Annotated in this window: 85 protein-coding genes and 4 tRNA genes (2 of these 89 running past the window's edge); 43 read left to right on the forward strand and 46 right to left on the reverse strand. The window is 35.9% G+C overall.

The window, feature by feature from the left end; translation table 11 throughout:
* Nucleotides 1–2,944, reverse strand: partial view of a tetratricopeptide repeat protein gene (locus IEX65_RS05945; RefSeq protein WP_188765105.1) — the 5' portion only. It extends 95 nt beyond the left edge of the window; 2,944 of the gene's 3,039 nt are visible here — the first part of the coding sequence; its start codon is at nucleotides 2,942–2,944; its stop codon lies off the left edge, out of view.
* 167 nt (nucleotides 2,945–3,111) lie between these two features.
* Between IEX65_RS05945 and IEX65_RS05950 the strand changes: the two genes are divergently transcribed.
* Nucleotides 3,112–4,950 carry a M61 family metallopeptidase gene (locus IEX65_RS05950; protein WP_188765106.1) on the forward strand — a complete coding sequence of 613 codons (1,839 nt, stop codon included), beginning with the start codon at nucleotides 3,112–3,114 and terminating at the stop codon, nucleotides 4,948–4,950.
* A gap of 43 nt (nucleotides 4,951–4,993) precedes the next feature.
* Here IEX65_RS05950 and IEX65_RS05955 read toward each other — a convergent pair whose 3' ends face one another.
* Nucleotides 4,994–5,236 carry a hypothetical protein gene (locus IEX65_RS05955; protein WP_188765107.1) on the reverse strand — a complete coding sequence of 81 codons (243 nt, stop codon included), beginning with the start codon at nucleotides 5,234–5,236 and terminating at the stop codon, nucleotides 4,994–4,996.
* 97 nt (nucleotides 5,237–5,333) lie between these two features.
* Here IEX65_RS05955 and IEX65_RS05960 point away from each other — a divergent pair, with 97 nt between their 5' ends.
* Nucleotides 5,334–6,368, forward strand: a complete 1,035-nt coding sequence (locus IEX65_RS05960; RefSeq protein ID WP_188765108.1) for a tetratricopeptide repeat protein — start codon at nucleotides 5,334–5,336, stop codon at nucleotides 6,366–6,368.
* Here the strand turns inward: IEX65_RS05960 and menD are convergent.
* From menD to IEX65_RS05995, 7 genes are all read right to left on the reverse strand, one after another.
* Complete coding sequence (gene menD / locus IEX65_RS05965; RefSeq protein WP_188765109.1) at nucleotides 6,348–8,069, reverse strand: 2-succinyl-5-enolpyruvyl-6-hydroxy-3-cyclohexene-1-carboxylic-acid synthase; 1,722 nt, start codon at nucleotides 8,067–8,069, stop codon at nucleotides 6,348–6,350. The genes IEX65_RS05960 and menD overlap by 21 nt on opposite strands.
* A 110-nt stretch (nucleotides 8,070–8,179) precedes the next feature.
* Nucleotides 8,180–9,043, reverse strand: coding sequence for a sigma-70 family RNA polymerase sigma factor (locus IEX65_RS05970; RefSeq protein WP_015031001.1), 864 nt, complete (start codon nucleotides 9,041–9,043; stop codon nucleotides 8,180–8,182).
* A 201-nt stretch (nucleotides 9,044–9,244) separates the two neighbouring features.
* A complete protein-coding gene (pnp, locus tag IEX65_RS05975; protein ID WP_188765110.1) occupies nucleotides 9,245–11,374 on the reverse strand; it encodes a polyribonucleotide nucleotidyltransferase in 2,130 nt (709 codons plus the stop codon).
* Between the two features lie 153 nt (nucleotides 11,375–11,527).
* Nucleotides 11,528–11,803: a 30S ribosomal protein S15 gene (gene rpsO, locus IEX65_RS05980; protein ID WP_188765111.1), complete on the reverse strand. Its 276-nt coding sequence runs from the start codon at nucleotides 11,801–11,803 to the stop codon at nucleotides 11,528–11,530.
* A gap of 265 nt (nucleotides 11,804–12,068) precedes the next feature.
* A tRNA-Leu gene (locus tag IEX65_RS05985) sits at nucleotides 12,069–12,152 on the reverse strand.
* 109 nt (nucleotides 12,153–12,261) lie between these two features.
* A tRNA-Lys gene (locus IEX65_RS05990) sits at nucleotides 12,262–12,334 on the reverse strand.
* A gap of 84 nt (nucleotides 12,335–12,418) precedes the next feature.
* Nucleotides 12,419–12,491, reverse strand: a tRNA-Lys gene (locus IEX65_RS05995).
* 125 nt (nucleotides 12,492–12,616) lie between these two features.
* Between IEX65_RS05995 and IEX65_RS06000 the strand changes: the two genes are divergently transcribed.
* Nucleotides 12,617–13,354, forward strand: coding sequence for an SH3 domain-containing protein (locus IEX65_RS06000; RefSeq protein ID WP_188765112.1), 738 nt, complete (start codon nucleotides 12,617–12,619; stop codon nucleotides 13,352–13,354).
* Between the two features lie 36 nt (nucleotides 13,355–13,390).
* Here IEX65_RS06000 and IEX65_RS06005 read toward each other — a convergent pair whose 3' ends face one another.
* Nucleotides 13,391–14,221, reverse strand: a complete 831-nt coding sequence (locus IEX65_RS06005) for an SDR family oxidoreductase (RefSeq protein ID WP_188765113.1) — start codon at nucleotides 14,219–14,221, stop codon at nucleotides 13,391–13,393.
* A gap of 124 nt (nucleotides 14,222–14,345) precedes the next feature.
* Complete coding sequence (locus IEX65_RS06010) at nucleotides 14,346–16,547, reverse strand: T9SS type B sorting domain-containing protein (RefSeq protein WP_188765114.1); 2,202 nt, start codon at nucleotides 16,545–16,547, stop codon at nucleotides 14,346–14,348.
* Between the two features lie 150 nt (nucleotides 16,548–16,697).
* On the opposite strand from IEX65_RS06010, the gene rlmD reads away from it, so the two are divergent.
* Nucleotides 16,698–18,119 (forward strand): 23S rRNA (uracil(1939)-C(5))-methyltransferase RlmD, encoded by a 1,422-nt coding sequence (rlmD, locus tag IEX65_RS06015; RefSeq protein ID WP_188765115.1) that lies wholly within the window; start codon nucleotides 16,698–16,700, stop codon nucleotides 18,117–18,119.
* Between the two features lie 93 nt (nucleotides 18,120–18,212).
* Here the strand turns inward: rlmD and trhO are convergent, their stop codons facing one another.
* Nucleotides 18,213–19,247, reverse strand: coding sequence for an oxygen-dependent tRNA uridine(34) hydroxylase TrhO (gene trhO / locus IEX65_RS06020; protein ID WP_188765116.1), 1,035 nt, complete (start codon nucleotides 19,245–19,247; stop codon nucleotides 18,213–18,215).
* 138 nt (nucleotides 19,248–19,385) lie between these two features.
* Here trhO and IEX65_RS06025 point away from each other — a divergent pair, with 138 nt between their 5' ends.
* The gene (locus IEX65_RS06025) at nucleotides 19,386–20,027 is read left to right on the forward strand and encodes a deoxynucleoside kinase (RefSeq protein ID WP_188765117.1); all 642 of its coding nucleotides are present in this window, start codon (nucleotides 19,386–19,388) and stop codon (nucleotides 20,025–20,027) included.
* 40 nt (nucleotides 20,028–20,067) lie between these two features.
* Here IEX65_RS06025 and IEX65_RS06030 read toward each other — a convergent pair whose 3' ends face one another.
* Nucleotides 20,068–21,552, reverse strand: coding sequence for an LptF/LptG family permease (locus IEX65_RS06030; protein ID WP_188765118.1), 1,485 nt, complete (start codon nucleotides 21,550–21,552; stop codon nucleotides 20,068–20,070).
* Nucleotides 21,553–21,639: 87 nt separating this feature from the next.
* Complete coding sequence (locus IEX65_RS06035; protein WP_188765119.1) at nucleotides 21,640–22,023, reverse strand: START-like domain-containing protein; 384 nt, start codon at nucleotides 22,021–22,023, stop codon at nucleotides 21,640–21,642.
* A gap of 201 nt (nucleotides 22,024–22,224) precedes the next feature.
* Here IEX65_RS06035 and IEX65_RS06040 point away from each other — a divergent pair.
* Nucleotides 22,225–22,298, forward strand: a tRNA-Met gene (locus IEX65_RS06040).
* A gap of 103 nt (nucleotides 22,299–22,401) precedes the next feature.
* Here the strand turns inward: IEX65_RS06040 and holA are convergent.
* Together holA and IEX65_RS06050 are read right to left on the reverse strand one after the other, a co-directional pair.
* Complete coding sequence (gene holA / locus IEX65_RS06045) at nucleotides 22,402–23,409, reverse strand: DNA polymerase III subunit delta (protein ID WP_188765120.1); 1,008 nt, start codon at nucleotides 23,407–23,409, stop codon at nucleotides 22,402–22,404.
* A 17-nt stretch (nucleotides 23,410–23,426) separates the two neighbouring features.
* Nucleotides 23,427–24,029, reverse strand: coding sequence for an acyl carrier protein phosphodiesterase (locus IEX65_RS06050; RefSeq protein WP_188765121.1), 603 nt, complete (start codon nucleotides 24,027–24,029; stop codon nucleotides 23,427–23,429).
* A gap of 85 nt (nucleotides 24,030–24,114) precedes the next feature.
* Between IEX65_RS06050 and IEX65_RS06055 the strand changes: the two genes are divergently transcribed.
* Complete coding sequence (locus tag IEX65_RS06055; RefSeq protein WP_188765122.1) at nucleotides 24,115–24,627, forward strand: FKBP-type peptidyl-prolyl cis-trans isomerase; 513 nt, start codon at nucleotides 24,115–24,117, stop codon at nucleotides 24,625–24,627.
* Nucleotides 24,628–24,700: 73 nt separating this feature from the next.
* Here the strand turns inward: IEX65_RS06055 and IEX65_RS06060 are convergent, their stop codons facing one another.
* On the reverse strand, nucleotides 24,701–25,171 hold the full coding sequence (locus IEX65_RS06060; protein WP_188765123.1) for a deoxycytidylate deaminase: 471 nt from the start codon (nucleotides 25,169–25,171) through the stop codon (nucleotides 24,701–24,703).
* Nucleotides 25,172–25,246: 75 nt separating this feature from the next.
* Between IEX65_RS06060 and IEX65_RS06065 the strand changes: the two genes are divergently transcribed.
* Complete coding sequence (locus IEX65_RS06065; protein ID WP_188765124.1) at nucleotides 25,247–25,861, forward strand: DUF2911 domain-containing protein; 615 nt, start codon at nucleotides 25,247–25,249, stop codon at nucleotides 25,859–25,861.
* Here IEX65_RS06065 and IEX65_RS06070 read toward each other — a convergent pair.
* Nucleotides 25,858–27,135 carry a M43 family zinc metalloprotease gene (locus tag IEX65_RS06070; protein WP_188765125.1) on the reverse strand — a complete coding sequence of 426 codons (1,278 nt, stop codon included), beginning with the start codon at nucleotides 27,133–27,135 and terminating at the stop codon, nucleotides 25,858–25,860. The two genes, IEX65_RS06065 and IEX65_RS06070, sit on opposite strands and share 4 nt — an antisense overlap.
* Nucleotides 27,136–27,187: 52 nt before the next feature.
* Nucleotides 27,188–28,138, reverse strand: a complete 951-nt coding sequence (locus IEX65_RS06075; protein ID WP_188765126.1) for a PhoH family protein — start codon at nucleotides 28,136–28,138, stop codon at nucleotides 27,188–27,190.
* A gap of 270 nt (nucleotides 28,139–28,408) precedes the next feature.
* On the opposite strand from IEX65_RS06075, the gene dnaB reads away from it, so the two are divergent.
* Both dnaB and murI read left to right on the forward strand, forming a co-directional pair.
* Complete coding sequence (gene dnaB / locus IEX65_RS06080; protein ID WP_188765127.1) at nucleotides 28,409–31,057, forward strand: replicative DNA helicase; 2,649 nt, start codon at nucleotides 28,409–28,411, stop codon at nucleotides 31,055–31,057.
* A gap of 31 nt (nucleotides 31,058–31,088) precedes the next feature.
* Nucleotides 31,089–31,871 carry a glutamate racemase gene (gene murI, locus IEX65_RS06085; RefSeq protein WP_188765128.1) on the forward strand — a complete coding sequence of 261 codons (783 nt, stop codon included), beginning with the start codon at nucleotides 31,089–31,091 and terminating at the stop codon, nucleotides 31,869–31,871.
* On the opposite strand, the gene IEX65_RS06090 is transcribed toward murI, so the two are convergent.
* On the reverse strand, nucleotides 31,863–32,360 hold the full coding sequence (locus tag IEX65_RS06090) for a GNAT family N-acetyltransferase (protein WP_188765129.1): 498 nt from the start codon (nucleotides 32,358–32,360) through the stop codon (nucleotides 31,863–31,865). The genes murI and IEX65_RS06090 overlap by 9 nt on opposite strands.
* A gap of 105 nt (nucleotides 32,361–32,465) precedes the next feature.
* On the opposite strand from IEX65_RS06090, the gene surE reads away from it, so the two are divergent.
* Together surE and IEX65_RS06100 are read left to right on the forward strand one after the other, a co-directional pair.
* Nucleotides 32,466–33,233: a 5'/3'-nucleotidase SurE gene (surE, locus tag IEX65_RS06095; protein WP_188765130.1), complete on the forward strand. Its 768-nt coding sequence runs from the start codon at nucleotides 32,466–32,468 to the stop codon at nucleotides 33,231–33,233.
* A gap of 147 nt (nucleotides 33,234–33,380) precedes the next feature.
* Nucleotides 33,381–34,931, forward strand: a complete 1,551-nt coding sequence (locus IEX65_RS06100; RefSeq protein ID WP_188765131.1) for a GH3 family acyl-acid amido synthetase — start codon at nucleotides 33,381–33,383, stop codon at nucleotides 34,929–34,931.
* 56 nt (nucleotides 34,932–34,987) lie between these two features.
* Here the strand turns inward: IEX65_RS06100 and IEX65_RS06105 are convergent, their stop codons facing one another.
* Nucleotides 34,988–35,701 (reverse strand): glycosyltransferase family 2 protein, encoded by a 714-nt coding sequence (locus IEX65_RS06105; protein ID WP_188765395.1) that lies wholly within the window; start codon nucleotides 35,699–35,701, stop codon nucleotides 34,988–34,990.
* Between the two features lie 25 nt (nucleotides 35,702–35,726).
* Nucleotides 35,727–37,595, reverse strand: coding sequence for an ArnT family glycosyltransferase (locus IEX65_RS06110; protein ID WP_188765132.1), 1,869 nt, complete (start codon nucleotides 37,593–37,595; stop codon nucleotides 35,727–35,729).
* Nucleotides 37,596–37,749: 154 nt separating this feature from the next.
* Between IEX65_RS06110 and IEX65_RS06115 the strand changes: the two genes are divergently transcribed.
* From IEX65_RS06115 to hslV, 3 genes are read left to right on the forward strand one after another with little or no spacing between them, the layout of a single operon-like run.
* On the forward strand, nucleotides 37,750–39,366 hold the full coding sequence (locus IEX65_RS06115; RefSeq protein WP_188765133.1) for a dihydrolipoyl dehydrogenase family protein: 1,617 nt from the start codon (nucleotides 37,750–37,752) through the stop codon (nucleotides 39,364–39,366).
* Between the two features lie 20 nt (nucleotides 39,367–39,386).
* Nucleotides 39,387–39,929 carry a hypothetical protein gene (locus IEX65_RS06120; RefSeq protein ID WP_188765134.1) on the forward strand — a complete coding sequence of 181 codons (543 nt, stop codon included), beginning with the start codon at nucleotides 39,387–39,389 and terminating at the stop codon, nucleotides 39,927–39,929.
* Nucleotides 39,930–39,933: 4 nt separating this feature from the next.
* Nucleotides 39,934–40,470, forward strand: coding sequence for an ATP-dependent protease subunit HslV (gene hslV, locus IEX65_RS06125; RefSeq protein ID WP_188765135.1), 537 nt, complete (start codon nucleotides 39,934–39,936; stop codon nucleotides 40,468–40,470).
* Between the two features lie 59 nt (nucleotides 40,471–40,529).
* Here the strand turns inward: hslV and IEX65_RS06130 are convergent, their stop codons facing one another.
* The 3 genes from IEX65_RS06130 to IEX65_RS06140 all read right to left on the reverse strand — a co-directional run bounded on the left by IEX65_RS06130 (nucleotide 40,530) and on the right by IEX65_RS06140 (nucleotide 43,641).
* On the reverse strand, nucleotides 40,530–40,913 hold the full coding sequence (locus tag IEX65_RS06130; protein ID WP_188765136.1) for a sugar 3,4-ketoisomerase: 384 nt from the start codon (nucleotides 40,911–40,913) through the stop codon (nucleotides 40,530–40,532).
* A 120-nt stretch (nucleotides 40,914–41,033) separates the two neighbouring features.
* A complete protein-coding gene (locus IEX65_RS06135; RefSeq protein ID WP_188765137.1) occupies nucleotides 41,034–42,914 on the reverse strand; it encodes a hypothetical protein in 1,881 nt (626 codons plus the stop codon).
* Nucleotides 42,915–42,924: 10 nt separating this feature from the next.
* On the reverse strand, nucleotides 42,925–43,641 hold the full coding sequence (locus IEX65_RS06140) for a glucosamine-6-phosphate deaminase (protein ID WP_188765138.1): 717 nt from the start codon (nucleotides 43,639–43,641) through the stop codon (nucleotides 42,925–42,927).
* A gap of 154 nt (nucleotides 43,642–43,795) precedes the next feature.
* On the opposite strand from IEX65_RS06140, the gene IEX65_RS06145 reads away from it, so the two are divergent.
* The 12 genes from IEX65_RS06145 to IEX65_RS06200 all read left to right on the forward strand — a co-directional run bounded on the left by IEX65_RS06145 (nucleotide 43,796) and on the right by IEX65_RS06200 (nucleotide 67,629).
* The gene (locus IEX65_RS06145; protein ID WP_188765139.1) at nucleotides 43,796–46,228 is read left to right on the forward strand and encodes a DUF5686 and carboxypeptidase-like regulatory domain-containing protein; all 2,433 of its coding nucleotides are present in this window, start codon (nucleotides 43,796–43,798) and stop codon (nucleotides 46,226–46,228) included.
* Nucleotides 46,229–46,323: 95 nt separating this feature from the next.
* Entirely contained in the window at nucleotides 46,324–48,219 is a 1,896-nt protein-coding gene (locus IEX65_RS06150; protein ID WP_188765140.1) for a tetratricopeptide repeat-containing sensor histidine kinase, read from the forward strand.
* 15 nt (nucleotides 48,220–48,234) lie between these two features.
* On the forward strand, nucleotides 48,235–50,115 hold the full coding sequence (locus tag IEX65_RS06155) for an ATP-binding protein (RefSeq protein WP_188765141.1): 1,881 nt from the start codon (nucleotides 48,235–48,237) through the stop codon (nucleotides 50,113–50,115).
* 121 nt (nucleotides 50,116–50,236) lie between these two features.
* Nucleotides 50,237–52,006, forward strand: coding sequence for a sensor histidine kinase (locus IEX65_RS06160; RefSeq protein ID WP_188765142.1), 1,770 nt, complete (start codon nucleotides 50,237–50,239; stop codon nucleotides 52,004–52,006).
* Between the two features lie 46 nt (nucleotides 52,007–52,052).
* The gene (locus tag IEX65_RS06165; protein WP_229250543.1) at nucleotides 52,053–52,718 is read left to right on the forward strand and encodes a response regulator transcription factor; all 666 of its coding nucleotides are present in this window, start codon (nucleotides 52,053–52,055) and stop codon (nucleotides 52,716–52,718) included.
* An 81-nt stretch (nucleotides 52,719–52,799) separates the two neighbouring features.
* Nucleotides 52,800–54,656, forward strand: coding sequence for a beta strand repeat-containing protein (locus IEX65_RS06170; RefSeq protein ID WP_188765143.1), 1,857 nt, complete (start codon nucleotides 52,800–52,802; stop codon nucleotides 54,654–54,656).
* A 10-nt stretch (nucleotides 54,657–54,666) separates the two neighbouring features.
* Nucleotides 54,667–54,990, forward strand: a complete 324-nt coding sequence (locus IEX65_RS06175; RefSeq protein ID WP_188765144.1) for a LytR/AlgR family response regulator transcription factor — start codon at nucleotides 54,667–54,669, stop codon at nucleotides 54,988–54,990.
* Between the two features lie 24 nt (nucleotides 54,991–55,014).
* Nucleotides 55,015–56,007: a hypothetical protein gene (locus tag IEX65_RS06180; RefSeq protein ID WP_188765145.1), complete on the forward strand. Its 993-nt coding sequence runs from the start codon at nucleotides 55,015–55,017 to the stop codon at nucleotides 56,005–56,007.
* 102 nt (nucleotides 56,008–56,109) lie between these two features.
* Nucleotides 56,110–57,786 carry a hypothetical protein gene (locus tag IEX65_RS06185; protein WP_188765146.1) on the forward strand — a complete coding sequence of 559 codons (1,677 nt, stop codon included), beginning with the start codon at nucleotides 56,110–56,112 and terminating at the stop codon, nucleotides 57,784–57,786.
* A 23-nt stretch (nucleotides 57,787–57,809) separates the two neighbouring features.
* A complete protein-coding gene (locus IEX65_RS06190; RefSeq protein WP_188765147.1) occupies nucleotides 57,810–63,968 on the forward strand; it encodes a hypothetical protein in 6,159 nt (2,052 codons plus the stop codon).
* A gap of 19 nt (nucleotides 63,969–63,987) precedes the next feature.
* Nucleotides 63,988–65,970 carry a fibronectin type III domain-containing protein gene (locus IEX65_RS06195; RefSeq protein WP_188765148.1) on the forward strand — a complete coding sequence of 661 codons (1,983 nt, stop codon included), beginning with the start codon at nucleotides 63,988–63,990 and terminating at the stop codon, nucleotides 65,968–65,970.
* 15 nt (nucleotides 65,971–65,985) lie between these two features.
* Nucleotides 65,986–67,629 carry a hypothetical protein gene (locus tag IEX65_RS06200; RefSeq protein WP_188765149.1) on the forward strand — a complete coding sequence of 548 codons (1,644 nt, stop codon included), beginning with the start codon at nucleotides 65,986–65,988 and terminating at the stop codon, nucleotides 67,627–67,629.
* Here IEX65_RS06200 and IEX65_RS06205 read toward each other — a convergent pair.
* Nucleotides 67,626–68,582 (reverse strand): 1-aminocyclopropane-1-carboxylate deaminase/D-cysteine desulfhydrase, encoded by a 957-nt coding sequence (locus IEX65_RS06205; protein WP_188765150.1) that lies wholly within the window; start codon nucleotides 68,580–68,582, stop codon nucleotides 67,626–67,628. The two genes, IEX65_RS06200 and IEX65_RS06205, sit on opposite strands and share 4 nt — an antisense overlap.
* Nucleotides 68,583–68,614: 32 nt before the next feature.
* Between IEX65_RS06205 and IEX65_RS06210 the strand changes: the two genes are divergently transcribed.
* A complete protein-coding gene (locus IEX65_RS06210; RefSeq protein WP_188765151.1) occupies nucleotides 68,615–69,655 on the forward strand; it encodes an RluA family pseudouridine synthase in 1,041 nt (346 codons plus the stop codon).
* A 96-nt stretch (nucleotides 69,656–69,751) separates the two neighbouring features.
* Entirely contained in the window at nucleotides 69,752–70,204 is a 453-nt protein-coding gene (locus IEX65_RS06215) for a GNAT family N-acetyltransferase (protein WP_188765152.1), read from the forward strand.
* A 29-nt stretch (nucleotides 70,205–70,233) separates the two neighbouring features.
* On the opposite strand, the gene IEX65_RS06220 is transcribed toward IEX65_RS06215, so the two are convergent.
* Entirely contained in the window at nucleotides 70,234–70,476 is a 243-nt protein-coding gene (locus IEX65_RS06220) for a hypothetical protein (RefSeq protein WP_188765153.1), read from the reverse strand.
* A gap of 105 nt (nucleotides 70,477–70,581) precedes the next feature.
* Here IEX65_RS06220 and IEX65_RS06225 point away from each other — a divergent pair, with 105 nt between their 5' ends.
* Nucleotides 70,582–71,712, forward strand: a complete 1,131-nt coding sequence (locus tag IEX65_RS06225) for a hypothetical protein (protein ID WP_188765154.1) — start codon at nucleotides 70,582–70,584, stop codon at nucleotides 71,710–71,712.
* Nucleotides 71,713–71,754: 42 nt separating this feature from the next.
* On the opposite strand, the gene IEX65_RS06230 is transcribed toward IEX65_RS06225, so the two are convergent.
* From IEX65_RS06230 to IEX65_RS06240, 3 genes are all read right to left on the reverse strand, one after another.
* A complete protein-coding gene (locus tag IEX65_RS06230; protein ID WP_188765155.1) occupies nucleotides 71,755–72,747 on the reverse strand; it encodes a polysaccharide deacetylase family protein in 993 nt (330 codons plus the stop codon).
* 4 nt (nucleotides 72,748–72,751) lie between these two features.
* Nucleotides 72,752–73,501 carry an NIPSNAP family protein gene (locus tag IEX65_RS06235; RefSeq protein ID WP_188765156.1) on the reverse strand — a complete coding sequence of 250 codons (750 nt, stop codon included), beginning with the start codon at nucleotides 73,499–73,501 and terminating at the stop codon, nucleotides 72,752–72,754.
* A gap of 142 nt (nucleotides 73,502–73,643) precedes the next feature.
* Nucleotides 73,644–74,876: a serine hydrolase domain-containing protein gene (locus tag IEX65_RS06240; protein ID WP_188765157.1), complete on the reverse strand. Its 1,233-nt coding sequence runs from the start codon at nucleotides 74,874–74,876 to the stop codon at nucleotides 73,644–73,646.
* A 99-nt stretch (nucleotides 74,877–74,975) separates the two neighbouring features.
* Here IEX65_RS06240 and IEX65_RS06245 point away from each other — a divergent pair, with 99 nt between their 5' ends.
* Nucleotides 74,976–75,329 carry a DoxX family protein gene (locus IEX65_RS06245; RefSeq protein ID WP_188765158.1) on the forward strand — a complete coding sequence of 118 codons (354 nt, stop codon included), beginning with the start codon at nucleotides 74,976–74,978 and terminating at the stop codon, nucleotides 75,327–75,329.
* A gap of 41 nt (nucleotides 75,330–75,370) precedes the next feature.
* Here IEX65_RS06245 and IEX65_RS06250 read toward each other — a convergent pair whose 3' ends face one another.
* The 11 genes from IEX65_RS06250 to IEX65_RS06300 all read right to left on the reverse strand — a co-directional run bounded on the left by IEX65_RS06250 (nucleotide 75,371) and on the right by IEX65_RS06300 (nucleotide 90,335).
* Nucleotides 75,371–76,255, reverse strand: coding sequence for a carbohydrate kinase family protein (locus IEX65_RS06250; protein WP_188765159.1), 885 nt, complete (start codon nucleotides 76,253–76,255; stop codon nucleotides 75,371–75,373).
* A gap of 93 nt (nucleotides 76,256–76,348) precedes the next feature.
* Nucleotides 76,349–77,890: a glycoside hydrolase family 32 protein gene (locus tag IEX65_RS06255; RefSeq protein ID WP_188765160.1), complete on the reverse strand. Its 1,542-nt coding sequence runs from the start codon at nucleotides 77,888–77,890 to the stop codon at nucleotides 76,349–76,351.
* A gap of 189 nt (nucleotides 77,891–78,079) precedes the next feature.
* Nucleotides 78,080–78,904, reverse strand: a complete 825-nt coding sequence (locus IEX65_RS06260) for a hypothetical protein (RefSeq protein ID WP_188765161.1) — start codon at nucleotides 78,902–78,904, stop codon at nucleotides 78,080–78,082.
* A gap of 131 nt (nucleotides 78,905–79,035) precedes the next feature.
* The gene (locus IEX65_RS06265; protein WP_188765162.1) at nucleotides 79,036–82,011 is read right to left on the reverse strand and encodes a VPS10 domain-containing protein; all 2,976 of its coding nucleotides are present in this window, start codon (nucleotides 82,009–82,011) and stop codon (nucleotides 79,036–79,038) included.
* A gap of 159 nt (nucleotides 82,012–82,170) precedes the next feature.
* Complete coding sequence (locus IEX65_RS06270) at nucleotides 82,171–83,028, reverse strand: sugar phosphate isomerase/epimerase family protein (RefSeq protein WP_188765163.1); 858 nt, start codon at nucleotides 83,026–83,028, stop codon at nucleotides 82,171–82,173.
* A gap of 68 nt (nucleotides 83,029–83,096) precedes the next feature.
* The gene (locus IEX65_RS06275; protein WP_188765164.1) at nucleotides 83,097–84,806 is read right to left on the reverse strand and encodes a GMC oxidoreductase; all 1,710 of its coding nucleotides are present in this window, start codon (nucleotides 84,804–84,806) and stop codon (nucleotides 83,097–83,099) included.
* Between the two features lie 24 nt (nucleotides 84,807–84,830).
* Nucleotides 84,831–85,346: a gluconate 2-dehydrogenase subunit 3 family protein gene (locus tag IEX65_RS06280; RefSeq protein ID WP_188765165.1), complete on the reverse strand. Its 516-nt coding sequence runs from the start codon at nucleotides 85,344–85,346 to the stop codon at nucleotides 84,831–84,833.
* A gap of 142 nt (nucleotides 85,347–85,488) precedes the next feature.
* Nucleotides 85,489–86,286: a cupin domain-containing protein gene (locus IEX65_RS06285; protein ID WP_188765166.1), complete on the reverse strand. Its 798-nt coding sequence runs from the start codon at nucleotides 86,284–86,286 to the stop codon at nucleotides 85,489–85,491.
* Between the two features lie 26 nt (nucleotides 86,287–86,312).
* Nucleotides 86,313–88,064, reverse strand: a complete 1,752-nt coding sequence (locus tag IEX65_RS06290; RefSeq protein WP_188765167.1) for a glycoside hydrolase family 9 protein — start codon at nucleotides 88,062–88,064, stop codon at nucleotides 86,313–86,315.
* Between the two features lie 90 nt (nucleotides 88,065–88,154).
* Nucleotides 88,155–89,141, reverse strand: a complete 987-nt coding sequence (locus IEX65_RS06295) for an aldo/keto reductase (RefSeq protein WP_188765168.1) — start codon at nucleotides 89,139–89,141, stop codon at nucleotides 88,155–88,157.
* A gap of 42 nt (nucleotides 89,142–89,183) precedes the next feature.
* The gene (locus IEX65_RS06300) at nucleotides 89,184–90,335 is read right to left on the reverse strand and encodes a LacI family DNA-binding transcriptional regulator (protein ID WP_188765169.1); all 1,152 of its coding nucleotides are present in this window, start codon (nucleotides 90,333–90,335) and stop codon (nucleotides 89,184–89,186) included.
* A gap of 271 nt (nucleotides 90,336–90,606) precedes the next feature.
* Here IEX65_RS06300 and IEX65_RS28230 point away from each other — a divergent pair, with 271 nt between their 5' ends.
* From IEX65_RS28230 to IEX65_RS06345, 10 genes are all read left to right on the forward strand, one after another.
* Nucleotides 90,607–90,720: a hypothetical protein gene (locus tag IEX65_RS28230; RefSeq protein WP_374757854.1), complete on the forward strand. Its 114-nt coding sequence runs from the start codon at nucleotides 90,607–90,609 to the stop codon at nucleotides 90,718–90,720.
* Between the two features lie 188 nt (nucleotides 90,721–90,908).
* Nucleotides 90,909–92,249, forward strand: coding sequence for a putative oxidoreductase C-terminal domain-containing protein (locus IEX65_RS06305; protein WP_188765170.1), 1,341 nt, complete (start codon nucleotides 90,909–90,911; stop codon nucleotides 92,247–92,249).
* 65 nt (nucleotides 92,250–92,314) lie between these two features.
* Nucleotides 92,315–93,208: a DUF6807 domain-containing protein gene (locus IEX65_RS06310; protein ID WP_188765171.1), complete on the forward strand. Its 894-nt coding sequence runs from the start codon at nucleotides 92,315–92,317 to the stop codon at nucleotides 93,206–93,208.
* An 82-nt stretch (nucleotides 93,209–93,290) separates the two neighbouring features.
* The gene (locus tag IEX65_RS06315; protein ID WP_188765172.1) at nucleotides 93,291–94,670 is read left to right on the forward strand and encodes a Gfo/Idh/MocA family protein; all 1,380 of its coding nucleotides are present in this window, start codon (nucleotides 93,291–93,293) and stop codon (nucleotides 94,668–94,670) included.
* 104 nt (nucleotides 94,671–94,774) lie between these two features.
* Nucleotides 94,775–95,926, forward strand: coding sequence for a Gfo/Idh/MocA family protein (locus IEX65_RS06320; protein ID WP_188765173.1), 1,152 nt, complete (start codon nucleotides 94,775–94,777; stop codon nucleotides 95,924–95,926).
* A gap of 109 nt (nucleotides 95,927–96,035) precedes the next feature.
* Nucleotides 96,036–97,250, forward strand: a complete 1,215-nt coding sequence (gene uxuA / locus IEX65_RS06325) for a mannonate dehydratase (RefSeq protein WP_229250545.1) — start codon at nucleotides 96,036–96,038, stop codon at nucleotides 97,248–97,250.
* Nucleotides 97,247–97,642, forward strand: a complete 396-nt coding sequence (locus IEX65_RS06330; RefSeq protein WP_188765174.1) for a VOC family protein — start codon at nucleotides 97,247–97,249, stop codon at nucleotides 97,640–97,642. Before uxuA ends, IEX65_RS06330 begins: the two co-directional genes overlap by 4 nt.
* A gap of 25 nt (nucleotides 97,643–97,667) precedes the next feature.
* Entirely contained in the window at nucleotides 97,668–99,773 is a 2,106-nt protein-coding gene (locus IEX65_RS06335; RefSeq protein WP_188765175.1) for an alpha-glucuronidase family glycosyl hydrolase, read from the forward strand.
* Nucleotides 99,770–100,573, forward strand: a complete 804-nt coding sequence (locus IEX65_RS06340; RefSeq protein WP_188765176.1) for an SDR family NAD(P)-dependent oxidoreductase — start codon at nucleotides 99,770–99,772, stop codon at nucleotides 100,571–100,573. The genes IEX65_RS06335 and IEX65_RS06340 overlap by 4 nt, the downstream gene beginning before the upstream one ends.
* Before the next feature lie 362 nt (nucleotides 100,574–100,935).
* Nucleotides 100,936–101,358: a sugar 3,4-ketoisomerase gene (locus IEX65_RS06345; protein ID WP_188765177.1), complete on the forward strand. Its 423-nt coding sequence runs from the start codon at nucleotides 100,936–100,938 to the stop codon at nucleotides 101,356–101,358.
* A gap of 33 nt (nucleotides 101,359–101,391) precedes the next feature.
* On the opposite strand, the gene IEX65_RS06350 is transcribed toward IEX65_RS06345, so the two are convergent.
* The 5 genes from IEX65_RS06350 to IEX65_RS06370 all read right to left on the reverse strand — a co-directional run bounded on the left by IEX65_RS06350 (nucleotide 101,392) and on the right by IEX65_RS06370 (nucleotide 111,294).
* Nucleotides 101,392–102,906: a c-type cytochrome domain-containing protein gene (locus IEX65_RS06350; RefSeq protein WP_188765178.1), complete on the reverse strand. Its 1,515-nt coding sequence runs from the start codon at nucleotides 102,904–102,906 to the stop codon at nucleotides 101,392–101,394.
* Between the two features lie 143 nt (nucleotides 102,907–103,049).
* Entirely contained in the window at nucleotides 103,050–104,813 is a 1,764-nt protein-coding gene (locus IEX65_RS06355; protein ID WP_188765179.1) for a RagB/SusD family nutrient uptake outer membrane protein, read from the reverse strand.
* 25 nt (nucleotides 104,814–104,838) lie between these two features.
* Nucleotides 104,839–108,093: a SusC/RagA family TonB-linked outer membrane protein gene (locus IEX65_RS06360; protein WP_188765180.1), complete on the reverse strand. Its 3,255-nt coding sequence runs from the start codon at nucleotides 108,091–108,093 to the stop codon at nucleotides 104,839–104,841.
* 263 nt (nucleotides 108,094–108,356) lie between these two features.
* On the reverse strand, nucleotides 108,357–109,898 hold the full coding sequence (locus IEX65_RS06365; RefSeq protein ID WP_188765181.1) for a S10 family peptidase: 1,542 nt from the start codon (nucleotides 109,896–109,898) through the stop codon (nucleotides 108,357–108,359).
* Between the two features lie 79 nt (nucleotides 109,899–109,977).
* Nucleotides 109,978–111,294 carry a Gfo/Idh/MocA family protein gene (locus tag IEX65_RS06370; RefSeq protein WP_188765182.1) on the reverse strand — a complete coding sequence of 439 codons (1,317 nt, stop codon included), beginning with the start codon at nucleotides 111,292–111,294 and terminating at the stop codon, nucleotides 109,978–109,980.
* Nucleotides 111,295–111,447: 153 nt separating this feature from the next.
* On the opposite strand from IEX65_RS06370, the gene IEX65_RS06375 reads away from it, so the two are divergent.
* Both IEX65_RS06375 and IEX65_RS06380 read left to right on the forward strand, forming a co-directional pair.
* Nucleotides 111,448–114,201 (forward strand): DUF1553 domain-containing protein, encoded by a 2,754-nt coding sequence (locus IEX65_RS06375; protein ID WP_188765183.1) that lies wholly within the window; start codon nucleotides 111,448–111,450, stop codon nucleotides 114,199–114,201.
* Nucleotides 114,198–115,343, forward strand: the 5' portion of a protein-coding gene (locus tag IEX65_RS06380) for a DUF1501 domain-containing protein (protein WP_188765184.1). It continues 330 nt past the right edge of the window; the window shows 1,146 of its 1,476 coding nt (coding positions 1–1,146); its start codon is at nucleotides 114,198–114,200; its stop codon lies beyond the right edge, outside the window. The genes IEX65_RS06375 and IEX65_RS06380 overlap by 4 nt, the downstream gene beginning before the upstream one ends.

Genomic DNA, 115,343 nt, shown 5'->3' on the forward strand with positions numbered 1-115,343 from the left:
TGGCCATAAAGTAATCATTCATCCCAACATAATTATCAGAAATTAACAAGAAACTCTTTTCGTACCAATAGACAAATTCAGAAAAATCTTGAGCTAATTCTTGTAAGATTTTAATTGACTCCTTGTATTTCTTTGCTTTATACTGCATCTCTCCGATGAAGTATTTTGCTTCGGCTCCGTTGTTATCTTTTGCCATCGCAATGGTTTTCTTAAACTCTTCCTCTGCTTTTACAAAATCGTTCTTTTGCATGTAAGCTTTACCTAAAAGTAATTGAGCTTTATTGGTCGCACCCATTACAATACTTCCACCATTATTAATAATTTCTTTACTGAATACAATAACCGAATCTTGATTTCCAGTAATGTAGTAAGAGTCAGCTAAACCTTGCCATGCTGAAACAATATCACGTTTGTTTTGTGAAGCAAATAGCACAGTTCGGAAATTAGTGATTGCATTGCGATAGCTTTTGTTTGAAACCTCAATGGCTGCCGCTCTTAATGCAGATTTCGTTACGAAAGTAGTACGATTATCAGTAATAACCTGACTGTAGTATTTCAAAGCATTTGTTTTATCATTTGAAATATAGTATGAATCAGCTATATAGTACTTGGCTTCAAAACTATTACTGCTATTTGGATAATTTCTGATGTATTTTTGGAGTGCGGCAATCGCTTTATCGTATTTTTCATTCAAATAAAGATTTTTAGCCGATTCATATTCAAGATTTTCGACTGAGCCATTGGCTGGGTTAACTTTCTTGTATTCATCAACAACCGCAGAAAAGTCTTCGGGGCGACCTACAGAATTTAAACTTTCTTGCAAACCAAGCAAAGCATTATCTGCTTCATCTGAGTTACCATAACGTTGTAGAATCAATTTATAATCAATAATAGAAGCCTCAAAATTCTTCATATTTGAGTAAGCCAATGCTCTTTTCGATAATGCTTTTGGCATTAAAGCACTTTTTGGTCTTTCTCGAATCATTTTACTTAAAATCGTGATGGCACTTTGATTATTACCCTTGTCAAGTTCTAAAACACCGCTTTGATAAAGAGCATCATCTACCAAACGAGAATTAGGGTATTGAGCCGAAATTCTATCAAATAGTTGCTGGGCTTCTTGATTTTTACCTAAGAAAGTTAGCGTAAGTGCCTTTTGATACATGGCGTAATCTTTCTCAGTTTTGTTTTCTTTGATGGCTTGGTCGTAATACGTAATGGCATCGTTGTAGTTTTTGGTTGCCAAATAACAGTCTCCGATTCTAACAAGAGCATCTTCAAAATTCTGACGAGTACTTTCTTCTCTTTTTCCTTTCAAAAACTCCTTGAAATAGTTACTCGCCTGCTTGTAATCTTTGTTGTTATAATTGAGATAAGCCAATCCATATCGACTTTTTTGTTTTAAACTTTCGTTACTTGTATTCAAAACATCTTTATACAAGGCCTCAGCTTCAGGTGATTTCGCAGCGTATGATGCCTCAGCTTTCCAAAACATTGCATTATTTTTTAATTCAGCATCAATTGGTTGTGACAGTGATTTATCAAAATATTGAATTGCACGAGCGTAACGTTCGGCATTAAAATCTAAAACACCTTGATTGTAGCAAAGACGTTGATACGCCAAATTAATTTTACTCGTGCGTTTCTTTAATCCTTCAATGTAAGAGATTGCTTGAGAATAATTATTCGAATCAAACAAAACATCACTCAATATTTCGTTTACCTCATCTTCATATTTGCCATTCGGATAATTTTTAAGATAATCTTGAAGTTCGTTAATCCCTTGCTGATTATTACCTAAATCAATAGCCACTTTCGCAAAATTAAATTGAGCTTCTTCTTTGATAACTTTATCAAAATTGGCAGTTTTTGCACGGTCGAAAGCAGCTAATGCCGCATTTAAGTCATTAACTTTTAAAGAAGAAATTCCTAAATAATAAGCCGCTTGCTGTCCAATTTCAGTATTTTGAGCGGCAATTTTCTTGAAATTTTCTACTGCTTTATCAAAAACATTGGTTTTGTATAAACTGTAAGCGTGGCGGAATGTTACTTGATTTGAAACTGCCCCACGTTTAAAGTTTCTGAACTTATCATAATACTTTGCCGCCTTAACAAAATCATCTTTGAAATAACAAACTTCGGCAGTAACCAAGCATATATCATCAATCTTTTTCCCATTCGGTTTTTCGATAATAGGTTCAGTATAAGCCAAAAGTTCATCGTTTTTCTTTTGAACGTATAAGATATTGGCAATCCAATTCGGGATTTCAATTCTATAAGGGTTTACATTCTCAACTCTTTTCAAATCATTCAATGCAGCATCATAATTTTCATTTTTATAATTTATCACGCCAGCATAATAAGATGAATGCGATTGATAATCAGAAGCAACGGCCTTAACTTCATTGAAAATTGGCAAAGCTCTTTGAAAATTATTGGTCTGATAATAAGATACTGCCAATTTATATTTCATTTCGAGCGATTGTTGGCTATCGCTGGCACCTGCGGTTGCTTTTTCCAGATAAACAATTGCTTTATTATAATCGCCTTGGTCGTAGAAGTATTTTCCTAAATCATTATAGATAACCTTGGCTTTTGGATGGTCGGAATGATTGACCACAAAACGCTCAATTTCAATATCAGCATCAGTGGCTTTTGCATATAAGCCAGATAATGCTGAGTAGTATTCGGCGTTGGTCAGATTAAACTCATTTTCCTTTAGCGTTTTTTCTGTCGATTGTATGTAATGTTTAAATTCTTCTCGGGAAGCTGTATATGCTTTTTTCTGGAAAAGTTCAATCCCTTTGTTGTAGTGAGATTCGGGGTCGGTATAAGCAATCGTATTTTGAGCGTACGAAGAATGACTTACTTGCAATAAAGTACCGACAAGCAAAGCGGAAATATTCCTAACGGAAAACCGCCCTATGGCAAAAAATTGATTCATGGAATTAAGGATAGTAAAACAAAAACCAAGTTAGGTAAAAATATTAAATCAAACAGAGTGCCAATTTTATATTTGAGAGAAAAATGAAGTAATTTTATGCAAAAAACGATATTTTTATAAAAAAATTGTTTATTAAGTTTCAACAACAAACAAATCCTTATTTTTTGATGAAAAATACACTTTTTAAATGTCTCCCTTTGTTTTTGTTTTTACTTGGGGTCAATTACCTCAATGCCAAAACACTTTCTGAACCTGAAGAAAACGGCATTCCTAAAACCAACATCACCTATGAGTTGTCAATGTCAGAGCCTTGGACTCACTACTTTGAAGTAAGTATGACTCTGAGCGAAATTGATAAAATTGATGCTTTAAGTAAGAAAGATTACGTTGATTTTAAAATGCCGGTTTGGACTCCAGGCTCTTATCTTGTAAGAGAGTATGCCAAAAACGTTGAATCAGTTTCGGTATCTGATGGTAAGAAAGATTTGAGGTTTGATAAAATTAGCAAAAACACTTGGCGTGTATATGGCAAAAACTCAAAAATTAAGATTAGCTACAAAGTTTACGCATTTGAGTTGAGTGTTCGCAATAGTTTTTTAGATGATTCGCATGGTTACCTCAATGGTGCAAGTATGTTTTTGTATGTTCCAGAATTAAAAATGTCTCCTTCAACCTTGACAATCAAACCCTACAAAAACTGGAATACGATTTCAACAGGACTTAAAAAAGTATCGGATAAGGATTTCGTTTATTACTCACCAGATTTTGATATTTTGGTTGATAGTCCAATCGAAATTGGCACACATAAAGTATTGAATTTCAAAACTTTAGGTATTCCTCACGCAATCGCACTTTATAGCAACGCTCCGCTTTTAGCAGATGAAAAACTAACCGTTGAAACTTTCAAAAAAGTTACAGAAGCTGCTGCAAGTGTTGTTGGCGAGCATCCTTGTGAAGATTATACTTTTATCATTCATCAGTTACCAGGCATCGGCGGCGGACTCGAACACCTAAATTCAACTACTTGTCAAACTTCGCCAAGTGCCTACATGAATGAAGGCACCATGAAAAACTCAATGAGTTTGATTGCTCACGAATATTTTCATTTATGGAATGTCAAACGTATTCGTCCGATTGCACTCGGGCCATTCGACTATGATAATGAAAATTATACTCACATGCTGTGGGTTTCGGAAGGTATCACCTCATTTTATGAAGATAACATTTTGTTGCGTGCTGGAATTTACACACCTGATGATTATATCAAACGTGAGCAAATTGCCATAAGTAGTATCGAGAATCAAGCTGGAAATACAGTTCAGCCAGTTGCAGAATCAAGCTGGGATGCTTGGATAAAATATTATCGTCCAAACGAAAATTCAAGAAATAGTACAATTTCATACTATGATAAGGGTGGCGTATTGGGTGCTTTGTTAAACCTGTATATTATCGGTGAAACTAAAGGTCAAAAATCATTGGATGATGTGTTCCGTTATTTATGGAACGAGTTTTACAAAAAACAAAAAAGAGGTTTCAAAGATGAAGAATTCCAAAAAGCTTGTGAATTAATTGCAGGAAAAAATATGGATACATTCTTCAACAAGTACGTTTGGAAAGCCGATGCGATAGACTATAATGAGTTCTATAAATATGTTGGAATGACTTTAAACAAAGAAGTTGACTCAACTACACCATTTTTGGGAGTAACAATGAGCAATGGAAAAATTTCAACAGTTCAACGTGGGACATCTGCTTATGATGGCGGACTCAATGTAAATGATGAGATTTTAGAAATCAATGGAGTTAAAACAATGAACCCTGCTGGAGCAATCTCTGACAAAAATGTAGGCGATAAAGTTTTGGTTAAGGTAAAGCGTTTTGGCCAAGAATTTACTTATGATATTATTCTAAAAGCAAATCCAGCCATCAAGTTTAAACTTGAAAAAGTACAAAATCCAACAGCGGAGCAAGAAGCCCTTTATAAAAAATGGTTATTCATCAAATAATCTCTTGCTAACAAAAAAGCTCGCTTACAAGCGAGCTTTTTTGTTAATCTATTGAATCTAAAATCAATTCAAAATCCTCTGACATTTCTTTGAATCTATTAACTACTCTTTCCATAAACGTATCACCCAGCATTTCTTCGATTTCATCTTCTCCCGATACATCATATTCACTAACTTTGTATGTCTGTTCGTACATACCCGCTTCAAACTTTATGATAAACTTATTGTTCCAAGCATAAAGTGACGCTTTGCAGAAATTATTTGGTATTTCTTTTATAAATTTCATTTTCGAATAATTTGTTGATTGAAGTGCAATGTTACGAAAGTATTTTCAATTCAAAAAACAAATTCAAAATTTTAATCATACAAACTATAATTAAACAATGAACAATACTTTTAATACTTTTAGATTTATTTATATTTTTTTACCTATTATTATAATTTTAGGTTGTGGAAGGGCGAAAAAAGATACCGAATTATTTTTTATACAAGGTAACGTGGCGTATAAGAAAGGTAATTTTGAAGAAGCAATCAAATTTTATAGTGAAGCCATCGAAAAAACGCCAAAATTTGCGGATGCGTACAATAATCGTGGCCGAGTAAAACTCGAAATGGATAATCTGGAAGGTGCTATTCAAGATTTTGAGAAAGCGGTTTCGATTGATGATAAATTCTACATGGCAAAATTCAATTTAGCTGAAGCTTACTCAAATACTGATAAATTGGAAGAGTCATTGAGTTTATTAAAACAGATTTCTAATCAATATAAAGATTCATCGTTCTATTATGTAACTCTCAGTAATGTATTGATTCAAAAAAATAATTTTGCTGAAGCCAATTCTAATCTTGCTGTTGCATTAAAGCTTAATCAACAAAATGATAAAGCCTATACAAACTTGGGTTACATTCAATACACCGATAAAAACTATGATGTAGCTAAGTTAAACTTTGAGAAAGCTATCAGTCTAAATCCAAAGCAAGATTTTGCAATAAACAATTTGAGTTTGATAGCTGCCCAAAAGGAAGACTACGCAAAAGCATTAGAATTAGTTGAGAAAGCGATTGAAATAAATAAAAATGAGATATATCAAAATAATAAAGCCTACTATCTTATAAATTTAGGTAAACTGGAAGAAGGAAAAAAGTTATTGGATTTGGTACTTGAAAAAAACAAAAACAGTGCTTGGGCATATAGAAATTTAGGTGTGTATTTTCTAAAAGCAAAAAACTTTGCGAATGCCAATGAAAACTTTTTAAAATCTGATAAAATTGACCCAACTGTTGAACTATTGAATTACTATCTCGGCTTGACACAACAAAGCCTTGGAAATAATTCCAAGGCTTGTGAATATTGGTCAGTAGGTCAGAAACTCAATGAAGCAAAGTCGATTGAAATGTTAAGTAAAGTCTGTAAATAATTTTTTGTATTCAGCAAAAACTTCAGCATTTCTAGAACCATCCACTTCCACTTCAATCACAACTGGTCGGTTTGTTTTTTGGTGAAGCAAGTTTAACGCACTTTCGAGACTTGCTTCATCATTAACTTTAAAGTATTCAACATCATTTTCTTTGCAAAAATACTCAGCCGTACTGTTTTGTTTAGTTTCAAAATAATCACCTACTTCTAGTTGCTTACTTGGCCCATCAATGATTCTAAAAATGTTTCCGCCATGATTATTTATTAATATAACTCTCAGATTATCAGGCAAATACGTGTTCCAAAAGGCATTTCTATCATAGAAAAATGACATATCTCCTATCAAACAAGTGACAATCTTATCAGTTTTCAAAGCACTTCCAACCGCCGAACTCATTGAACCATCAATGCCACTTGTGCCTCGATTAGCAAAAACTTCTATATTTTTACCCTTTTCTAAGCCTATGAGATTTGAATATCGCACTACCATACTGTTGGCAAGATGAAATATCGAATTCTCAGGCAGTTTATCAACTACATTTCTAATCACTTTAAATTCGCAATAATCCGAATTATTCAAAAAGCTATTCAACTTTTGCTTAGCCTTTTTACTTACTTCATTCCAAAACTCAAAATATTCGTTATCAACTTCTTCATCGCCTTCTCTAAAATTTAAAAAATCTAAATCTTCAAAAAGTTGCCCAAAGAAATATTCAGGAGATACTTCTACTTTATGAGTTAAGGTTTGAAATGGGTCAATCAAATCAGGATTTTCTTGAATATGAAAATGATACGTTGGCCTATTATTTCTTATGAAAATTTTCAAATTTTTAGAAATTACCGACTTCCCACAAGTAATAAGTAAATCTGGTTTTAGTTTTCGTTTAAAACTTTCGTTTTTTGATGATAAAAATACATCAGCCAATATTGGGTCAATATTATTTACGTTTGAAATAATATCTGCGACTACCGGCACGCATAACTCCTCTGAAAATTTTTCTAAAATTTTATTCAACTCAGAACTTTGTCGATGCCCAACTACAATCAATTTATTTTCAGAGTTTTGCCAAATTTCTTTAAAATCAATCCAAAATTGATTCGGTAGTTTTTTTTCTATCGCAGCATTTTGAATAATTCTGACATTTCTGTCAAATGAAATTACTTCCTCTGCTGTTGGGTAAAACGGTTCTCGAATTGGTACATTTATATGTACAGGACCTTTAGGATGAACTTGTGTTAAATTAATAGCCTCATTCATTACTCGCTCAATCTGCCATACTGCGTCAGGATTTGAATAGTCAGATGGTAACTCAAAACTTTTCTTTACATGCTTACCATAAATTTCTCTCTGAAAAATTGTTTGTCCATCGTATTGATGAATCCACTCAGCAGGTCGGTCAGCTGTAAGAATAATCATCGGAATTTCTTGAAAATAAGCTTCGGCAATGGCAGGTGCAAAATTATAAGCGGCCGTCCCCGAGGTACAAACCAAGGCAACTGTTTCACCAGTTGCTTGTGCCATACCCATTCCTATAAATCCTGCCGAACGTTCATCACTGATACTGAGCGTTTCAATATCTGGATGGCGAACCATCGAAATCGTTAGTGCCGCACTCCGTGAGCCAGGACAAAGAATGGCTGTCTTCACATTTTTCCTCGAAAATATCTCCGCAATATTATGAATAGGTTGTAAAATTGCCATTTTCAACAATAAATTATATGAAAAGAAACAAAAAAAGGCACGATAAACGCACCTTTTTTTTAATTATTTTAACTTTGAATTTCTGAACGGAATTCAATTATTCAAGATTTTTATCCTAAGTAAGCCTTCAATGCTTTGCTTCTTGAAGTCTGACGTAAACGACGAATCGCTTTCTCTTTAATCTGACGCACACGCTCACGAGTAAGGTTGAATTTCTCACCAATTTCTTCGAGTGTCATGGCTTGCTCACCATTCAAACCAAAATAATAAGTAATTACCTCAGCTTCACGTTGTGTCAAAGTTGATAATGCTCTCATTACTTCTCTACGAAGTGAATCATCAATCAATCCTTGGTCAGGCTTAACTTCGCTATCGTTTTCGAGAACATCCAACAAGCTATTTTCTTCTCCTTGTACGAATGGAGCATCAACCGACACATGGCGACCTGATATTTTTAAAGTATCAATAACCTCGGCAGCAGTAATCTCCAATACCTCTGCCAACTCCTCAGGTGAAGGCTCTCTCTCAAACTTCTGCTCTAAATCAGAGAAAGTTTTTGAGATTTTATTTAACGAACCAACACGGTTTAATGGAAGACGAACAATACGTGACTGCTCGGCCAAAGCTTGTAAGATTGACTGACGAATCCACCATACGGCATAAGAGATAAACTTAAAACCACGAGTTTCATCAAATCTTTGTGCGGCCTTAATCAAACCTAAGTTTCCTTCATTAATTAAGTCACCCAACGACAAACCTTGATTTTGATATTGTTTCGCAACCGAAACCACAAAACGTAAGTTTGCTTTTGTTAAGCGTTCTAACGAATACTGGTCTCCATCTCTAATCTTCTGTGCAAGAATAACTTCCTCATCGGGAGTTAGCAAATCTACTTTACCAATTTCTTGGAGGTACTTATCGAGAGATTGGCTCTCACGATTGGTAATTTGCTTACTAATTTTTAGCTGACGCATATCTTATTTTTAACGGGCAAACGCCCAACAGATTTCTATTATAACGTAAAAAACTTAAATACCTTGACTTATAGAACAAATAAAATTTGTTAAATGTTCATCTGTGAATTAGTTACTGGTTATCAGAAAATTTGTTACTGGCTTAATAAAGAACTTTTTTCAAATAACAAATAACAAATAATTAATCAACCAATACCTAAATTACTTTTTCTCTGGTCTTGGTAAAAGGGCTTTTCTTGACAAACGGAATTTTCCAGTTTTCGGGTCAATTTCAAGTAATTTAACTTGTAATTCTTCACCAATTTCTAAAACTCCATCCATACTTGGTAATCTTTCCCATGAAATTTCAGAGATATGGAGTAAACCTTCTTTACCCGGCATAAACTCTACGAAAGCACCGAATGGTTGAATTGATTTTACTTTTGCATCATAAACTTCACCAACTTCTGGTGTAGCTACAATTCCATAAACTCTTTTCTTGGCTTTGTCCATGCTCTCACCATTCGACGAGAAGATTGAAACATATCCTTTGCCATCTTTTTCTTCGATAGTGATTGTTGCACCAGACTCACGTTGAATCTCTTGAACAATCTTACCGCCTGGTCCGATTACAGCTCCAATAAATTCTTTATCAATAACGATAGTAAAGGCACGTGGTGTATGAGGTTTCAATTCTGGACGAGACACAGCAATCGATTCCTTCATTTTTCCAAGTATGTGGATACGTCCTTGTTTGGCTTGCATCAATGCTTGTTCCAATACCTCAAATGACAATCCACCAATTTTAATATCCATTTGGCAAGCCGTAATACCATCTTCAGTACCGGTTACCTTAAAGTCCATGTCACCTAAGTGGTCTTCATCACCCAAGATGTCAGATAATACCGCCCATTTTCCAGTTGCATTATCGGTAATTAAACCCATTGCAATACCCGAAATCGGAGCTTTAATTGGCACACCTGCATCCATCAATGCCAAACAACCTGCACAAACAGTTGCCATTGATGACGAACCGTTTGATTCGAGAATATCAGACACCACACGAATTGTATATGGATTTTCTGAATCTGGAGGAAGGATTTTCTTTAACGAACGTTGAGCTAAGTTACCGTGACCAATTTCACGACGGCCAGCACCACGGTTAGGTTTGATTTCACCAGTTGAGAAACCAGGAAAATTATAGTGCAAGAAAAACTTACTGTATCCAGAAAGCATTACTTGGTCAACAATCATCTCATCGAGTTTTGTACCAAGCGTTGCAGTTGTCAAAGATTGCGTTTCACCTCTTGTAAATAAGGCAGCACCATGAGCTGATGGTAAGAAATCTACTTCGCAAACTATCGGGCGAATCTCGTCAAGTTTACGACCGTCAAGTCTCTTACGCTCATCAAGTACCATATTTCTTGAAGCATAATATTGAATATCACCGAAGTAAGGTTTGATGAACTGCTTTTTCTCAGCCAATTCTTCTTCCGAAAGAGAAGCGATAAATTCATCAAGGATTGCTCCAAATTTCTCTTTTCTTACTTCTTTCTTATTATTACCTTCTAAACATACCGCATAAACTTTGTCATAAAGTTCTTTGTTCATGCGTTCACGTAGTTCCTCATCATGAGTTTCATGACAATAAACACGTTTTTCAGTTTTACCAACCTCAACGCCAAATTCTTTCTGGGCATTTACTTGTACGATAATCGCTTCATGAGCAACCTTGATTGCTTCAATCATTTCTTCTTCAGTACAAAGGTCAGCTTCACCTTCAACCATGATGATGTTATCAACCGTACCGGCAACGATTAAATCTAATGAAGCAGATTTAATTTGAGTAGTTGTTGGGTTAACAATGTATTCACCATTGATTTTGGCAACACGAACTTCTGAGATTGGGCCATTAAATGGAATATCAGAAACTGCAATTGCACTTGATGCAGCCAAAGCCGCTAAAGCATCTGGTTGAACTTCAGCATCTGCCGAAATCAAAGTTACAATAACTTGAACTTCTGCATGATAATCTTCAGGGAAGATTGGACGTAAAGCACGGTCAATCAAGCGACTGATTAGGATTTCATTGTCAGAAAGTCTTCCTTCACGACGTTGGAAACTTCCAGGAATTTTACCAGCTGAACCAAATTTTTCTTGATAATCAACCGAAAGGGGTAAGAAGTCGGTTCCTTCTTTGTGTTCTTGTGCAGCAACAACAGTAGCTAAAAGCATGGTGTTACCACTTCTTACTACAACCGAACCATCGGCCTGACGAGCCAATTTTCCAGTTTCAATGGTAATCACTTTGCCATCGGGCATTTCGATGGTCTTAGTGTGAATGTTAAACATTTCTTAGTTTAAGATTAAAGCCACGTATCCGCTTTCGACGTGGTAGTTTGTTATCCGAATTCCGCGGGGATAAAATTGATATATAACGATGTAGTATCTTCAAAAAACAAAAAATCAGGGAATGCTCGAATGAGAATTCCCTGATATGTATTATTACTTACGAATTCCTAATTCGGCAATAATTGCTCTGTAACGAGTGATATCTGTTTTGTACAAATAATCGAGCAATCTACGACGCTTACCTACCAATTTCAACAAACCAGCTCTTGTAGAGTAATCGTGCTTGTGAGATTTCAAGTGTTCTGTAAGGTGAGCAATACGAAAAGTAAATAATGCAATTTGCGACTCAGCTGAACCAGTATCAGTCGCTTTTTTTTGGAAGCCTTTTGCAGCAAAGATTTCTTCCTTTTTTTCCGTAGTTAAATACATTTGATGTTAACTTAGATTAATAAATATGAAAAACAAACGCAAAGGTAAGAATTAATTTTCAATAAATAATGAAAATAAGCAATAAAAGATTTGTCAAATAATCGTAAAATAGCACTTTTTGTAGCTGAGAAAATATATTCAAAATAAGTGTGTGTTGGATTAGCTTAAAAGTTGGTCAACAAAAAAGCCTTTCTCAATCGGAAAGGCTTTTCAAATAACAAATGTTCAACTTAAACTTAAAAATTTTTCAAGTGTGAACTTGATGTGACGAAGAAGAGATTCGAACTCTCACAGGCTTTCGCCCACTACCACCTCAAAGTAGCGTGTCTACCAGTTTCACCACCTCGCCATTGATAGACATACAATCTATGTCACAAAACTAAAAAAGGATATAGATTTTTCCAAATTTTTATTTTGCTTTGTACTTTAAAAGTAAAAGCCTCGTTCGGAGGCTTTTGTGATCCCGCTGGGACTCGAACCCAGGACCCATACATTAAAAGTGTATTGCTCTACCAACTGAGCTACGGAATCATCAAACTTTCGGCAAAAGCCGCTGTTTGTATATATGTAAATGTGTCCTCTGACACGAAGAAGAACTATCACTGATAGCCCTTGTGATCCCGCTGGGACTCGAACCCAGGACCCATACATTAAAAGTGTATTGCTCTACCAACTGAGCTACGGAATCGTTATATTTTTGATTTAAACTTTAACAATTAAACAGATTTGAAAGTGAAATGTTTTGTATTAACTTTGTCTTTCTGTGCCGTTGTTCTTAAATCGTGGTGCAAAATTAGTACTTTTAACAATACGATGCAAACATACTTTTTGAAATTTCTGAAAATATTTTTTTTCTTTTTTTTAATATTCACGCAAGTACTTGATACTCAGGGACAAACAAGTTTAAATAAAAAAGCAGATTCTTTATTTATTCAAAAAAAATTTGATGAGGCAAAGAGCATTTATGAGAAAATCATTGAAAACTCACAAAATGTCAATCCAAAAATTTATTTAAAACTTGCAAATATTTCAGAAACGAAGGGAGAGTTTGTAAAAGAATTGTACTACTTGAATCTATATTTTTTCAAACAGCCAAACGAAAAGGTTTTTGAAAAAATGTATATCGTGGCAACTGAGAATGGTTTTAGTGGCTACGAAAAAAATGATTTGAACTATTTTCTATTTTATTACAGACAATATTCTAATTACGTCTGGGCGGGTTTTCTGCTTTTAGGTATTTATATTTTCACGGTTTTGGTACTAAAGAAAAAAAACAATCAGTTCTCCCCTATCAGACACAAGGTGATTTTCATTGTCTATTTGGTTTTCTTAGCCAGTTTGATTAACCTTCCCAATAATTATAAATCTGTGATTATAAAAAACGAAAAAGTATATCTACGAGATTACCCTTCGGCTGCTTCTCAGATTATTGGTAGTATAAGTGAAGGTAATAGACTAAATGTAATAAAAACCGATGATATTTGGTATCAGGTTTTATGGGAAGGTAAGTTTTGTTACTTAAAGGAAAGCGATATTTGGGTAGTAAAATAGCCCACCGACTTTGTCAATGGGCTAATTGTATCAGAATCAATGAATTTCGCTGATTTGCTTCAGTGGAGAATTCTTCTCTTTGGCAAGTGTTGTATAAACTAATTTATCAACCAAACGTGGGAATAATTTATTCAACCAAACAGTTAGCTTCCCTTCATTCGTAAGGATTATTGAACGCTTACGCTTATTGATAGCTTTTACAATGTGCATAGCACATTCCTCCGACGACATCATCTTTTCTTCATCTCGAACTGTTTCTTGGCTCACTTGTCCGTGAGCATCAATCGCAGCAAATCTAATATTTGATGAAGTAAAACCAGGGCAAGCAGTAAGCACGTTTACGCCCGTGTGTAGCAATTCGGTACGCAATGCCTCCAAAAATCCATTAACCGCAAATTTGGATGCTGAGTATCCACTACGAACGGGTAAGCCTCTATAACCTGCGATAGACGAAATGCCAACAATAGTACCTTTTGCTTTTTTGATATACGGAAGTGCAGCTTGGGTTAAGTAAACAGTTCCAAAGAAATTGATGTCCATTACCTTACGAATTGTGGCATCAATATCGGCATCTTCAAACATCGAACGCATCGTTATTCCTGCATTGTTGATTAGAATGTCGATTTTACCATAATGGTAAATTGCTTCGGCTACTATTCTTTTATTGTCGTACTCTAAACTTGAATCGGCCACTAAATAATGGTTTTCGATTCCTTGCATTGAAAGTTCGTGGCTGGTTTGTTCTAATTTGTCGATATTTCGACCAGTAATAATCAATTTACAACTCTCTTTACCAAGTTCAAAGGCAAGAGCTTTACCAATACCTGACGAACCACCTGTAATGATTACAACTTTATCTTTTAGCATGGAAAAAAATATTTAAAAAAATAAATTATCACCAATGATTGGCACAACTATATTTATATTAAAATGCTTTTTTACTTGAAATTGTTCCCGCTTAAGATTAAAAACAATATGCCTCAGATTAAAATTAGCGAACCAGATGTATAACTCCTTTGTAAACTTCGTCGGAAAAGGTTAGTGCGTAGAAATAATCGCCCGAAGATTCGTTATCACCTGTCCAAATAAAATTACGTTCATAAGTTAAAAAGATAGACTTTCCCCATCTATTTACAATCTCAAATTTTTTAAATTGTCGCTTACAATTATCTTCAGGAATTGCCCCTAAGCTGAAATAATCATTTTTACCATCGCCATCTGGTGTAAATGTATTGAATGGCTGAATTGGATTATCAATAACTACGTTATCTTTCAAAATCAATTTTACACTTACAGAATCTTGTAGTTGTAAACAGTTATTGTCTTTCGTGGCAAAATTAACAATAAACTCTCTTGACTCCTTTCCTCCCAACATAAAGCAGGTTGGTTTCCAAGTAAATAAACTACTAACTTTACCTCTACCTTCTTTGTTTTCAAATGACATCAAGACATTCTTAAATTCAAATCCCTTGGGTGTGCCAGTAAGTGTTAGTTGCTCGTTATCAATATCTTGTGAATTAACGTTGAATGTGAATTCATTATTGATATTTGGATTCAAAATATATTCGGCGGTATTATTTGTAAGCGTAGTCAGAACCGTGGGGGAGTTATTTTGTTTACCTTTCACCTCAACTGGTACCGAATAAAGCGTTTGAGTACTAACGCCACAGCGTTGGTCTTTCACGATAAAATCTAAAAGCAATTGTTTTTGTTTGAGGGCTTCACAGTTCGGAATAAACTGTAAAATTGAATTAACACTGCCTAAGCCCTGTTTGGTCGGAAAACTAAAACCATAATTACCCAAACTAAAATTCCTACCAGTTCCACTGAGTTGAAGCGTATCATTGTCTATATCATTTCCAAAGACCGTAAATTTAAGTGTATCTCCGTAGGTAACAACAGGATTTGCTAAAAGCGAAGTAGTGAGGTTGGGTTTTGTATTTTGGTTTTCTTCAAACTGAACTCTCATTCGGAATCCACGATTTTGTGGAACTGGGCAGCCATTATCACTAATGTTTATGAAAAATTCTGCTGGTACATTATTTTTTGTAATGATACACTCATCTAAACAGAAAGAAGTTTTTAGCGTATCTTTAGAAGTAATTTCAACATTGGCAGTTGAAGGTAAAATAATTTTTTTAGTATCAATATTCACTCCCTTGGCCGAAAGTGTGACTTTTTGCTTGAGGTCAGGGTCGGTGTATAAAATATCAAAACAACGTTTTTCTCCTTTTTTGAGTGTAATTACATCGGTATCTTTGAAAAACTTCTTACTACTCTGATTGGCCACCAAAACAACAGGTGGAGAATTAAAAATACAATCAATAACTTTCAGTTGAAAATCACGTTTCATACGACCAATTCTTTTGCCTTTACGAAACTCTTCAACCATCACCGAAAAAACATAAAGCCCCAATTTATTGGGTTTTACATTCAAAACGCCTGTTTGTGCATCAACCCTTAAAGGTATTTCTCCAGGAATTACATTGTCTATACTTATACCCGTTACCCAAGATGCCTCTTTGTAATTATTGCTTGGTGAATTTGTAGGATTAGAAACTTGTGGAGAAGAATTTCCAATCCACGGTACAACCAATGAGTAAACAAGGCTGTCGCCATCGGCATCGGTAGCACTAAAATCCATCTCGAAATTCTGATTAATACACACATAATCAGCAATAATATCTCTAAAATGCGGTGTCGTATTGGGGATTGTTACAGGTGCAAACTCGGTATAAAACACCATTCCGACATTACTCGGATTCTGAATATTGGTAATAATTGTATTTCTGCAACAACGTTCCCACACAATCATGTAGCCTTCGGGGTCAGAAAATTTATCAGCAGAAAGGTCAATCGCACTACTGTATTTCATCAAGAGTGTTGATAAATCACCTTTTTGGCACGATGGGTCAACGTATTTTATTGGCTGGCGATAAACTTGCGGACAGTTTACATCTCCCATAAACATTAAATCACGCTTCCGATAAACTTGCAGACGAATTGACAAATCCTCAGCTGCGGTGCGGCCATTGATAGCATCAAAATATAAACTTAATGTAACCTGATGAGTACCATTTCCAGCAACAGGGTTTTTGAGAGGCACAACTTCAATCTCACCACCAACAATGTGAGAAGCAAAACTTAAGACAGTGATGAGTTGAAAAAAAACAAAAAGGATAAGTCTTTTCATAGCAAATAAGTTTCATAGGGAATTTCATTTATATAGACGAAAATTGCGGGACAAAGGTTGGATTTTGAACTTCAAGCTAAGTTAAATACTTTTGTGAATTAAAACTAAAGAGAAAACGTAAAATATACGATTTCAAAAGAAAAATAGATAATGGGAAAAGTTAAGACATTTGTAATTGAGTCGATTGTAGTTGAGAGCTTTGCCGCCGAAGGTAAATGTATTGCAAAACACAATGGTCAGGTAATATTTATTGAGGGAAGCAATGTTCATCCAGGCGATAAAGTAAAGCTTTTTGTAAACAACAGAAAGAAAAACTATGCCGAAGCAAATGTTCTTGAAATATTGGAATACTCGCCAGATAGAATTGAGCCATTTTGTAAACACTTTGGCGTTTGTGGCGGATGTAAGTGGCAACATGTACCATATGAAAAACAATTAGAACTAAAATTTACTCAGGTAAGTGACCAGCTCAAACGAATTGGAAAGCTCGATTTGCCAGCCATAAAACCAATTTTAGGTTCAGCAAAAACACAATTTTATAGAAATAAGTTAGAATATACTTTCTCGAACAGTAGATGGTTTACGAGAGATGAAATCAATACCGATGAAGCTATGAGCAAAAACGCTTTGGGTTTTCACGTTCCAAAACGTTTTGAGAAAGTATTACCGATTGAAAAATGCTATCATCAAGCCGACCCATCGAATGATATTAGGCTTACGCTACGTGACTTCGCTAATGCTAATAATTATACCTACTATGACCACATCGCCCACGAAGGTTTTCTGAGAAACATCATGATTAGAACCTCAACAACGGGTGATTTGATGGTGATGGTGCAATTTGCTCAAGACAATAAAGAGGATATCAAAGCAACGATGGAACATTTGCACACTTCTTTTCCGCAAATAACTTCGTTGAATTATATCCTTAATCAAAAACGCAACGATACATTCTTTGACTTGGAGGTTCATACCTATTATGGCAAACCTTATATTGAAGAGCGTATGGAAGATTTAACATTCAGAATTGGGGTAAAATCTTTTTACCAAACTAATTCTGAGCAGGCCTATGAATTATATAAGATTACAAGAGAGTTAGCTGATTTAACTGGTAATGAGTTGGTTTATGACCTATATACAGGTACAGGAACGATTGCAAATTTTGTGGCAAAAAAAGCGAAAAAGGTAATCGGGATTGAATATGTACCTGAGGCAATTGAAGATGCAAAAATTAACTCTGATGTAAACGAATTACACAATACAACCTTCTATGCTGGCGATATGCGTAAGTTTTTAACAAATGAGTTTATTGCACAGCATGGCAAACCTGATGTTGTGATTACGGACCCTCCACGTGCAGGTATGGACGAACCAGTAGTAAGAACTTTAATGGAAGCTGCTCCGAAACGAATCGTATATGTGAGTTGTAACCCAGCTACACAAGCTCGTGACTTGGCAATATTGAGTGAAAAGTATGATATTTCGGTAGTGCAACCAGTTGATATGTTCCCACATACACACCATGTAGAAAATGTGGTTAGATTAGATTTGAAGAATACCCCTAACCCCTAAAGGGGAATTTTACAAAAAAAGCTTCAACTTCCCATCAGGAAAAGTTGAAGCCTTTTTTGTAATTACCGAAAACAGGAAATTCCCCTTTAGGGGTTAGGGGTTCAACCCTAATTCCTCAACAATATGCAAGGTTTTGGTGTTTTTTCGAGTTCTGAAGGCAATTTCTGGTTTGTACCCAACAGTGGTTTTGGCATAATAGCCTGTTCCATCGTATGGGCGTTTTCGTGGGTTTTCTTTGCACGCAACTGAGCAAGCTCCTTCCATTTCATGACCACATTTTTCGCAAATAGGCAAATGTTCATTACAATCAGGGTTTGCACAATTGACCATACGGTCTGACTCTGTTCCGCAAATATGACACTTTGAAATAATTACAGGATTAACACTATTGACATCCGTAGTCAAACGATTATCAAATACGTAGCATTTTCCATCGAAATCTTCTCCACCTTCTTCTAAACCATATTTGATGATTCCTCCATGTAATTGATAAACATCAGTAAACCCTTGTGAAAGCAGATACGCACTTGCTTTTTCGCACTTAATTCCACCCGTACAATAGGTTACAATTTTCTTGTCTTTCAAGTGAGCAATTTCATTCACATGGTCTGGTAGCTCACGAAGATTTTCCATATCAAAAGTTACCGCACCTTTAAATTTCCCAACTGAATGCTCATAATTTGAACGCATATCAACCAAAACCACATTAGGGTCGCTTTTGATTAATTCCTTGAAATCGGCGGGTTCGAGGTGTTTACCAGTTTGCTCTAAAGGATTAACTGGCAGTTCTGAATGAACTATCTCTTTCTTGATTCTAACATAAAGTTTAGTGAAAGCATGTTTTTCAACTTTCTCAACTTTAAAATCAACTTTAGCAAACCTTGGGTCAGATTTTACCCAAGCCATGTATTTTTCAGTATCTTCTGCCAGACCAGAAACTGTACCATTCAAGCCTTCTGGAGCAATAATTATTCTACCCAGCAGATTATTTTCTAAGCAAAATTGATGATGAATGTCTCGATACTCCACTACATTTTCGATGGGCGAATAAATATAATAAAGCAGAACTTGATAATTAGTAGATGTACTTACTGGATTCTCAGTAATTGAATTTGTATGTTTTTCCATTGATTTTCAATCTTTCAAGGTGTAAACTTGATTTGAATTGCTGCAAAATTACGAAACATATTTTTTTTATTCTATGATTTTTATCAGATAAAGCCTTAATTTGTAAATTATATTTAAGCTAACTCTCATAAAGTAACAATGCACATTGCGATTACGGGCAATATAGGTGCCGGCAAAACTACCTTAGCTACTAAACTGGCAAATCATTATGGTTGGGAAGTATTATACGAAGCGGTTGATGGAAATCCATACTTACCTCCCTTCTACGAAGACATGGAAAAATGGGCATTTCACTTGCAGATTTTCTTTCTCAATAGTCGATTTGAGCAAGTTTTGAAGATAAAAAAACTAACTGAAGAAAAAACAATTATTCAAGATAGGTCGATTTACGAAGATGCGTATATTTTTGCCCGCAATCTTTATGAGTCTGGTAAATTTAATGAAACAGATTATCAGACCTATAAAAGTATGTTCAATACAATCACACAGGCAATTACGCACCCAGATTTGATGATTTACTTGAGAGCTGACTTACCCAAGCTACAACGTCAAATTAGTAAGCGAGGACGTGATTTTGAGAAAAATATTGACCCTAATTATTTGATAAGTTTGAATAAACTATACGAAGACTTTGCCAACCTTTATACTCACGGAAAGCTACTGGTGATAGATGTAAATAACCTCGACTATGCCGAACGCAACGAAGATTTTGAGCATATCATAGAAATCATCGACCGCAATATTAGTATGGGTACGCAACTCGAAATACAAAATATATAAAACAAACGAGCCATGAAATTAGAATTCATGGCTCATTTGATTATGAGATAACTGCATTTTTAGGTTTAAAGAATTTCCTGTTTTTCCAATAAGTTTTTAATCTATCGAAATAGACATCATAAATATCGCTCTCAAACAAACGTGCATCATTGGTTGCTTTAGAAAGGAAACAAACACCAAAAATGAGTAGTACAGCATCAGGCATCCAAACTCCTAAAAGCACAGGCCAAATATCTTCTTTGGCATATTTATCGCCAAGTTGCATCAAAACGTACATCAAAATAAAAAATGTAATTGAAAGCAACACTGGCATACCAAACCCACCTTTTTTGATGATTGAACCAAGTGATGAGCCAATCAAAAACATCACAAAACACGCAAAAGCCATTGTAAACTTATGCCATTTTTCAACTTGGGCTTTTATTCCATCTCTTTTTTTACTCTTTACAATGTCAACAGTTGTAGTAAACTGGTCACGCAGGTTTTTCGCTTGTGAAATAGCCGTTTCAAATGTTTCGTCAAGGCGGTATGAATTCTCACCAAGTTTTAGTTTTTCGTTGACCCATTTTCCACCAACAATTGGCTTTTTTTCACGAGCAGCTTTTGAAGTATCAATTGGGTATTTCTTAAACTGAAAATTGTAAAGTTGAGTAGCGGTAGTAATTTGTGATTTCAAAGTTTTGTCAATATCCATCGCCACCGAATCGGCCTGATTATTCAGTTGAGTGATATTTTTCATGTACTCATGGTATTTAAACTGAGACTCATCGGTGCGACGCATTCCGAAAGACTCTAAAGAAAATACCATCTTGTTTTGCTTGAAGCTATTTTTTACGAATTGAGTTTCGTTATAATTTCCATCATTGGCTTTATAATCAACGTAGTTAGTTCCATTGTACAATTCAAACACTAAATAAGTATTATCATACATTGTGTACATCCTTCCCGAATCAGCCAAAGTAACATTTACATTACCATTATTGCTTGCATGATTATAAATCGTAACTCCTTTGAGCGTTTTTCCATCAGGAAACTTCTTTAACACTTTTATACTATACCCAGGTATTTCTTTATAAAAAATCCCTTCTTTAACATTTAAAGTCACTTTGGTAGTTTTTACGTCATATAGCAAGCTGTATCCTTTAAGATTAGCCCAAGGATTTACGGTATTGTTAAACCACAATGAAAAGATACTAACACCAAATGCAAAAATCATTGCAGGAAGAAGCACACGTGATATAGGTACACCAGCCGATTTGATAGCCGTCAGCTCGCTGTACTCACCTAAATTCCCGAAACACATTAACGAAGCCAGCAATACCGAAAGTGGTAATGCAATAGGAACTGTTATGAGAGAGAAGTAAACAAAAAGTTTTCCGAATACATCGTATCCTAAATCTTTACCAACAAAATCATTGAAGTAAAGCATTAGGAAACGCATCAAAAAAATAAAAACTACCACACAGGTAGTTAATATGAATGGCCCGATAAAAGACCTAATTACTAAAATATCAATTTTCTTCATTCAAAGACGTAATGATTCTGCGGCACAAAATTCCGACAGGAAATCCATTTTCACAAGTCCATTAAGTTTATTTAACAAAAATAATACTCACCCTCCCACTATTTCCTTTAGTTTGTAAATCATATCATCCCAGATGTCTTCCAATTCCGACTCATCAGTATTATCTGAATTATCAGTAATCTTCAAGAAAGTTGCATTGGTTAATTCACTTTGGTCTAATCTAAACTCAACAAAATTGCCTCTTTGGTCGTCTTTCAAAAAATCAAATTTTACGAGTTTGTTTACCCTTTGCACTGACATACGAGCTGGGTGACTTTCGTTATCCCACACAAAATCAAAATTAGAATCGCTCGTATATTTCACTTTTGCAGCAAACCATTGCTGTAAACCAGCAGGCGTACTAAAGTACGGATACAAAACTTTTGGTGATGCCTTAAATTCGTATTCTCGAGAAAATTTGAATTTGTCCATAATTCTTAAAAATTTAGAAAATATAACCTAAACCGAACTCGATTTAGCCTTATTAGATAACTATTCCAAGAATTTCTATAAATTTTTGTGAAATTTTGGATTACTTAAATTACTTTTTTTGCAATGTAAGAAAACTTTGTGTAATTTTGCAACATATTCTTCGGGACAACAATAAAAGTCTCTAAAAATATTAAAAAATACTGCGGGATAGCTCAGATGGTTAGAGCGTAGGATTCATAACCCTAAGGTCGGCGGTTCGATCCCGCTTCCCGCAACACCTAAAGAGTCTCAATTTTGAGACTCTTTTTTTATGCCTTTTTGATTGAAAAATCATCAAAAGTCTGTAATCAAAGACATTTAGCTGACAAAAAATCACTATTAGTGTAATATCTCAAAAATCAGTTTTTTCAAAATATCGCTCTCATTTTCTTCGCCCGCTTCTACTCCTTTAGATTTTAGGTCAGCAATTTTAATACAATGTATCACAAAAGCTAATTTTGACAAAGAATAATTTCGTGCAGCCGCTAAATAATCTTTTGCAAAGAAACTATTGACTTTTAGTAAAGAAGAAACGCCTGATTCTGATTTATCGTTTGAGCCATGAATTAACAAAACTTTGCTGAAAAAATTATATAAAATTATTAATACCGGCTGAATCGGATTGTCCTTAGGATTATTACCAAAATATATAATAATTTGATTCGCCTTCACCACATCTCGTTGAGTTAATGCCTTTTGCAGTTCAAAAACATTGTATTCCTTACTTATTCCAACATATTTCTGAATAACATCAGCATCAATTCCTTCACCTAATTTTACGTTTAAAATCACTTTTTCTAACTCGCCAGTCAAACGTTTTAGGTCATTACCAATATGTTCAATCAATAATTGAATGGCCTTCATGCTAATCTTAACCCCACGCCCGTGGCAATACGAAGCCACAAATTCAGGTAACTGATTATCATAAAGCTTTTTAAAATTTTGTAAAACACCATTTTTTGCAAAAGCTTTTACCCATGTTTTGCGTTCGTCTTGTGCGTTTGAAAAACTTAATACCAAAATCGTTGAAGGCAAAGGATTGAGAGCATAATCTTCAATTAGTTTTTGATTTTCTTTCAAATCAATCCCTTGAATCTGATTAGCGTCTTTTACAATGATGAGTTGTCTCTCTGCCATCATCGGAAACCGACGTGCGTAATTCAACAATGCTCCAACACTTAAATCTTTACCAAAAAGTACAAATTCATTAAAACCTTTTTCATGAACGGGAATGGCTAAACTTTGAACTTTTTCGACAATCTGCTCAATATGAAACTGCTCTTCGCCGTGTAAAAAATATAACGGCTTTATAGAATCTTTCTTGATTGATTTTAAAATTTCTGACATCTAAATATACTATATAATTAAATAATATTGTAACCTTTTTCTTCTAAAAATTGATTACATTTCATCATCATTTCGGGGAAAAACAATGCAAAATTTTCGCCAAATAATTCGTAATGAATCTTCAAGTCTTCGGTTGCTTTTTCCATATTTGAATCGTAAACTGTTCGTTTTGAGATACCAGTCAAAGCCCGTTCGATTCCCCAAAATTCTCCATAATTTTTTAGCCAATCGTGTGTTATCATTGATTCAATCATGGGTTTCATTCTATCGGGCATAATTTCCCAGTGATTTTGAAATGAAACGTGAACTCTTTTTCTAAAATCATCAAAAGGTTCGTTTGAATATTTTGTCCAATGAGTGGCCAAGTAGTGGTCAAAAAAAATATCAATCAAAACTGCGGCATACTTATGATACTTCGCATATAATACTGATTTACAAGCACTTACCGCCGAATGAGTATCTGTAAAACTATCAATTAATCGGTGTAATAATATTCCATCTTTTACTTCTTGACTAAAACCAGCATTCCGTGGATGCTCGATTCTTCCTACGACAAAATCTTCTAAAAGATTACCAACCATTAGCTCTTCGTTTTTGCCAGAAAGAAATAAATGTGCCAAAAAATTCATTAAAATAATTGAATATGCGTACGTTTGCGACAAAGTTAGAAAAATAACATCTATAAACTATCAAAAAAATTGATTGATGAAAATCGAAGCAAACAAAGTCGTAAAAATAGTCTATGAATTAGAAATTGGCGACGGAAGTAATAAAGAAATGCTCGAAATTGTGCAAGATGATGAGCCGATGGTGTTCATTCAAGGTATGAGTGGCTTACCAGAAGCTTTTGAAGCACAATTAGATGGATTACAGGCTGGTGATGAATTTAAATTTTCGGTGGATGCAGCTGATGGCTATGGCGAGCCTGACCCAGAAGCAGTTATTGATTTCCCGATTGAAAACTTTAAGATTGAGGACGGAAAAGTGCCAGAAGGAATGCTTGAGATTGGAAATATGATTCCATTCTCAAATGACGAAGGAAATCGAATGAACGGAAGAATTGTAGAAATTACTGACGAATTTGTTATCCTTGACTTTAATCACCCATTGGCTGGTCAAAATATGCACTTTAAGGGCAAGGTTTTGGGCGTAAGAGATGCAACAAAAGATGAAATAGCTCACGGCCATGTACATGGCGAAGGCGGCGTTGTGCATTAATTAGTGGATTAGGAAATTGGTTATCGAAAGTTGGTGTTTTTCACTAATTACTCAATAACCAATTTCCCAGTAACTAAATCCCAAATTGAATAACCTCAACTCCGAATTTTCTTAAAAAATCAACTCCTTCATCGCTCGGAATCCCTTTATATTGAGCATAAGATTTTGCATAGAATACTTTCTTGATTTTCATCGAATAAATCACCCTTGCACAAGCAATACATGGCGATAATGTTACGTAGAGTGTTGTACCTTCAATATTCGCTCCATTTTTAGAAGCGTACAAAATGGCATTTTGCTCGGCATGAAGAGCCAATGAACAACTACCTTTTGAATCTCGTGGACACCCATGTTCTGGAAACTCTTCATCGCAATTGTGTGTACCTGCGGGTGGACCGTTATAACCAATCGAAATAATTCGTGTATCTTTTGTAAGTACAGCCCCAACTTGAGCCTTGACACAATGCGAACGTAATGCAAGATTCTGTGCCAATTCCATAAAAATTTCATCAAAATCTGGGCGTTGTTTTACAACTTTTTCCATAAAATGGTCGTTACTTTGTAAAAATTATAACAAAAATCACCTTTTTGATATCTTAAAAAATCAAAACGCTAAATTATGAAATCTTACTCAAACGGTTGTGTGTCTTTAAGTTTTCTTTTTATCTTATTTTGTTTAACCTCAACTTCAGTATTTGCTAAAACATCAAATGACAGCATCGTAAAACCACAAGTTAGAAGTAGTCCAATCGTTATAGCGAATCTTAAAACCACCGAAAATAACTACGTAAAATGCACTTATGGACAACCTTTAAAGAAAGGACGTGAGATTTTTGGAAATTTAGTACCATACGGAAAGCTTTGGAGAACAGGGGCAAATGAAGCTACTGAAATAACTTTTACCACGAATATACAAATTGGAGAAACTCAACTACCAGCAGGTACTTACACCCTCTTTACGGTTCCAAACAAAGAAAAATGGACAATTATCTTTAACTCAGAATTGGGTCAGTGGGGTGATTTTAGTTACGATTCAAACAAAAATGTGTTAAATTTTGAGGCTAATGTTAGCACTAATACAGACATCTATGAAGGATTCACAATTCAATTTGAGGATATTACAAATGGTTTTAATATGCTTTTACTATGGGACAACGTAAAAGTAACAGTGCCAATTCAAAAAATTGGAGAACTTGCCAAAGAAAGTAAAAAGAAGAAAAAGAGAAGAAATTAGTAAAGCACTAATTTCTTCTGAACAACTTGCTGCTTGGAAGTTACACTGACGATATAAACTCCAGGCGGCAAATCTTTATTTTTTAGTGTTACTATTGTACTCGGTAAATCAAGATACGTTTCATTATAAACTTTACGTCCGAAAATATCTCTAACAATTAAGTTAAAATCCTGAAAATCAGGCAATAAGACCTGAAATTGAAGATTAGTACGAGGCAATGGGTTTTCTACATTAACTTGCAAAGACGTTGAAGGTGGCAATTGGAATTTTGCATAATTCAACACTCGTTTACGTCTTTTACTGAGGTCAAGTGCCGCTCTCATTCTTTCTTTCTGACCCTGAGTAAAGATATTCATACAAGAATCTGGTGAATAATCCATGTAATTCTCAATCATATTTCGTGTACGGGTGCCTGAACAAGTGGAGAACACATCTCTACAAAAAGCTGAACTATTAGCTGCGGCAGCCGCTGGCGTATCAGCTACGTAATCAGTACCACAACGTTCGTCACCCCAAGTATGATAAAGTCCCATCCAATGGCCAATTTCGTGCGTCACGGTTCTACCAAAGCTATAAATACCAGATTTGTTTGTACCTATTTTTTTTCCAAATACTGTGTAATCAATAAATACCCCATCTACTCTTTCATCTGAATCAACATCAAGGCCATCAATAGATTCTGCAAAAGGGAATTCACCATAACCGATGTATCCCGAACTAAAAGCAGCTACCCAAATATTCAAGTATTTATTACTGTCCCAATACCCAAGATTCGATAGCGACATTCTATCATTATCATTCACAATATTATAAGTACTTCGTGAAGAATAATGTCTTGTGATGCCAGAAGATGGGTTTCCAGATGGGTCGATGCTTGCCAAGAAGAACTCAATCTCAACATCAGCACCCACAGGATTTGTGTTGAAGCCTAAAGTACCTTCTTTTTTTCGATAATCTTCATTCAAGACCTTAATCTGAGAGTAAATCTGTTCATCTGAAATATTACTTCCAGCAATTAATCCGTTCACTTGGTTATGAATCACATGAACCACAACTGGAATTCGGATTATATCTGATGCAACCCTAAAATTTTTCTGAATATTTATCTGATTTTCCAAAACCTGCTCGTATCTCATTTTTCTAAATTGATACTGAGTATTCGTAGTTTTGGCAACCGAATCACAGAATTCATTGGCACAAGAACGTACCTTCTGAGCCATCGAATTGATGCTTATTAGAGCAAAAATAGCCGAGATGTATATATTTCTTTTCATATCTATAAAGACGATTCTACAAATAGATTTGGTTGCAAAACCTATGAGTAGTTTAGTTACTCTCTGCTTTTTCGTAAGCTCTTAAAATATCTCGTACTAACTTATGACGCACAACGTCTCTGTCATCTAATTCGATGAATCCAATGCCTTTAATATCTTTCAAAATATATAAAGCATCAGCCAAGCCTGACTTTTGTTTAGAGGGAAGGTCAATCTGAGTTTTATCACCAGTTATAATTGCTTTAGAGAGCGGCCCCATACGAGTCAAAAACATTTTGATTTGCATAGGTGTGGTATTTTGGGCTTCATCAAGCAAAATAAAGGCATTATTGAGCGTTCTACCACGCATATAAGCCAAGGGAGCAATCTCAATCGTACGATTTTCGATATAAAACTTTAGTTTTTCTGATTGAATCATATCTTCGAGGGCATCGTAGATTGGCCTCAAATACGGGTCGATTTTCTCTTTTAAATCGCCTGGCAAAAAACCAAGGTTTTCACCAGCTTCAACGGCAGGTCGGGTAATGATTATTTTCTTTACTTGCTTTTCTTTCAAAGCTTTTACGGCCAATGCCACAGCTGTATAGGTCTTACCAGTACCGGCAGGACCAGTTGCAAACATTATATCAAAGTTTTTTGATGCCTCGACCATCTTCTTTTGGTTGGCAGTTTTTGCTTTGATGGCATTCCCTTTTGTACCTACTAAAATAAGTTCATCGTCAGGGGTTTCATGAGTAGCAGCCTCTGCATCTGCTTTGATATAACTCTTTACTTGGTCGATTGATATGCGTCCGTATTTTTGCAAATGCTCAATCATCGCCTCCAATACATCTGAGATTCTATTAATCTCTTCGGTATTTCCCTTTATCAAAATCTGATTTCCACGAGAAATAATCTTGCTCAATGGAAATGCACTTGCAACCTCTTTGATATTAATGTTTTCTACTCCAAGAAAATCGGTCAATGAGATTTCTTCGTCTAATGTGAATACTTTATCTGTCAAAATAAAAAATATATTGTTTAAATGTGGATGAGGTTTAATCAGCTAAACCCCACAATTAATAACTAAATATCCAAAAAGCCTCAATTGTTTGGTCTATTTGGTTTCCCAAAGTTCAAAAATTATTCACAAATTTGTTTATTTTTCCACAAAAAAATCATTAAACTTAGATTAATAATTGATTATCAGCCATTTACAAAAGTATTGATATAATATTAAAAGATATAGGGTATTTCAAAACCCCTTTTTTATGCTTAACATTGTATTAATATTATGGAAAAAAGTTATCAAAATAGCAATACTGGCGATAGAAATAGCCAAAGAGGTTTTGGAAAAAATCTATTCTTAGAAAGTTTCCGAAATGAAACTGGCAAACTACCTCCTCAAGCAGTTGAACTTGAAGAGGCGGTTTTGGGTGCATTAATGATTGAGAAAGATGCACTTACCTCGGTTGTTGATATTCTTCAACCATCAAGTTTCTACAAAGAATCTCATCAGAGAATATATAACGCAATTCTTCAATTATTTGGTAAATCAGAGCCAATAGATATGCTCACCGTAACTACTCAGTTGAGGAGTAACGGTGAGCTTGAGTTTATTGGTGGTGCTTCTTACTTAGTAAAATTGACGAATAAAGTAAATTCGGCAGCAAATATTGAATATCATGCTCGTATTATTACTCAATCTGCTATCAAGCGTGATATGATTAAGATTGCGGGAGACATTTTGAAAGATGCTTATGAAGATACTACCGACGTATTTACGCTTTTAGATAAAATCGAACAAAATTTCTTTGAAATTTCTGAGCGTAATATTCGTAAAAACTACGCCGATGCAAGCACAATCATGCGTGCAACCATTGAAGAATTGGAGAAAAAGAAAAATAATAAAGATGGCCTCACTGGTGTAGCCAGTGGCTTTACTGCTCTTGACCGCATCACGAGTGGTTGGCAAAATACTGAATTAACCATCATTGCAGCAAGGCCAGCGATGGGGAAATGTTTAGGAAAAGGCACTAAAGTTTTGATGTTTGACGGTTCTCTGAAAAATGTTGAAGATATTGAAACAGGTGAACTTCTAATGGGTGACGATTCTACTCCAAGAACAGTTCTTTCGATAGCACGAGGTCAAGAAAAAATGTATTGGATTCGCCAAAACAAAGGCATTGACTATCGTGTAAATGAAAGCCATATCCTGTCACTTAAAAGAAGTAGGAACGAAGGAAAACACAAAAAAGGAGAAATACTGAATATAACTGTAAAAGAGTTTCTTGAAAAATCAGACAAATTCAAAAGCAATTATAAAGGATATAAAGTTGCAGTTGAATTTGATGAAAAAAGTCTTGAAATTGAACCCTATTTCTTAGGTCTCTGGCTTGGAGATGGACATTCTTACAGTTCAAGAATAACAAATGTTGATACTGAAGTTGTTGGATATTTAGACCAATATGCTCAAAAATTAAATCTTGAACTGGTTACGTATCAGCAAGAAGGAAAAACTAATAATTATGCAATTACAAAAGGGTTTAAAGGACAGCAAGACTACTTTAGTATTCAGAATGAACTTAGAGAACTGAATTTGCTACAAAACAAGCATATTCCTCAACATTATTTAATTAATTCTACAGAAAACCGTTTAAACCTTTTAGCTGGATTGTTAGATAGTGATGGTAATTATGATGCTAAATTTAATTGTTTTGAGATTACTCAAAAAAATGAAGAATTAGCCAAGCAAATAAAATTCTTGTGTGATAGTTTAGGTTTTAGAACTTCTATTAAAGAAAAAAAGACAACAATAAAGTCCCTAAATTTTGAAGGCAAAGCGTTTAGAGTAAGGATTTTTGGAAACTTAGACTCAATTCCAACGAAGATTGAGCGTAAACAAGCTCGACCACTAAAAGCAAAAGCAGATTGGAGAGTTACAGGAATAAAAGTTGAGTTTGACAAAGTTGATAATTATTATGGGTTTGAAATTGATGGAAATCGTCTTTTTTTACTCGAAGATATGACAGTCACTCACAATACCGCCTTTGTAGTCTCTGCTATGCGTAATGCTGCTGTTGAGTGGGGAGTTCCTGTGGCTTTATTTTCATTAGAGATGTCAGCAACTCAGTTAATGCTTCGTTTGATTTCGGCAGAAGCTGAAATTGACAGTAATAAACTACGTAAAGGCAAACTCGAAAACCATGAGTGGGTTCAGTTGCACCAAAAAATAAAGAATTTATCTTCAGCACCAATTTATATTGATGACACCCCTGCCCTTTCTATATTGGAAATGCGTGCTAAGTGTCGTCGTTTGAAAGCACAGTTTGATATTGGATTGGTTATCATTGACTACTTACAATTGATGACTGCCGAAAGTGGCGGTGGTGGAAAAGGAAATCGTGAACAGGAAATTGCTGCGATTTCAAGAGCCATGAAAAACCTTGCCAAAGAAATTAATGTACCAGTAATTGCACTTTCGCAGTTAAGTCGTGCAGTAGAAACTCGTGGAGGAGACAAGCGTCCGCAGCTTTCAGATTTACGTGAATCGGGGTCTATTGAGCAGGATGCAGACATGGTTATGTTCTTGTATCGTCCAGAATACTATAAAATTACTCAAGACGAACAAGGTAATTCAACCGAAGGAGTTGGTGAGGTAATTATTGCCAAAAACCGTAGTGGAGATGTGGATACTGTGAAACTCAAATTTATTGGTAAATACACTAAGTTTACAGATTTAGATGGCTTCTATACACCACTTCCAGGTCAGGATAATTTTGGTGATTTCAATATGCCAAAACCAATCAATACAACTGGGGCCTTAGATAATTTCGAAAGAAGTGCACCACCAAGTTCAAATACAGGAGGGGGGACAGTCACGCTTGGAAGCAAAGCAAATCAACCAAGAAATCTGGATGCCGAGACCGATTTCCCGTTCTAAAAAAATTAACAGCAAAATTCATTTAACTATAATGATTGGTGTTTTTGACTCAGGTATAGGTGGACTAACATTACTGCACGAAATAATTAGGCAATTGCCCAATGAGCAATATTGCTATTATGCAGATACTGAAAATGTACCATACAGCACCAAAAGTGAAGAACAAATCAAAGAATTTGTAGAGAGAGCAGTTAATTATTTTCTTCAACGCAATGTAAAAGCCATCGTTTTGGCGTGCAATACAGCTACCAACGTTTGTGTTGAAGATTTACGAAGTCGATTGAATATTCCAATTATTGCCATTCAGCCTGCTGTTAAGGTTGCGGTTGATAACGATACTGTTGAGTTTAATTCACAACGCAAAAACATTTTGGTCTGTGCAACTCCGATAACGCTACGCTCAGCAAGATTCCAAAGATTGGTTGATTCACTGAATGCTGATGGAATTGTAGAAAGAATGGCATTGCCTGAACTTGTAAAACTTGCTGAGAAAGAAGAGTTTGGGAAAGAGGCCGAACTGTACATCGAACAAACACTGGCTCAAATAGATATAAAAAGTTTCGGCTCAATTGTTCTTGGATGTACTCATTTTACATACTTTGAGCCGATATTTTATCAATTAGCTCCCCAATTAAGTATTTTTGATGGAAATGAGGGTACAGCTCGGCATCTCAAAAACATTTTGGGCAAACTAAATCTACTTGCACAGAAAGGTGAAAAACCATTTTCGGTTGAGTATATCGAATCTGGGAAACCTACCAAAAATTTAGCTCGATTTGAAAGGTATATTGCCCGAATTGAGCAATTAACATAATACCTTTCTCATCACAAAATCATTCATCCAATACGTTCCAATTGGAATATCTTCTTCTTTAATTATCTCAAAACCTACTTTTTCGTAGAAAAAACGTGCTTTGTTGTAACGATTTACATTCAAATCTAAGTTTTCAGCCCCTAAGTTCTTAACTGTTTGCTCAACTTCATTTATTAGCTTTCTTCCGTATCCACCGCCCTGAAAGTCAGGATTTAAGTATAGTTTATTCAATTTAAATGTATTTACAGTATCAGTTTTGACCGAAAATGAAGCAAATGCCAAAACATCATCACCTAAAAATTGTAAAATAAAAGTTTGACCTTCATCCATTTGATTTGCTAATGCATCTTCACTATAAATTTCATCAAACATAAATTTTGGTTGTTCTTTTCCTAAGATGGGTTCGTAAGTAACAAACCAAGTTTTATTAGCGATTTCTCGAATCACTTTAATATCTTTGTGAGTTGCAACTCGATAGCTTAATTCCATTTACTTTCTCAATTTTTGATTGCAAATATAAATTATGCTTGCATAACATTTTGTTAATTTGTATTTAATTTTACGACTCAAATGATGTTCGTACCACAATAATTTATGAAACCACTAATATTAGTAACAAACGACGACGGAATCACATCTAAAGGAATATCAGTTCTGATTGAAGTTATGAAGAAAATCGGAGAAGTTTTTGTAGTTGCTCCCGATAGCCCAAATTCAGGAATGGGCCATGCCATAACGGTTGATAGTACGATTCACGTTAAGAAAAATAAAATTTTCAAAAACATCGAAGCCTACGAATGTTCAGGCACTCCAGCCGACTGCGTAAAACTGGCTAAGCATCATTTTCTAAAAGACCGCAAAATTGACCTTGTAGTTAGTGGTATCAATCATGGACTTAATTCATCTATATCGGTCATTTATTCAGGTACGATGTCGGCCGCTGTGGAGGGTGCAATCGAAGGGATTCCTTCAATTGGTTTTTCACTCGATGATTTTAAATATGATGCCGAGTTTTCGCATGTAAAACGTTGGATAAAACGAATTACTGAAAAGGCTTTGGCAAACGAATTTCCAGCGAATGTAGCTTTAAACGTTAATTTCCCTGCATATTCTGAAACACCAATTAAAGGAATAAAAATTTGTCGCCAAACCAATGGCTACTGGCATGAAGAATTTGATGCCCGTAAAGACCCTCATGGAAGACCATATTTTTGGATGGGTGGCGATTTTGTCAACCGTGAACCAGAAGCTACTGATACCGATATTTCGGCATTAAATCAAAATTATGTTTCGGTTGTGCCTGTGCATTATGACATGACAGCCCACAAAACTATCAAAGACTTAAAACGTTGGAAATTGTAAACTCATTCAATTAATTAGTTGCTTAAAGCACTGATTAAAAGTGTTTTCGACAAAATAATAAATCAGAGTATTATAAAATACTTAGACAAAAACCTATTATTTTTGAAATTATAAGCCTAATTGATTACTTTATTCAAGACAAAATATATGGCAGTATTAGGAAGACTACTAAAGGGTAGTATCAAATTTACAAGCACGATTCAACAAATAAGAAAAATAAAACCTGCTAAATGGCAGAAAAAAGCTTTTACCAAATTATTATCAAAAGCTCGATATACACAATTTGGTGAAAAATTCAATTTTGAAGAAATTCTCAGTTCGGCCATCTTTGAAGAAGGTAATGAGTTTTACGAAAAATTCAAGCAAAATGTACCTATTTATGATTATACAAAAATATACAACGAATGGTGGTACAAGGCTCGTTTAGGAGAAAAAAATGTTTGTTGGCCAGGTAAAGTTAAATATTTTGCTTTGAGTTCGGGAACGTCAGATGCAGCATCGAAGGCAATTCCTGTTACAAAAGACATGATTAAGGCTATCCAGCGTACAAGTATAAATCAAATTATCACGCTTGGACAATACACCGAACTTCCAGCAGATTTATTTGAAAAAGGTTATTTAATGTTGGGTGGAAGCACCGCCCTAAACGAAGTTGATTCGCATTATGAAGGTGATTTGAGCGGGATTACAACTGGTACGATTCCGATATGGTTTCAGAATTTTTACAAGCCTGGCCAAAAAATCTCCGCCCTTCGAGACTGGGAAAATAAATTAGAAGATATAACGGTTAATGCACCTAATTGGGATATTGGTTTCTTGGCGGGTGTGCCAGCATGGCACACAATCCTTCTTGAAAGAATTATTGACCGCTATAAATTAAACAATATCCATGATTTGTGGCCAAACCTTACAGCCTTTGCTTGGGGTGGGGTTTCGTTAGAGCCATACAAACAAGGTCTTGAAAAATTATTTGGTAAACCTGTTATCTATATCGAAACCTATATGGCTTCTGAAGGTTTCTTAGCCTACCAAGACCGACCAGATGGCAATCTAAGATTGGTATTAAACAGAGGAATTTTCTTTGAGTTTATCCCTTTCAATGAAGATAATTTCGATGAGGATGGAAATTTGGTTTCCAATCCAGAGACCTTGATGGTTCAAGATGTCAAAGAGGATGTTGATTATGCACTTTTGATTTCAACTTGCTCTGGTGCATGGCGTTATTTGATTGGTGATACTGTGAAGTTTACCGACAAAAAACGTATGGAAATAAAAATTACAGGAAGAACTAAGCACTTCTTGAGTTTGTGTGGAGAACACCTTTCGGTTGACAATATGAACAACGGTATTGAGCTTGTCTCAAAAGACTTGGGGCTTGATATTCGTGAGTTTACAGTCATCGGTATTAAACACCCACCGCTGTTTGCTCACCAGTGGTATGTGGCCTCTGATGTTCAAGTGAATGAAGAGGAATTTTGTAAATTATTGGATGAAAAACTTTGCGAACTCAACGACGACTATGCCGTTGAAAGACGACACGGTTTAAAAAATGTATTTGTGAAAGTACTTCCTCAACAAGCGTTTTACGATTGGATGAAAAAGAAGGGAAAAGTTGGAGGTCAACACAAATTCCCAAGAGTTTTGAAGGGAAAACTCATTGACGAATGGCAAGATTTTTTGAAAGAGAATTATTCATAAGCAAAAAGAGCGAGATTGTGGCCTCGCTCTTTTTACTTAACTATATTTTTATATTATCAGAGTCCGTATTTAACGATGCAATACAAAGCTCTAAAACCATCTTTCCAATTTATTTTCTTACCCTCTTCATAAGTACGCCCATAGTAAGAAATGCCTACTTCATAGATTCTTATTCCTTTGATTTTTGCAATTTTAGCAGTGACCTCTGGTTCAAATCCAAATCTTCTTTCTTGCAAATTTAGACTTTGTACCATCTTTGTATTGAATAACTTGTAGCATGTTTCCATATCAGTCAAGTTCAAATTATTGAACATATTTGACAGGAATGTAAGCAATTTATTACCGATTGTATGCCAAAAAAACAAAATTCGGTGAGCATTTCCCCCCATAAATCTTGACCCAAAAACCACATCTGCATGGCCATCAAGTACAGGTTTGAGCAGTATATTAAATTCGTTAGGGTCGTATTCAAGGTCTGCATCTTGAACAATCAAATATTCACCTTTTGCTTCCTTAATTCCTGTATGTAATGCCGCACCTTTACCTTTATTTACTTCGTGTTTAAGATAAACAATATTGGTTGGTGAAGTTGTTTTAAATCTTAAGATTTCGCCTTCTGTGTCATCTGTCGAACAGTCATTTACGACAATAATTTCTTTTTCTATTCCATTCAAAAGCTGAACATGGGCCACTTTCTCTAAAACACTTTGAATGGTTTTTGCCTCATTATATGCGGGAATTATTACTGATAATTTATTCAAAACAAGTATTAGTTTGGCTTAATTTGTACATTTTTTAATGTACAAAAATATATAAATTCTCTGCATTGACTGAGTTTTTTTTATAATTTCTATCTAATTTAAATACCTCTGGTGGAGTCGTAGTAAATATTAATACTGCGTCAAAACTACCTTTTGAAAAATCTAAAACTTTAGTATAATTAGTCATCTGAATTGGTGTAAATATAGCACTTCCCCTCAATTCATACATTATAGGGTATAAAATATCACTGCCATATTCTTCTCCCGACTTTACCCCGATGTTCTTAACACCTTTTTCTTTTAAATAGGCAATTAGTATTTGCATATCTTTAGCTTTTTTTTCTTCCATGTGAAAGAAATGAGCAATTCTTGGTTCAGTAAAATATGTTTTGGTAGTTAATGGTCGAAGTTTTATCAATGGTCGATTAAAACAAAACACAGCAAAAAAAACACTTAAAACGCCTAAAATACTAATTGAAATCTTAGAAAACTTTATTTCTCCGACCCAAAAAGCCGTTGGCACACTCATAAATAAAAAGACAGGAATATGTAGTCTTGAATGCCAAATCTGCCATTTTATTTGAAAACAAAAAAGAAAAAAAGAAATCAAACCAAAGATAGTAATTGCTTTTAGAGGCGAATTTTTCGACTTAAATACAAAAAATAAAGCAGGGATGAAAAGTACAAAATGTAGAAAATTCCCAGCATTATCTTCGGTCATGCCCAACATCGGTAAATCAAATGGAGTGAAAGAGGTTGCTGGGTCATTTACATCTAAACGAAGAATGCTATTATGAAGGAAATAGATAAATTTTTCAGCCATTAAATGCAGGCCCGGTACAGAAAAATGTAAACTAATATTACGGAATATTACCGATAAAAAACTTGGTATTGAATGTGATTGATTATTATAGACATAAAATAATTCTTTTGAAACACCCAAAGGCGAGCCAATCAATACATAATTTCTAAAATAAAACGTCCCGCAAATCAACAAAAATGGCAATATTAATAAAGTTAAAAAGCCTAACTGTGACAAAAACGTAGTTTCTTTCTTATAAACCTTAATCAACTTCATTATTCCCCAATACATACAAATTGGAAAAAGAAACACATAAGCAGTTCCTTTGGTTAAAATTGCTTCTCCAACCGAAATTCCACTAAAAATGGCCGTTGAAGATTTATTTTCATTCAAATTCTTGAGCAAGAAATACGCAGTCATTATAATAAAAAATGATACAGTAACATCATTTTGGGTCGAGGATGATTGCAAGATTACCATCGGAATGGTTCCAGCGACAAAAAAACTTAAATATTGAACCTTTCTGTTAGCTCCCGCAATTTCGGCAAGTAAACTTACACCAGCACAAGCCCCTAAAGCAAAAAGCCATTGAATAATAAAACTAAAAGTATCAAAGTTTTGCAGAACCCTAAACTGTAAAATCATATATTCGGCCAAAGGTGGCTGGTATAGCATACGGTCGGTTTGGGTAGCAAAATAATTAACGTTTTTATGTTGAATCCAAAACTCAATTCGTGTTAAGTGATAAACAGTCGAATCAATCGTATTTGGAGCATAGAGAACACCCGAAAGAAAAGTGAAAAAGAAAATTGCACCAACAACCCAAAATAATTTATTTTCTTTTATTGGTACAAATGAAAATTTAGGAAGTTGACCTCGGTTAGTATAATTATAAATGATTAGAAGAATGGTCGAGGAACTCCAAAAAATCAAGCAACCTTTAAAGTCTATTGCGTTAAAAAAACCGAGTGATTCGACACAAATCCAACTAAGTAATGCAAAAATTTGTAGAGATAAACAGAAACTCAAACGCCAAGATAAATTAGAAAAAACCTTAATTGAAAGAATTGCATTGATAAGAAAGAGAAGCAATAGCCACATACTTGATATTTTTTTGATAAATATTGGGCAAAAAAAGGCAAAATAAAACTTATTACAAACTTTCTTATTAGTTTTTTAAGGACATCCAAAACTTTGTTATAATTTTGAGGGTTGAATAATGATACTATCCAAAATCTAAGCAAATTTTTAAAAAATGGCAGAAGTAATCAGAATGCCCAAGATGAGCGACACCATGACAGAGGGTGTAATTGCGGCATGGAACAAGAAAGTTGGTGATGTTGTAAAATCAGGTGATATTTTAGCTGAGGTCGAGACTGATAAGGCTACCATGGATATGGAGTCTTATTATGACGGAACGCTACTTTATATAGGTGTTGAAAAAGGTCAGGCCGTGCCAGTGGATGCTATTATGGCTGTAATCGGTAAACCAGGTGAAGATTATCAAAGTTTATTAGGCGGAAATGCTCCAGTGGCAGCACCTACTGCCGAGCCAGCTCCAGTTGCAGAAGCTGCCCCAGTTGCAGCCGCTCCAGCAGTTGATACTTCAAATATCAAAGCAAAGGTTGTAACAATGCCACTTTTGAGCGATACCATGACTGAAGGTGTGATTCATACATGGTTGAAAAAAGTTGGAGATAAAGTAAAATCAGGTGATATTTTAGCAGAAATCGAAACTGATAAAGCTACAATGGAACTTGAGGCTTATGAAGACGGAACTCTATTATATATAGGTGTAGAAGCTGGTAAAGCAGCCAAAGTAAATGCAGTTATCGCAGTCATCGGTGAAGAGGGTGCAAATTACCAAGCATTACTTGGAGCAAGCACCAGTGCTGCTGCCCCAACTGCTGCCCCTGCTCCTACTGAAGCACCAAAAGCCGCTACTCCTGCACCAGTCGCAGCTCCAGCTGCAGCACCTGTGCAAGCTTCAAATAGCAATGGTAGAATTTTAGCTTCACCATTGGCCAAAAAACTTGCAGAAGAAAAAGGCATCAAACTAGCAGAAGTAAGTGGTTCTGGCGAAGGTGGTAGAATTGTAAAATCAGACGTTGATAACTTCACGCCAAAAGTAGCCGAAACAAAAGCTGTGGCTTCTTCTGCTCCAGTTGCAGTTGCTGCGGGTGTTGAAAGTTATGAAGAAATCGGATTGACACAAATGCGTAAGGCTATTGCTCGTAGCTTGGCTGAATCTCAATCGTCGGCTGTTGATTTCCAATTAACAATGGAAATTTGCATGGATAAAGCAATCCAAGCACGTGAAGTGATGAATCAAGCTTCACCTGTGAAGATTTCATTCAACGATATGGTATTGAAAGCTTGTGGAGTAGCATTGAAAAAACATCCAAACGTCAACTCTTCATGGAGAGACGACCATATCAGACGTAACGCACACGTACACATTGGTATGGCAGTAGCGATTGCCGAAGGCTTGGTTGTACCTGTAATCAGATTTGCTGATACTCTTCCGCTTTCGGTTTTAGCAGCAACTACCAAAGATTTAGGCGGAAAAGCTAAAAATGGCAAACTCCAACCAAAAGACTGGGAAGGAAATACATTTACGGTAAGTAATTTAGGTATGTTTGGCATTGAATCGTTTACTTCGATTATCAACAATCCTAAAAACGAATCTTGTATTCTTTCAGTTGGTGGAATTAAAGAAATTGTAGCAGTTAAAAACGGCCAATTCTATGCTACGAGTGTAATGAAAGTTACTCTTACATGCGACCACCGTGTAGTTGATGGTGCAACAGGTGCGGCTTTCTTGGTAACATTAAAAGAATTGCTCGAAGAGCCTTATAAATTATTGGTTTAAAAGTTCTGTGCATTTAGTATATGAAAAAGATAAATCCTCCGTATAGTTGGCTAACAATCTCTCTATGGGGGATTTGTTTTGTATCAACCTTTACAGTTTCGGCACAAGTAAAAGAAACACCGAAACAGCGAATGGCTCAGTTTTATAATTGGACCAGCAAAGAAAACATTCCATTTGAAGGAGATTGCTATGAAGCTGATGGTGTTGATGTTACTAAAATTGATATGATGTGTATTCAAAAATATCTCAAGTCAATTGAAGCAACTGGCTTATTTTCAAGCATTTACATCAAAGGTTTACAACAAGAGTTTGTAAAGAAACAAGCTGATATTAAAAAAAATGGATACGCAGAAGGCATTGATTATGATAGATATACGCTATCGCAAGACCCGCCTTCTGTGAAAGAATTGCTTTTTGCTTTAAATAATAGCTCTACAACGGCTATCAATGGAAATAAGGCAAAAGTGGTAGTTAAGCTTAAAAAGCCATACAGTATTAGTTACATTTACTCTTTGGATTTAGAGAATAATGTTTGGAAATTATCAAAAATAGAATCGAAATAATTTAATGCAAAAAATACACGCAACCACTGTTTTGGGGGTAATTCATAACGGAAAAGTAGCTCTTGGGGCAGATGGACAAGCAACTATGGGTAATACTGTTGCTAAAAGCAATGTCCGCAAGGTTAGAAAATTATATGGAGGAAAAATTTTAGCAGGCTTTGCTGGCTCAACTGCCGATGCTTTTACTTTAATCGAACGTTTTGAAGAAAAACTCAACGCTTTCGGTGGAAATATGAAGCGTGCAGCAATCGAATTAGCAAAAGATTGGCGTACAGACCGTTTTTTGAGAAAGTTGGAAGCTATGTTGATTGTAGCCAATGAATCTGAAATGCTAATAATTTCTGGAACTGGCGATGTACTTGAACCCGATAATCAAATTGCTTCAATTGGTTCGGGCAGTATGTATGCTCAGTCGGCAGCAATTGCTCTTAAAAGACACGCATCTGATTTAACAGCCGAACAAATGGTACAAGAAGGCTTAAACATTGCCGCAGATATTTGTATTTATACAAACCACAATATTATTATCGAGACACTCTAAGATTGTGGTCTCTTAGATGAACAAAAAAGACGAATTTTTTAATTCGTCTTTTTTATTGTCTATTCTGATGTAATTAATTCATCATATTTTTCATAGATATAATCTTCTTTTTCATAAAATCTATCAGAAAGTACCAACAAAACGGCACTCTCTGAAAAATCGTACATGGTATGCCAATCTCTTGGTTCGAGCAGAACACACTTATCAGGTGTATCTAAAATAAAAGTTTCTTCAGTTTCTCCATTATGAACATATACTTTACATGACCCACTCACACAAGTAAGGGCATTGTAAGCCAGTTTATGTCGATGTCCTCCACGAACCTGATTAAAAGCATTATAGATGTAAAAAATGCGTTTAATACCATTTGTAAGAACCTTTTCAAAAACTGTTAAACTTCCCTTTTCTGATAAAAATGTTTGTAATTCCAATAAGGTTGCCATGCAAATAATATTTCTAAATAAAACCCAAATTTATCTATGATTTATACAACTTAACAATAAAACTATTTTATAAATTAATGCAATCGTTCCCGATAACGTTGCCAATATACAAAAGTAATATTATTTACAACCGCAAGGAAACTTCATTTGTTTTGCCTTGTCTTTATCAACCAAAATTTGCCAATCTTTAGGTTTTGGAATAAATACTACTTTTCCTGCCCCCGGGAAAATTGTTGATTGTGTTGGTTGACCAATTGCAGTTGTTATTTGTTGATACATTTTGGTTGGTATTAAATCAACACAAACGTTTATTCCTGCAAAATCATTGTATTGAAAATACTTTACAAAATGTTCTAACTGTTGGTCATTAAAAGTATTTATTATTTTTGTTGCTCTTTTCCAGCCTTCAATATATGTACTATCATTTGGCGTTGCCCAGTTTCCAATTCCAACCCCAATAAACCCTTTTATGGCCGAATCATGTACGTGGCTGTAATATCCTCCAATAACTTTCTTTTCATGAAAACGACTCAAAGCATATACATTACAGGTTCGTTGAAAAATTGGACATAGGTTTTCTCTTAAACCTGTACCATCTCCACCAACAATACAAAACGGAAAATCCATTACAGCTTCTCCTTTTTGCATTTTTACTTGCTGCATATAACCAAAAAAATTCTTATCAAACTCAAAAGGCTTCTGTGAGTAGCGGTATTTGTAAACTACTGACAGTTCAAGAACAAAAAAAGTTGTAAAAACCAACAACAAAAATTTATTATACGGCAATTTTCTTACATCAGTTGGCAGAAAAAAACAAGAGAAAATAACAGGTAACAAGGAAGTAAACCTCGATGGCACCCGATTGTATGCTCCCCACGGGAAGATTTTTAGTGTAGGTATTTTATTTGGATGATAAAAAGTAGAAATCAATAACAGGATAATCAGTGGCACGAATACTAACCAAAACTGTTTTCGATTGCTAAAAAAACCAATGATTCCCAAACTCAAACAAACCCAGCCTGGACTTCCCGACCCCAGTCCTTCGGGCATATCTTTCAAAAGGTGCGTAAATGGATTATGTAATGCACTAAAATTCGGAAAATATGGCAATAACATCCGTAGCGGGTGACTCCAAAAATGCGGAGCATTGGCATCATCAAGATGAAATGATTTAGCTTCAAAATAGATTTGCAATACTAAAGGCAAATACAAAAACATAAATATCAAGCTCGGAACACTTAATATAAAATAGAATATTGGTGAACGCTTTAAATCATCAAACCAGTCGATAAGATACTTTCTTAGTTGATTTTCGCCTTTTGCAATCCTTTTTACTATGATTACCAACACAGCAATAAAACTTATTACAAAGCTATTCAGGGCAAATCCGCAAATATAACCCAGATTCATTCCGAGAGTAGCAAGGAGTATAAATACCTTTAAAAATACCCATTTTAATGAAATATCTTCTTTGAGAATGATTCGTTTAACTAAAATAAAGTCCGTAAAAAGGCTCAGAATTGCCCAATGAATTGTGCTATGATTGTAATGGTGCGGATATTTGTTTAGGGCATAAAAATTAAAGAAAGTAACCACAAAACCCACAAAAAGGGCCTTTGGCTCCCCAAAATCCTTTTTCAAGATTAGATAAGAGCCTAAAAATGAAACGATTAAACTAAGAATGTAATAATAGTTTAACCAAGCTCCATGACCGAAATTGTTGTAGAAAAAAGTAAACCAGTAATTGCTTTCGAGCGACCAGTCAGAGAAAACTTGTGTAGTGCCGAAAGGATAAAACGTTTGATTATGATTAAAAACTAAACTCGGAAATGGCTTGAAAGTAAGATGCTGTGAAAGATAATAACCCACATATTCCCATTCATCAACATCTCCACCACCCGAAAGGGGCATCGAAAAATTTCTAATAAAAAAAACGCCATATAAAATTGGTAATAATATGGCCAGTGATATGAAGAGGTAATTTCTATTTTTAACGGTCATTCATCTAATTTTATAATAATTTGGCAGCCGCCTCATCAATCCATACAAAAGAGTTTGTGTGTAGTTTGAAAACCGTTGAAGGTAATTCTACGCTTGGTTCTTGGTCAAAAGTTTGTTTCAAAACCTCTGCCTTTCGTTCTCCTGTGGCTATCAAAATTGCAACTTTTGTTTCCAAAAGATGTTTCAACCCGATGGTTATACCTTGAGTAAGCGTAGTACTTTCTTTAAAATATTTCTGCCCTATACTTATTGTTACCTCAGCGAGTTCGGAAACATGACAATAATTGTCGAAGCTATAACCAGGTTCATTTAGGCCGATATGACCATTTACGCCTACCCCAACAATTATTAAATCGGCTCCTCCTTTACTAAAAAGTAAATCATCTACTCTTTTGCATTCCGATTCGAGGTCATCTGTCATTGAATCAAAAAAAGTATATTGTGAAGGATTTACACCGAGAGGTTTCAATAAGTTATCTTCAACAATGTATCGGCAACTGCCTTCGCTGGTTGCAGGAATACCCACCCACTCGTCAAGACCAACTACTGTTACTTTCGCAAAATCAGCAGGTTGAGCCAGCTCAACTATTTTTTTGTAAGTTAAAACTGGAGTATCGCCCGATGTTAGAATTAATGTTGCATTTGGCTTATTTCTAACTAAATCTATAATATATTGGGCTGTGTGAGCTGCAAGCTGCTCGGGGTTTTGAAAGGTCTGTAATTGCATTGATGAATGTCATATTTTTGAACAACTCAAAACTATCATATTAATTTTGGATTTACAATTACTCAATAAATATCTTTGATAGAAACCCTATTTAAAATTTCAAAAAGAAAACTTCGTTATAGAAATACTAAAGACCTATTATTAGAATCCTACAATGTTTAGACTGCTACTAACTCTTTTGCTACTTCCGAGTTTTCTGACTGCCCAAAGCATTTTGCTGAATGGTAAAATATTTGACGAAACTGAACGCACTCCACTTCCTTTTGTAAGTATTCGGGTTAAAAACACCTCGAAAGGTACTCAGAGTAATGCTGACGGCGAATTTTCAATAAAAGTAAAATCATTAAAAGACACCTTAGTATTCAGCTTCGTAGGCTACGCTACAAAACAATTTTCTGCCCAAGAAATTGTAAAAAATGGTAGAGGTATATTTCTTAAATCGAAAAATAAAGATTTGAATGAAGTAGTAGTTCGTCCAGAAGAAAATCCTGCATGGGAAATCATTAGACGAACCTTGAAAAATAAAGAACAAAACGCACCCGATAAATTGGATTCGTATCAGTGCGATTCGTACACAAAAATAGTACTTTCGATTGATAGTCTAAAAGTTGTCACGAAACGAGATACTTCAAAATTGACCAGAAAGAAGTCGGCCACACTATATGTTCAAGAAAATTATTCAAAGATTATTTATGAAAAACCCGCAAGAAAAAAAGAGACAATCATTGCTTCGATTGGTAATTGGCCTGTCACTTATACTTACATAACGAATGTAATTCCGCTTGATGTTAACCCTTTCGGATTTTATAATGAACTTTTCAATTTTACACTTCTGAAGCGTTTTTATGTAAACCCGCTGAACCAACAAACTTTTAAACAATATGATTTTGAACTGAAAGATACACTTATACACGAAACTGATTCAACATTCATCATCAATTTTAAACCATATAAAAGTAAAAATTTTGAAGGTTTAACAGGCACTTTGCAAATAAATAGTGCTGGTTATGCTTTAGAAAACTTAAAAGTAAAACCGTCAGATACCTTGCAATTTACATCTTTTGAGCTGAATCAAACTTATCACCGAGTTTCGGGCAAATGGTTTCCGTTAAAGTCTGAAATGAATATTTTAGGAAATTATGGAAAAAATGGTTTAAATGGCTACGGTAAAGCACAAATCACGAGTATTTACAGTAATGCCATTCTTGACCAAGACATTGATAATAAGCTATTTGATGAGTCAAATCGGGAAATGCTACCAAATGCAACAGTAATTTCTACGGCTGACTTCAAGAAATACAGAACTGATAGTCTCACAAAACGAGAAAAAGATGCTTACGAGCTTTTTCATCGGTCATCAAAAACAGAAAAACTGTTAAAGTTAGACTCTATTGCCAACCCATATTTGATGGGGATGATGTCGGGTGTATATGAGATTGGAAAATTTGAGGTTTTGACCGATTATTTACTTTTGCTTAGCAATAGCTACGAAAGAGTCAGAATTGGCATTGGTTTTCAAAATAATCAGCGGCTAAAGCCCAAATTTAGAATTATGGGAACGGCTGGCTACGGTATTTATGATAAGAAGTTTAAATATCAAGGTATTGTAAGCTGGCACATAACTCCAGACCGATATAATCGTTTGTCGCTTTCTTACAAAGATGATTATGGAATACCTGCAAGCACCAGCTTTTTGAAGCCAAACTATTATATGGAAGCCATGACAACGACTCCCTATTCAGCCCGTGACAGTGTGCTGATTAGAGTTGATAGAGTTAGAAACTACGGTATTTCTCTTTATTTTAGACCACTTAGATATACTTGGTGGAAGTTATCGCTTGAAAATGAACTACGAATTCCGAAATATAAATATCAATTTGCCGAAAACATGTCTTTTCAGACAACTGAAGTTAAACTTGATATAAGATTTGCTTATCGAGAAATTCTTAATCGTGTTGGGCGTATCGAAAGTGTAATTAATCGATGGTATCCAATCATCAACTTGCAGTTTGTAAGAGGTTTACCTTCATTCAACGGTAACTATGACTACTGGAAAATAAATACCAGTATGGAATACCAAATTAGATTTAAGCGAATTGGTTTTTCGGAAATAAACCTCAATAGCGGTTATTCAGATGGCAAAATCCCCTATCCTTTTCTTTATGGGGCAACAGGTGGCCGTGGTACGATTAGTCTAAATGCTGGTAGCAATACCACATCATTTAAAACGCTACCTTATGGTGCTTACCTATCCGATAGGTTTATTTCACTCACCACAAGACATAATTTTGGCAGAACATTGATTCGGCCAAGAAATAAATATATCCAACCTTCAATTACGCTATTTAATAATATTATTTATGGCGATTTATCGAACCCTCAAGAGCACCAAAGTATAGTTTTCTCCACACTCAACAAGGGTTATTTCGAAGCTGGAATCGAAATTAAAGACTTGGTTAGAGTACCTTTCAAATCGCTGTTTTTAGGTACAGGCTTAGGTTTTGCCTATCATTATGGCAAAAGTTCATCAACTAATATTAAAGATAACTTTAGAGTTTATTGGTTGGGTATTCTGCCAAGTTTCTGATTCATTGAGTAAAATTTAGACTGAGTATTTTGTATTCATAAAAAACTATTTTAACTTTCTTGTTATCAATATTTTAGCAAGTTAAATAGCCTATTATGAAAACTTTTTATTTGGGTATCACTCTTTTGCTTTTTTCTTATTTAGTACAAGCTCAAGTTCCAAAATCAGAAGATTCTTTGAGGATTTTCTTACAAACCAAACCAAAAGACACACTCTACATTTGGGCAATGAGGCCTTATGCTTTAAAATTAATTTATGAAAAGGCTGATTATAAAAAAGCTGACTCTCTTGCTGAAGCTATCAAATCTCTTGCTGAAAAACTTAATTATGGTCGTGGGATTTATTTTCATTACCTAATAAAAGGAATTGTCAACAACCAAAAAGCACTATACAAGGAAGAACTTGCCTTCTACGAAAAAAGCTTAATGGCAGTTGAAAAATATAAATTAAACAACTATTTAAGAGAAGCAGCATTAGGAAATATAGCCTTAGCTCATCGAAACCTCGGTAATAAAGATAAAGCAATGGAGTGGGCATTAAAAGCAATTGAATTGCAAGAAAAAAACAATTTCCCTTTAAAATTTTTAGATGCTGGCCCTTACGGCTTGGTTTCAGGGGTTTTGAAAGCTTACAAAAAGCCCCTTGAAGCTATAAAATACACACTAAAAGCTTTAGAAATTGTAACAAAAAAAGAAGATTTGCAAGGTATGGGTATTCAAGAAAACAAACTTGGAAACTTGTATGATGATATGGGGAAGGAAAAAGAAGCACTTTCACATTATTTGAAAGGACTTGATTATGCTAAAAAAGCAAACTATCTATTATTACAAACCGATTTATTATCAAACGTTGGGCGAACTTATGCCAATCTTGGGCAGCCTAAGAAAGGTGAGCCATTTCTTTTGGAAAACGAAAAACTTTGTCGTCAGTTAGAATCAGCGGTGGGTTTGCAGACAGCGACTGGTATTTTGGGGGAATTTTATTTAGAACAAAAAGATTACCCAAAAGCTGAAAAATATCTTAATGAAGCATATCAATTAAATAACAAAGTTGAGGATATAGATGATAAATTATATGCTACCGAGATATTATCATCCTTTTATTCAAAGACAAATAATTTTAAAAAGGCATATAACTTATTGAAAGAATATAATGCTCTCAAAGATTCGAGTGCAAAAATCGAATCAGAGGAACTTTCAAGAGATTTATTGGCAAAATACGAAACTGAAAAGAAAGAAACCCAAATTAAGCTATTGAATGAAGAAAGCAAATCTGCTAATTTTCAAAAAAATGCGTATTTGATTGGAGGAATACTCATCATTTTATTAGCTTCATTCATGTTTTTTTCACTTCAAAATCGAAACAAATTAAAGCGTTTTGAAGAACAACAGTTTTTGAGAAATCGTATTGCGGCTGACCTCCACGACGAAATCGGTAGTACGCTAAGTAGTATTTCTATTTTATCTGAAATCGTAGCTATGCAACAGAAAAAGGGTGAGTATAAGCCCGAAATCATGTCGCAGGTTAGTAATGATGCCCGAGAGGTTATTGATAAAATGGATGATATTATCTGGACAATAAATCCATCAAATGATAATTTCTCTAATCTGGAAACACGCATTAAAACCTTTGCCATTCCACTTTTTGAATCAAAAGACATCAATTTCGAATTTAAATTTTCACCTGAACTCGAAAATATTAAAATTGATATGAGCAAACGTAGGGATATTTATCTGATTTTGAAAGAAGCTATCAATAATTTAGTAAAGTATAGTGAATGTAAAAATGCAAAAATTGAAATAGATATCGTAAACTCAAAAATCATTTTTACAGTCATTGACGATGGTCGTGGCTTTGATATAAATGCTCAATCGAGTAGAAACGGGCTTAAAAATATGAAAATGAGAGCAGAGAAAATTGGTGCAGAATTAAAGATAGAAAGCAAAGTAGGTGAAGGAAGCAAAATAGCCTTAGGGATTTCAAACTACTAACCCAACCAAAATTGCATGAAATTATTAAGGTTATTAGTGTCATTTTTCTTTACAACATTTGTCTTGATTTTGAATTGTAAAGCAAATTCAGAATCTGACTCTTTGGCAAATAAGTTATCTAAAATGCCCAAAGACACAAATTATATTAGAGCAGCCGAGCAGTATGCTTGGAAGCTACTCAATTACTTAGATGATGAAAAAAAAGGAGAAAACATTTTACGTGAAGCCGAGAAATTGGCTATAAAACTCAACGATTATAAGGGAATTGTACACACAAATTGGTATCTCGGATATTTATACATCCGTTTTGAAAAAATTGATGAGTCAATAAAATACTTTCGAAAAGCAGAATTATTTGTTGATAAATACAAATTACCACCCAACGAAAGACAAAAAGTTTATTCGGGTTTGGGTTTGTGCTACGATTATATCAATCAATTTGATAAAGCTGCCAAATATTTATCTCAAGCGATTGAACTCACCGAAAAACACAACCTTAACGAATATGTATTACATGCTTATCTTGTATTAGCAGTAATTTATAGAAATATTGATGAAAAAAAATATATGACCTTTACCCCAAAAATTGAAAAATTAATTGATAAAGAAAAAGTACCGCAATTTAAATATTTGGCAGAGTTAGCATTAGCCGCACATTACATAAATTATAAGGATTTAAAAAAAGCTAAATACCATGTCTTAAATTCGTATTCCATTGCAAAAAAATATTGTCATAAAATAGCAATTATTCCAAGTTGGTTGGCTATTAGCAGTACTTACATTGCCCAAAAACAACTTGATAGTGCTTATATTTATATAAATCAGTCAATAAAATTGGCAGAAAACCTAAAAAATGAGCTTCGAATGGCAGATTCATATTCAAGTATGGCTTTCTATTATGAGAAAAAAAAACAATTTAAGCTCTCAGAAAAATACCTTTTAAAAACATTGGAAATTGATAAAAAAAGAAATTATGGATTGAAAACACAATTTGATTATAAAAAATTAGCAGACCTAAATGTTATACTCGGCAACTACAAAAGAGCTTATGATTTTAAAGTCAAAGCCTCCGAACTAAACGATTCGTTGTTTTCAACAAATTTGACAATGAAAGTAAACGCACTCGAAATGGAGAAGCAAGATATAAAATTTAAGTTATTGGAATCAGAGAATAAAAATTCGATTTTTCAGCGAAACGCCATTCTCTTTGGTGGAATTATAAGCATTCTATTTGCCATTATAAGTATAGTTTTAATCATCAATCGTAATAAATACAAAAAATTAGAAGCAGAACAAAGACTAAGGAATCAGATTGCGGCTGACCTGCAGGACGAAATTGGTAGTACCCTTAGTAGTATTTCAATTTTGTCTGAAATTGTGGCGTTACAACAAAAAAAAGGAGATTCAAAACTCCAAATCATGCAGCAAGTAAGCAATGATTCAAGAGAAGTGATTGATAAAATGGATGATATTATCTGGACAATAAATCCATCAAATGATGATTTTTCTAATCTGGAAACAAGGCTAAAATCTTTTGCTATTCCGTTGCTCGAGTCAAAAGACATTGATTTCAAATTTAAATTTTCAACCGAACTCGAAAATATTAAAATTGATATGAGTAAACGCCGTGATATATATCTGATTTTGAAAGAAGCTATCAATAATCTCGTAAAATATAGTCAATGTAAAAATGCACAAATTGAGGTGTTTCTTGAAAATTCAAAAATCAATTTCAAAATTAGTGATGATGGAATTGGCTTTGATACCAACGAAGCATCTTTACGCAATGGACTTAAAAATATGAAAATGCGTGCTGAAAAAATCGGGGCTATTTTTAGTTTAAATAGTGAAATAGGCAAAGGTACACAGGTAATTTTGGCTGTATCAATATCATAGTATTAATCTAAACTTCATGAAAATTAGCAGGCTGTTATTTGTATTCATACTTTTTATTGTTTTAGTTCCCTACTGCAAAGCCAACTCTGAATCTGATTCTTTGGAAATTTTACTACAAAAAATGCCCAAAGACTCAAATTATGTAAGGACAGCCGAACAGTATGCGTGGAAGTTGTTAAACTACTTAGATGATGAAAAAAAAGCAGAAAAAATTTTACATGAAGCCGATAAAATAGCTCTCAAGATAAATGATTATAAAGGCGTTGCTCGTATAAATTGGAATTTCGGTATTTTATATTTGAGGTATGAGAAACTTAATGAAGCACTAAATTCCTTTCAAAAATCTGAAAATTATGTAAATAAATACAACCTGTCACCTAATGAAAAACAATTGGTCTATTCAGGGCTCGGTACATACTATGAATTTGTGAATCAATATGATAACGCATTTAAATACATTACTCAAGCAATCGAACTTACTGAAAAATTCCATCTGAGCGAATACATTTTACCAGCATACATAATAATGGCAAGAATGTATATTCCAATTGACGTAAAAAAGTATGAGGTATATACTAAAAAATCAATACTACTAATTGAAAAAGAAAAAAATAAACAAGCTCGTTATCTTGCAGAATTAGCTCTGTCAGACTTTTATGTCCAGAAAAAAGATTATTTAAAATCAAAATATCATTCACAAAAATCGCTTTTTTATGCTAAAAATTATTGTCGACCAGCATCAATCATTTCAAGTTGGATATCATTGAGTTCAATCTATATTAGACTAAATCAACTTGATAGTGCTTACAATTACATAAACATGTCAGTCAAATTAGCTGAAAAATTAAATAACGATTTTAGAAAAGCTGATGCTTATGCAAGTATGGCAATGTACTACGAATTTAAAAAACAATACAAATTAGCAGAGAAATACAATCTAAAAACACTTGAAATTGATAAAAAAGGAAACTATGGTTTAGGAGTCAAACTTGATTATGATAAATTGGCCGACCTAAATTTATTATTAAAAGACTATAAAAAAGCACATGACTACCGAGTAAAATCATATAAATTAGAAGATTCGTTGTTTTCACTCAAATTATCTACGAGCGTCAATAGGCTCGAAAAAGAAAAACAAGAAGCTAATTTGAAGCTACTGAAACTCGAAAACGAGAATTCAATATTTCAACGAAATGTTTTTTTGATAGTTGGGATACTAAGTATATTATTAGGTATCATTAGTATTGTTTTAATCATCAATCGAAATAAATACAAAAAATTAGAAGCAGAACAAAGACTAAGGAATCAGATTGCGGCTGATTTACACGATGAAATTGGCAGTACTCTAAGTAGCATTTCAATTTTGTCAGAAATTGTGACTTTCCAGCAAAAAAAAGGAGATTCAAAGCTCGAAATCATGCAACAAGTCAGTAATGATGCTCGTGAGGTAATAGACAAAATGGATGATATTATCTGGGCCATCAATCCTCAAAATGATTCTTTACAAAATCTTGAAACTCGACTCAAATCGTATGCAATTCCGATATTTGAATCGAAAGAAATTGAGTTTAAAATTGATTTTTTAGCAATTTCTGAAAATATTAAGATAGATATTAGCAAACGCCGAGACATCTATTTGATTTTGAAAGAAGCAATCAATAATTTAATCAAATATAGCAATAGTAAAAATGCGGTTATCGAGGCCAAATTAGAAAACAAATTTATTGTTTTTGAAATAATTGACAATGGTATTGGTTTCGATATAAATGCAGCATCTCAAAGAAACGGACTCAAAAACATGAAAATGAGAGCTGAGAAAATCGGTGCGACTTTAAATATAAATAGCACAATAAGTAAAGGAACACAAGTAATATTAACCGTGCCATTATAAAACCATATATTTATCCGATTGATTTGTAAATAAAAAAATATTCACTTTGCTACCAATAACCATTATGCCAGAAACCGTGATAAAAGTAGCATTATACGAAGATAACCTCACGCTTCGCACAAGTCTCACACACTTGCTTCAAAGCTCCGAAGAATTCGATTTCATGGGAGCATACGAATCGCCTATCAATATTATTCAAAATTGTAAGAATGAAGGTATTCCCGACGTAATTCTGATGGATGTTGACATGCCACAAATGAATGGGATTGAAGCAACACAACTAATCAAAGAGCATTTCCCACAAGTAAATATCTTAATTCTAACGGTTTTTGAAGACCGTGACAAGCTTTTTAGTGCTTTACAGGCGGGTGCGAGTGGATATTTATTAAAAAAATCTAAAATCATTGAAATCATTGAGGCTATCCATGAAATCTATCACGGAGGCTCACCTATGACGCCCGCCATAGCCCGAAAAGTACTTGAATATTTTGCTCAACCAAAAGTCATTAAAAACGAAGAAAACAATCTTTCTGAAAGAGAACTGGACATTCTGAAATGTTTGGTAAATGGCGATAGCTACAAAATGATTGCTTCAAACTGTTACATCAGTATGGGAACTGTGCGTAGCCACATCAATAATATCTACAAAAAACTACACGTAAATTCAAAATCTGAAGCCGTAGTGAAGGCTTTGAAAGATAAATTAGTCTGATAAAACCATATATTTATTCGATTGACGAGTATTGATTGAATGCAGAAATTTGCATCGTAACCAATCAAACTCGTTATATCCATGAAAAAGATTTTTATTTTACTTACCTTCTTAAATATTACTTCAATTTGTTTCGCCCAAAACTCTGCAGAAACAGTTGTTGATGGCACAAAACCTGTATTCAGAACTAATGGTTTTGGTACGGCATCTGGATTTTTTCCAAAAGTTTCAATATTGGGTAATTCTGGAAATACAAGTTCAACAAGTGATATTGTTGGGGTATTTGGTTTTGCCCAAAATTCGACTGTAAGAAATTATGGAATGTATGGGTATGCTAATGGAGCTACTTCATCAGAAAACATTGGAGTTTATGGATTAGGTAATGTGTTTAATGCCAAGGGTGTTGGTGTGAGAGGTGATGCCGCTTCAAGCTCTGTTAATGCAGATTTTTTATTGGGAGGGGAATTCTCAAGTATAGGAAATTCAGGTATTAATGGAAATGCTATTTTATATGGAGTAACCGCAAAAGCAAATAGTACTGCATTAGTCTCAGCTGCATACGGAATACAAACTAATACCAGTGCTAATGTTAGTGTATCATCTTATGGTATATCTGCAACCACCACGGCTATGGGAACTGGCTCAGAATTTGGTGGTTTTTTTAATACAAACGGAACAAGTACAGGAAATAAATACGGTGTTACGACTTTAGTATCAGGTACATCAAATGTTCCTGTGAGATTAGGTCTTAGAGCACTTGTATCAGGTCCAGCATCAACTGAGGCTTATGGTTTACAAACAAGCGTTGATAACTCTGGCAATGGTACAACTTATGGGGGATATTTTGAAGCAAAAGGTAGCGGAACAGGAACAAAATATGGTATATATTCAACGGTTTCGGGTAGTGGAGTCAAATACGCAGCCATTTTAGATGGCTTGGTAGGTATCGGAACTACTACACCCAATAACGCTGGGTTGGTTGTTAATAAGTTAGTTGGAAATACAGCAGCCATATTTGGTGATAATACAACTGGAGTTGGAATAGATAATAATTGGCCAGGCATTAGTTTAAATGGTTATTATAATGGTGGCCGAAAACCAATCGCCAATGGCTACGTTGGTGGTATCAGTTTTGACCCAACAACTGGTAAGCTCTTACTCTACAATACTGCGACAAGTGGAACTGCCGATAACACAATAGTTGGAGTTGATAGGGTTTTCATTGATAATCAAGGAGATGTAGGTATTGGAGTCAGTGACCCACTTGCTACCTTACAAGTTGCCAGAGGCACAGGTGCTAATGGAACAGCGGCTTTTGAAGGCACAACTAACTCAACACATTTCAATTATTCTACAACTGAAGACACCTACATTCGAGGTGGTAAAGCAACTTCAAAAGTATATATAAATGACACTGGAGCAAATGTAGCCATAGGGAATGTCAATCCTACTGAGAAGCTACATGTCTTGGGAAATATCAAAGCCAGTGGTAATGTAATTTCGGCAGGTGCAACGATAAATAATCTTACGGTAAGTTCATCATCCAGCTTCTCTGGTTCAATAACATTTAATAATACTATTTCGGCTACAGATGGGTTTTTCAGTGGAAGCTTAGGTGTAGGAGGAACATTATCTCCTGATGCCCTCAACATAGGAGGCTTAGGCTCTGTAATTACAAAAATCAAAAGAACAACACTTACTGGCCAACAAATTTTTGGTGTTGTAAATAATACTTGTGATTTAAACTATTATAATGTTCCAGGTGTGTTAGTAGGTGATAATGTTATTCTAAATATTGATAGTCCATTCTCAACCTTAACCGTAGCCAATGTGAGAGCATCAGCTACTGATACTGTAGAAGTAAAATTTTGTAATATTGGAAACTCAAATACATTGCTACTTACTGGTTTGACATTCAGATTTATGTATTATAGATAATTTTAAAGCTATGAAAAATAAACCATCAAAAAAACATCAACAACTATTACAAAATCCTGATAATCAAATCATTCGACTTGAAGGAGTGCTCAACTACACAAAGTTTATCCTTTCAAATGGAAAAACTGTAATGATGTCTTACACCCTTAAAAACTACCAAGAAACACTCGACTTACCATTTGTAAGAGTTAGTAAATCTTGCATAATTAATATTGATTTTATTTCTACATTTTGTAAAGAAAACAAAAAAATTAGTTTAATCGATGGTTCAGAAATTCAGATTTCAAGAAGAAGATTTGATAGTGTTTTGAAAGGAATTAGCTATCTTAATTAATGAACAAAATTTCCAGTTTTTTTTATGAAAAAGATAGTTTCTTTAATATTATTTGTAGTCAATTTTACTTTTGGTCAGTCATTAACCATAACGCCAAATTCTACAACGAATAGTGAAGTTTTAAAAATTAATAAAATTGGTATTGGCCTCGACCATCGAACTACCAATAACATTGTTGGTGTCGGAACGTATGTAAATGGAACGTTTGGAATCTTACAAACCCATACCAATCATCCGTTGGGTTTTGCAACTGGAAATAGCACAGTTAGGCTTATGCTACAAACGAATGGGAATTTTGGCGTAGGTATGACTGACCCACAGTATATTCTGGATATTAAAGACCGTGTACGCATCAGAACTGCTACAAATACAGCAGGCATTTGGTTTAGTAAATCAACCAACGGCATTGACGAAGGTTCATTTTTTGGGAATATTAATGATGCTTCGGCAGGGATTTGGATTGGAAACGCTTGGCGTTTTGGCGTAAATGATGCTGGAACTGTTTCAATTGCGAGCTTGGCTGGAACAGGAACTCGGCCAGTTGGAGCAGACGCCTCTGGAAATTTGGTGGCTATATCTGGCACAGTAAACCCAGCATTCTCAGTTTCAAGCAGTGCCCAAAATTTAGTACTGGGCAATGGCTCTGAAAGTCAAATTTATTTAAATTTTGAGAATTTTGATATCACAAATAGTTTTGATAATTCAAATTATTATCAATTTACTGCCCCTTCAAATGGTGTTTATCATTTCACGCTTAATGTAGCTTGGCAAGGTAATGTCACTGGTAAAAGAGAAATTATCTTGAGAAACCAAAACACTACGTATTTAGCAAGTTTTTTTTCATATCCTCCAAATAACCAGATGTTTCTTCAGAACTACTCGGTTGATTTAAATCTTACAGCTGGCACAAGTGTCCGAGTCTATGTTTCGCAGGACTCAGGCACTAATCTTAACATTTATTCAGCATATAAAACAATTGTTTACGAACCTATATTTAGTGGTTTTAAAATAAACTAAAAAATGATTACTTTATTCTTGACCGTTTAGTAAATCATTTAATTTTGAGTAGATGGTTTATAAAAAATCGTTGAACTTTGGACATGAAAACTGACAATGCCCATGAAAATACACCTTTACATAATATCTATTTTTTTAACAACTGGAGTGTTTGCCCAAAATCTTGAAACGATTTCTAAGCAAAAACCTTTTGCAATAAGTGGCTCGTTGGATATTCGTGGAATCGGCTACTCAGCATCAGGTATTCAGGCTCGTCGAAGTCCGTTCATGTATGTTGTTTCGGGAAGCCCTACCCTATCAATTTATGGAGTTTCAATTCCACTTTCGTTTACTTACAGCGAGCAAGAACGTAGTTTCAGACAGCCATTTAACCAATTTGGTATGAGTCCGACCTACAAATGGGCAACTGCTCACGTAGGTTTCCGAAACATTTCATTTTCGCCATATACACTTGCGGGATATACTATGTTTGGTGCAGGAGTTGAGTTAAATCCAAAGAAATTTAGGTTTGGTTTCATGGCTGGAAGGCTAAATCGAGCCACGACCGTTGATACTACGACTGGCACAATTCAACCCATTACCTTTTCAAGGTTTGGCTATGCTGCCAAAATAGGGTATGGTACAGAAGAATCACATTTTGATTTAAGTTATTTGAAAGCCAAAGATAGCGAACAAAAGTTTCAGGGAGATATAAACACAAGTGCTGTACGACCAGCTGAAAATGCTGTAATTGGTGCTGATTTAAAACTCACTTTTGCTAAGAAATTTTTCGTTTTTGCTGATGGTGGTTTGAGCATTTATACCCGTGATTATCAATCAAAATTAGAACTCGATTTTGATACTTATAAGATTCTAAATACAATAAATAAGGTTATTAAACTCAATGGAACTTCAGAATACTATTTGGCATATTCTGGTGGAGTTGGATTTAAAGAGAAAAATTATTCGTTGAAAGTTGCCTATAAAAAAGTTGACCCAAATTTTCAGTCAATGGGGGCATATTTCTTTCAAAGTGATTTACAGAACATCACAATTTCGCCAACTTACAATGCTCTCAAAGGCAAACTTAGGTTTTTAGGAAGTCTTGGTATTCAACAAGATAACACAAAAAAACAAAAACAAGCCACAACTAAACGTGTAATTGCAATGGGGAATATTTCTTGGGATATCAACTCAAAGTTTGGAATTGATGCCAATTACACCAATTTTTCATCAAATTCAGAGCCTACGGTTGCTAAAATCCAAAACAAATATTTATTGGCACAAACCACCAAGAATCTTTCCATCAGTCCACGATTGATTATGGCCAACACCAAAACTACCAATGTAGTTTTAGCTTCATATAATCTCAGCAATTTGGTTGATATAAATAATGATACCAAAACCATCAATAACATTAATTCGAGTGTAGCATTGGTCAATTATAACCTAACACTCAACAAAATGGGTCTCACACTCATGCCGGGTGTCAATTACACACTCAATAAACTTTCAATTGGCGACATCAGTAATATTGGTTTCACCGCAGGAGCCTCAAAAGGTTTTATAAAAAATCAATTACTACTAAGTACGGCTAACTCTTACATTATCAGCACATTGCCACAAGGAAATAGTACAATACTAAACTTAGGAGTCAATGCGAGTTATCAACCCACAGGCAAACATCGGTTTAGTTTAAGAGTCAATTCATTGAATAATTCGCCAAGTGATGATGCCATTGGGGGGCAACAAAAATTCTCTGAGCAAACAGGTGAAATTGGTTACACATTTACTTTTTGAAAACTGAAGAAATTTCTACAAGCATGAAAAATATATTAATACTCTTTAGCTTACTTTTTTGCACTTTTTGGGCAAATGCTCAATTTCCAGTAAACGTTACGGTGCAGTTGATTCCACCTTATTCGACTCGTTTGAGTGATTATGCCAATAATCCTGGCAAAGCAATCATTATGCTTCGTAATACTCAGCCAAGAGCAATAACTGTTTATTTACGAGCAAATATTACTGGCGATAACGGTATCCAGATTTTTACAAACCCTAATTTTAGAGCCTCACGTAGCATTACGTTGCAGCCTAATATTCCATACACGCTCAATATAAGCGACTTACAAGATGTTTTCGATATTAATCAACTTTCGACAAGAAACATTACTATTGATGACATTGAACGAAAAAATGGCCTTCCAGAAGGTATTTATCAAGTGTGCGTGCGTGCTTATGATTTTACTCGACAAACTACCCCACTTTCAGCCGAATCTCCTTTGGGGTGTACAAGTGTTCGTCTTACCCAACTCGAACCTCCAATTCTCATTAAACCTTTTGAGGATGAAGAAGTACGTCCAATTCAACCACAAAATATTATATTCACATGGTCTCCGTCAGCGGGAGCAGCACCTGGCACACAATATCGTTTAAAAATCATTGAACTTTTTGACCCTAAACGTAATCCTAATGATGCTTTTTTAGCCTCAACTCAGCCAGCATTTTTTGAAAAAACAGTTAGTGGAAACGTCTATGTATTCGGCCCTGCCGACCCTCAATTAGTTGTTGGAAGAAAATACGCATGGGCTGTTACGGCACTCGACCAAATATCAGCAGGAGGAAGAACTACCAAAGAAGGAACTGCCTTTAGAAATGGTGGACGAAGCGAAATTCGCTCATTTATTTACAAAGATTCCAATGCAAAAGAAGCCGAAAAAGAATCAAAAGAACCTGTAACCAAAAAGCCCAAAGAACCCAAAAAGGTTATTAATGGTGACATAAAATATGACCCCAAAATTGACATTAAAGCATTATACACCCAAGTGGCTGGGAAACTCTTGTATGCTTACCCAGAAGACTACAAACTCGAAAAATATGGTAAAGAATCACAGATTTTAAGTGCGAGTAATTTTACTTCAAAAAGCCAAAAACGACCAAACGGTGGTATTTTTGAGCAACTGTATTCAACAAGTTCGTATCTAAATATTATTCCCAAAGCTAAACCTTTGAAGAAAGTAAAAGTAAATTTAGTAATGGTTTATGCCTATAAAGGTACTGATAATTTGAGTGGAACTATGCCCTTGTATGACGCAGGAGGTGGATGGAAAATTTTGACAAGCCTGAAAGATATTGATTTATTGAATTATACAGTCAATGGAAAAAACATTGACAATGAGCCAATAACAAAGGTTTTAGCAACTGGCTATACTAATGAAAACGGAGAGTTTAATTTAGGTTTCGCCCTAAAGGATACCGCTAATTTGGTAAACTTTAAAGTAAATGAGCCAGATAAAGAGTATTATATGCCAAGCTACAACAGCCCAACTGGCAAAGACACAACCGTAGTAGAAAAAGGTAATACAATAACCAATAAAGTGCTAAAGCGTACTTGTATTTTGGTAGTCGAAAGCCCATACTATTGCAGTCCGTTTATGATGATTGATGCTCGTCCCAATGATAATATTTCATTGCCCGACCAAGTGGCTTTGGTTAAAAGTTTCAATATGAGTATCAATGCTAAAAACGATGACGAAGCAGGACAAATGGGTGGTGTATATGGCACTCTTGAAAATGTAAACGTTGAGGTATTTAGAATGAAACCTGTTGATGAAACAGTACCTTTAGAAGAAGGACAAAATCTTCCTCCTTCGTCAATTCAAGCCTTAAAAATGGGAGATTTTGCCAATGTTTACCCAATTTCAAAAGTTGACAGAGTAATTGCAATGGGTAAAACCAATGCTGATGGTAAATTATTCGTTCCGAGAGTTGCTCGAATTGGTAGTAAGAAACAAGACATTTTTGTTGCTCACTCTTATTCTGATAAAAACACTGGAGTTTATAATAAAGCAGATGGTATAAAAACCATCAATGCTTATGGCTCCAACTCCTCTTATTCAAATGGATTCGATGGTGATTTCGACAATAATTTGGAATTTAATGCTAAATATATCTACTCAACTGAAGATTTTGAGCTTTTCATGAAGTCAAAATTGCCATTTATCCGAGGAAAAGTTGTTGAGCAAACTAAAGGTTTGAAGAATGTTTTAGTTATTCTGAAACAGAAAAAGGTAGGACAAAATTCTTCATCTGGCAGTTTCTTAACTAATTGGTTGGATGATATTTCAGAACAATTAAATAATGAAATTGGGTCAGTTAAAATGATTTATACTGACAAAGATGGCTATTTTGAATTTAATGACTTACAGCCTGGTGATTATAAATTAGAGTTTAGCAAAGATGGTTATAAGACAAACTTGCATCCTGCAAATAATACTTTTATTAAGTTATTAATGGGACAAGGCTATCAAACAAATGAAATAAACTTAACTCCTTCGGGTAGAGTTTCAGCTTGCGTAACTGACGAAGATGGAAACAGAGTAATTGCAGACTTACAAGTAAATGATGGGGCGATGTACAAAACTGATGAAGCTTGGATTTTTAAAGGTTGTGCATCATTCCCAGCGGCGGCTGGAAAAGGCAGAAAACTTAAAATATTCCCTCGTTCTGATGAGTATTTCACAGAAGAATATACAATTGACATCAATGAAGATGGCGTAACCAACATTCCAGCCAACACCTTAATTGTACGCCGCAGAAAGCATCGAATAAATATTATAGTAAAAGGTACTCAAGGTAATGACTCGATGCCATTAGAAGGTGCTACCGTTCAAATAAAAGATATTACTGCCAAAACTGACTCAAAAGGCAAAGCTTATATAGCTTTTGAAAGTCCAGGCAAGAGCTTTTTGGTAAGAGTAAAACCGGCTAAAGGTGATAATTTTTCACATTGGGAAGGTGAAGTGAGTATTCCAGTTTATAAACTTCCTTTTGACTATACTGTCAACCTGACCCCTGCTCGTGAAGTCGTGGCGAGTGTTACTGAAAACAAAGATGGTAAGGTACAACCATCAAAAGGTGCTAAGGTTTACATCAAAACATTGAAAAGTGGTTGGGGAAATAATAGTGCCAACTATGCAGAGTGCTTTACTGATGCCAACGGGAATTGTACACTGAAAGGTATTCCTGTGACCGAAAACAATGTAGAAGTCTTTGTTTCAAAAAATCAACAATACCAAAGTTCTCAACAGAGTAAAGTATCGGGAGGAGTTCAACCTATACAACCGCTTGGCCAAGGAGGCAAAGTAAATCCGACTGATGTAAAAGACTTATCAAATGTTGGAAACAATAATTCACCAAATATTGAAGCTGGCGGCACATTTATCGGTGAGAAAAAAGAAGCCTATTGGTTCAATGGTCAGGTTCAAACAAAAGTTGCACTTAATCTATCCTTCCAAAAAGATTTAAGCATTGCAAACATTTGGGGCTTTCCTGTGCATATCGAAGAAGTAAAATCCCTTTCAGACGGCTCTTTTAGTATTTCAGGGTCATTACATAGTTTACCTGATAACGGCAGTTTTGCCTCACTCGATGACCAAAACCGTTTAGATTTCAAAGAATTAAAAGTTGTCAAAGCTTCTTCGGGAATCAATACTCATCAACCCGAAGCCAGCAAATTTGCTATTCAACAAATTTCTTTTCCTGTTCGTATCGGAAAGGAATTGCAAGGAAAAGCGAATGCTTACACTGTTTCCGCACAGAATACAGGTAATAATTTCACTAAAATTTATATTCAAAAAGGTGCAGATGGCAATGCTGAAATCAGGTCAGCTGTGCAACTCGAGCTATCATCTTTTGAAGGTGCGTATCAGCTTTCGGGGAAAATTGAATTAGGAGAAAATGGTAATCCAAGCAATATTTTGGTTTTCAAAGCTGGTGAAACTAAAAAGCGTAAACTCAACATAGGAAGTTCGCTCACAAGTAACACTATGAAAAATCTGAACTTTAAAGTTCACAATTTCAATGCCGAAGCCGATGCTCAAAAATCTTATATCTATGGCGATTCGGTAAGGTTTAGCTCAATATTACATACCAATATTCAAAATATGACTCCAAGCGATATTGCTCTTGAAGCGGGCTATATTACTGTTTTACCCAATAAGATTGTACCATTTACTGGTGGAAATAACATCAGTTTCTCACTTGAAAAATGGAAAGTAGTCGGTCAAAAAACTAACCTACCAAACATTTGGCAATACGACAATAATAATGGAGGAATCATTATTCCAAAAGCAGTGGTCAATACTGGTATTGTAAGTGTAGGATTAAAAGACCTTATTATTAAACCTGACAAACTTATTGCAGATAAACTCGAACTAACCAATGCTGATGCAAGTGCGTTTAGTTTGGGAGGAATCGTCCCTCTTGAAATATTACCAGGCTCTTCAACCTTGTTTTCTTACGACCCAAATTGCTATCATGATAATAAACCACACTGGAAACTCTCAATTTTAAGTAAATCTGGGAATGACGTGGCGGCAAGAGTTTCAAAATTAGATGGTTTAGAAGATGGTCAAAAAATTGAATTTGGTTCGATGAATATCTTCTCTGACAACCAACAGCAACTCAGTGGAACAAGTTTAAAGGAGCTCACGCTCTACAAAGTACTAAAATTATCGCTTACTTCGATTGATGTTGGTAATAACTTCTTTACAATGGTCGGCCAAGCAAAAATGGACATTCCGAATATGAGTAATGGAGGTGGAAGCATGGTAGGACAAGTGATATATTCAAAAAATGCTTCTGGAAAAGTTGAAGGAAAAATAAAGCCAATCTCATTTGATATCGAAGGAAAAGGTCAGGTTAGTTTCCATGCAAACAATGATGAGAAAGAACAACAAATCAGCAGTGGCGTTTTTTCGGCAAAAGGCAAAATGAAAGTCTATGATGTAACCAGCGGAAAGTCATTCGTCTTGGACACAAAACTTAATCATTTAAAAGTAAGCAATGGTTATAACACTTACATAGAAGTACTTGATAATCAAAAGGTTCCGCTTGATACCAAATATCTTTCAATCAAAGGCGGTGTCGAAAATAGTAGTATGAAAGTTATAAAAAACGAATGGGATAATCTACGTCTTAAAACTATTTTACCAAATGGAAATGGTGGTTTTGATATGGTACAAGATGATGAGAAATATCGCACCATGACGCTTGTTGTAAAAGGTGCAATCGAAACCGACCCATCAAGCGGAATTGTTGGAGTAAAGGGCATGGATACCGGAGTTGGAAGTATGTCGCTCTATTACAATTTCGACCGCCAAGAAGTACGTGGACAGTTTTTATTTACGCCACCTGCCCCAATTCCTTGTGGGTTGGTTAATATCAACTCTACCAACGTTTCGATGGCAATTGGAGCAAACGGAATGTACATGATGTGTAATGGTGTTGGTGATGTCGCATTGGCAGGGTTGCCACTACCTCTTACAGCAAATATGACTTTTGTGGCGGGCTATTATACAAAACCGCTTTATCAAGAAGACGTTGATATTATTTTGAATTTGGCTGTTCAGAAATCATTGCCTGATAAAATGACAAACGGAATTAAAGGAATGTTTTCATCGGCAACATTAAGCAGCAACCCGCTCGACGAAGGTTTCAAATATGACATACTCGATGTGGCAACAGTTGCAGCTTGGGCAAAAGCTGGTGTTGCCTTTGAGTATCGCAACTTCTTGAATTTCAATTCACTGACTAACTTCGACATTTTTGCCGGGCAATATGGTTACGGCGGTATAGACTTAGGAGGTGAAGCCAGTATCTTAGGAGTCGGTGTTAAAGGTGGCGTTTCATTCAATATCCAAACTGCCCTTTCAGCAAGTGCTTCACCTAAACTTGGTTTAAGTTCTTCGGCCATAAAAGAATCACTTCAAAGCTTAAAATTAGAAGGCTGTGGAAGTGTTGGAGCAAGCTTTTATTTGGGTGTTTGTATTGATACAGTTGTATTTGGAGAAGAATGTCTCGGCGGAAGTGTCAGCCAAGATGTTTCGGTTCATTTTAGCATAGATGCCAAAGAACTCAAACCTAAAATGACATTTTCATTAGGCAACTGCGGTAATGGTATGCCAGTAAATAAACTATGATATTTTATTTTAGAAAACTATGAAAAGTATTCAATATATAATGATTTGTTTGCTCTTTTCAGCAAACGTATTTGCTCAAAAAACTCAAAATCCATTTAGAATTACTAATACTCCAAATGGGATTTTTATTGAGTTTGGACAAAAAACTCTCATTGGCAAAAACTTTGAATTACTCAGAAAAGCGAGTAATGAAACTACCTATAAATCAATCGCAAAAATTAATGCTCCAACATCAATTGAAGAAGTAAAACGCAAGATTTTTCAAGCATCCGAAGTTTTCGTAGAAGGCTCACGACCAACCGATAAAGATTTGGACAAGTTTTGGGCGAGCTATCAGGCTCAAAAACCCAATATTTTAAGCCTTGTGAGTGTTGTTCCTCAATTTGAGTATATTTTTGGTTTGGCATATCTCGATAAAGATGTTCGCCCAAATACAAAATATCAATATCAATTAACCGATGGTCGAAACATTCTTTTTACTTCGGCAAATGCGGTTGTTTATCTCAAACAAAAATATTTCCCTCGCTTGCAAGAGCTTGGTCAAACAACTACTGATAAAGCAATAAATTTTGAATTTGCTTACCCAAAACAGCTTTTTATGCTGACAAAATTTGAAGTAAAACGAAAACTTTTCACTTCAAAAAGCAATGAATATCAAACAATAAAACCTGCAATTTCTTTACCAAGTGATAAGAAAAAGGAAAGCATTATTCTAAGCGATACTACGCTAACAACTTATGCTCAATTTGATTATCAAGTACATTTAAGCGATATTTTTGGTAATAAAGACACAACCACTTACAATTTTGAAGGAAATAATATTCCAACTCAACTTATACCCGAAATAACAAATATAAAAATCGAACCCGCCAAAGACCGCAGAGCTTTTGTACTTACTTGGAATTTAACTCAAAAAGATTTTGTACAAAACATTGCCCTTTTTAGAAGTAGAGATTTTGATAAAAACTTTGAGTCGATTGCTCGATTCAATAAAACAGATGAAATCTACACCGATGGAATTGAAGTAGCCAACGAACTCTATTTCTACTATTTTGAAGTAACTGATATTTTTGGCAATAAACGTAAAACTATCAAATACCAAAAGGTATATGAAGGCTCGTATATACCTACCCCACCAAGTAATTTGACTTCAAAACTTACACCACAAGGTATTGAGCTTAGTTGGCAGGCAACTGACCCCAATTCTCGTGGATTTTATGTCTTCCGAAAAGAAGGTATAAAAAGCGATTTCATGCAAATATCTCCCATCATTCTAAGTAAAAATGGAACTGGAAAATATACCGATACAACAAAACTCGATACTGAATCCACATACTTTTATTCAATCAGAGCAGAAAGCGATACTTATGAAAAAAGTACTTTTTCTGATACGGTTTCATACCGCCCTCAAGGAAATCAAGTGAGAAATCAATTAAAAGCACCCGTTGATTTGAATCTAACATTCAGAGATGGCAAAGCAATGATTACTTGGGAAAATCTAAATATCGAAAACCCACAAGTACTTGGTTATCAAGTACTAAGAAAATCAGAGTCAGAAAAAGACTTTAAAATAATTACGCCAAAGGGGCTTTCATTTGTCCATAATTATTACGTTGACTCTTCTTTTTTCTCCGAAAATAAATATCAATACGTAATTGTCAGTTTAGATGCTCAAAATCATAGTAGTAACCAAAGTAGAGTATTATCTTTAGACCTAACAGGGAAATTTTTGATGACTCCAGACGAAATTGGATTCGAGAGAAAAGATAAAAGTATTTTACTAAAATGGACTGAAATTGATGAAAGTCGCATTAAGAATATCAAAATTTATCGTTCAGAAGACGAAGGTGTGTCGAAGTTGATTGCTACTCTTGACAAAAATCAAAGAAAATTTACCGACAATAATGTGGTCAAGGGTAAAATTTATATCTATCAAATCGCTACGGTTGATTTATCAGGCAAAGAAGGAAACAGAAGTGAGCCAATTTTGATAAACAACTAATAAACAGTTATTACCATGAAAAATAATATTAAAATTTTCGTTTGTTTAGTACTTTTAGCCATTGGCTGTAAAAAACCAGAAGTAGAAGTAACACCTCCAACGCTTGATGTTGTAACAATTTCGGAGGTTTCAACGGCTACAGCACGCCTTTCGACCAATATAACAGATTCGGGCAATCAAAATATTTCTGATTATGGTTTTGTCTATTCTGAAACCAATGCTTCGCCTACTTTAAGCGACACAAAAACATCTCACGGAGCAATTGACCCTGTAACGCCAACTCCGATAGCATTTACTGACGTCATTCAAAACCTGAAACCCAACACGACCTACAATGTTAGGGCATATACGTCTATTTCATCAGGGCCAGTTTTTAGTAATGCGATTACTTTTAAAACTTCGGACATTATTCAACCAAAGATAAGAACTGATGCTGCTACCAGCATCACTATCAATTCTGCCAAAATGCAGGGTACACTTGAAGCTAAGGGTACTTTTGATATTACTGAATATGGAATTGTTTGGTCGTCAACAAACGCAAGTCCAACAACTTCAGACTCGAAAGTTGCTAAAACAGGCAATGTGACATCCTTCCCAAGTTCATTTACATTTGAAATAACCAATTTAGCAGTTAATACAAATTATAATTACAGAGCTTATGTCATTTCAAATGGTGTAACAACGTACGCAAATTCATTAAATTTCAGAACTTTGGCAATCACTCAACCAACGATTACTACTGATATAGCGTCTAATATTTCAATAAATTCTGCAAAATTACAAGGTACGGTAACTGGCAAAGGTACATTTGATATTACTGAATATGGAATTTGTTGGTCGTCAACCAACACAAATCCAACCACGGCAGATGCAAAAGCAGCCAAAACTGGAAACATAACAACTTTCCCAAGTGCTTATACAGTTGATGCGACAAATTTGGCAGTAAATACCACCTATAATTACAGAGCGTATGTCATTTCTAATGGCGTAACTACCTACGGAAATACACTTACTTTCAAGACTTTAAATGTAACTTTACCAAGTGTAAAAACCGATGCAGTTTTACTTGTTTTCATTAATTCAGCTAAACTACAAGGCATTGTAGAAACAAAAGGCTCTTATGATATTAATGAATATGGAATTTGCTGGTCCTCGAGAAATTCAGTACCAACAACTGCTGACTCAAAAGCAAGTAAAACAAATAATCTTGTGGTATTTCCAACGATATTCAGCGAAGATGCCAACAATCTTACGGCAAATACAACTTATTATTTCCGTGCATTTGTGGTTTCAAATGGTGTAACTACCTACGGAAGTGTGCTGACTTTCAAGACAAACCCAGTTGTTTTACCAACACTTTCGACTGATGGACAAACAGTTGTGAATGATTTGGTTAGAAACCTGAATGGAACCTTATTGACAAAAGGTAGCTACGATATTACTGAATATGGAATGTGTTGGTCATTTGCCAATTCAACCCCTACCACTGCCGACTCAAAAGGCTCGAAAACAGGTAATCCAGCTTCATTTCCTGCTCGATTTACGATTGAAGCAAATGGTTTACAAGGAAGTAGAACCTACTATTACAGGTCTTATGTAATTTCAAATGGGGTGACAACTTACGGCTCTGTTTTGAATTTTAATACAGGGAAAAATTAAGGTCTAAGCCCACCCGTATGAATCAAAACAACCTTTGAATTAGGTTTAATGATTTCTAAAAAGTGCTTATAAAAAGCAAAAAACATTTTACCCGAATAGATTGGTTCGATTTCAAAATCATGCACAGCATTAAATTTTGAAACAAAATCAATCAATTCGGGTGTTTTTTTTGCGTACCCGCCATGATTTTCATTCCATAGAATTTCATAATTAACGATGGCTGGGTTTAAAACCCTGCCATCGTTTGACATTGTATTACTTTTTAATAAAGTATCAATTTCATTCAATAAATATTGTCCGTTTTTTAAGACGCAGACTCCAATAACCTTAGTTTGGCTATTGGTATTGGCAATAATTCCAGAAATCGTTCCTGCCGTTCCAACTGGACAAAGAATATAATCGGGAGCCTGCCCAAATTGTTGTAGAATTTCATCAACCATTTCCCCTACTCCGCTGAGTGATAAAGGTGTAGTGCCGCCTTCAGGAATAATTCTGGCATTTCTGTATGATTGAATAATCGAATTAGAATCTGGTTGCTCCCTCAAATTTCGATACTCAGTTCTTGTCACAAAATGCAATTTCATACCGCATTTTGAAGCGAATCTGAGTGTTTCCGAAGAATTTTCGTTCAATTCATCTCCTCTGATAATTCCTACTGTTTCAAAGCCAAAATACTTTCCTGCGGCCGCTGTTGCATAAATATGATTGGAATAGGCTCCTCCGAAAGTTACTATTTGGCGAATCCCCTGCTTTTGAGCGTCCAATAAATTATATTTTAGTTTTCGCCATTTATTTCCCGAAATCTCTGGGTGAATCAAATCATCTCTTTTCACAAAAACTTCCATTCCATGAGCTAAAAATTTATCATCATTTAGTTTTTGCAAAGGCGACGGCAAGGTCAAAATTTGATTAATTTGCTCAGCGAAAGTGATGTTTGCAGAAATATCGGTCATTTTATCTTAAATTTGCGGTAAATTTAAGGATAATGATTGAAGAACAAGATAATATTGAAAACGAAGAGGAAGACGAGTTATTTGAACATCAGCGAATTGTGGTTGATAAAGGACAAGTAATGATGCGACTTGACAAATATTTACCACATTTCACAAAGAATGTTTCTCGAAATAAAATTCAGAATTCGATTGATGCTGAGGCAATTAAGGTAAATGGCATAACCGTAAAAGCAAGTTATAAAGTAAAGCCCCTCGATGTAATTACATTTTCGTTACCACGCCCTCCACGTGACCATGAATTACTCGAAGAAGATATTCCGCTCAATATTGTTTATGAAGATGAAGACCTCATGGTGGTGAACAAACCTGCGGGTATGGTCGTGCATCCTGCGGTTGGCAATTGGTCTGGAACGCTCGTAAATGGATTGGTTTATTACTTGAAAAACCTACCAACTCACCGCAACGGAGAAATTCGGCCAGGATTAGTGCATAGAATTGATAAAGATACTTCTGGCCTTTTGGTGATTGCCAAAAACGATTTTTCAATGACTTTTCTTGCCAAACAATTTTCTGACCATTCAATCGAACGCACTTATTATGCACTCGTTTGGGGAGTTCCGAAAGAGGTAACTGGTACTATTCATAACCACATCGGCAGAAGTCTTAAAAACCGAAAACTGAGCGAGGTGTATCTAGATGCGTCTCACGGTAAGGAATCAATTACACATTACAAAATCCTGAAAGATTTACGTTACGTTTCGTTGATTCAGTGTAATTTAGAGACAGGTCGTACGCACCAAATCAGAGTTCACATGAAGTTTTTAGGGCATACACTTTTCAGTGACTCTGAATATGGCGGCGATAAGATTTTGAGAGGTCAACAGTTTTCGAACTATAAAAAATTCGTCGAAAATTGCTTTGAAGTAATGCCTCGGCAAGCCCTTCACGCCAAAACTCTTGGTTTTGTACATCCAAGAACCAAAGAATGGATGCAATTTGATACCGAATTACCCGATGATTTCAAGGCAGTTCTCGAAAAATGGGAAGGATATGTCAACAACGAACGTTCCTAAATTATAATCGAAAATAAAAGACATTTAAAATTAAGTAACTAAATACCTAATCAATTAAATTTTACCTTCTCCTCACAAAGTATTGAGGCTAAAACTATGAAAATCAAGATAAGAAAAATAAAAAAAGCCGATGTTGAGCGAGTACATGAACTGGTGTACGAGTTGGCGGTCTATGAAAAAGAGCCTCAACAAGTGACAAATACAGTAGAAATGATGCTCAAGGATGGATTTGGCAAAAATAAGATTTTTGGTTGTTTTGTGGCTGAAGTGGATGGCACAATTCAAGGCATTTCAATCTATTACTACCGCTATTCTACGTGGAAAGGTAAGCGTTTATACCTCGAAGATATTGTGGTTACGGAAGCGATGCGTGGTCATGGACTCGGCAAACTCCTTTTCGATAAAGTAATCGAAGAGGCAAAAAATACTGAATGCACAGGTATGATGTGGCAAGTGCTTGATTGGAACGAACCAGCCATCAATTTTTATCGTAAAAATTTCCCAACTCGCTTTGATGAAGGCTGGATAAACTGTCATTTAGATTTTTAGTAGAACAAATCTTAGATTTATTCTGCCTACTAATTACGTTGGCGTTCCATTCTACGACGTTCTTTCTGGAGTTTTTGTTGTTTTTTGCGGTCTTTCATGGCTTTTTCACCTATATAATGAATTTTCCCCTTCCAAAATTTACGAGGGTTAAAGGTTCGTCCACCGTGTTTATGTTCCATTTCTACCTTGCAGGATTTAACTGGACAAGGGCGATAAACATAGCAACTTTGGAGTGCCGATAAAAATATCAATATCAGTACAAAGTATTTCATTTGATTTTATAACGCTGAAAAATGTCGTTTCATATTCAGCCTATCCATTTTCCGCAAAAATAACATTTTGCAACTTAATTCCTTCAAAAATCTTATTTCATTCTGATGTCAGAACTCATTCAAATAAAAAAGCAAAATTCAGCGGTTCTAACAAAATTGCAAAAACAATTCAATTCGAGTATTCAGAAAATTAATTCGCTAAAACAAGAAATTGAGTTTGTCAAGTCTGAGATTGAACAAATACAGGTAAAAATTCAGGTTGATATTCTGCCCTTAGAAAGAAAATTGATTGATATTCAAGTAAAAGAAATTATTTATTTGGATGCTCTCTATCAGCAGGGAATTTTCAAAAAAAGAGACAATGAAACACTCTCGGAAATGATTCTTGAAAGAACTGGTGAATTTATCACTCGAATAGAATCGGATGAATTGAACGAAATATTTACGCGTCACAATAATGGTGTAAGCTTTGATGAAGCCAACGAAGAAGCTAACAAAATGGCCTCTGAAACTTTGAAGGAGTCTTTTTCGTCAATGTTTGGAATGCAGATAGATGATGATGTGGACCTAAGCGACCCTGAAAAATTTCAAGAGTACTTCGAACAGCAAATGGCAGCAGAAGAAGCCGAGTATGAGGCACGAAAAGCAAATCGCAAGAAAACTGCTAAACAAATTGAAAAAGAAGAGAAACAGCGACTGGAAGAAAAGAATTTGAATAAAACGTGCCGACAGATTTACATGGAATTGGTGAAAGCTTTTCACCCAGACCGTGAAAAAGATGAACTCGAAAAAGAACGCAAAACGCTATTGATGCACCGAATAACCGAAGCCTACGAAAAAGATGATTTATTTGACTTACTTCGCCTTAGGCTCGAACTTTTGGGTACTGATTTCGAGCATAGCAACGATGAAAGTTTAAAATACTATGTAAAGTTATTAAAACAACAAGTTGCAGAATTAGAAGAAGAACTTTCGGAAGTAACATCATTTGGTCAGAGTTCATTTTTTGGGCCATCTCTTTATGAACGCTTTGGCTCAGATGGCTATCAAACTTTGGAAACAAAATTTAAGAAAGAAATCGCTCAATTAAAGAAAATTATCAAAAACGAAGAAAAACAAGCTCCATTTTATAAAGATAGCGACCAAGTAAAATATCTAATTGACCAATTTCGACAAGAACAAAAAGCCAGAAAACGCCGAGGTTTTAATATGAATGATATTTTTGGAATGATGTAAAAAATAAAACGCCCAGCTTTTCAAGTTGGGCGTTTTACTTGCTTACTTAACTTTATCTCTTCTTTGTTTCAGTTCTCTCCAAGTCGTAAGAATGATTCCATTGTCTTGGATATACTTTTTTAATGCTGGGTCAATCATGGCCAGCATATCGCCACGGCGAGTATTTCCAGAATCAGAAATATGTTCAAAAACTTCAGTTGGCGAAGTACAGTGCATAATCACCATAGTTACACCTGCTTGCAAATCCTTGAAAGATTCAATATATTTTCGAGTTTTGTATTGTTGCAAAGCCTTTTCGTCAGGATTTTTCACTTTATTCATCGTCCAGCCGTAGCTGATATTATGCAAATCATCTAAAACTGGTAAACCCGCATCCCAAAGCATCTTACCAATTTTTTGAGCTTGTTCTAAAGTCAATCCAGCTGCTCCATCACGCATAATCATAGTATCGTGGCCACCTGGAAACATCACAGGAATTTTGTTTTCAATACCAACCTTGAAATAGCGTTCTAAATAATCTTGACGAGCAAAGAGCGTTCCCATGTGCGAGTCCATGTGTGTTGGTTCGAAGCCCATCGCTCTTGCTCGCTCCAGCTGACTTCTGATTTCTTTTTCTATTTCATCAGCCGATGCGTGTTTGGCGGTTTCTTCAACACTTCGCCACATAGCTCCTTCTGAATCAACCAAATTCGGTACGGTTGGCTTGCCAGCTAACGGCCCCCAACGATAATCTTTCCATTCGGAAGTAAGCGTAAGGTGTAAACCCGCATCAATTTGAGGGTGATTTTTAAGGTAATGAACAAAACCTGGCACCCACGAGCAAGGCATCATAACACTCATAGAAGTAGCAACTCCTTCTTCAACTGCTCTGATTGCACCAACATTTGAATCATACGACATCCCGACATCATCAACGTGCATGATGACGACTTTGGCTCCTTTCGGAAAACCTAATTTCTCGGCATATGTTTGGTTTTGTGCTTTCAATGTCAAGGCTAAGCACATTATTGAGAGAAATATGAAATATTTTTTCATAGTCTTAGAGTTGAGTATAAGGCAATGGCACTAAGAAAACTCGGATAATGTGCGAAACAGAATTGGCATATTCGGCGGCACTCGAAATACGTTTCCAATCTGGGTTTGCACTGAATACCTTCCAGTTGGCATCACGTTCTTCCATGTTTTTAAAAGCCAACATATACGTAAGGCATGGCATGTGTTCGCCAGCAATTACTTCTCCGAAAAACACCGAATTGAGTTTGGTATCTCTAAAAATCTTCAATTCTTCATCATTAAACATTTTACGTTTTCTGCGAGCCGCATCTTCTGAATAACTTTCATAGATTCTCAATTCAAATAGTTTTTGGTCGGCAGTTGGCTTTACGAGTTGAGGAATTCCATCAAAAGCATTCATCAACGAAGACGTATATCTTGCATAAGGTGCTTTTTCTGGTGGTAAAGCGTTATATTCTTGAGTTGCTTTCAAAAAATCTTCATCGGTTTTAATTTTTGCATTGACCGAGGCAAATTCTTCGATTGAAGCATAAGGAATCAGAATATAAATTTTACCGGGGTCAGAAAGTCCCATTTCACCAAATGCTCCAATGTTCTTAACGCCATACTTGTTTAAAGCTGGAAAAAGGGCATTTTTGAAGTAATTTTCAATGTTTGAGCGGGGCGAACCAAATTTTAGTTCGTAGGTTCTTAACTCATAAAACTCTTTCTTCGATTGGGCAAATGCACCAATGGCCACAAAACACAAGACTACAATTAGGTTGATTTTTTTCATTTTTAATTTATTTTGAATAGATAGTTGTTAAATAATTAGACGAAAGATTTTAGACAAAAGACAAGAGATAAAAGACTTATGATAAACTAATTATATTTTGTTTGTTGAATGTAATTTTCCTATATTTCACACTTTTATATATTTATTTCTGAGGAAATGCTTCTAAAACTTTCTTCACGACACCGTCCATTGCTTCGGTAGAAATCCATCTTACAACCATCACCAAATCGTGGTCGGGGTCAACGTAAATCATATTAGTACCATTGCCAAGATGATAAAATGATTTTGCTGAAGCACTTGGTAAGAGTTTTTGGTCAGTATTCAAAAACCAGTTCATGTAGCCGTATGTTGGCTGGGCAGGCGTTGGTGTCAGGGCTTGATTTACCCAATTTTCTGATAAAATTTGCTGGCCATTCCATTTACCTTTATTTAAAGAAAGCAAACCAAAACGCCCCATGTCAAAGGCATTTATAAACATTCCGCCGCCCCAATGTCCTCCTCCACTAACCGACTGAACAGCCTGCCCATCTAACACAACCCATGAATTTCGGTAACCAGTCCAACGCCATGTATTTGATGCCCCTATTTTATCCATCAAATTTTCTTTCAATACTTGAGGCAAAGGTTTACGCCAAACGTTCAAAGCCGCTAACGAAAGGACATTTACTCTCACATCATTGTATTCATAAACACTTCCTTGCTTGTTTCTTGGTCTATTTAACCATTTTGTTGCATCTTTATCAGGTCGGTCAGCCCAATCAGGTTTGCCCCAAAGCGTTCCTTCCCAATCACTTGTTTGGCGGAGCAATGAATTCCATGTAATTGTTTTGTTGTGTGGTGTATCAAAAAGATGAAGCATTTCGGGCTTGCCAAATTCATCAGCTGAGCGATTAACTGGATTTCCATAAATTTCAATTGGTGGTACGTAAGAAGCAACGGTATCCGAAACACTTCTAATTAAACCTCGGTCAACTGCCAAACCGACAACACTCGATAGAAAGCTTTTTGTCACGCTATGCGTAATATCGCAGCGGCTTGGTTCGCCCCACTGAGCCACTATGTAACCTTTATGAATAATTAAACCCGTTGGTTCGCCTCTTTCGGCAAAAGGACCAATTGCAAAACCGAATGGCTCTTTACCAAATGACTGATAATGAGACACTTCCATATTTCTCGGATTCTTGATTTCATTATCTTGGGCAAATTTGATGGTTTCTTTGATTTTTTCAGGATTAAGTCCTAATTCAGTAGGATTTTTTGAAATCCATTGATTTGCGGCTGGAAAATATGCCTCAGTTTTGGTTTTTTGTGCAAAACAGATGGTGAAGAAAGTCGAAAGTAGCGGTAAAATACTGGTTAAGAGAACTTTAGTCATAATGATAGGTTATTTTGCCGATAAAGATTATTTGTAAATTAAACCATTAAAAACAATTTTTGGCTTAATTTGCGATGAATAAATTTAATGATGAGACTTATGGAGTTAGTTGGACAATATCTGATGGCCGGATTTTTTGTATTTGCAGGAATTTCGCACTTTACAAAGAAAAACTTTTTTATGAAAGCCATGCCACCGTACATTCCGAATCACGAAGAAATGGTGATTATCAGCGGAATTGCGGAAATCATTCTCGGGATTGGACTACTTTTCAGCCAAACAAAACCTTTGGCAGCTTGGGGAATTATTTTATTGTTGATTGCGGTTTTTCCAGCCAATATTTATATGGCTACTTCGGGCAAATTCAAAAAAATACCACAGTGGTTACTGTGGCTAAGACTTCCGTTACAATTAGTATTGATTGCTTGGGCGTATTATTTAATTGATAATTGAGAATAGACAATGTAAAAACTACCATTATCCATTCTGCATTTTTAATTCTCCATTATTAGTTTAACATCTTCTTCTGAAATTATTGGCGTGGCTCCTTTTTGAGTTGCCACAAAGGCCCCAACGGCACAAGCATATTTTAAGGCTTCGGCTGGTGTTTCGCCATTTAACCACTTTGTAATAAATGAAGCTAAAAACGAATCACCGCTTCCGATGGTATCGTTTACAGTTACTTTAAACCCTCCATGAGCTGAGATTTTATTATTTTCATCAACAAAAAAAGCTCCATTACCTCCTCTCGTAACAATGATTCCTTTAAGATTATATCGCTCTTTAATGTAAATAGCGTTATTTTCCTCGTCAGAGTGCTGCCCATACCAAGCACAAATCATTTCCAGTTCTTCGTCGTTGACTTTTACAATATCTGCTATTTCAAAAAGTTCATTGACAAGCCCTTCGGAGTAGAAAGGTTTTCTTAAATTAATATCCAAAACCCGCAATTTTGCAGACGATTGTAAAGTAAGAAGTGTATTTTTTGAAACCTCATTACGCAAAGCCAAACTACCAAAAACCAACGCATCAGCTTCTTCAACCGCCGATTTAACATCTTCGGTAAAACAAATAAAATCCCACGCAACAGGTTCTATGATTGTGTAAGAAGGGCTTCCTTGCTCATTTAAAGTCACCTCAACGATTCCTGTTTGATATTCATTTTTCTGAACGTTTTTCACCGATAAACCCCTGCTTTCTAAAAAAAAAGTAATTCCTTCGCCCAATTCATCATCTCCAACGGCACTTATCATGGTGGCTTTCAAACCCAATTGATTGGCATGGACTGCTACATTCATGGGTGCTCCACCTGCAATTTTACCTGTTGGTAGTAAATCCCACAATACTTCTCCAAAACAAACTATATTTTTCTTCGACATTTTCTAAAATAATGACTTGTTGTATTAAATGAAAAATTAATTGGGAACGTCCAAATAGGACATTCCTACGGTTAAAATGAACTTTTAATAAATCTATTTTTTAACCCAAATTGATTTCAATGGATGTATTGTTCCAGAAACCAATTCGGTGTTTCCGCCTTTGCTGTAAAGTTCGATTTTTGTATAATCTTCGGTCGGAAAAAATAAATCTGTCATGGCAATTTTTCCGCCATTTACGAAAACTTCGATTGAAGCATTATCAACTAAAGCTTTGATTGTCAACTCTTTGACATCATTAAACGGGGCTTTATGTTTCTTGGCAAATTTTGAGGAAAAATCAGACTTTCCAGCATTTGTCCGGTCAATAAAAATTTGTTTTGAAGTTTTATCATATCCAACAATCAATTTTTCGTTCTTTGAGTTTGATAAAACAAAGCCCAACTCTGTTGCGGTTGATGCAGATAAATCAAATGACAAATCTAATTCATTTAAAACCGATTTATTATCAATTGAGAGAGTATTAGTAATTGTCTGTTTTGGAATATTTGTACTCGAAATTCTTAAAGTTTCAAGTTGTTTGACTGGCATTTGAGCTAAACGGTAGCCATCAGGAGTATTAATTAATGTTAATTTTCGGGGAACTGTCATTCCACTACGCCAAGTCGAAGTAGGCACTAAATTGGCGTAATCGTCCCAGTTCGACATCCAACCAATATAAATTCTTTCGTTATTGGGTGCATTAAACCACGTTACACCCGCATAATTATCGGCACCATAATCTAACCAAAGTTTAGTTTCGGGCGAATTATCGTTAGTGAAAGTCTTTCCATCAAAATTACCAACAAAATATTGCGTACCAGAGCCACCATTGATAGCACCACGACCAATATTTTGTATCAAAACCCATTTTTCTACTCCTGCTTCGGTTTTGAAAGAAATCAAATCTGGACATTCCCAAACACCGTCATTCACACTTTCTTTTAAACCAAATTCACTGGCTTTTTCCCATTCTTTAAGGTTGGGAGAAGTAAAAATCTCTAATTTCTTTCCTACTGCCAAAGGCATAATCCAGTGCTTGCTCGCTTCGTGCCAAAAAACTTTTGGGTCACGAAAATCAGTATCTCCTTTATTCGGTATTACTGGATTTTTCTCATATTTCGTCCAAGTTCGGCCTTTATCCAAGCTGTACGCAATTCCTTGAGATTCACGGTCGTTTCGTCCTAATTTTTCTTTCACCATATCGTGATAAGTAAATATCGCAACCAATGGTTTTTCTTTTCCAGTCTGAAAACCCGTAGTATTATTTTCATCAACAACGATACTTCCCGAAAAAATATAACCTAATGAATCGGGGTAAAGAGCAATCGGGAGATGCTCCCAGCCAACTAAATCTTTACTGATGGCGTGTCCCCAATGCATTGGCCCCCAAACGGTGCTATCTGGGTAATGTTGATAAAACATGTGATATTCTCCATCGTAGTAAACAAGTCCGTTAGGGTCATTCATCCAACCTTTTTCGGGTGTGAAATGGAATTGAGGGCGGTGTTGTTCTTGATAATAGGTATTTGTAGAGTCTTTCTTTTGTTGGCAAGCGAAACAAAAAAGCATAACGACAGCCAAAATGAGATTTTTCATAGGTTTTGAGTCAAGTATTAAAATTGTCTGCAATTAACAAAAATTTATTAGAAAAATTCTAAGTACAATACAATCAAAATTCACTCATAAACTATTTCTTATGATTTTAAAACATTAGAAAAAGCAAACGGTCGCCAAATTTGACGACCGTTTATGTTTTGTGGCTTTAAAGAAGAGTCAAAATTTTTATTATAATGGTGCATCAGGCGTATCCTTATTAACAATCGGCCAAACGCCTGGTCGTGGTACACTGACACCTTTATTTACACCACGTACTTTATTATCCGAACCAAAATAGTACAACGGCCAACCTTTGTAAGTCAACTGATTTTTTCCAAACACAGTAATTGTACCAAATAAGCTTTTGTCAATTGCAGATGGAACATCTTTTAGATCTAGTCCAAAAATTGGCCATGTTCCATCGTTGCTGAAATCTGACTTAGTATAATTATTTTTATTCTTTTTATCATTGGCAAAACCATACAAAGTACGACCTGTTTCATCAACAAAATACTGAGTATCGCCAGCACCTTCAGTGTATTTTGAAGTATATTGTTTTCCATCTTGACCAACTAATTGAGCATTTGCCAACATAATAGTATAAGTTGTTTTGGCAACATACCATTTACTACCTACATTTTCGCCTTTTACATCGCCAGCAGCGGCATCGCCACTGTATGTATAAAGCGGCCACCCTTTGAAAGTTGTTTGTTTTGTTCCATCTGCTCGAGTGATAGTACCAAAATCGGTTGCTATCAAGGTTGGGTCAACACTTGTCAAATCTACATAAAAAACTGGCCAGTTAGTCAAGCAGTTTCCTGAACACGCCGAAGTTCCGCTAACATCTGATGAGAAAAAATAGAGTGTTTTTCCTTGCTGATTAGTCAAAACAGTACCAAGAGTTGTGGTCTTTGCCATAATACCATAAGTTGGTTCGGATGCTTGTTTTTCGCAACCTACTACAATAAAGAATAAAAAACTTACGACAATGAGCAGATTAGAAATTTGTTTCATGAGAATGAAGAATAAAGGTTCGTACTTAGTTTAACATAGGCTATACGTAAGAAAAAAAACTTAGGTTGCGTAGAAATGAAAAAGAGTTGCAAAAAAATTGCAACTCTTTTAGAAATTTGATGTAATACATTTTACTTCATTGCAGATTCAAATTTTGCCAATAATTCTTTAGCACTTATAACCGCCTGCGTAGTTGGCTTACTATCAGCATCTTGCAAAATATTATGAACCGATGCCAAGCCTGATTGAATCTTTTTTAAATTTGCTTCTTTTGCATCAAATTGCTTTAAGCCTTCTTCGGTCATTCTGATTCTTTGACGTAAATCTTTCATTTTTGCCAATTCATCTTGTATTTTCATACGTCCTTCGTAGCAAGCCAATGATAAATCATGCTGAAGTTTCAAATCTATTGCCGAAGTTTTTACACGTGGGTCCATTTTTACTAAAAAAGTTTGTTCGTAAGATTTCCCATTTACTGTCAATTTAGCTATATAATAACCTGGCATCACCCACGGAGAAGTAGCATCGGGAGCTGTATTTTGATAAACTGCCGAAATCGGATAAGATGGAGGCAAATTTAATGGAGGATAATGTAAATCCCACATAAAACGATGAGAACCAGCCTCTGCCGAAAGTATTTGCTGCGGGCGAATCCAATAATGAGGAATATTCAAATCGGGTAATTCGTAAGGTTTGTCATCGCTTGAAAACTTACGAATTAACTTTTTTGATGAGTCGAAAATTTCAAGAACTACGGGATTATTAATTTTATCTTTCAAATAATAATTGATAATTGCCCCATCAGGTGGATTTTGCCCTTGAGGTTCTTCCTGTGTTATTGGTGTATCGGTATAAGTACTCCAACGCACTCTATAAGTATTCTGTGGTTTGTATAAAAACGCCTCGTTTTTTGTAATTTCCTCAGAAACTTGACGTAATGGCGTAATATCATCTAAAATCCAGAAGCTACGTCCGTGAGTACCAACTACAATATCATCATCTTTGATTACCAAATCTCTGATACTGGTTGCGGGCATATTGAGTCTGAGAGACTGCCAATTTTCGCCATCATCAAACGATACATAAACCGCATTTTCAGAACCTGCCAATAACAAGCCTTTGCGAGATGGGTCTTCACGAACGGTATTTATTGGCTCATTTGGTAATCCTTTTACGATTTCTTGCCAAGTTTTACCGCCATCTTTTGTACGGAAAATATGCGGACGTTGGTCATCAAGTCTAATTCTATTCACGGCCACATAAGCCACATTTTTATCAAATTGCCCAGCATCAATTTGTGAAATTTTTGACCAAATCCAAAATTCATCTTTTTCACCTTGTGGTGTGGGTGGAGTTACATTTTGCCAAGTTTTTCCACCATCTTTTGTTACATGAATTAAACCATCGTCAGTACCTGCCCAAATGACATTAATATCTTTTGGTGATGGTGCAACAGCATAAATCACTCCACGGCGAGGCATTTTTTTCATTGCGTCGGTAGTAAAAACATTGAAACTTGCTGGAAGTTTATCATAGCTTTCACGAGTCAAATCTGGACTAATTACTTCCCACGAATCACCGCCAGTTTTTGTTTTAAACAATACATTTCCTGCAAAAAACAAAGATTTTTTATCGACTGGTGAAAACATTACAGGGGCCGTACGAATAAAGCGATACTTTCCAGAACGAACTGCTTCGGGGGCAATATTTTGTGTTTGACCTGTTCTTTTGTCATATTTGGTAATTTTTCCCCCATAAATAATGTTTGGGTCGAGTGGGTCGGCGGCTACATAACCGTATTCCTCCACTCCTACTGGATGCCAATCTCTGAATGTGATGATACCGTCATTTCCACGAGAGGCTATACCAACCGAACCACTTTCTTGCTGGCCACCGTAAACATTATATGGAAATGCGTTGTCGGTGCTAACATGGTAAAACTGTGCGGTTGGTTGATTATACCAAGATGAAAAAGTTTGCCCTCCATTGACTGTTATAATGGCTCCTTGGTCGGCTGCCAAAAGCATAATGTCGGGGTTATTTGGATTTATCCAAAGTCGGTGATAATCATCACCTCCTGGAGCTCCACGGAAGGCTGTCCAAGTTTTTCCAGCATCTTCTGATTTCCAAGTATCAACATCAGCACTAAATACGATGTCTGGGTTTGTTGGATGCACTTTTACTTCCGCAAAATCACTTCCACGCCCCCAAATTCTTGGGTCTTGGCTCACAAGCGTCCAAGATTCTCCCGCATCGATTGATTTGAAAACGCCACCGCCTTCGGGAGAGTCAACAGTTGCGTACATTCGTTTTGGGTCGCTTGGAGCAATGCAAAACCCTATTCGGCCTAAACCCTGCTCATAAGTTGGAAGTCCTTTTGTAAGTTTTTTCCAAGTTGTGCCACCATCAGTCGATTTATACAAGCCACTTTCGGGGCCTTGCCAAGCACCATTTTCCCAAGGCCCTTGACGAGCCGCCCAAAGGTCAGCGTAAACAATATTTGGATTTTTAGGGTCAATTGTTACTTGAATCGCACCTGTGTTTTCATCTTTATATAATACTCTTTCCCATGTTTTACCGCCATTGGTTGTTCGATAAACACCTCTTTCGGTATTTGGCCCATACGGATGCCCCAAAACTGCGGCAAAAACTCGGTTTTCGTTGGTTGGGTCAATCGCTAAACCTCCAATTTGTTGACCATCTTTCAGGCCAGTATTTACCCAAGTTTTACCCTCATCAGTTGATTTATAAACGCCGTTTCCTACTGATAAATCGGGGCGTTGAATTCCTTCACCCGATGCTACATAAATGACATTGGGGTTTGATGGGGCAACGGCAACATCACCAACCGAACCAGTTGGTTGGTCATCAAAAATAGGAAACCATGTGCGGCCATAGTCGGTAGTTTTCCACACACCGCCATTGTTCACGCCTATGTAAAAGGCGTTAGGCTTTTGAGGAACTCCAACCGCTCCAACCGTTCGACCGCCACGATGTGGGCCAATCATTCGCCATTTCATGCTATCGAAAAGCGATGGACTATAACTTTGGGCAAAACTGCTGATACTTAGTAAGGAGAAGATTATACTAAAAACTTTAATTTTCATGTGTTTTTGAGGGTTTGGTGAAGGTAATTTATTTGGAGTTTAATTTATGAAAAAACTTTTTACTTTGACTACTTTTTCACAATGAACAATTTAGAAATCGGAACACTGAATTGATAGTTCTACAAAAAAAGCCAAACTTTCGCTTGGCTTTCCTCATATTTACTTCAAATTCTTCAAATATTCAATACTCAAAGGTACGTTTTCGAGTTCGTGTTCGCTTTCATCTTCAATGAAATAATGTTTGATTCCGATTTTTTTAGAAAGCTTAAAAATATTTTTCCAATCTGCTTGACCAGTTCCTAAAACTACATCATTTTCGGCTGGTGTGTGGCCAGAGAAATCTCCTACAACACCTTTTTTCAAGTCTTTTACGTGCATCAATTTCCATCGATTACCGTATTTTTTTAGTAATCCTACTGGGTCTCCGCCTCCGTGAAGCACCCATAAAACATCCATTTCAAAAGATACATATTCTGGATTGGTATTTTTGAACATATAATCAAGCAAAGTGCTTTTTTCGTAAGGGCGGAACTCATATCCGTGTGGATGATAACAAAAAGTTAGGCCATTTTCTTTTAAAAATTTACCCGCTTTGTTGAATACTTCAACTGCTTTTTGGGCATCTTCGAGCGTAAAATTATCGCCTTTGTGAGGAATCCAAGCACACATCACGTATTTTGCTCCAAAAGTCTTGGCTTTTGTAACAATATCCATCGAAAGTTTTTCTAATTGCTCGTAACCCGCACCTGTCGAAGGAATGGCAATGCTTCTTGCATCACACATTTTTTTATATTCCTCGTCAGTTACACCCTTTGCACCGCTTGTTTCGATTTCGGTGATACCCATTTTCTGAATTTTATCCAAAGTTCCAGCTACATCTTTCGGAAAATGATTTCTGAATGTATATGCTTGCACTCCAAATGGATAGGTATATAGATTTTTGCTGCTTGGTTGAGCAAAAATATCTTGGTTGAAAGCGAGCATAATTAGCAGTGTAAAAAATGTTAGTTTTTTCATTATTGATTATTTAGAGATTGAAAATTAAAGCACAATTTAGAAATCGGGTCGACGAAGCGATTGTGCTACTATAAATTACTTTTTTTTAATTCTTTCACGGCATAATCAACTGCCCGAGCCGCAAATGCCATATAGGTCAGCGATGGATTTTGTGTACTTGTAGAAGTCATACAAGCTCCATCAGTAACAAATACATTTTTACAGGAGTGCAATTGATTCCATTTATTTAGCATCGAAGTTTTAGGGTCATTTCCCATTCTTACGCCTCCCATTTCATGAATATCGGCCCCAGGATTAGAATGAGAGTCCCCGCCCCTTACATTCTTAAACCCTGCTAAGGTAAACATTTCTGTCATTTCTTTGATATAATCATTCACCATTTTATCATCATTTTCAGTCCATGAAACCGAAGTAACCAACTGAGGTATGCCATACTGGTCTTTTAGAGTTTCGTGAAGCCTTACATGATTGCTTTCGATTGGCACAGTTTCGCCTTGCATCCAACTACTTATGCTCCAATTTCCAAGTTTAGGGTTTAGTAAATTTTGTTTTAATTCTTCGCCAACGCCGCCGCTATTTTGAACTAAACCTCTTCCACTGCCTATACCTACCGAGTATCCTCTAAGAAAATCGGTCTCTTGTTTGTATAGGTTTCGGAATCTCGGTAAATAAGCATTACTTGGATTTTTTCCATCGGTTCGTTTATCCAAAAAGCCTTCTACATCGGCACTTAGTTTTCCTCTGTAATTATGACAAGCCACATATTTTCCGAGAGTGCCGCTATCATTACCAATGCCATTGGGAAAACGATTGGAGATTGAATTTAACAAAATAAGGTTAGAATTAAGTGCTGAAGCATTTACAAAAATGATTTTTGCGTAAAACTCAATCACTTCTTTCGTATTGGCATCTACAACCCTAACGCCCGTTGCTTTTTGTTTTTTTTCATCATAAATAATAGAATGGACAACCGAATGTGGCCGAAGCGTCATCTTTCCTGTTTTCATTGCCCAAGGTAAAGTCGAAGAATTACTACTAAAATACCCTCCATACGGGCAGCCACGATTACACAGATTTCGGTTTTGGCAAGAAGCACGCCCTTGGTCGAGATGAATTTGTTTTGGCTCAGTTACATGAGCACAACGGCCATGAATGATTGGTCGGTCTTTATAGTTTTTACCAACTACGTCTCTAAAATGTTGTTCAACACAACTCATCTCAAACGCTGGTAAGAATTCACCATCGGGTAATTGTGGTAAATTATCTTTGTTGCCCGAAATCCCTGCAAATTTTTCTACATGACTGTACCACGGGGCTAAATCTGCATATCTGATTGGCCAATCAATGGCAAATCCATCTCGTTTCGGGCCTTCAAAATCTAAATCCGACCAACGTTGGGTTTGTCTTGCCCACAGCAATGATTTTCCGCCAACATGATAGCCACGAGTCCATTGGAAAGGTTGTTCTTCAATATAAGGTTGTTCGTTTGGTTTAATGGCCCAGTGCATGGTTTCTTCTCGCATAAAACTCATTCGTCCACCTGGGTACTGATTGCGTATTTCGAGCGGAACTTGGCCACGATGCTCAAACTCCCATGGATTTTTCATCGTTGTAGGATAATCAATCACGTGCTTTACATCACGTCCACGCTCTAAAACCAAAGTTTTTAGCCCTTTTTCACACAATTCTTTGGCAGACCACCCTCCGCTTATGCCTGAACCAATCACGATTGCATCGAAAGTATGTGCTTTTACCGAATCTATGTTTAGAAAACTCATTTGATTTATTTAGTAAGTTGATTATCAAACATTTACGCAACCAAAATAATGACCAGGGGCCATTACATAATTATAATGTTTCGTGAGAACATACTCCGATGTGGTGTAACCCAGAACGGTTAGCTGTTTTAGAAGCGAAAAGAAATCTTTTTGCTGGGCATTATTAGTACTTGAGAGTTTGATTAGCAGCTCTTTACGTTGAATTTTATCGCAATCAGCTAATGGTTTTGAGAAAGATTCTTTTGCCAAATTATTAGCAGTTTCTAAGCCGATTTTGAAATTTTCTTGGACTTCGGTTTCATAACAATCAGCCAACATGCGATTGATAAATGCAGAAGTGCCTAAATCTTTGGCCCCAATGATTTCTGAACTCGGAATTAAGGCATCGACCAAAATATCAAGTATTTCTGCTTGACTTTTAGTAAAAATTGAAGAAATTTGAGTGAAGGTACTGGAATTCCAAGCATTTCCCCACGCAGGGAGTGTAAGCATACCTGCGGCAGAAAACAGCACATTTTTGAGTGCGGTTCTTCGTTTCATTTTATTAAATTAGGTTGAATAGTAATGTTATGAATAAATCTATTTAAAGATTTGATTATGAATGAGTTCTGTTAGACGAATTATTACTTTTATGCGACGTATCGTCCCAAATTCTAATGTCAAATCTTCAGGTAAGAAAAACTTACTCAAACTGAAAAGCAAAGTAGGTACAAGTACCTTTTCCTACATTTTTTATTCCGTGCCAATCGTTTGATTGTAGAAATATTATATCTCCTACTTTTGAATCATGCCAAACACCATTGATGGTTTCTTGGGCTTTACTATCCTTTTCGTTGGCTTGGCTATTAATTAAAAAGATAATTTCGGCAGGCTTATGTTGATGAGCTTCATGGCTCATTAATCCTTCGTTTAGCGTAGTTACGTGCATTTCAAAACGTTTGCACATACTTGTCGGGCGATTGAAAAAATCCCTTCTTCCTCCTTTGTCGTGAGGTTTGAAAGCTATTTCGTCCCAATTTAGTAGTAAAGAACCACCTGCTTTTTTGCCTCTTTCAATATCAACAGGCTCAATAGAATTTAATTGAAAGACGTAATAAGTCGTCATTTTATCGCTCATATTAACGTTTTCACGTAAATCACCTGACATGATTAGTGCAATGCCACCTGGTTTCAACACTTTTGTTTTTCCTTCAATGGTTACAGTCAATTCACCTTCTTTAACAATGATTAATTCTTCGTTTTCTTGTCTGTAAGCTTCTGGTCGCATTCGACCTTTCGGTAAAAGTGTGGAGGCGTGAACCTTACAAAGTTTAAAATGAGGCGTTGTTCCTTCTAAAATTTGCCGAGCCTCCCCTTGAGGTCTTTTTGCAACCACCAAATCGTCCCACTTATAAACCTTCGATTCTACGAGTTTACCTTGTGAATACACAACACTTTGAACCAAAAACATTAGAATCATGAATACTTCAAAATTTTTCATAGGAATTAGGTTGAATAGAGTAAAAATTAAAACTTCTTCTGTAAAGCCTCGATAGCAGCCGCCAAATATACCATAGGTGCATTCCAATTAATGGCAATTTCGTTGGTTGAATATGAGCAAGTTACATCTAAAAATGATTCATCAGCGATTTTAGTTGGATACCCTTCGCATTTATCTTGTTGGCCAGGGTTTGGTCCACCCGAAAGTAAACCAGGAATAGGCTCTTTAATGCCATCAGCTTCCGACGGACGATGATGAGGGAACATCACTTGTTTACTTCCAAAACCCGTTAGGAAAGAATAGCCAGTTGCATTTCTGCCCAATAAATAATCTAAGTTACCTAATGCAGCAGTGAGGTACTTTTTATTAGTATTAATCTTATAAACCTGCAAAAGTGCAATTCCTTGATTGGCACCGTGCGAGCTGCTTCCCCACATATAATCTTTAGCCGTTTTACCCATAACAGTATTAAACGCCTGATTTTCAACACCTAATAATAATTCATCGCCAAAATCTGTAAGTTTTTTCTTTAAATTTGGTATATCTTTTCTCGCTAACTCAGTAAGATTTTTTTCATTTCGGAGAAGTGAATAATAAGCCAATAATTGAACCTGATTCCAAGTTGGAATGGAGAACGGTTTATCGGGGTAAAGTTCAACAGCTTTATAATAATTATCATCTTTTGTGGTAATATACAATTCGGTTGCTGCCCAAATCCATTCATCTGCATCGTTTCTGTCTTCGTACCCACCTGTAACAATGTCAGGGTCAAAAGATTTATTCATTTCATTCTGCCGATACACAACTTTTGGATTTTCTTTTGCCCAATTCCAAGCTTTAATCGAAGCATTCAAACAAGAATCAGCTAAACCTGGGAGTTCTTTTTTGTATCCTTGCAAAATTCGACTTGCTTGTGCCATCACAGCAGCAAAATCTAAGGTAGCAATGGTATTTTTTTGAATCACATAGCGTGGTTTTGTGGCAGCATCTGGCATTACCATACCATCAAATGAAGGGTTGGTAAGTTTATGATAAACCCCTCCATCATTTGGGTCTTGCATAGTGAGCATCCATCTTAAATTCCATAAAGATTCATCTAATAAGTCTGGAATCTTATTGCTACTTTCTGGAATATGGGCTTCAAAATTCTTGAAAAAATCAGGAAAATCTTCATAAACTGACAGCAATGTGGCCATCGTGATTCCTGAATTTACGATGTATTTGTTATAATCTCCCGCATCGTACCAACCTCTTGGAGAAGAAATGATGGTTCCTTCTGGTCTTTGTTTAGTAGCTGCCGAAGGATGAATCAACACCTTATCGTCGGGATGTCCTGATGGACGATGCCACTTCCCTGCATATTTTTCGGGTAAAGCAGTAGATGCTCTTTGAAAATAAAATGCTTTCAGTGAAGCAATTGCGGCTTCACGATGCACATTAGGTTTGATTTCAAAAGTGTAGGAAACGCCAATATTTGGAATACCCAATTGATATTTACCAACTTTTTTTAGGTCAGAAAAATCAGCGATTTGTGTAGTTTTTTGAGAAATGGCATTTATTCTTTGCTGTGAAAGTTTTCCTTTGAAAACCGTATCTTTCTTTGTAACATTCAGAATGAAAAATGCTTCTTGTTTATCGCCAACCCAAACTGCCATTTTGGTTGCATTCGGGTAAAAACCAACTTGATTGAGGCGAATATTTGGGTTTTGAGCAAATGTCAAAGGAATACTTGTCACCAAAAAGGCGAAAGTTTTGATTATTGGGTTGAATATTTTCATTAGAGAAAATGCTTTTTCACTGTTTAGAACCAACATTATTGACCAAAAACAAAGCCTTCATCAATAAAATGAAGGCTTTGCTACAAGAAATTACCACAAATGATGTACTAATTTTTTGATGTGTTTCTCATAAATTGAATTCATTTGTGAAATTTGTTCTGCACTCAAGTCTGGAAAATCTAAAGCGGCTACATTGGCCGAAACTTGCTCAGGTCGAGATGCACCAGGAATAATTGTGCTTACCGCATCGAAACCTAAAATCCATTTCAAAGCCACAGGAGCTAAATTAGCTTGATTTGGAAATAATGCTTTCAATTCCTCAACCGCTGCAAGCCCAGTTTCGTAATCAATGCCCGAGAAAGTTTCGCCTTTATCAAATGCTTCACCATTACGGTTAAAATTTCGGTGGTCGCCCGCTGTAAAAGTTGATTGTTTAGAGAATTTACCAGTCAACAAACCACTTGCTAATGGTACACGTACGATTACTCCAATATCTTTCTTTTTTGCTTGTTCAAAGAATAATTCGGCAGGGCGTTGACGGAAAGTATTAAAAATTATCTGAACTGTCGTTACATTATCATATTCAATGCCTTTGAGAGCTTCTTCTACTTTTTCAACGCTAATTCCAAGGTTCAAAATTTTACCTTCATCTTTTAATCTATCAAAAAGTTCGAAAATTTCTGGTCGATAATATACTTCTGTTGGTGGACAATGAAGTTGAATCAAGTCGAGGGTTTCAAGACCCATATTTTTGAGACTATTTTCAACAAATTTGCGTAAAACGGCTGGCTGATAAGCCTCATTAACGTGTGGATTGAGCTGGCGACCGCACTTGGTTGCCACATAAATTCGCTCTGAGCGACTTTTCACGAAACGGCCAACGGCTTTTTCGCTTTCGCCATCGCCATATACATCGGCAGTATCAATAAAATTTATACCCGAATCAACGGCAGAATTTAAGATTTTTGCTGCATTTTCATGGCTAAATTCATCGCCCCAAACACCTCCTACTTGCCAAGTACCAAGACTAATTTCTGAGATTTCAAAGCCTGTTTTACCTAATTTCCTGTATTTCATAAAAGAGTTTAGAATATGTATTTGTCTTAATTTTTTAATTTATTAGATTTTATTCGATGACTGTCGAACAATTAATTCACCTTTAATAACCTTCGTAAATGGCACAAATATTTCTTTATTAATAATATTGTCAATCAAAATTGTGGCGGCTTCTTGTCCAACCGTAAACGGAAATTGGTTATAAACCGTCAATGATGGTTCAATCATTGATGCCAATAAATCATCTCCAAAGGCCGCCAAAGCAATTTCATCGGGTATTTTTATTCCTTTTTGCTTCAACGACATAATCATTTCTATGGCATTGGCGTAGTGAACCGTAAAAATACCATCGGGACGTTGGCTCAATTCTAACCAATTATTTAAAGCATTGAGAGAATCTTCTTTCTTAAAGCTACTATGAAATATCAAATCAGTTTCAATCGGCAAATCATACTTTTGTAAGGCAGCTTTATAACCATTCAATCTTTTCTGACTTATCAATAAATCTTCGGGGCCAGCACAAGCAGCAATTCGTCGGCAACCTTGCTTTATCAAATGCTCAACTAAGGCAAAACTTCCCTCAAAATCCTCTTGTATTACCTTGGCAGTTTCGAGTTCGTCGCATACTCTATCAAAATGCACAATCGGAATACCTTTTCTTAAATGCAATTTTATATGCTCAAACGAATTGGTTTCTTTGGTATGACTAATCAAAAGTCCATCAACTCGGCTGGCCATCAATGCTTGCACATTAAGGGTTTCGGTATTATGCGATTCATTCGATTGGCAAATCATTACTCTGTAACCTGCCTCCGACGCTACTTTCTGAATCCCAGCCACAACCCCTGCAAAAAAAGGTCGCTGAATATCAGGAATCACAACTCCAATCGTGTGGGTTTCACCTCGGTGCAAGCTTTGGGCGAGCAAATTGGGTCGATAATCGAGTTCGTTCGCCACTCTTATTACTTCATTTCGAGTATTTTCATTAATTTCTTGACTATTATTCAATGCCCTTGAAACTGTTGAAGGAGAAATACCTAAAGTCTTGGCAATATCTACAATAGTTGTTTGATGAGGCTTTTTATTGGTACTCGGATTTGGTGGATTTACAGAAAAATACAACTCACAGTCTTTGCAATAGAGCCTTTGTTTCCCTCTCACAAAACCCGACTTTACGATTGTTTCAACTTTACCACATTTCGTACAAGCTATCATGGCTATTTGTATTTTTCTAATAAACTCTTACTAATATTCTAAATTAAACTCAACACTTTTTAATTTTCCGAACACTTTAAGAATAAATAAAAAGCCTTTATTTTTCTAAAAAGTTAATGTCAATTCATCTATCGCAAACGTTTCCGAAAACGTATCCGATAGTTTTTAGTTATTTAAACTTAAAAATAGAAAGAATATTCTTTTTATAATCCTAAATTTATAGATAATATTAGATAAAAAACGATTGAATTGAGATAGTTGTAATCAATGTATCATAAAGAGTTTGTTTAGCAGGAATATCCCAAATTGTACTTTTCAAATATTACAACAACCTCAACTTTTGCTTTTTAAGTCATTTTCAGTGAACTATGTGAAACAAAGATAATGTAGTCGAAATGTCAGTTGTATAAATTGCAACTGACACTACAATTTCACTTTTTTTGTCCCACAAAACACCATTAGATTTTAAATGATGAAAAATTACTGATTATTGGTACAAATTTTACTTTAATTGAAATTATTCAATATAATATAGAATTATTTTCAGAAATTAGTTGCAAAAATTAATCAACTATGTTAAAAGAAATCACCCTATCTACATTAATGCTTCTCGAAGTTTCTCAAGTGTTTGCCCAAACCAAACCGATTCAATTCATAACCCTCGACCCTGGTCATTTCCATGCGGCTTTAGTTCAGAATAAAACTTATGATAATGTAGAATCGGTCGTAAATGTTTATGCTCCTGCTGGTCAGGATTTACAAGACCACTTGAAAAGAATTGAGAGCTATAATACTCGTGCAAAGAACCCAACTAATTGGAAAGAAAATGTATATCAAGGCAGTGACTATTTAGAAAAAATGATTGCCGAGAAAAAAGGCAATGTGTTGGTTATTGCAGGAAACAATCAAAAGAAAACTGAATACATTTTAAAAGCTGCCGAAGCTGGAATTAATATTTTAGGAGATAAACCGATGTGCATTGATAGCAAAGGCTACGTTCAGCTTCAACAAGCATTTGCCGTTGCTAAGAAAAACAACGTATTGCTCTACGATATTATGACTGAAAGGTCTGAAATCACAACTGTCTTACAAAAAGAACTAACTCAAATGCCCGCTATTTTTGGCCAGTTGGAAAAAGGAACTCCCGAAAATCCTGCGGTTTTTACAGAAAGCGTTCATTTTTTCTACAAATATGTATCGGGTAGTCCACTGAAACGACCAACATGGTTTATGGACGTAACTCAGCAAGGTGAAGGAATTGCTGATGTAATGGTACATTTAGTTGATTTAGCTCAATGGACAATTTTTCCGAATGTAATACTCTCAAACAAAGATGTTAAGTTCAATTCAGCTACTCGTTGGCCAACGCCAATGACTTTGAGTCAATTTTCATTAATTACTGGAGCAAAAAAATTTCCTGACTTTTTGAAAAAAGACTTAAAAAACGATACTACTATCAATGTATATGCCAATGGCGAAATCAATTATAGTTTGCGAGGCGTACACACCAAACTTCGTGCTTTGTGGAATTATAGTGCAAGCGAAGGTGGCGATACACATTATTCGGTAATCAGAGGCACAAAAGCGAATCTCGAAATTAGACAAGGAAAAGAAGAAAAATTCACTCCGCAACTCTACATAAAACCCAATAATTTAACTGAAAGTGAACTTCAAAAAGCATTTGAAGCACTTAAAAGTAAGTATGCAGGAATAAATTTGAGAAAACATGGCAATGAATGGTTAGTAGAAATTCCAGACTCATATCGTACTGGACACGAAGCACATTTTGGTGAGGTAATGGATAGATTCTTGGATTATAAATCTAAAAATAAATTACCCGAGTGGGAAGTACCAAATATGTTGGTTAAATATTATACAACAACCAAAGCATTAGAATTGGCCAAAAAGAAATAGAAAAACTGTAAATCCTCCATAGAGACATTGCATGCAACTTCTCTACCAAATTGAATCCTAAAGACATGAAATTCAGACCATTATTTATACTTTTATTTTTAGTGTGTGGGCAGAAATTGTTCGCCCAAACTAAAATTGTCGCTCAGAAATTCAATTCAAAAATTGATGTCCTCATAAATAATAATCTATTCACGAGTTATATTTTATCAGAAGACGAAAAATATCCATTTTTCTTTCCAGTCAATGGGCCTTCAAACGCAAGCGTAACATCCATGCGAAATGCCAATTATCCGCACCATAGTTCATTATTTTTTGGTTGTGATAAGGTAAACGGCGGCAATTATTGGCAAGAAGGACTCGAAAGAGGTCAAATAGTGTCGATAAGAGCCGATGTAATCGAGTCGGGAAATGATAAAGTTATCATTGAAAATGAATGTATTTGGCGAAGACCAAATGCCAATGCTCCGATTAAAGATACACGCAAGATAACGATTACGGCCCCTTCAAAAGAATTGTATCAAATAGATTTCGATGTAACTCTCGAAATGCTCATGGATGTAATCATTGAGAAAACCAATCACTCACTCTTTAGTGGAAGAATGGACGCTGATTTGGCAGTAATAAACGGTGGTACTATGCTCAATTCAAATGGTGAAAAAGGAGAAAAAGAAACATTTGGAAAAAAAGCTACTTGGATAGATTTTTATGGAAAACGTGGCGATAAACAAGAAGGAATGGCTATTTTGCAACACCCATCCAACGAGTGGTATCCTGCACCTTGGTTTACTCGTGATTATGGTTTTTTCTCGCCTACACCAATGTATTGGCCGCAAAATGATAAAGAAACTACATTAAAAAAAGGTCAAACAATCAAATTAAAGTATCGTGTCTTGGTTCATTCAGGCGACACATCAAGTGCCAAAATTGCCGAACAATTTGAAAAATATAAATTAGAGTAACAAGAATTACGATTGAATCTAATGACGATTTACGAATTCTACAAAATTGGAAAACAGAAACTCAACCTTAACAATTAAATAAATGGAACGCAGAAAATTTATTGGTCAAACACTTACAGGTGTAGCAGCCGCAGCGTTTGGCATTCCAACAATCGTACCATCAACGGTTTTTGGTAAAAATGCCCCAAGTAATAAAATCAATATTGGTCAAATTGGCTGCGGACGCATTGGCCGTGACCACGATATGGTTGGTACAATGCAGCACGATGTGGCTCGTATTATGGCCGTTTGTGATTTAGACCAAAATCGTCTCAAAGATGGAAAGCTCCTTGTAGAAAATTATTACAAGAAAAAAACAGGTCAAGACAACTATGTAGATGTAAAAATGTATGACGATTACCGTGAAATGCTCTTAAATAAAGACATTGATGCAGTAATTATCAGTACCCCTGACTTTTGGCACGCCCAACCAGCCATTGAAGCAGCTTTGGCAGGAAAAGATATCTATTTGCAAAAACCAACTTCATTGACAGTTTCTGAAGGACGCTTACTGAGCAATGTAATCAAAAAAACTGGAAGGATTTTACAAGTTGGAACACAGCAACGTTCTTCACCACAATTCAGAATTGCGGCTGAATTAGTACGCAATGGACGTATCGGAAAATTACATACTGTGAAAGTTGGACTCCCAGGCGACCCAGCAGGACCAACATTCCCAGCAATGCCAGTTCCGAAAGGATTCAACTATGATATGTGGCTCGGTTCAACACCAGAAATGCCCTACACTGAAAATGCTGTGCATCCACAAGTAGGATATGGCCGCCCAGGTTGGTTACGCATAGAACAATTTGGAGCGGGAATGATTACAGGTTGGGGACAACACCATTTCGACTCTGCCGCTTGGGGTATGAACACTGAATATACAGGTCCAACAACCTTACAAGCAGTAGCAGAATTCCCGAAAAGTGGTAATTGGAATGTTCATGGTGACTTTATGGTTAAAGCTGATTACGCCAACGGTGTGACGATGTACACCAGCGGAGGCTTCCCTAATGGAATCAGATACGAAGGAACAGAAGGTTGGATTTTTGTCTCTCGTGGAGATTATGTTGCTTCAGCCAGCGACCCAGTTTCTAAAGCTAAAAGTAGCAAAGCTCTCGATGCCAGTGACCCTAAGATTTTAGAATCGGTTATCGGCGAAAATGAAATTCATTTATACAAAAGTACAGAACAACATGGAAACTGGCTTGATTGTATCCAAAGCCGAAAAGAGCCAATTTCGCCAGTTGAAATTGGTCACAGAGCTTGTACAGTCTGTTTAATTAGCCATATCGCTATGAAACTTCCTCGAAAACTCACTTGGAATCCAACAACCGAGAAGTTTGTAAACGATAACGAAGCTAATGCAATGCTATCTCGTTCGCAAAGAAAGCCTTACGGTACTAATTATATTAAAATGTAAAAGATAGGTATGAGATATGAAATATAAGTTATGAGATATTTCTCACAGCTTGGATTTCTTATTTCATATCTAATAATCTCACGGGCAACCCCGTCATATTTCCAATGAACAATAGACGAAATTTCCTTAAAAAAACATCGGCAGCAGCAGGATTAATGGCTTTTCCGATGTTCCAAAATAATAGTTTTGGACATTATAGCACTGAAATAGTAAAAGGCGTGACCGAAAAGGTTTACGATTCTCCTCGAATCAAATTTGCCGTTATCGGAATGAATCATGGCCACATTTATAGCCAAGTTGAGGCTGTAAAGAAAGGTGGAGGTCAGTTAGTTGCGTACTTTGCAAAAGAGGCTAACTTGATTGCTGATTTTGCCAAACGTTATCCTGATGCCAAATTGGTTAAAGATGAAAAAGAAATCTTAGATGATAAATCTATCAATTTAGTATTAAGTTCGGCAATCGCTTCTGAAAGAGCTCCTTTGGGTATCAGAGTTATGAAATCGGGTAAAGATTTCATGTCTGATAAACCAGGTATTACAACACTCGAACAATTAGCCGAAGTGCGAAAAGTACAAAAAGCAACTGGTCGAATCTACTCAATCATGTACAGCGAGCGTTTCGAGAATAAAGCAACCGTAAAAGCTGGTGAACTTGTAAAAGCGGGAGCCATTGGCAATGTCATTCAAACGATTGGACTTGGGCCGCACAGAATGAACACCAAAACTCGCCCAGAATGGTTTTTTGATAAAGATTTGTTTGGCGGAATCATAACTGATATTGCCTCGCACCAGTTCGACCAATATTTACATTTCACAAACTCAACTAAGGCAGAAGTTGTGGCTTCACAAATAGGGAATGTCCATCACCCAGAATTTCCAAAATTTGAAGACTTTGGTGATGCAATGCTCCGAGGAAATGGAGGTATGGGTTACATTAGAGTCGATTGGTTTACACCAGATGGCTTAAAAACATGGGGAGATGGTCGCTTAACAATTCTTGGTACTGAGGGCTTTATCGAAATCAGAAAAAATATCGACCTTGCTGGTCGTGAAGGTGGTAGCCATTTATTCTTAACAGATAATAAAGAAACGAAATATTTCGATTGTTCGGCTCAAGTGCTTCCTTATGGCCCACAATTAGTTGATGATATTCTGAATCGTACCGAAACCGCTATGACTCAAGAGCACTGCTTTTTGGCAACTGAATTAGCTCTAAAAGCACAGAAAAATGCCCAAAGAATAAGTTTAAATAAATGAAAAATGTAGAATTAAGAATGTAGAATTAAAAAAACAAAATATTATACTTAATCTATTAAAGGTAAACGTAGCTCATCTCATTCTAAATTCTTAATTCTCAATTATAAAAATGATACATACAATGCGTTGGTTTGGGCCAAATGACCCAGTTTCATTAATGCATATTAGGCAGGCGGGCTGTACGGGTGTTGTTTCGGCTTTGCATCAAATACCAGTTGGTGAAATTTGGTCTGTCGAGGCAATCAAAGAAAGAATAAATATCATTGAAAAAGAAAATAACCGTTATTCCGAATTAAAGTGGTTAGTGGTAGAGAGCCTTCCTGTTCATGAAGATATTAAGAAAGGTTTGCCATCACGAGAGTATTTTATCGAAAATTATAAACAATCACTACAAAACTTAGCCAAGTGCGGAATTAAGATTGTTTGTTATAATTTCATGCCTGTACTTGATTGGTCACGGACGAACCTTAATTATGAAATGCCTGATGGCTCTAAAGCTCTTCGATTTGTTTGGGAAGACTTTGCTATTTTTGATTTATTTATTCTGAAACGCCCCAATGCGGAGAAAGACTATGAGCCAGATGTTAGAGAATCTGCCAGAATAAAGTTTGAACAGATGACCCCTGAGGCAATCGAAACACTTAAAAACACAGCATTATTAGGTTTACCTGGTTCAGAAGAAGCTTTTAACCTAAACACTTTTCAAGGTTTACTTGATAATTATGCAAACATCGGAGATGCCGAACTTCGCAACAATCTTTATTACTTTGTTAAACAAATCACTCCTTTTGCACAAAATTTAGGTATCAATTTATGTATTCACCCCGATGACCCACCACAACCATTATTGGGTTTGCCACGAGTGGTAAGTACAGAAAATGATTTGGAGCAATTAATGAATGCTTGTGATTTACGTGCAAATGGAATTACATTTTGTACAGGTTCGCTTGGTGTAAGAGCTGATAACGATTTGGCTAAAATGGTTAAGAAGTTTGCGAATCGAATTCATTTCTTGCATTTACGAACTACCAAGCGGGAAGAAAACCCTAAAAACTTTCACGAAGCTGCACATCTGAATGGCGATGTAGATATGTATGAAGTCGTCAAGGCAGTCATTGAAGAACAAAATCGTAGAAAAGCGGCTGGTCAATCAGATAATCAGATACCGATGCGACCCGACCACGGACACCAAATGCTCGATGACCTCCAAGAAGGGATTACTAAGCGTAAAACTTATCCAGGATATTCGGCCATTGGAAGATTAAAAGGATTGGCAGAAATTAGAGGACTTCAAATGGCAATTGAAAGAAATTTAAGTGAATGAAACAACACATCGCACATTTTGCATTGGTCGTTGAAGATTATGACGACGCAATTGATTTCTATACCCAAAAAATAGGTTTTGAATTAATTGAAGATACCAAACTTAGTGAAGAAAAACGTTGGGTGTTAGTAAAACCTAAAGGAGCGACTGAGACAGCGATTTTACTGGCAAAAGCAGCAAACACTGAACAAGAAAGTCGAGTGGGCAACCAAACAGGTGGGCGAGTTTTTATGTTTCTCTATACTGATAATTTTTGGAGAGACTATCATCTCATGATTGAAAAAGGTGTAAAATTCGTAAGAGAACCAAAAGAAGAAATATATGGTACTGTTGCAGTTTTTGCTGATTTATACGGAAACCTTTGGGACTTACTTGAGCCAAAAAACAAATAATATTTTTATTATCAATTCAATTGAAATGCAAAAAAGAATTTTTACAGTCTTATTTTTCATAGTTTCATTTTTCTCAATGGCCGATGATGGTTCAAGGCTTTGGCTAAAATATGATTTAATTAAAGACCAAAAGCAAAAGCTGTCTTATCAAAAATACACAAAATTTATTTCTATAAGTGCCAATCATCCAACTTTACAAAAAACTGCCGAAGAGCTTCAAATGGGTTTTGCAGGGCTTTTAGGTACAAAAACAAATATTGTTTCAAATAATAGTCAAGCAGGAGGAGTTGTTTTGGAAGTATCAACTAATCAAGCACTCACTAACGACTTGGCCAATGATGGGTTTGCAATATTTGCTCAAAAAGGAAATTTGGTCATTAGTTCAAAATCAGAAGCAGGCGTATTGTACGGAGCATTTGAATTACTAAGACGTATTCAAACTGGGCAGTCTTTGAATGAAAATATTGTAAGCAGTCCAAAAATTAAAATAAGAATGCTCAATCACTGGGACAACGCCAATGGGACTGTTGAGCGTGGCTATGCGGGTTCATCAATTTGGAAATGGAACGAATTACCTTTCAGAATTGACCCAAGATATATTGCTTATGCACGTGCCAATGCTTCTTTGGGTATTAATGCAACATCAATCAATAATGTTAATGCAAGTTCAAGATTTCTTACAGCCGAATATCTCGAAAAAATCAAAGCTGTGGCAGATGTGCTTCGTCCGTACGGAATCAAAGTTTTTATTTCGGTAAATTTTCGTTCTCCTCGTACGCTTGGTGGGCTAAAAACCTCTGACCCACTCGACCCAGAAGTAAGAAAATGGTGGAATGAAAAAACGAAAGAAATTCATCAGTACATTCCAGATTTTGGTGGTTATTTGGTAAAAGCCAATTCTGAAGGCGAGCCTGGTCCACAAGATTATGGCCGTACACACGCCGACGGTGCAAACATGCTTGCCGAAGCTATGAAACCGTTTTCAGGAATTGTCATTTGGCGAGCATTTGTTTATAATGCCGACCCCAACGGCGATAGATTTAAAGAGGCTTACGAACAATTTAAGCCACTTGATGGAAAATTTGACGAAAAAGTGATTGTGCAAGTAAAAAATGGCCCAATCGATTTCATGCCTCGTGAGCCATTTCATCCGATGTTTGGTAATTTTCCAAATACCAAACTCGGCATTGAGTTTCAGATTACCCAAGAGTATTTGGGGCAATCTACTCACCTCACCTACTTAGCACCAATGTTTAAAGAGTGTCTCGATACTGATACATATTCTAAAGGGAAAGGCTCTACTGTGGCAAAAGTAATTGACGGTAGTTTATACAATAACCCAAATTCGTTAATTGCAGGTGTTGCAAATACTGGTTCAGATGCAAATTGGTGTGGACACCCTTTCAATCAAGCCAATTGGTACGCTTTCGGTCGATTAGCATGGGATTATACGCTAAGTTCTGAAAAAATAGCTAATGAATGGATTGGAATGACCTTGACAAATGATGAAAAAGCAAAAATTCAAATTAATGAAATTATGCAAAAATCATTGCCAACATATATCAGTTATACGTATCCACTTGGTTTGCATCACATGATGGGCGAAGGGCACCATTACGGCCCAGAACCTTGGCTCACAAAAGCTGCCCGACCAGATTGGACATCAATCTATTACCATAAAGCAGATTCAGTCGGCTTAGGCTTCGATAGAACCGGAAAGTTGAGCAATGCGATTAAACTATATTCAAAAGAAATCAATGAAACATGGGGAAACCCAGAAAAATGTGACTTGAATTATCTTTTATGGTTTCATCATATTGCATGGAATAAAAAACTTAGCACAGGAAATACCCTTTGGGAAGAGCTTTGTTACAGATACTACAACGGCGTTGTCGAGGTTCAAAAATTACAGAAGGATTGGCTAAAATTGCAACCTTACATTGATACTGAGACATTCGCAAGTGTAAATGCTCGACTCAAAACTCAAGAAAAAGAATCCATTTGGTGGCGTGATGCTTGCGTTTTGTATTTTAAAGATTTTTCAAAAATGCCGATACCGAATTCACTCACTCCGCCAAATAGAAGTTTAGAAGAAGTTAAAAAAATAGTAGAAATTTATCATTTAAGATGACAGAAAGAGCAATTTTCACAGAAGAGAGTAAACACATTTCACATAATACTGCTTTTGCACTCACTAATAAATTATGTTTAATAACTGGCGGCGGTAGCGGAATTGGATTCGACATAGCCAAGTGCATGATTTTTTCGGGAGCAAAAGTAGTTATTACTGGTCGTAGAGAAGAACCATTACAAGTAGCAGTAGCCGAATTAGGAGAAAATGCCCATTACATTGTCAATGATGTAACGGATTTGCCTTCATTAGATGGATTAGTGAATGAGATTGAATCAAATTATGGCCCGATTGATATTTTGGTAAATAATGCAGGAGTTAATATGAAACGCCCAGCATTAGAGGTTTCGGACGAAGATTTTAACCGCATAATTCAAACTAATTTAAGTGCGGTGTTTGCCCTAACCCGTGCCTGTGCCACACGTATGCTTGCTCGAAAGAGTGGTTCAATTATCATGATTTCATCAATGGCCGCCTATTATGGCATTGACCGAGTGGTAGCTTATGCGGCATCGAAATCAGGTGTAGAAGGTATGGTAAAAGTCTTGGCATCTGAGTTTTCACCACAAAACGTTCGAATCAATGCCATTGCCCCAGGCTTTATTGAAACAAGCATGATGAAAACCGCCATGGGAAGCGACCCTGACCGCATGAATCGTGCTTTAAATAGAACTCCAATCGGTAAATTTGGAAAACCCTCAGATATTGGCTGGGCAGCTGTTTTCTTAGCCTCAGAAGCAGCAAGATACATCACTGGTGTTTCGCTACCTGTTGATGGTGGCAACTCTATTGGATTTTAAAATGTTATTTTCACAACCGAATAAATAGAACAAATCAATTATTTCAATTTTCTTGTTTTGGAATTGAAATGCAGCCTCTATAGAGTAATTTAAACCTTTAAAAGGTAAATTTTAGCTTCACATTTCCTTCCGATTTTGATTAAATCAAGAAAGATTAGATGTAATGTCAAATTTTCATTATTTTTAATCAAAATTTAATACTATTAGAGAAATATTCGGAATTAGATACGTTCCGAACGATAAAAAAAGGGTTAAATCTTGTAATATTACTTAAGTTTTTATTATGTTTACAACTCAATTTATAATTGAATCAACAAACTTAAGTACTGATAACTTATTTAGTACTAACCGTACCGACCACTATGCCTAAAATTTTCACTTTGCCTGTACATTCAAGTAACAGGGGAGATTTAACTGTTTTTGAGAATATTTTACCGGGTTCACTAAAGCGTATATTTTATATTACCAACGCTGACGGTGAAACAAGAGGAGGACACAGACATATAAAGGCATGGCAGGCATTAATGTGTTTACAGGGTTCATGTGATATTTATGTAGAAACTCCTGATAAAAAAATGGTTTTTGGTCTTGATGAACCAAACAAAGTATTGATTCTTGAACCCCAAGATTGGCATACCTTAGAAAACTTTTCAGACAATGCTATCGTTCTGGTTGTTTCTAATGAAAATTATGACCCAGAAGACTATATTTACCCGAGTTATTCTGATACCCAAAATGAATTAAATGCACTTCAAGCAATTGAAAATAAACAAAAAAAGGATTGATTTACATCAATCCTTTTTTCTTGTACTATCACTTCATTTTTTCTTGTAAACATCATCGCTTACTTCATTGGCTTTAGCTTTTTCAAGTTCAGCCATTTGTTGTTGTGTTATCCCTAAATCTACCACTAAATTTGGCAAAGCTTTTTTAAGATTCTCCACTCCCTTCTCTGTCACTTTTGTTTTCCATAAATAAAGTTTTTTTAGATTTTTAAGCTTGCTTAAACTCTGAATTGACGCATCCGAAATATTCGTCCCGATGAGGTTTAGATATTCAAGATTTTGTAATGTAGAAATCGATTTTATTGAGTTATCGGTAATCTTAGTATTTTCCAGGTGCAATCTGGTAAGGTTCGGAAGCTTCGCTATAAACTCAACAGACTTATCAGTTATTTGGGTATTAGACAACTTTAACCACAAAGTTTGAGTGGGTGCAATCGCAATCAAAGAAGCATCATCATCAGAAAGTTTGGGATTATTCAAAAATGTAAGTTCAACGTAATTATTATTTTGAGAAAGTGGCAAAACTAAACCACCTGATTTTTTCACTTTATCGATGGATGATTTTTCTACTTCATCAACATTAATACCTAAAATTCTTTCTTCAACTATATATTTATCTTGTTTTACTTCTACAATATTCGATTTATTTCCTATACCAAAAGTTGCCAAAATTGGCTTAACTTCATTAGTAATTGATAGCTGTGAAACTTTTTTGTCAAATGATGCTCCTTGTTCAATCCACCACTTTAAAATTGTAAGTTCATCTTCAGTTATTTGTGTTTTACCTTTGGGAGGCATGTGGTCGTCGTCCGATTCGGGCAATAAGATTCTCTTGATAAATTCGCTTCCTTGTACATCATTCGCCTTGAAAATTACACCATGCTTCCCTCCTTTTATAAAAAGCTTAACATCATCCATACGCAAATCGCCTTTCATTTTTGTTGCATTGTGGCATTGCTCGCATTTTTGTTTAAAAATTGGTTTAACAATGTCTGTATAAACCTGAGCTTCAGTCGGGTTCTGAATCTTTGTTGCAATTTCATTTTTAGGAATATCACTTTTATCTGGCATCCCTAACCAACTACGAAAAGGATAAGGTATATTTTCGGTTAAATAAGATTCACCATGTGTTAGGTTTCCACCATGATGGCCAGTTATAATCATTAATACAAATGCAAAAATCAATGAGGGGAAATAGAAAAGTTTAGCTTTAGTAGCTTTTGATGTAAGCCAATCTGTGCTTAAAATCCATACAATCCAGCAAAAAATAGCCAACCCGATTCCTTGAAATTGGTGTTCTTCTAATATTTCTTCGTTGTATCCGCCTTCTAAAGATAAAAAATAACCCAAAATCGAAGCCAATGTTGCACTAATGGCCGTAACGAGCAATGTTAGGCTAATAATTTCTGAATTAATTTGTAGTTTTTTGAATTTATTTAAAACCTCTAAAAGAAGAATTAAGAACAAAAAGCCAATGGGAAGGTGGACTGTAAGTGGATGAAATCTTCCGAAAAAAGAAGTCCACTCAAAAATTGTTAGATGAATCATAGAAGAAGGATTGAATAGTATTCTGTTTATCAAAAATAAAAATCTTAATAAAGGAATCAAAGTATTTTGTTAGATAAAAAACAAAAAAAATTGCCAAAATACATGAGCATTTTGGCAATTTGGTAACGAAGCTAATCAAAAAATTAATAACCTGGATTTTGTTTCAACGTAGGTTGACCATTTTTCTGGCTATTCAAAATTTCGTCATTTGGTAATGGGAAATAAGCATTTTTAGCCGTGAAAACTTTACCTTTCAAATATCCACGCTTATTATATGTTCTACCAGATAAGTCTTTTCCATCAACTGATTCTTCAGCAACATACTTATTCAAGTATTTTTCAGCAATTCCCCAACGTACTAAGTCGAAGAATCGGTGACCTTCCATAGCAAACTCTAAACGGTTTTCCATGCGAACTGCATTACGAGCATAATCTGCACCTTTAGCAGTAAATGTACCTTTTGGATAAGGATTTACAACATAATTGATAGTTGGGTCTTGTACTGAACCAGTTTTTGCACGAACACGAATCATGTTGATATAATCTTCTGCTGCTTGTAAGTTTCCTAACTCTGTTTCGCACTCAGCTAACCAAAGAATAACAGACGACATTTTCAATAAACGATAGTTATTATTTACGTTACGTTTTGATGTAGAGTGAGTTGAGCTACCTTCGTCAGCCAAGTAATACATCCATTTTTTACCTGTGTACGGGCCAGAATAGTTTTGATTTCTAATCCAAGAATAACCAGGCATTGGACCCCAATCAAGGAAGTTTACACCACGACGGCCAACTGTCCAATCAAGACGTGGGTCAACAGGAACAGTTTTATCTAAGTTGAATGGTTGGTCAGACTTTAAGCCTTGGTCGTTAGGTAAATCAATTTGGTTATAAGTGTCCGCAGTTCCATCAGGTGAAGAACCAATCATTGGCAAACCATCTTTATCAGTTTTAAAAGCATTCACGAGGTTTTGCGATGGAAGATAGAATCCACAACATCCTCTACCTGGGGCATTTGCAGAATATGGCCAGTTAAGGTTATCTCCAGCGTTACCATTATTACCGTTTGTACCATCATTAATTGAGAATTCAACCTCGAAAATTGATTCTGCATTGTTATTAGTGATGTTACGGTAGTTATCGTGGTAATTTGGCATTAATTTCTTACCAGAGTTTTTGTAAACATCTTCCAATAAGGCTTTTGCTGCTGCCCATTTCTTTTGAAAAATCAAAGCTTTTGCTAAATATGTTTTTGCCGCCCATTTTGTAGCTCTACCCTTTTGAGATTGAGTTGCTGGTAAATTATCAGCAGCAAACTGGAAGTCAGCTTCAATCTTTGGCCAAATATCTTGGTCATTAGGTATTTTTGTAGAATTTGGGTCTGATGCAACATAGGTTTTCTCATCAATGTACGGAACCATATTCCACATTTTCTTTGCTTCAAAATGATAGTGTCCACGTAAAAAACGAGCTTCTGCTACAATCTGAGTTTTTTCAGCATCGGTCATATCCTTAACATCAGGACTTTGCGATAATTGAATTGCTTCATTTGCACGAGCCACGCCATCATAAGAATGTTGCCATTTACCCAAGAAGTATGTATTATCAGATAACCAGTTGTACTGCTCAATATATTCTTGCTCAGGTTGGTCACCGATGTCAGTGCCTTTTACGGCATCACCACTTGTAATTCCACCAAAAACATAATTTGAAATCGTAGATTGACGACCAGTATTGCCAGCACCAACACCATCTAATAGAGAGTATGCTCCAATTAAAAGTGCGTTTACACCATTTTTGTTACTCAGCGAAGCCAATGAGGCTGCACCTTGAGGCTGAATGTCAAAGAATGACTCAGAACAAGAAAGACTTATTCCAATCAAGCCGATTATTAATAATTTTTTCATTTTATCTTTTTTATAGTTTTTTCAATTAGAATCCAATTCTTACGCCAACGTTATAAGATTTTGCAACTGGGAATGCACCTTCGTCGATACCCATGTGAATATCTTGATTGTCGGTTCCTGAGTTACGTAAATTAATATCTGGGTCAAGACCTTTGTATTTTGTGAAAGTGAAAAGATTTTGTCCTTGAACATAAATTTGAGCTGAACTCAACTTGATTTTTTGTACCCAAGCCGCAGGGAAAGAGTATGTTAATTGAATATTCTTGATTCTCATGTAAGAGCCATCTTCAACAAAGTATGTAGAGATTTGTTGACTTGTTCCATCTTGAGAGTTCAAACGTGGTAATAAAGCATCATCACCTGGTTTTTTCCAAGAATTGTATAGCATATCTTTAGAACGGTTTCCTTGGAATGTATTAAAGTCTGTCCAGAATTTTTGGTAGTTGAAAATATCATTTCCTTTAGAACCTTGAGCAAAGATTGCTAAATCCCAGTTTTTGTAACCTAAATTGATGTTAAAACCATAAGTAAAGTCTGGGTGAGGATTACCGATGATAGTTTTATCAGCAGCAGTAATGATACCATCACCATTTACATCTCTAAACTTAAATACCCCAGCTCTTGTATATGAACCAAATTTAGGAGCAGCAGCAGCTTCAGCATCATCTTTGATTACACCATCAACAATATATCCGTAGAAACTTGAGATTGGTAAACCTGCTTTAGTCAACGAGATTGCTGGGAGACGAGTAGTGAAACCAAAGATAGAAGCGTTCGGGTCATCATTCAATTTCACAACATTATTTTTGTAGTGGCTAATCATTCCACTTACTGAATAACGTAATTGACCAATTTTGTCACGATAAGTTACATTCAAATCAACACCTTTGTTACTAACTTCACCAATATTTACGTAAGGAATTGAACCTGTACCAGCTGTTCTTGGAATCGGCACTTGCGTAAGCATGTTTGAAGTAATACGTGAATAAAGGTCTAATACAACTTCTAATTTACTCTTCAATAAAGTCGCATCGAAACCAATGTTTGTTGAAGTATTTGTTTCCCATCTTCCGTTCGGGTTACCAAATTGCGTTAAGTCAAAACCATTGGCAATTGAGTTTCCAGAACCTGAGATGTCATAAGCATTGTTCAATGGGTCTGGCGTATAAAGCGTATAAGCATTAAATACGTTTGGAATCAATTGGTTACCAGTTTTACCCCAACCTCCACGAATTTTTAAATCATCAAGAAAAGTCAGTTTCTTCATAAATTCAAACTCAGTCATACGAACCCCTAACGAGAACGCAGGGAAAACACCATATCGGTATGCTGGTGAGAAACGAGAAGAACCATCACGACGTACAGTTACGTCAGCCAACAAGAAATCTTTGTAAGAGTAGTTTACTTTACCGAATTGAGAGAATAATGCACTGATTGTTGCACCAGCACCAGAGTTAGATAAACCAGCAGCAGCACCAAGGTTAAGATAACGATAAGACATATCATCAAACGCATAGTTACTACGAGCAGCACTAAATCCGAAAGCATAAGTTTGAACAGCTTCAGTACCCGCCAAAACATTGATTGTATGATTTCCAAATGTTTTGTTGTAGTTCAAAGTGTTAAACCATGTAATCGCTCTATCAAAGTTATTTGATACAGTCAAGCTATTTGAACTACGAGGCTCAGCAGCTTCAATATCACGGTTTAAATATTGAGAGAAGTTATAGTTATTGAATTCAACACCTAAACTTGTGCGGAATTTCAAATCTTTCAAGATTGCTAATTCAGCGAAAACATTACCGAAGATGTGAGTACCTTTAATGATGTTATCTTTTTCACGCCATTGTCTTGCCAATGGGTTTGGAGCATTACCGAGGTTAGAACCACGACTTCCTGCAAAACCATTCAAATCAGAAGTATTTGTACCACCAAGAGCTACTGGGCCACCAGTAATATCGAATACAGGAATGATTGGTTGGATACGAATCGCAAATGAAATTGGGTTACTTTCGTTTTGGTTACCAGAAGGTACACCCACTCTTTCATCGTAAGAGACCGTAAAGTTTTCACCAAAAGTCAAACGATTCTTAGTAAATTCTGTATTTGCTCTAACTGAATAACGCTTGTAAGAAGTGTATTTCAAGATACCATCTTGGTCGAAATAACTACCAGAAATAGCATATTTACCATTTTTTGAACCACCAGTTGCTCCTAATTGATAATTTTGGATTTTAGCTGGGCCAAAAATTACATGTTGCCAATCTGTACCTTCTTTGTTTGCTTTAGTGATATTAAAAGCAGTAACACCTAATTTCGGGTCGTTAATATCGTTTGTATAAGTATAGTTTGCAGGTAATGCTCCAAAAACGTTTGGATAGATATAATCTGCAATTGTTTGCTCACCTGTTGGAGAAAACTTATACTGAGCTGACGGCGAAGTACCTGGAGTTTTACCAGCACCTATCTCTGACTGATAGTATAATTCACCAAGTTCTTTAGTATTTAACAAATCAAGCGTTTTGCCTACACGTTGTGTACCTGTGTACATATCGAATGTAATTTTCGGCTCACCAGAAGTTCCTTTCTTGGTTGTGATGATTACAACACCATTTGCAGCACGAGCACCGTAGATTGAAGCAGCAGAAGCATCTTTCAATACTTGCATTGTTTCGATATCATTAGGGTTAATTTGGTTGAGTGTTCCTTGAGTTGGCGTTCCATCAATAATATAAAGTGGACTATTATTGTTAATTGAACCAAATCCACGTACACGAACCATTGTACCACCACCAGGAGAGTTATCGTTACCAACAGTTACACCCGCAGCACGACCTTGTAACATTTGGGTTACACTTGCCGATGGTAGAGCCGTTAACTCTTTCGCACTAACTGTTGTTACAGCTCCTGTGATGTCTTTCTTACGTTGAGTTGCGTAACCAGTTACAACCACTTCGCTTAAAGCTTTAGCATCTGATTGCATAGCTACATCGATGATTGAACGATTACCAACCGCTTCCTCAACTGCAACATAACCGATAGACGAGATTACGAGCGTTGAACCTGAAGGTACGTCAATTGCAAATGCACCATTCGCATCAGATGATGTTCCTTTGTTAGTTCCTTTCACTTGAATCGTAGCACCGGGTAATCCAATACCACTCTCTGCATCTGTTACTTTACCTGTGATTTTTTTTTGGGCGAAAACCATTGAGCTTGTGAAGAAAAGCAAAAGCATCAATGCCCTTACCTTAATAGGAATTGGGTATGAGTGTTTCATAAAATAATAAAAAAGATTAGGTTTGAAAATGTTTGAAATCAAAGATAAAATATTAATAATTTAATATCTAAATTTTATTAAAAAAAATTCATGCCATTGCTAAAATATTTAATTATTGTTTGAGAATTGGCTATTTTACAAAAAATATTGGAATATTTATATTGTCGAATGCGGCATTATAAAACAAAAAAAGCCATAACTTTAGATTATGACTTTTCTGAAAAACAATTAAATTTTAAGCGAAGTATTCAACAAATTTATTGTCAATACTTCGCTGGTTGGTTTGGCTTTGGAAGAGATTTTTTGATAAATTCACGAATGTCTTCATTAGAAGTTTGCAAATCTTCTCGTCGCAAATACATCATGTGGCCACTCCTATAACCTTTCCATGACATACGGTCTTTTAACTTGCCACTCGGGTCCATTTGCCACATATTATACTTAGCATTGAAGTAATCGCAAGCACCATCATAATAACCTGATTGTACCATTACGTGCAAATATGGATTTTGTGCCATTGCTTGTCGCAGGTTTTCAGCGGTGTTATCACCAGTTCTATCCCACGGATTTACTGGTCCAAACATATAATATTTAAGGTCGGTCTTATAATTTAAGTCATTTCTTAAATAAATATTGATTGCAGGTGTAAATGAGTGTAACCACGAAGTAAGTTCAGAATTGAAATCTGGTTTTTCGCCTGCTTCTTTTCTGTCAATCCCTTTATATCTTGAATCTAAACGCCCAACGGTGAAACCTTTCTCTCGCAAAAGTTCTTTCCAGAAAAATTCAAGTGGAATATCTAAATTTTGTTGTAAAATTACACTTTCAGATAGCCCCGAGTATCTCGACATTTTAGCCGCAATTTCTTTTCTCTTGGCATCTTCCAAGAAACCACCTTTGCTAATAGCTGGTAAAAGTTCATTAATCGTGAAGTTTTCAACTTCTGGAAGCATTTCGGTTAGGTCTTTCTTTTGCAAATCTGCGGGTAACATTTTATGATACCATGCAGTAGCCGCAAAATACGGTAATTTCAAAGCTGCTCCCGAAACTGCCCCACGCTCAATTCCAAGTGTGGTTGGCGAAACCAAAATTACTCCATTCAAATACATCCACTGGCTATTTTGTAATTGCAAAGCCAAACCCGATACACGAGTTGTACCATAACTTTCGCCAATCAAATATTTAGGTGAAGCCCAACGATTGGTACGTGTAACAAATGTATTTATCCAATCGGCCAAATATTTAATATCGGCATTTACTCCAAAAAACTTTGAGGTTGGTACATCTTTGCTTGTTGGGCGTGAGTAACCAGCATTCACCGGATTTACAAAAACAATGTCAGCAATATCTAATATTGAATACGGATTTTCTTTGATTCCGTAAGGTTGAAGCGGATAACCTTCATCATCAATATTGAGCAAATGTGGGCCTGTGTAAGCAATGTGCATCCAAACCGAAGCCGAACCTGGGCCACCGTTAAAGGAAATCACTAATGGACGGCTTGCTCTGTCTTTTACGTCTGAGCGTTCGTAATAAGTATAAAATAAACCTGCGATTGCTTTGCCATCTTCATCCCAAACTGGCATTGTGCCGGTCATTGCCTGAAATGGCACTTTCTGGCCTTTGATGGTCGTTACGTGTTCAGTCGTAACATACGAATCAGGATTGAAAGGAATTGTCAAAGAAGAAGATTTTTCTTCTTTAGGTGCAGCTGGTGCCGCAGGAGTAGATGGAGCTTTTGAAACTTGATTCTGTGCCAATGCACAAAAACTCAGAAAAACTAAAGGTAAAAATTTAATTTTCATTGGTTGAGGTTGTTAATTGAAGTAAAAAAGGAAGTCACTTTGCTAATTTGCAAAGCGACTTCCAAATATATTTAAAATTTTAGATTTTTATTCCCCATTCTTTATTCATTGTTCGTCCAAGCAAAGCATTGGCTTCCTTATCATCAATAAAAATTTCTTTTTTAGGATTCCATTTTAATGAACGGTTCAGACGATATGCAATATTACCAATATTACAAACCGAAGCAGTCCGATGGCCAATCTCAACATCACAAATCGGTTTACTGCGGTTTCTCATTGCATCCAAAAAATCTTTATAGTGATTATCAGATTTATAAACGTGTTTTTCGGTTTCGCCAATGACTTTATCTTTTAAAGAAGCAGGCGTTGTTTCTAATTTTCTACGTTGAACTTTAATCTCACCTTCAGTTCCCACAAAATGAATGGCATTATTCCAATCCCATTTTTCGTGGGTCATCGTTATACCGTTTTCATATTTATAAGTCAGAAACTTAATATCTTTTCCGTCAGGTGCTAAAACCTCCACTGGACCACTATCGTCCATACCGAGTGACCATTGTACAATGTCAAACATGTGAGCTCCCCAATCAGTAACCATTCCTCCACCAAATTCACGGTATAAACGCCAATTCGGAAACACATCTTTTGAGGTAGGAGGAGCTAATTCTGAATTAAAAACAACTGGCTCGTTAGGGCCGAGCCATTTTGTCCAATCAAGTCCTTCGGGTAATTTTTCTTCTGATAGATTATAGGCAACTGGCGGTGCTCCAACATTTACTTTAATGCTTTTCACCTCACCAATATAGCCATTTCTGATTAATTCGGCCGTTTGACGAAACTCTGGCCAAGAACGCTGCATACTACCAGTCTGAAAAACTCTTTTGTGTTTTCGGGCAGCATTGACCATTGCACGACCTTCTCGCACAGTCAAAGAAAGTGGCTTTTCGCAGTAAATATCTTTTCCTGCTTCGGCCGCTCGCACCGCTATGGCTGCGTGCCAGTGGTCGGGTGTAGCAATTACCACCGCATCAATATCTTTTTTGGCCAACAATTCTCTAAAATCTTGATATACAGGAATTTCAGCATACGTACCGAGTTGAGTATTTTTCTCATAATGTGCCTTGATTCGGTCGAGTGCCAATTGAGCTTTGGCTTGATAGACCTCGCTAATGGCAGCGATTCTAACCTCATTTGTATTGAGAAAAGACGATGTAAGTCCTCTGCCCTGTTTTCCAGTACCAATAAAACCTAATGAGATGACATCGCTCGGAGCTAAATATTGAGAGCCATTTATTCCGCCCAAAACATGTCGGGGAACAATCATAAAACTGCCTAAAGCAAATGAAGCTTTGGTCACGAAATCACGTCGTGAAATATTGTTGTTTTCAGTTGACATTTTGATTTAGATTAGGGTTGTTGTTGTATAATCATAAAGACAACTTGTAGTAAATCTTATTCTTCAAAATTATTAAAAAAATTTAAAATACTTCTCAAATTTATCATTATATTAGTGCAATTTATCATTGGAATAATACATTTTTAAAGTCGTATGAATATACAGTATTTGAAATGGGTATTTATCATTGCGTTGCCAATCGCAATCTTATATTTCACTTACAAAAATTGGGATACTGAACAAATCAGTTACAATGAAGAAATTCGTCCGATTTTCAATAAAAAATGTATCGTCTGTCATGGTGGAGTAAAGAAAAACGGAAACTTTAGTCTGCTGTTTCCTGAAGAAGCATACGCAAAAGCTAAATCTGGGAAGTTTGCAATTATCCCATTTGATACTGAAAATTCGGAAGTGATGAAAAGAATCAAATCACACGACCCAGATGAACGAATGCCAAAAGATAAAGACCCACTGACAGATGAAGAGATTCGGAAAATTGAAAAGTGGATAAATCAAGGGGCAAAATGGGAAAATCATTGGGCGTATTCTCCACCTCAACAATCAATCACTGTTCCGAATGTAGGTAATGATTGGGCAAAAAATAAAATTGATAATTTTGTATTTGAAAAACTCAAGCAAGAAGGTCTTTCTCCTTCAAAAGAAGCCGACCGTCCCACCCTACTACGTCGATTAAGTTTAGATTTGATTGGGCTTCCGCCTACACTTCAAGAAACAAAAGATTTTGTGAATGATAAATCGCCGAATGCCTACGAAAAACAAGTTGATAGACTACTAAAATCACCTACATTTGGCGAGCGTTGGGCTTCCATGTGGCTTGATTTAGCTCGGTATGCCGACTCAAAGGGCTATGAAAAAGACCTCGACCGCAGTATTTGGAAATACCGAGATTGGGTGATAAAAGCCTTCAACGAAGATATGCCTTTCGACCAATTTACGATTCATCAATTGGCAGGAGATTTACTACCAAAAACACCAAACGAAAGTATAGAATCACTCGAAAACCGCAACATTGCTACTGCTTTTCACAGAAATACCATGGCTAATGACGAAGGTGGAACAAATGATGAAGAATTTAGAAATATGGCCGTTATCGACCGAGTTTCTACCACAATGGAAGTTTGGCAAGGAACAACAATGGCCTGCGTACAATGTCATAGCCACCCTTATGACCCATTTCGCCACGAAGATTTTTATAAACTGGCGGCCTTTTTCAATAATACACAAGACCGAGACTTATACAACGAAAAGCCGCATTTCAAGACTTATGCTAAAGACAAAGAAGAAGATGTAATTCGACTTACAAACTGGATAAATTCAAAACTTCCTGCAAATCTTTCAAACATCAAACATTCAGATAAAGCACTTTTAGCAGAAAAAACAAATGATTATCTGAGAAAATTGGGCTTTTATCGCATAGAAGCCGAATCTTTTGATAGTACGAGTAGGCATATTGAACTATGGAATAATCAGAAAGAAATCATGCAAACTACCGAAGGTGCATACACTGTTTATGAAGACATTGATTTGACTAATATTGAAACAGTAAAATATCGCTACCAAAGTGGAGCAGAAAATGCCTTCATTGAAATGAGACTTGGAAGCTCTGAGGGTGAACTAATAAGTAAAGTAGAAACAAAATGCAGTGAAAAAGAGGTAAATGTGGGTTGGTCGAGGTGGAATCAATATACCACTTCATCGGGTAAAGTAAAACCAACAAAAGGTGTACATGATGTTTATTTGGTCTTTAGAAAAGGAAAAAACTTCTGGACAGATTTGATGCACCTCGATTGGATGGAACTACAATCGAGCAAAATGCCAATCAGAACTTTGCCAAAAACTGTACAGGATTCGATTGAAAAATTGGCAACGATTGATGCAATTGCAACGCCAATCATGGTCGAACGCCCACAAAAAAAAGTCCGCAAAACCCATGTTTTCATTAGAGGAAATTGGATGATGAAAGGAAGCGAAGTACAGCCCGATGTGCCAGCAATTTTGCCAAATATGAAAAACTACCCTAAAAATCGACTCGGTTTGGCAGAGTGGTTAGTCAACAAGCAAAACCCACTTACATCAAGAGTAATTGTCAATCGTTTTTGGGAACAATTATTCGGAACTGGACTTTTGGAATCTTTAGAAGATTTTGGCAGTATGGGTTCAAAACCAACCCACCCAGCACTACTTGATTGGCTGGCCGTAAAGTTCGTGAATGATGATGATTGGAAAGTAAAAAGTTTACTCAAAACAATCGTCATGTCTGCCACTTATCAGCAATCTTCATTGATTTCTAAGCAATTGGAGGCAAAAGACCCACGAAATTTACTCTTGGCTCGTGGCCCACGAGTGAGACTTTCTTCAGAACAAATTCGTGACCAAGCCTTGGCAATTAGTGGTTTGCTAAATCCGACGATGTACGGGCCAAGTGTTCGTCCACCCAACCCGACAGATGGTGCTTGGCGAAGAGAAAAAAGTGGAAATCAATTTCGTAGAGCCATTTATACCTATTGGAGGCGTACAAATCCGTATCCTTCAATGATTACTTTTGATAGTCCACAAAGAAATGTATGTGTTTCGAGAAGGGTTCGCACCAATACACCTTTGCAAGCACTTACCACACTTAATGATACTGTCTATTATGCCGCAGCTCAGAATATTGCCTTAAAAATGCAACTTTCACAAGCAAAAACCACACGAGATAAAATTCGAGCAGGCTATGTTCATATTTTTCAGAAACAACCGAGTCAATCAAAAACAGCTTTACTCGAAAATCTTTACAACGATGCTCTAATGGATTTTAGAAAGAAAAAAAGTACCAAAGCCGAACTTTTGGCTCTCACACTTACGGCAAATACAATGTTGAATTTAGACGAATTCCTTACAAAATGAACAGAAAAACTATTTTTGAAGAAGCTTTTTTTGAGCAAGCCACTTTCAACACTCGTCGCCATTTTCTGAAACAATGCACTTCGGGTTTGGGCGGAATTGCACTTTCGTCGATTCTCGGTGGCTGTTTTCAATCTGAACAAAAAACGGTTGAAGAAAACCCTTTTGCCGTAAAACCTCCGCATTTTCCTGCTAAAGCCAAACATATCATATTTCTGCACATGGAGGGAGCTCCATCGCAGCTCGAACTCTTTGACTACAAACCCGAATTGGCAAAACTGGATGGTCAGCTTTGTCCGCCATCACTTTTGGAGGGAAAGCGTTTTGCGTTTATTAAGGGAACTCCCAAAATGCTGGGTCCACAAGCAACATTTCAACAGCACGGCCAATCAGGTGCTTGGTTTTCGGACTATTTCAAACATTTGCCTGAACTCGCCGATGATTTGACTTTCTTGAAAGCCATGCACACCGATGAGTTTAACCATGCTCCTGCCCAACTTTTTATGCACACGGGAAGTGCGAGAGTTGGCCGCCCAAGTTTGGGTTCGTGGATTACTTACGGATTAGGTTCTGAAAATCAGAATTTACCTGCTTATGTTGTTTTGGTGTCTGGTTCTGAGCCAAGTGCAGGAAAATATTTGTGGGGAAATGGATTTTTGCCATCGGTTTATCAAGGCGTTCAATGCAGGTCGAAAGGAGACCCTGTGCTTTATATCAATAATCCAAATACGATTAATACTGAACTCCGCAAAAAATCAATCGAAACGATTAATAAAATCAATAAACTGACGTATCAAGAAATTGGCGACCCCGAAACACTCACTCGCATTTCGCAATACGAAATGGCGTTTAGAATGCAAGCAGAGGTACCAGAAACGATGGATATTTCGACCGAACCAGCTTACATTCACGAAATGTATGGAACTGAGGTCGGCAAAGCCAGTTTTGCCAATAATTGTTTATTAGCAAGAAAATTAATTGAAAAAGGCGTGCGTGTAATTCAGCTTTTCGACCGCAGATGGGATAATCATGGCACTGATGAAGGAAGCGGAGTTGATATTGGTTTACGTAGAAATGTTGAGTACGTTGACAAGCCAATAACAGCACTCATAAAAGACCTCAAACAACGTGGACTTTTGGATGAA

This window comes from Emticicia aquatilis (genome assembly GCF_014644295.1).
In the GTDB taxonomy this organism is placed as follows: Bacteria; Bacteroidota; Bacteroidia; order Cytophagales; family Spirosomataceae; genus Emticicia; species Emticicia aquatilis.

Coding starts and splice junctions, on each gene's coding strand:
- IEX65_RS06365 (WP_188765181.1), bottom strand. CDS start 109,898: ATGAAAATTAAATTTTTACCTTTAGTTTTTCTGAGTTTTTGTGCATTG.
- IEX65_RS06235 (WP_188765156.1), bottom strand. CDS start 73,501: ATGAAAAAAATCAACCTAATTGTAGTCTTGTGTTTTGTGGCCATTGGT.
- IEX65_RS06160 (WP_188765142.1), top strand. CDS start 50,237: ATGCCCAAAGACTCAAATTATGTAAGGACAGCCGAACAGTATGCGTGG.
- IEX65_RS06300 (WP_188765169.1), bottom strand. CDS start 90,335: ATGATAGCTTGTACGAAATGTGGTAAAGTTGAAACAATCGTAAAGTCG.
- IEX65_RS06195 (WP_188765148.1), top strand. CDS start 63,988: ATGAAAAGTATTCAATATATAATGATTTGTTTGCTCTTTTCAGCAAAC.
- IEX65_RS06360 (WP_188765180.1), bottom strand. CDS start 108,093: ATGAAACACTCATACCCAATTCCTATTAAGGTAAGGGCATTGATGCTT.
- IEX65_RS06090 (WP_188765129.1), bottom strand. CDS start 32,360: ATGGAATTAAGCTATCGAGTTGCAACTCACAAAGATATTAAAGTGATT.
- IEX65_RS06030 (WP_188765118.1), bottom strand. CDS start 21,552: ATGAAGAAAATTGATATTTTAGTAATTAGGTCTTTTATCGGGCCATTC.
- IEX65_RS06185 (WP_188765146.1), top strand. CDS start 56,110: ATGAAAATACACCTTTACATAATATCTATTTTTTTAACAACTGGAGTG.
- IEX65_RS06200 (WP_188765149.1), top strand. CDS start 65,986: ATGAAAAATAATATTAAAATTTTCGTTTGTTTAGTACTTTTAGCCATT.
- IEX65_RS06315 (WP_188765172.1), top strand. CDS start 93,291: ATGGAACGCAGAAAATTTATTGGTCAAACACTTACAGGTGTAGCAGCC.
- IEX65_RS06070 (WP_188765125.1), bottom strand. CDS start 27,135: ATGAAAAGAAATATATACATCTCGGCTATTTTTGCTCTAATAAGCATC.
- IEX65_RS06210 (WP_188765151.1), top strand. CDS start 68,615: ATGATTGAAGAACAAGATAATATTGAAAACGAAGAGGAAGACGAGTTA.
- IEX65_RS06145 (WP_188765139.1), top strand. CDS start 43,796: ATGTTTAGACTGCTACTAACTCTTTTGCTACTTCCGAGTTTTCTGACT.
- IEX65_RS06130 (WP_188765136.1), bottom strand. CDS start 40,913: ATGGCAACCTTATTGGAATTACAAACATTTTTATCAGAAAAGGGAAGT.
- trhO (WP_188765116.1), bottom strand. CDS start 19,247: ATGGAAAAACATACAAATTCAATTACTGAGAATCCAGTAAGTACATCT.
- IEX65_RS06345 (WP_188765177.1), top strand. CDS start 100,936: ATGCCTAAAATTTTCACTTTGCCTGTACATTCAAGTAACAGGGGAGAT.
- IEX65_RS06290 (WP_188765167.1), bottom strand. CDS start 88,064: ATGAAAATATTCAACCCAATAATCAAAACTTTCGCCTTTTTGGTGACA.
- IEX65_RS06370 (WP_188765182.1), bottom strand. CDS start 111,294: ATGTCAACTGAAAACAACAATATTTCACGACGTGATTTCGTGACCAAA.
- IEX65_RS06110 (WP_188765132.1), bottom strand. CDS start 37,595: ATGTGGCTATTGCTTCTCTTTCTTATCAATGCAATTCTTTCAATTAAG.
- IEX65_RS06065 (WP_188765124.1), top strand. CDS start 25,247: ATGAAATCTTACTCAAACGGTTGTGTGTCTTTAAGTTTTCTTTTTATC.
- IEX65_RS06190 (WP_188765147.1), top strand. CDS start 57,810: ATGAAAAATATATTAATACTCTTTAGCTTACTTTTTTGCACTTTTTGG.
- IEX65_RS06270 (WP_188765163.1), bottom strand. CDS start 83,028: ATGAAAAAACTAACATTTTTTACACTGCTAATTATGCTCGCTTTCAAC.
- IEX65_RS06055 (WP_188765122.1), top strand. CDS start 24,115: ATGAAAATCGAAGCAAACAAAGTCGTAAAAATAGTCTATGAATTAGAA.
- hslV (WP_188765135.1), top strand. CDS start 39,934: ATGCAAAAAATACACGCAACCACTGTTTTGGGGGTAATTCATAACGGA.
- IEX65_RS06215 (WP_188765152.1), top strand. CDS start 69,752: ATGAAAATCAAGATAAGAAAAATAAAAAAAGCCGATGTTGAGCGAGTA.
- IEX65_RS06280 (WP_188765165.1), bottom strand. CDS start 85,346: ATGAAACGAAGAACCGCACTCAAAAATGTGCTGTTTTCTGCCGCAGGT.
- IEX65_RS05970 (WP_015031001.1), bottom strand. CDS start 9,043: ATGCGTCAGCTAAAAATTAGTAAGCAAATTACCAATCGTGAGAGCCAA.
- IEX65_RS06100 (WP_188765131.1), top strand. CDS start 33,381: ATGGCAGTATTAGGAAGACTACTAAAGGGTAGTATCAAATTTACAAGC.
- IEX65_RS06120 (WP_188765134.1), top strand. CDS start 39,387: ATGAAAAAGATAAATCCTCCGTATAGTTGGCTAACAATCTCTCTATGG.
- IEX65_RS06140 (WP_188765138.1), bottom strand. CDS start 43,641: ATGCAATTACAGACCTTTCAAAACCCCGAGCAGCTTGCAGCTCACACA.
- IEX65_RS06150 (WP_188765140.1), top strand. CDS start 46,324: ATGAAAACTTTTTATTTGGGTATCACTCTTTTGCTTTTTTCTTATTTA.
- uxuA (WP_229250545.1), top strand. CDS start 96,036: ATGATACATACAATGCGTTGGTTTGGGCCAAATGACCCAGTTTCATTA.
- IEX65_RS06340 (WP_188765176.1), top strand. CDS start 99,770: ATGACAGAAAGAGCAATTTTCACAGAAGAGAGTAAACACATTTCACAT.
- IEX65_RS05955 (WP_188765107.1), bottom strand. CDS start 5,236: ATGAAATTTATAAAAGAAATACCAAATAATTTCTGCAAAGCGTCACTT.
- menD (WP_188765109.1), bottom strand. CDS start 8,069: ATGGCAATTTTACAACCTATTCATAATATTGCGGAGATATTTTCGAGG.
- IEX65_RS06375 (WP_188765183.1), top strand. CDS start 111,448: ATGAATATACAGTATTTGAAATGGGTATTTATCATTGCGTTGCCAATC.
- dnaB (WP_188765127.1), top strand. CDS start 28,409: ATGGAAAAAAGTTATCAAAATAGCAATACTGGCGATAGAAATAGCCAA.
- IEX65_RS06275 (WP_188765164.1), bottom strand. CDS start 84,806: ATGAGTTTTCTAAACATAGATTCGGTAAAAGCACATACTTTCGATGCA.
- rpsO (WP_188765111.1), bottom strand. CDS start 11,803: ATGTATTTAACTACGGAAAAAAAGGAAGAAATCTTTGCTGCAAAAGGC.
- IEX65_RS06000 (WP_188765112.1), top strand. CDS start 12,617: ATGCAAACATACTTTTTGAAATTTCTGAAAATATTTTTTTTCTTTTTT.
- IEX65_RS06025 (WP_188765117.1), top strand. CDS start 19,386: ATGCACATTGCGATTACGGGCAATATAGGTGCCGGCAAAACTACCTTA.
- IEX65_RS06060 (WP_188765123.1), bottom strand. CDS start 25,171: ATGGAAAAAGTTGTAAAACAACGCCCAGATTTTGATGAAATTTTTATG.
- IEX65_RS06005 (WP_188765113.1), bottom strand. CDS start 14,221: ATGCTAAAAGATAAAGTTGTAATCATTACAGGTGGTTCGTCAGGTATT.
- murI (WP_188765128.1), top strand. CDS start 31,089: ATGATTGGTGTTTTTGACTCAGGTATAGGTGGACTAACATTACTGCAC.
- IEX65_RS06350 (WP_188765178.1), bottom strand. CDS start 102,906: ATGATTCATCTAACAATTTTTGAGTGGACTTCTTTTTTCGGAAGATTT.
- IEX65_RS06320 (WP_188765173.1), top strand. CDS start 94,775: ATGAACAATAGACGAAATTTCCTTAAAAAAACATCGGCAGCAGCAGGA.
- IEX65_RS06310 (WP_188765171.1), top strand. CDS start 92,315: ATGAAATTCAGACCATTATTTATACTTTTATTTTTAGTGTGTGGGCAG.
- IEX65_RS06225 (WP_188765154.1), top strand. CDS start 70,582: ATGTCAGAACTCATTCAAATAAAAAAGCAAAATTCAGCGGTTCTAACA.
- IEX65_RS06295 (WP_188765168.1), bottom strand. CDS start 89,141: ATGAAATACAGGAAATTAGGTAAAACAGGCTTTGAAATCTCAGAAATT.
- IEX65_RS06250 (WP_188765159.1), bottom strand. CDS start 76,255: ATGTCGAAGAAAAATATAGTTTGTTTTGGAGAAGTATTGTGGGATTTA.
- IEX65_RS06205 (WP_188765150.1), bottom strand. CDS start 68,582: ATGACCGATATTTCTGCAAACATCACTTTCGCTGAGCAAATTAATCAA.
- rlmD (WP_188765115.1), top strand. CDS start 16,698: ATGGGAAAAGTTAAGACATTTGTAATTGAGTCGATTGTAGTTGAGAGC.
- IEX65_RS06355 (WP_188765179.1), bottom strand. CDS start 104,813: ATGAAAAAATTATTAATAATCGGCTTGATTGGAATAAGTCTTTCTTGT.
- surE (WP_188765130.1), top strand. CDS start 32,466: ATGAAACCACTAATATTAGTAACAAACGACGACGGAATCACATCTAAA.
- IEX65_RS06035 (WP_188765119.1), bottom strand. CDS start 22,023: ATGGACAAATTCAAATTTTCTCGAGAATACGAATTTAAGGCATCACCA.
- IEX65_RS06260 (WP_188765161.1), bottom strand. CDS start 78,904: ATGAAACAAATTTCTAATCTGCTCATTGTCGTAAGTTTTTTATTCTTT.
- IEX65_RS06335 (WP_188765175.1), top strand. CDS start 97,668: ATGCAAAAAAGAATTTTTACAGTCTTATTTTTCATAGTTTCATTTTTC.
- IEX65_RS06155 (WP_188765141.1), top strand. CDS start 48,235: ATGAAATTATTAAGGTTATTAGTGTCATTTTTCTTTACAACATTTGTC.
- pnp (WP_188765110.1), bottom strand. CDS start 11,374: ATGTTTAACATTCACACTAAGACCATCGAAATGCCCGATGGCAAAGTG.
- IEX65_RS06220 (WP_188765153.1), bottom strand. CDS start 70,476: ATGAAATACTTTGTACTGATATTGATATTTTTATCGGCACTCCAAAGT.
- IEX65_RS05960 (WP_188765108.1), top strand. CDS start 5,334: ATGAACAATACTTTTAATACTTTTAGATTTATTTATATTTTTTTACCT.
- IEX65_RS06330 (WP_188765174.1), top strand. CDS start 97,247: ATGAAACAACACATCGCACATTTTGCATTGGTCGTTGAAGATTATGAC.
- IEX65_RS05950 (WP_188765106.1), top strand. CDS start 3,112: ATGAAAAATACACTTTTTAAATGTCTCCCTTTGTTTTTGTTTTTACTT.
- IEX65_RS06245 (WP_188765158.1), top strand. CDS start 74,976: ATGGAGTTAGTTGGACAATATCTGATGGCCGGATTTTTTGTATTTGCA.
- IEX65_RS06170 (WP_188765143.1), top strand. CDS start 52,800: ATGAAAAAGATTTTTATTTTACTTACCTTCTTAAATATTACTTCAATT.
- holA (WP_188765120.1), bottom strand. CDS start 23,409: ATGTCAGAAATTTTAAAATCAATCAAGAAAGATTCTATAAAGCCGTTA.
- IEX65_RS06255 (WP_188765160.1), bottom strand. CDS start 77,890: ATGAAAAATCTCATTTTGGCTGTCGTTATGCTTTTTTGTTTCGCTTGC.
- IEX65_RS06285 (WP_188765166.1), bottom strand. CDS start 86,286: ATGAAAAATTTTGAAGTATTCATGATTCTAATGTTTTTGGTTCAAAGT.
- IEX65_RS06115 (WP_188765133.1), top strand. CDS start 37,750: ATGGCAGAAGTAATCAGAATGCCCAAGATGAGCGACACCATGACAGAG.
- IEX65_RS06135 (WP_188765137.1), bottom strand. CDS start 42,914: ATGACCGTTAAAAATAGAAATTACCTCTTCATATCACTGGCCATATTA.
- IEX65_RS06180 (WP_188765145.1), top strand. CDS start 55,015: ATGAAAAAGATAGTTTCTTTAATATTATTTGTAGTCAATTTTACTTTT.
- IEX65_RS06305 (WP_188765170.1), top strand. CDS start 90,909: ATGTTAAAAGAAATCACCCTATCTACATTAATGCTTCTCGAAGTTTCT.
- IEX65_RS06010 (WP_188765114.1), bottom strand. CDS start 16,547: ATGAAAAGACTTATCCTTTTTGTTTTTTTTCAACTCATCACTGTCTTA.
- IEX65_RS06265 (WP_188765162.1), bottom strand. CDS start 82,011: ATGAAAATTAAAGTTTTTAGTATAATCTTCTCCTTACTAAGTATCAGC.
- IEX65_RS06175 (WP_188765144.1), top strand. CDS start 54,667: ATGAAAAATAAACCATCAAAAAAACATCAACAACTATTACAAAATCCT.
- IEX65_RS06240 (WP_188765157.1), bottom strand. CDS start 74,876: ATGACTAAAGTTCTCTTAACCAGTATTTTACCGCTACTTTCGACTTTC.
- IEX65_RS06230 (WP_188765155.1), bottom strand. CDS start 72,747: ATGAAAAAATATTTCATATTTCTCTCAATAATGTGCTTAGCCTTGACA.